Source organism: Promicromonospora sp. NPDC059942, from assembly GCF_042731755.1.
GTDB lineage: Bacteria > Actinomycetota > Actinomycetes > Actinomycetales > Cellulomonadaceae > Promicromonospora.
Map to the genome: position 1 here is coordinate 107521 of NZ_JBHWLR010000004.1, position 115343 is coordinate 222863.

Annotated in this window: 90 protein-coding genes (1 of these 90 running past the window's edge); 32 read left to right on the plus strand and 58 right to left on the minus strand. The window is 73.1% G+C overall.

All coding sequences use genetic code 11. The features are described 5' to 3' along the window. Nucleotides 1-93: 93 nt before the first annotated feature. The 3 genes from ACFV9Q_RS07835 to ACFV9Q_RS07845 form a co-directional block, all read right to left on the minus strand. Nucleotides 94-831, minus strand: a complete 738-nt coding sequence (locus ACFV9Q_RS07835) for a DUF2306 domain-containing protein (protein ID WP_377233924.1) — start codon at nt 829-831, stop codon at nt 94-96. 200 nt (nt 832-1031) lie between these two features. Further along, complete coding sequence (locus ACFV9Q_RS07840; protein WP_377233925.1) at nt 1032-1643, minus strand: hypothetical protein; 612 nt, start codon at nt 1641-1643, stop codon at nt 1032-1034. A 168-nt stretch (nt 1644-1811) separates the two neighbouring features. Beyond that, nucleotides 1812-3302 carry a helix-turn-helix domain-containing protein gene (locus ACFV9Q_RS07845; RefSeq protein WP_377233926.1) on the minus strand — a complete coding sequence of 497 codons (1491 nt, stop codon included), beginning with the start codon at nt 3300-3302 and terminating at the stop codon, nt 1812-1814. Nucleotides 3303-3503: 201 nt separating this feature from the next. Here ACFV9Q_RS07845 and ACFV9Q_RS07850 point away from each other — a divergent pair, with 201 nt between their 5' ends. Next, the gene (locus tag ACFV9Q_RS07850; protein WP_377233927.1) at nt 3504-5426 is read left to right on the plus strand and encodes a phosphoenolpyruvate carboxykinase (GTP); all 1923 of its coding nucleotides are present in this window, start codon (nt 3504-3506) and stop codon (nt 5424-5426) included. Between the two features lie 154 nt (nt 5427-5580). On the opposite strand, the gene trpS is transcribed toward ACFV9Q_RS07850, so the two are convergent. After that, nucleotides 5581-6738, minus strand: coding sequence for a tryptophan--tRNA ligase (trpS, locus tag ACFV9Q_RS07855; RefSeq protein WP_377233928.1), 1158 nt, complete (start codon nt 6736-6738; stop codon nt 5581-5583). Between the two features lie 277 nt (nt 6739-7015). On the opposite strand from trpS, the gene ACFV9Q_RS07860 reads away from it, so the two are divergent. Then, a complete protein-coding gene (locus ACFV9Q_RS07860; RefSeq protein ID WP_377233929.1) occupies nt 7016-7987 on the plus strand; it encodes a zinc-binding dehydrogenase in 972 nt (323 codons plus the stop codon). Nucleotides 7988-8130: 143 nt separating this feature from the next. After that, on the plus strand, nt 8131-8586 hold the full coding sequence (locus tag ACFV9Q_RS07865) for a tRNA (cytidine(34)-2'-O)-methyltransferase (protein WP_377231604.1): 456 nt from the start codon (nt 8131-8133) through the stop codon (nt 8584-8586). 7 nt (nt 8587-8593) lie between these two features. Here ACFV9Q_RS07865 and ACFV9Q_RS07870 read toward each other — a convergent pair whose 3' ends face one another. From ACFV9Q_RS07870 to ACFV9Q_RS07885, 4 genes are all read right to left on the minus strand, one after another. Next, nucleotides 8594-9346, minus strand: coding sequence for a hypothetical protein (locus ACFV9Q_RS07870; RefSeq protein ID WP_377233930.1), 753 nt, complete (start codon nt 9344-9346; stop codon nt 8594-8596). Between the two features lie 53 nt (nt 9347-9399). Further along, nucleotides 9400-10068, minus strand: coding sequence for a ThuA domain-containing protein (locus tag ACFV9Q_RS07875; RefSeq protein ID WP_377233931.1), 669 nt, complete (start codon nt 10066-10068; stop codon nt 9400-9402). Nucleotides 10069-10192: 124 nt separating this feature from the next. Then, entirely contained in the window at nt 10193-11131 is a 939-nt protein-coding gene (locus tag ACFV9Q_RS07880) for an NAD(P)-dependent alcohol dehydrogenase (RefSeq protein ID WP_377233932.1), read from the minus strand. 29 nt (nt 11132-11160) lie between these two features. Then, a complete protein-coding gene (locus ACFV9Q_RS07885; protein ID WP_377233933.1) occupies nt 11161-11724 on the minus strand; it encodes a nitroreductase family deazaflavin-dependent oxidoreductase in 564 nt (187 codons plus the stop codon). Between the two features lie 104 nt (nt 11725-11828). Between ACFV9Q_RS07885 and ACFV9Q_RS07890 the strand changes: the two genes are divergently transcribed. Next, nucleotides 11829-12578 (plus strand): TetR/AcrR family transcriptional regulator, encoded by a 750-nt coding sequence (locus tag ACFV9Q_RS07890; protein ID WP_377233934.1) that lies wholly within the window; start codon nt 11829-11831, stop codon nt 12576-12578. A 26-nt stretch (nt 12579-12604) separates the two neighbouring features. Here the strand turns inward: ACFV9Q_RS07890 and ACFV9Q_RS07895 are convergent, their stop codons facing one another. Further along, nucleotides 12605-13843, minus strand: coding sequence for an NAD(P)/FAD-dependent oxidoreductase (locus ACFV9Q_RS07895; protein ID WP_377233935.1), 1239 nt, complete (start codon nt 13841-13843; stop codon nt 12605-12607). Nucleotides 13844-14044: 201 nt separating this feature from the next. After that, nucleotides 14045-15100, minus strand: a complete 1056-nt coding sequence (locus ACFV9Q_RS07900) for an aldo/keto reductase (protein WP_377233936.1) — start codon at nt 15098-15100, stop codon at nt 14045-14047. Between the two features lie 63 nt (nt 15101-15163). On the opposite strand from ACFV9Q_RS07900, the gene ACFV9Q_RS07905 reads away from it, so the two are divergent. Beyond that, complete coding sequence (locus ACFV9Q_RS07905; RefSeq protein WP_377233937.1) at nt 15164-17347, plus strand: hypothetical protein; 2184 nt, start codon at nt 15164-15166, stop codon at nt 17345-17347. Between the two features lie 213 nt (nt 17348-17560). On the opposite strand, the gene ACFV9Q_RS07910 is transcribed toward ACFV9Q_RS07905, so the two are convergent. Both ACFV9Q_RS07910 and ACFV9Q_RS07915 read right to left on the minus strand, forming a co-directional pair. Further along, nucleotides 17561-18499: a glycoside hydrolase family 19 protein gene (locus tag ACFV9Q_RS07910; RefSeq protein ID WP_377233938.1), complete on the minus strand. Its 939-nt coding sequence runs from the start codon at nt 18497-18499 to the stop codon at nt 17561-17563. Nucleotides 18500-18741: 242 nt separating this feature from the next. Further along, nucleotides 18742-19788, minus strand: coding sequence for a LacI family DNA-binding transcriptional regulator (locus tag ACFV9Q_RS07915; protein WP_377233939.1), 1047 nt, complete (start codon nt 19786-19788; stop codon nt 18742-18744). A gap of 312 nt (nt 19789-20100) precedes the next feature. Between ACFV9Q_RS07915 and ACFV9Q_RS07920 the strand changes: the two genes are divergently transcribed. The 3 genes from ACFV9Q_RS07920 to ACFV9Q_RS07930 are packed head-to-tail and all read left to right on the plus strand — an operon-like array spanning nt 20101 to nt 26103. Further along, nucleotides 20101-22404, plus strand: a complete 2304-nt coding sequence (locus ACFV9Q_RS07920; RefSeq protein ID WP_377233940.1) for a discoidin domain-containing protein — start codon at nt 20101-20103, stop codon at nt 22402-22404. Between the two features lie 49 nt (nt 22405-22453). Continuing rightward, nucleotides 22454-23908, plus strand: a complete 1455-nt coding sequence (locus tag ACFV9Q_RS07925) for a DUF1996 domain-containing protein (protein WP_377233941.1) — start codon at nt 22454-22456, stop codon at nt 23906-23908. Further along, nucleotides 23905-26103: a discoidin domain-containing protein gene (locus tag ACFV9Q_RS07930; protein WP_377233942.1), complete on the plus strand. Its 2199-nt coding sequence runs from the start codon at nt 23905-23907 to the stop codon at nt 26101-26103. The genes ACFV9Q_RS07925 and ACFV9Q_RS07930 overlap by 4 nt, the downstream gene beginning before the upstream one ends. Nucleotides 26104-26169: 66 nt before the next feature. Here the strand turns inward: ACFV9Q_RS07930 and ACFV9Q_RS07935 are convergent, their stop codons facing one another. From ACFV9Q_RS07935 to ACFV9Q_RS07950, 4 genes are all read right to left on the minus strand, one after another. Beyond that, nucleotides 26170-27795, minus strand: coding sequence for a UxaA family hydrolase (locus tag ACFV9Q_RS07935; protein ID WP_377233943.1), 1626 nt, complete (start codon nt 27793-27795; stop codon nt 26170-26172). A gap of 90 nt (nt 27796-27885) precedes the next feature. Next, the gene (locus tag ACFV9Q_RS07940) at nt 27886-29235 is read right to left on the minus strand and encodes an ABC transporter substrate-binding protein (protein WP_377233944.1); all 1350 of its coding nucleotides are present in this window, start codon (nt 29233-29235) and stop codon (nt 27886-27888) included. A 49-nt stretch (nt 29236-29284) separates the two neighbouring features. Further along, a complete protein-coding gene (locus ACFV9Q_RS07945; RefSeq protein ID WP_377233945.1) occupies nt 29285-30250 on the minus strand; it encodes a carbohydrate ABC transporter permease in 966 nt (321 codons plus the stop codon). Continuing rightward, a complete protein-coding gene (locus ACFV9Q_RS07950) occupies nt 30243-31166 on the minus strand; it encodes a carbohydrate ABC transporter permease (protein ID WP_377230214.1) in 924 nt (307 codons plus the stop codon). Before ACFV9Q_RS07950 ends, ACFV9Q_RS07945 begins: the two co-directional genes overlap by 8 nt. Before the next feature lie 281 nt (nt 31167-31447). Here ACFV9Q_RS07950 and ACFV9Q_RS07955 point away from each other — a divergent pair, with 281 nt between their 5' ends. The 3 genes from ACFV9Q_RS07955 to ACFV9Q_RS07965 are packed head-to-tail and all read left to right on the plus strand — an operon-like array spanning nt 31448 to nt 35817. Then, nucleotides 31448-33502 (plus strand): DUF6807 family protein, encoded by a 2055-nt coding sequence (locus ACFV9Q_RS07955; RefSeq protein WP_377233946.1) that lies wholly within the window; start codon nt 31448-31450, stop codon nt 33500-33502. After that, nucleotides 33499-34746: a Gfo/Idh/MocA family protein gene (locus ACFV9Q_RS07960; protein ID WP_377233947.1), complete on the plus strand. Its 1248-nt coding sequence runs from the start codon at nt 33499-33501 to the stop codon at nt 34744-34746. Before ACFV9Q_RS07955 ends, ACFV9Q_RS07960 begins: the two co-directional genes overlap by 4 nt. A gap of 27 nt (nt 34747-34773) precedes the next feature. After that, nucleotides 34774-35817 carry an AEC family transporter gene (locus tag ACFV9Q_RS07965; RefSeq protein WP_377233948.1) on the plus strand — a complete coding sequence of 348 codons (1044 nt, stop codon included), beginning with the start codon at nt 34774-34776 and terminating at the stop codon, nt 35815-35817. A gap of 101 nt (nt 35818-35918) precedes the next feature. Here ACFV9Q_RS07965 and ACFV9Q_RS07970 read toward each other — a convergent pair whose 3' ends face one another. From ACFV9Q_RS07970 to ACFV9Q_RS07985, 4 genes are all read right to left on the minus strand, one after another. Beyond that, nucleotides 35919-37328, minus strand: coding sequence for a Gfo/Idh/MocA family protein (locus ACFV9Q_RS07970; protein ID WP_377233949.1), 1410 nt, complete (start codon nt 37326-37328; stop codon nt 35919-35921). A 106-nt stretch (nt 37329-37434) separates the two neighbouring features. Next, a complete protein-coding gene (locus ACFV9Q_RS07975; protein ID WP_377233950.1) occupies nt 37435-38469 on the minus strand; it encodes a 3-oxoacyl-[acyl-carrier-protein] synthase III C-terminal domain-containing protein in 1035 nt (344 codons plus the stop codon). Between the two features lie 4 nt (nt 38470-38473). Further along, nucleotides 38474-39088, minus strand: coding sequence for a SprT-like domain-containing protein (locus tag ACFV9Q_RS07980; protein ID WP_377233951.1), 615 nt, complete (start codon nt 39086-39088; stop codon nt 38474-38476). A 127-nt stretch (nt 39089-39215) separates the two neighbouring features. Further along, nucleotides 39216-41525 carry an LLM class flavin-dependent oxidoreductase gene (locus tag ACFV9Q_RS07985; RefSeq protein WP_377233952.1) on the minus strand — a complete coding sequence of 770 codons (2310 nt, stop codon included), beginning with the start codon at nt 41523-41525 and terminating at the stop codon, nt 39216-39218. A 119-nt stretch (nt 41526-41644) separates the two neighbouring features. Between ACFV9Q_RS07985 and ACFV9Q_RS07990 the strand changes: the two genes are divergently transcribed. From ACFV9Q_RS07990 to ACFV9Q_RS08000, 3 genes are all read left to right on the plus strand, one after another. Beyond that, on the plus strand, nt 41645-42139 hold the full coding sequence (locus ACFV9Q_RS07990) for a MarR family winged helix-turn-helix transcriptional regulator (protein ID WP_377229988.1): 495 nt from the start codon (nt 41645-41647) through the stop codon (nt 42137-42139). Nucleotides 42140-42300: 161 nt separating this feature from the next. Beyond that, the gene (locus tag ACFV9Q_RS07995; RefSeq protein WP_377233953.1) at nt 42301-44424 is read left to right on the plus strand and encodes an adenylate/guanylate cyclase domain-containing protein; all 2124 of its coding nucleotides are present in this window, start codon (nt 42301-42303) and stop codon (nt 44422-44424) included. After that, on the plus strand, nt 44417-45868 hold the full coding sequence (locus ACFV9Q_RS08000; RefSeq protein WP_377233954.1) for a mechanosensitive ion channel domain-containing protein: 1452 nt from the start codon (nt 44417-44419) through the stop codon (nt 45866-45868). The genes ACFV9Q_RS07995 and ACFV9Q_RS08000 overlap by 8 nt, the downstream gene beginning before the upstream one ends. Here ACFV9Q_RS08000 and ACFV9Q_RS08005 read toward each other — a convergent pair. Further along, on the minus strand, nt 45838-46545 hold the full coding sequence (locus ACFV9Q_RS08005) for a FadR/GntR family transcriptional regulator (protein ID WP_377233955.1): 708 nt from the start codon (nt 46543-46545) through the stop codon (nt 45838-45840). The two genes, ACFV9Q_RS08000 and ACFV9Q_RS08005, sit on opposite strands and share 31 nt — an antisense overlap. A gap of 62 nt (nt 46546-46607) precedes the next feature. Between ACFV9Q_RS08005 and ACFV9Q_RS08010 the strand changes: the two genes are divergently transcribed. Genes ACFV9Q_RS08010 through ACFV9Q_RS08020 form a run of 3 tightly spaced genes read left to right on the plus strand, consistent with a single transcriptional unit; the run spans nt 46608 to nt 49563 of the window. Then, nucleotides 46608-47393, plus strand: coding sequence for a (Fe-S)-binding protein (locus ACFV9Q_RS08010; RefSeq protein ID WP_377233956.1), 786 nt, complete (start codon nt 46608-46610; stop codon nt 47391-47393). After that, complete coding sequence (locus ACFV9Q_RS08015; protein ID WP_377233957.1) at nt 47390-48907, plus strand: LutB/LldF family L-lactate oxidation iron-sulfur protein; 1518 nt, start codon at nt 47390-47392, stop codon at nt 48905-48907. The genes ACFV9Q_RS08010 and ACFV9Q_RS08015 overlap by 4 nt, the downstream gene beginning before the upstream one ends. Further along, complete coding sequence (locus tag ACFV9Q_RS08020; RefSeq protein WP_377233958.1) at nt 48904-49563, plus strand: lactate utilization protein C; 660 nt, start codon at nt 48904-48906, stop codon at nt 49561-49563. The genes ACFV9Q_RS08015 and ACFV9Q_RS08020 overlap by 4 nt, the downstream gene beginning before the upstream one ends. Nucleotides 49564-49602: 39 nt before the next feature. Here ACFV9Q_RS08020 and ACFV9Q_RS08025 read toward each other — a convergent pair whose 3' ends face one another. Beyond that, entirely contained in the window at nt 49603-50016 is a 414-nt protein-coding gene (locus ACFV9Q_RS08025; protein ID WP_377229981.1) for a DUF2000 family protein, read from the minus strand. 49 nt (nt 50017-50065) lie between these two features. Between ACFV9Q_RS08025 and ACFV9Q_RS08030 the strand changes: the two genes are divergently transcribed. From ACFV9Q_RS08030 to ACFV9Q_RS08040, 3 genes are all read left to right on the plus strand, one after another. Further along, complete coding sequence (locus ACFV9Q_RS08030; RefSeq protein WP_377233959.1) at nt 50066-50878, plus strand: helix-turn-helix domain-containing protein; 813 nt, start codon at nt 50066-50068, stop codon at nt 50876-50878. A 150-nt stretch (nt 50879-51028) separates the two neighbouring features. Further along, nucleotides 51029-51685 carry a uridine kinase gene (locus ACFV9Q_RS08035; RefSeq protein WP_377233960.1) on the plus strand — a complete coding sequence of 219 codons (657 nt, stop codon included), beginning with the start codon at nt 51029-51031 and terminating at the stop codon, nt 51683-51685. Nucleotides 51686-51755: 70 nt separating this feature from the next. Continuing rightward, nucleotides 51756-52961, plus strand: a complete 1206-nt coding sequence (locus tag ACFV9Q_RS08040) for a glycosyltransferase (RefSeq protein ID WP_377229978.1) — start codon at nt 51756-51758, stop codon at nt 52959-52961. Nucleotides 52962-53070: 109 nt separating this feature from the next. Here ACFV9Q_RS08040 and ACFV9Q_RS08045 read toward each other — a convergent pair whose 3' ends face one another. Then, entirely contained in the window at nt 53071-54318 is a 1248-nt protein-coding gene (locus tag ACFV9Q_RS08045; RefSeq protein ID WP_377233961.1) for an amidohydrolase, read from the minus strand. A gap of 91 nt (nt 54319-54409) precedes the next feature. Between ACFV9Q_RS08045 and ACFV9Q_RS08050 the strand changes: the two genes are divergently transcribed. The 4 genes from ACFV9Q_RS08050 (at nt 54410) to ACFV9Q_RS08065 (ending at nt 59187) form a co-directional block, all read left to right on the plus strand. Continuing rightward, complete coding sequence (locus ACFV9Q_RS08050) at nt 54410-55636, plus strand: LacI family DNA-binding transcriptional regulator (protein ID WP_377233962.1); 1227 nt, start codon at nt 54410-54412, stop codon at nt 55634-55636. Between the two features lie 325 nt (nt 55637-55961). Next, entirely contained in the window at nt 55962-57092 is a 1131-nt protein-coding gene (locus ACFV9Q_RS08055) for a Gfo/Idh/MocA family protein (protein ID WP_377232429.1), read from the plus strand. 35 nt (nt 57093-57127) lie between these two features. After that, nucleotides 57128-58330 (plus strand): dihydrodipicolinate synthase family protein, encoded by a 1203-nt coding sequence (locus ACFV9Q_RS08060; protein ID WP_377234169.1) that lies wholly within the window; start codon nt 57128-57130, stop codon nt 58328-58330. Continuing rightward, nucleotides 58327-59187, plus strand: a complete 861-nt coding sequence (locus ACFV9Q_RS08065) for a sugar phosphate isomerase/epimerase family protein (protein WP_377233963.1) — start codon at nt 58327-58329, stop codon at nt 59185-59187. The genes ACFV9Q_RS08060 and ACFV9Q_RS08065 overlap by 4 nt, the downstream gene beginning before the upstream one ends. Nucleotides 59188-59296: 109 nt before the next feature. Here ACFV9Q_RS08065 and ACFV9Q_RS08070 read toward each other — a convergent pair whose 3' ends face one another. The 8 genes from ACFV9Q_RS08070 to ACFV9Q_RS08105 all read right to left on the minus strand — a co-directional run bounded on the left by ACFV9Q_RS08070 (nt 59297) and on the right by ACFV9Q_RS08105 (nt 68103). Then, a complete protein-coding gene (locus ACFV9Q_RS08070) occupies nt 59297-60370 on the minus strand; it encodes a CU044_5270 family protein (protein WP_377233964.1) in 1074 nt (357 codons plus the stop codon). Further along, nucleotides 60367-60981: an RNA polymerase sigma factor gene (locus tag ACFV9Q_RS08075; protein WP_377233965.1), complete on the minus strand. Its 615-nt coding sequence runs from the start codon at nt 60979-60981 to the stop codon at nt 60367-60369. The genes ACFV9Q_RS08070 and ACFV9Q_RS08075 overlap by 4 nt, the downstream gene beginning before the upstream one ends. Nucleotides 60982-61191: 210 nt before the next feature. Beyond that, nucleotides 61192-61935 carry a ferredoxin-NADPH reductase gene (locus ACFV9Q_RS08080; RefSeq protein ID WP_377233966.1) on the minus strand — a complete coding sequence of 248 codons (744 nt, stop codon included), beginning with the start codon at nt 61933-61935 and terminating at the stop codon, nt 61192-61194. Nucleotides 61936-61940: 5 nt separating this feature from the next. Further along, nucleotides 61941-62780 (minus strand): carbohydrate ABC transporter permease, encoded by an 840-nt coding sequence (locus ACFV9Q_RS08085; RefSeq protein ID WP_377232070.1) that lies wholly within the window; start codon nt 62778-62780, stop codon nt 61941-61943. Next, nucleotides 62780-63730, minus strand: coding sequence for a carbohydrate ABC transporter permease (locus ACFV9Q_RS08090; RefSeq protein WP_377232071.1), 951 nt, complete (start codon nt 63728-63730; stop codon nt 62780-62782). The genes ACFV9Q_RS08085 and ACFV9Q_RS08090 overlap by 1 nt, the downstream gene beginning before the upstream one ends. Then, nucleotides 63730-65025: an ABC transporter substrate-binding protein gene (locus ACFV9Q_RS08095; protein WP_377232072.1), complete on the minus strand. Its 1296-nt coding sequence runs from the start codon at nt 65023-65025 to the stop codon at nt 63730-63732. Before ACFV9Q_RS08095 ends, ACFV9Q_RS08090 begins: the two co-directional genes overlap by 1 nt. A gap of 64 nt (nt 65026-65089) precedes the next feature. Then, a complete protein-coding gene (locus ACFV9Q_RS08100) occupies nt 65090-67084 on the minus strand; it encodes a DUF2264 domain-containing protein (RefSeq protein WP_377233967.1) in 1995 nt (664 codons plus the stop codon). Then, nucleotides 67081-68103 carry a hydroxyacid dehydrogenase gene (locus ACFV9Q_RS08105; RefSeq protein WP_377233968.1) on the minus strand — a complete coding sequence of 341 codons (1023 nt, stop codon included), beginning with the start codon at nt 68101-68103 and terminating at the stop codon, nt 67081-67083. Before ACFV9Q_RS08105 ends, ACFV9Q_RS08100 begins: the two co-directional genes overlap by 4 nt. Nucleotides 68104-68276: 173 nt before the next feature. Here ACFV9Q_RS08105 and ACFV9Q_RS08110 point away from each other — a divergent pair, with 173 nt between their 5' ends. Together ACFV9Q_RS08110 and ACFV9Q_RS08115 are read left to right on the plus strand one after the other, a co-directional pair. Next, entirely contained in the window at nt 68277-70169 is a 1893-nt protein-coding gene (locus ACFV9Q_RS08110) for a heparinase II/III family protein (RefSeq protein ID WP_377233969.1), read from the plus strand. Beyond that, nucleotides 70166-71251, plus strand: coding sequence for a LacI family DNA-binding transcriptional regulator (locus tag ACFV9Q_RS08115; RefSeq protein ID WP_377233970.1), 1086 nt, complete (start codon nt 70166-70168; stop codon nt 71249-71251). Before ACFV9Q_RS08110 ends, ACFV9Q_RS08115 begins: the two co-directional genes overlap by 4 nt. 114 nt (nt 71252-71365) lie before the next feature. Here the strand turns inward: ACFV9Q_RS08115 and ACFV9Q_RS08120 are convergent, their stop codons facing one another. From ACFV9Q_RS08120 to ACFV9Q_RS08155, 8 genes are all read right to left on the minus strand, one after another. Then, nucleotides 71366-72904 carry a rhamnulokinase family protein gene (locus ACFV9Q_RS08120; protein ID WP_377233971.1) on the minus strand — a complete coding sequence of 513 codons (1539 nt, stop codon included), beginning with the start codon at nt 72902-72904 and terminating at the stop codon, nt 71366-71368. After that, nucleotides 72901-74991, minus strand: a complete 2091-nt coding sequence (locus ACFV9Q_RS08125; protein ID WP_377233972.1) for a bifunctional aldolase/short-chain dehydrogenase — start codon at nt 74989-74991, stop codon at nt 72901-72903. The genes ACFV9Q_RS08120 and ACFV9Q_RS08125 overlap by 4 nt, the downstream gene beginning before the upstream one ends. Next, on the minus strand, nt 74988-76163 hold the full coding sequence (gene rhaI, locus ACFV9Q_RS08130) for an L-rhamnose isomerase (RefSeq protein WP_377233973.1): 1176 nt from the start codon (nt 76161-76163) through the stop codon (nt 74988-74990). Before rhaI ends, ACFV9Q_RS08125 begins: the two co-directional genes overlap by 4 nt. A gap of 150 nt (nt 76164-76313) precedes the next feature. Further along, nucleotides 76314-78251 carry an N-acetylmuramoyl-L-alanine amidase gene (locus ACFV9Q_RS08135; protein WP_377233974.1) on the minus strand — a complete coding sequence of 646 codons (1938 nt, stop codon included), beginning with the start codon at nt 78249-78251 and terminating at the stop codon, nt 76314-76316. A 370-nt stretch (nt 78252-78621) separates the two neighbouring features. Continuing rightward, a complete protein-coding gene (gene rhaS / locus ACFV9Q_RS08140) occupies nt 78622-79653 on the minus strand; it encodes a rhamnose ABC transporter substrate-binding protein (RefSeq protein ID WP_377230051.1) in 1032 nt (343 codons plus the stop codon). An 11-nt stretch (nt 79654-79664) separates the two neighbouring features. Next, the gene (locus ACFV9Q_RS08145; protein ID WP_377233975.1) at nt 79665-80660 is read right to left on the minus strand and encodes an ABC transporter permease; all 996 of its coding nucleotides are present in this window, start codon (nt 80658-80660) and stop codon (nt 79665-79667) included. Next, entirely contained in the window at nt 80657-81682 is a 1026-nt protein-coding gene (locus ACFV9Q_RS08150) for an ABC transporter permease (RefSeq protein ID WP_377233976.1), read from the minus strand. The genes ACFV9Q_RS08145 and ACFV9Q_RS08150 overlap by 4 nt, the downstream gene beginning before the upstream one ends. Then, nucleotides 81679-83199 (minus strand): sugar ABC transporter ATP-binding protein, encoded by a 1521-nt coding sequence (locus tag ACFV9Q_RS08155; protein WP_377233977.1) that lies wholly within the window; start codon nt 83197-83199, stop codon nt 81679-81681. The genes ACFV9Q_RS08150 and ACFV9Q_RS08155 overlap by 4 nt, the downstream gene beginning before the upstream one ends. Before the next feature lie 231 nt (nt 83200-83430). On the opposite strand from ACFV9Q_RS08155, the gene ACFV9Q_RS08160 reads away from it, so the two are divergent. Beyond that, nucleotides 83431-84876, plus strand: coding sequence for an APC family permease (locus tag ACFV9Q_RS08160; RefSeq protein WP_377230047.1), 1446 nt, complete (start codon nt 83431-83433; stop codon nt 84874-84876). A gap of 267 nt (nt 84877-85143) precedes the next feature. On the opposite strand, the gene ACFV9Q_RS08165 is transcribed toward ACFV9Q_RS08160, so the two are convergent. Then, nucleotides 85144-85521 carry an L-rhamnose mutarotase gene (locus ACFV9Q_RS08165; RefSeq protein WP_377233978.1) on the minus strand — a complete coding sequence of 126 codons (378 nt, stop codon included), beginning with the start codon at nt 85519-85521 and terminating at the stop codon, nt 85144-85146. Nucleotides 85522-85590: 69 nt separating this feature from the next. Between ACFV9Q_RS08165 and ACFV9Q_RS08170 the strand changes: the two genes are divergently transcribed. After that, nucleotides 85591-86613 carry a LacI family DNA-binding transcriptional regulator gene (locus ACFV9Q_RS08170; RefSeq protein WP_377233979.1) on the plus strand — a complete coding sequence of 341 codons (1023 nt, stop codon included), beginning with the start codon at nt 85591-85593 and terminating at the stop codon, nt 86611-86613. 78 nt (nt 86614-86691) lie between these two features. Here the strand turns inward: ACFV9Q_RS08170 and ACFV9Q_RS08175 are convergent, their stop codons facing one another. From ACFV9Q_RS08175 to ACFV9Q_RS08235, 13 genes are all read right to left on the minus strand, one after another. Continuing rightward, entirely contained in the window at nt 86692-88011 is a 1320-nt protein-coding gene (locus ACFV9Q_RS08175; RefSeq protein WP_377233980.1) for a serine hydrolase domain-containing protein, read from the minus strand. A 216-nt stretch (nt 88012-88227) separates the two neighbouring features. Continuing rightward, nucleotides 88228-90696 carry a rhamnogalacturonan lyase gene (locus tag ACFV9Q_RS08180; protein ID WP_377233981.1) on the minus strand — a complete coding sequence of 823 codons (2469 nt, stop codon included), beginning with the start codon at nt 90694-90696 and terminating at the stop codon, nt 88228-88230. Nucleotides 90697-90807: 111 nt separating this feature from the next. Continuing rightward, nucleotides 90808-91587, minus strand: coding sequence for a Poxvirus protein I5 (locus ACFV9Q_RS08185; RefSeq protein ID WP_377233982.1), 780 nt, complete (start codon nt 91585-91587; stop codon nt 90808-90810). 5 nt (nt 91588-91592) lie between these two features. Then, a complete protein-coding gene (locus ACFV9Q_RS08190) occupies nt 91593-92495 on the minus strand; it encodes a carbohydrate ABC transporter permease (RefSeq protein ID WP_377231134.1) in 903 nt (300 codons plus the stop codon). Then, nucleotides 92492-93478, minus strand: coding sequence for a carbohydrate ABC transporter permease (locus ACFV9Q_RS08195; protein ID WP_377231135.1), 987 nt, complete (start codon nt 93476-93478; stop codon nt 92492-92494). Before ACFV9Q_RS08195 ends, ACFV9Q_RS08190 begins: the two co-directional genes overlap by 4 nt. 2 nt (nt 93479-93480) lie before the next feature. After that, nucleotides 93481-94809 (minus strand): ABC transporter substrate-binding protein, encoded by a 1329-nt coding sequence (locus tag ACFV9Q_RS08200; RefSeq protein WP_377233983.1) that lies wholly within the window; start codon nt 94807-94809, stop codon nt 93481-93483. A gap of 1132 nt (nt 94810-95941) precedes the next feature. After that, nucleotides 95942-97054: a Gfo/Idh/MocA family protein gene (locus ACFV9Q_RS08205; RefSeq protein ID WP_377233984.1), complete on the minus strand. Its 1113-nt coding sequence runs from the start codon at nt 97052-97054 to the stop codon at nt 95942-95944. A 535-nt stretch (nt 97055-97589) separates the two neighbouring features. Further along, on the minus strand, nt 97590-99107 hold the full coding sequence (locus tag ACFV9Q_RS08210) for a mannitol dehydrogenase family protein (protein WP_377233985.1): 1518 nt from the start codon (nt 99105-99107) through the stop codon (nt 97590-97592). Further along, nucleotides 99100-99954, minus strand: coding sequence for an ABC transporter permease (locus ACFV9Q_RS08215; protein WP_377228757.1), 855 nt, complete (start codon nt 99952-99954; stop codon nt 99100-99102). Before ACFV9Q_RS08215 ends, ACFV9Q_RS08210 begins: the two co-directional genes overlap by 8 nt. Beyond that, nucleotides 99954-100868, minus strand: a complete 915-nt coding sequence (locus tag ACFV9Q_RS08220) for an ABC transporter permease (RefSeq protein ID WP_377233986.1) — start codon at nt 100866-100868, stop codon at nt 99954-99956. Before ACFV9Q_RS08220 ends, ACFV9Q_RS08215 begins: the two co-directional genes overlap by 1 nt. Nucleotides 100869-100893: 25 nt before the next feature. Next, the gene (locus ACFV9Q_RS08225) at nt 100894-102042 is read right to left on the minus strand and encodes an ABC transporter ATP-binding protein (RefSeq protein ID WP_377233987.1); all 1149 of its coding nucleotides are present in this window, start codon (nt 102040-102042) and stop codon (nt 100894-100896) included. Beyond that, the gene (locus tag ACFV9Q_RS08230) at nt 102039-103271 is read right to left on the minus strand and encodes an extracellular solute-binding protein (protein ID WP_377233988.1); all 1233 of its coding nucleotides are present in this window, start codon (nt 103269-103271) and stop codon (nt 102039-102041) included. Before ACFV9Q_RS08230 ends, ACFV9Q_RS08225 begins: the two co-directional genes overlap by 4 nt. A gap of 51 nt (nt 103272-103322) precedes the next feature. Continuing rightward, nucleotides 103323-104396: a LacI family DNA-binding transcriptional regulator gene (locus ACFV9Q_RS08235; protein ID WP_377233989.1), complete on the minus strand. Its 1074-nt coding sequence runs from the start codon at nt 104394-104396 to the stop codon at nt 103323-103325. A 179-nt stretch (nt 104397-104575) separates the two neighbouring features. Here ACFV9Q_RS08235 and uxaC point away from each other — a divergent pair, with 179 nt between their 5' ends. The 3 genes from uxaC (at nt 104576) to ACFV9Q_RS08250 (ending at nt 110594) form a co-directional block, all read left to right on the plus strand. Then, nucleotides 104576-106012: a glucuronate isomerase gene (uxaC, locus tag ACFV9Q_RS08240; protein ID WP_377233990.1), complete on the plus strand. Its 1437-nt coding sequence runs from the start codon at nt 104576-104578 to the stop codon at nt 106010-106012. Nucleotides 106013-106255: 243 nt separating this feature from the next. Next, nucleotides 106256-108376 (plus strand): alpha-glucuronidase, encoded by a 2121-nt coding sequence (locus tag ACFV9Q_RS08245; protein ID WP_377233991.1) that lies wholly within the window; start codon nt 106256-106258, stop codon nt 108374-108376. Between the two features lie 103 nt (nt 108377-108479). Beyond that, on the plus strand, nt 108480-110594 hold the full coding sequence (locus ACFV9Q_RS08250) for an acyltransferase family protein (RefSeq protein ID WP_377233992.1): 2115 nt from the start codon (nt 108480-108482) through the stop codon (nt 110592-110594). Nucleotides 110595-110616: 22 nt separating this feature from the next. Here the strand turns inward: ACFV9Q_RS08250 and ACFV9Q_RS08255 are convergent, their stop codons facing one another. Together ACFV9Q_RS08255 and ACFV9Q_RS08260 are read right to left on the minus strand one after the other, a co-directional pair. Next, nucleotides 110617-111123, minus strand: coding sequence for a pyridoxamine 5'-phosphate oxidase family protein (locus ACFV9Q_RS08255; protein WP_377228765.1), 507 nt, complete (start codon nt 111121-111123; stop codon nt 110617-110619). Beyond that, the gene (locus tag ACFV9Q_RS08260; protein ID WP_377233993.1) at nt 111108-112253 is read right to left on the minus strand and encodes a serine hydrolase domain-containing protein; all 1146 of its coding nucleotides are present in this window, start codon (nt 112251-112253) and stop codon (nt 111108-111110) included. Before ACFV9Q_RS08260 ends, ACFV9Q_RS08255 begins: the two co-directional genes overlap by 16 nt. Before the next feature lie 137 nt (nt 112254-112390). Between ACFV9Q_RS08260 and ACFV9Q_RS08265 the strand changes: the two genes are divergently transcribed. Further along, nucleotides 112391-113320, plus strand: coding sequence for a GNAT family N-acetyltransferase (locus tag ACFV9Q_RS08265; RefSeq protein ID WP_377233994.1), 930 nt, complete (start codon nt 112391-112393; stop codon nt 113318-113320). Nucleotides 113321-113390: 70 nt separating this feature from the next. On the opposite strand, the gene ACFV9Q_RS08270 is transcribed toward ACFV9Q_RS08265, so the two are convergent. The 3 genes in view from ACFV9Q_RS08270 to ACFV9Q_RS08280 are tightly spaced (at most 54 nt apart) and all read right to left on the minus strand, a layout consistent with a single transcriptional unit that may run on beyond the window. Beyond that, nucleotides 113391-113732, minus strand: coding sequence for a YnfA family protein (locus ACFV9Q_RS08270; protein WP_377233995.1), 342 nt, complete (start codon nt 113730-113732; stop codon nt 113391-113393). Nucleotides 113733-113742: 10 nt separating this feature from the next. Then, the gene (locus ACFV9Q_RS08275; protein WP_377233996.1) at nt 113743-114666 is read right to left on the minus strand and encodes a hypothetical protein; all 924 of its coding nucleotides are present in this window, start codon (nt 114664-114666) and stop codon (nt 113743-113745) included. A 54-nt stretch (nt 114667-114720) separates the two neighbouring features. After that, on the minus strand, nt 114721-115343 hold the 3' portion of the coding sequence (locus tag ACFV9Q_RS08280; RefSeq protein ID WP_377233997.1) for a DUF624 domain-containing protein. It continues 103 nt past the right edge of the window; 623 of the gene's 726 nt are visible here — the last part of the coding sequence; its start codon lies off the right edge, out of view; its stop codon occupies nt 114721-114723.

Below are 115343 nucleotides of genomic sequence, written 5' to 3' on the forward strand. Positions count from 1 at the left end.
GCGCCGTCTGGCGCTCCCTCCCCCCCTTTGAGGCCCGTGTTTCTTCGCTTTGAGGTAGCTCAAAGCGAAGAAACCCGGGCCTCAAAGGGGAGATCAGCGAGCGGTCCGACGACGGCTCACCGCCCGACGGCGGATCAGCAACGCCTCCGCGACGACCAGCGGCACCGTCCAGCCGAGCCAGTTGGTCAGGGCCATCTCGGTCTGCAGCATCGCTACCTCGCTGCCCTGGAACCAGGTGTCCACCTGAGGCCCGAGGACCGGCATCCACACGAAGTGCCACAACCGGTTCGTGATGATCGACATCGTGAGCACGTAGCTGCGCACCATCCACTCGCGGTGGGTGTCGAACCGGCGTCGGCGGGCCGCCCCGATCCCCGCCACCGTGCACGAGAACCACAGCACGGCGAGGAAGACGTGGCTCACCGCCGACATCGGCCCGAACGGCGAGGCCGCGCCGATGACGCCGGCGAGGACCGACGCGGGAAGGACACCGCCGAACACGTACACCCGCCCCAGGCGCCGGTGCGCCACGCGGAACTTGCGACGGAACCAGGGCCATGCCTGGAACAGGCCCGTGGTCATCGCCACGGTCGCGAAGCCGATGTGGGACACCAGCAGCACGTAGTGCCCGGGGAACGTCGACGGCACGAGGGACTGCCCCGGGTCGAGGCTCAGGTACCGGGGCAGCGAGAACGCGAGGAAGGCCAGGACGACCACCGCCGGCAACGCCACCCACGGCCGCCGCCACCACGTGCGGCGACCGGCCGTGGAACGCGCGGGGACGGCGGAGACGCCCGGCGCGGAAACGTCTTTGTGCAGGTCAGATGCCATGCATAGACCGTACGAAGGGGCGCGCGGGTCGCCCCAGCCGGTACACCCACCGGCCCCGGTAGGGACATCCCTACCGCGCGCGGACGGAGCTTGGTCCCTTTTGAGGCCCGGTTTTCTTCGTTTGGAGCCGACACAAAGCGAAGAAACCCGGGCCTCAAAGGGGAGGTGCGTCCCGAAAAGGGAGGTGCGTCCCGCAGGAGTCAGCGCAGCTCCGGCAGCGACGCCACCACGTACCCGTCCACCTCGACGACGTCGCCGACGGTGAGCGCCGGCTGGCCGGCCGGGTGGCAGAGCGTGACCTGGAAGCCGTCGGTCTGCACACGGGCGGCGGTGAAGTCCTGGCCGGTGCGGGCGACGGAGCGCTGCTCGATCGCGAGCACCACGCCGGTCAGGTGCGCGACGGCGTCGGTCGACGCGGCGTACGCGCCGGTGGGCTCGAAGACCAGGCCGGTCACGTCGGCGTCGGCCCGCCCGATCACCTGGACGGAGTTGCCGAGCACGACGATCGACGCCGGACCCGTGACGGGGGCCTCCGCGGTGCCCAGCAGGGCGAGCTCCTCGAGCTGGCAGGCGATCTCGGTGATGACCTCGTCGTGCTGGTTCACGAGCTCGGCGAGCACCAGCCCGCCGTCGACCGCCTGCGGCTCGGAGAGGATGGCGCCGGGCGCGGCGTAGAACGTGGGCGTGACGACCCGCACGAGGTCGCCCTCGGTGGTGATGATCAGGCGGGCGCCGGACGCGTCGGTCCAGATGTGCACGCCGACCTCGCCGTCCTTGGCGATGGTCTCCGCCTCGGCACGTGCCGAGGCCACCAGGTCGCGAAATTCGCTACGTCGCCAGACGTCCAGTCCGATGCAAGCCAGGTTCGATGCCACGGTCGCCTACGCTAACCCGACGCCGCGCCGACGACCTGACGGGAAGGTCATACGTGCGTGTCAGACGCACAGGTCGTCCGAGGGGCCTGTAGGTCCGACACGGGGTCAGTCCGGGGCGTGCTTGTCCAGGAACGTGTACACCTCGGCGTCGTCCACGCCGGGGAACGCGCCCCGCGGCAGGGCCGCGAGGATCTGCTGGTGCATGCGCCCCGACGGCCAGGCCTCGCCCGACCAGCGGTCGGTGAGCTCCGGCGACGGGCGCTGGCAGCAGGCCGGGTCCGGGCAGGTCGAGGCGCGGCGGACCTGCGTGTCCCGCCCCCGGAACCACTTGGCGTGCGCGTACGGCACGCCCACGGTGATCGAGAACGCGCCCGAGCCGCCGTCAGGCCCGCCCGTGGGCGACGTCGACCCCGTCTGGGTGGAGCACCAGAACGTCCCGGCCGGGGTGTCGGTGTACTGGTAGAACTCGGTGGCGCGGTCGCGCCGCTCGAACGCCTCGCGCGCCGCCCAGCGCCGGCAGATGAGCTGTCCCTCGATGGCGCCCGTGACGTCCTGCGGGAACGGCAGGCCGTCGTTCGCGTAGCCGCGGAACAGCGCACCGTCGGCCCCCACGCGCAGGAAGTGCAGCGGGATGCCGAGGTGGTGCGTCGCGAGGTTGGTGAGCCGCATCGCGGCCGCCTCGTGCGTGATGCCGAAGGCGTCGCGGAAGTCCTCGACCGCGAGGTCGTGCTCCCGCTTGCGCTCCTGGAGGAACGGCACGGCCACGAACTGCGGCACCAGGCACGCGGCGGCGAAGTACGTGATCTCGACGCGCTGCCGCAGGAACTCGCCGTAGGACCGCGGCCGGTCGTGCTCCAGGACGCGGTGCGCCAGCGCCTGCAGCGCGAGCGACCGCAGGCCGTGCCCGCCCGGGGTCGACGCCGGGGGCAGGTAGATGCGCCCGTTGCGCAGGTCGGTCACCGAGCGGGCGGACCGGGGCAGGTCGCCCACATGCAGCAGCGTGAAGCCCATCTGCTCCGCCATCCGCGCCACCGTGCGGTGCGTCAGCGCGCCGCCCGTGTACCCGGCGGCCTTGACCATCTGCTCCGCGACGGCCTCGAACTGCGGGTAGTGGTTGTCGCGGGCCTCCCGCTCCAGGCGCAGCTCGGTGTTGGCCCGCCGCGCCTCCTCGGGCGTGGCGATCGCCATCTGCTCGCGCCGGGCCAGCTCGTCGTGCAGGCCCACGAGCTGTTCCAGGACCGGCATCGGCAGCTTCTGGCTGGGCTTGACCGCGGGCACGCCCAGGGTGGTGAACAGCTGGCCGCGCTGCGCCCGGTCGAGCGCGATCTCCAGCGCGGCCCTGCGCGACGGCGGCTCGGCACTCAGCAGCTCGCCCATCGGCACGCCGAGCGCCTCCGCGATCGACCGCAGGAGCCCGAGCCGCGGCTCGCGCCGGCCGTTCTCCACGAGCGACAGCAGGCTCGGCGCCGAGCCCACCTTCTCGCCGAGCGCGTCGAGGGTGAGCCCCTGCGCGGTGCGCAGGTGCCGGATCCGGCGGCCCAGGGTGATCAGGTCCGTCTCGGTGCCCGACGACGTCGGCTCGCCTCCGGCAGGCATGTCGCCCTCCGCTCGTTGTCACTTCACCCGGTCGCTTTCACCCGGTCGCTGCCCGGGACGGGCCAGCAGGAACCCGCTCCTTCACACTACGTGAAGATCGGCGATTCTTGACAGGCCACGGGCTGGAATTCGGGGCGATCCGCACGTGAAGGTGGAAACAAGCCCGCCACCGTGGCCCGCAGTCTGACGATCGGAGCGCACATGTCCGTCCTCGCGAACCCCCGCCGAACCCGGCTCGTCGCCGAGCTCGTGGCCGACGTGACCATCGGTCAGGACTCCACCACGGCAGACACCTCGGCGTCCACGGCCGCGAACGGCATCCCCGCTGCCGAAGGCCTGGACGTGCGCGACTGGGTCGCCCGCGTCGCCGAGCTCACGCAGCCGGTCGAGATCGTCTGGTGCGACGGCTCGGCCGACGAGAAGCAGCGCCTCATCGACCAGATGCTGGCCGCGGGCACGCTCGTCGCCCTGAACCAGGAGAAGCGGCCGGGCTCGTACCTGGCGCGCTCCAACCCGGCCGACGTCGCCCGCGTCGAGTCGCGCACCTTCATCTGCTCGCAGGACGAGGAGGACGCCGGCCCCACGAACAACTGGGTGGCGCCCGCCGACATGCGCACGGAGCTGGAGGGCGTCTTCGAGGGCTCGATGAAGGGCCGCACCATGTACGTGGTGCCCTTCTCGATGGGCCCGGTGGGCGGCCCCATCTCGCAGGTGGGCATCGAGCTCACCGACTCGCCCTACGTCGTCGTCTCCATGCACGTCATGACGCGCGTCTCGGACGAGATCCTGCGCCTGATCGACGCCGGCCAGCAGTGGGTCCCCGCCGTGCACTCGGTGGGCGCGCCCCTGGCCGAGGGCGAGGCGGACGTGGCCTGGCCGTGCAGCGACACCAAGTACATCGTGCACTTCCCGGAGAGCCGCGAGATCTGGTCGTACGGCTCCGGCTACGGCGGCAACGCCCTGCTCGGCAAGAAGTGCTTCGCGCTGCGGATCGCCTCGGCGATGGCGCGCGACGAGGGCTGGCTCGCCGAGCACATGCTGCTGATCCGCATCACCTCGCCCGAGCAGCGCCAGTACCACCTGGCCGCCGCCTTCCCGAGCGCGTGCGGCAAGACGAACCTCGCGATGCTGCAGCCCACGATCCCGGGCTGGAAGGTCGAGACCCTCGGCGACGACATCGTGTGGATGCGCCCCGGCCCCGACGGCACGCTGCGCGCCATCAACCCGGAGGCCGGCTTCTTCGGCGTCGCGCCCGGCACCGGCGTCGACACCAACCCGACCGCCGTCGCGACGTTCGACCGCGACACCATCTTCACCAACGTGGCGCTGACCGACGAGGGCGACGTCTGGTGGGAGGGCCTCACGGCCGAGCCCCCGGCGCACCTGACCGACTGGCAGGGCGACGACTGGACGCCGGACTCCGAGACCCCGGCGGCGCACCCGAACTCCCGCTTCACCGTGTCCGCCGCGCAGTGCCCGACCATCGCGGACACCTGGGAGGACCCGGCGGGCGTGCCGGTCGACGCGATCGTCTTCGGCGGTCGCCGCGCCAGCAACGTGCCGCTCGTGGCGGAGTCGTTCGGCTGGGAGCACGGCGTGTTCATGGGCGCCACCATCTCCTCGGAGCGCACGGCCGCCGCCGAGGGCGCGCTCGGCGAGCTGCGCCGCGACCCCTTCGCGATGCTCCCGTTCTGCGGCTACAACATGGCCGACCACTGGGCGCACTGGCTGGAGGTCGGCGCGGGCATCGAGGAGTCGAAGCGCCCGCGGATCTTCCAGGTCAACTGGTTCCGCCGGGGCGAGGACGGCCGCTTCCTGTGGCCCGGGTTCGGCGAGAACTCGCGCGTGATCGAGTGGATCGTGGGCCAGGTCGAGGCCGGCCGCGGTCTGCGCGAGGACACCTCCGTGGCCACGCCGGTGGGCAGCCTGCCCGCGCCCGGCACCCTGAACCTGGACGGCATCGACGTGCCCGACGCCGACATGGCCGCGCTCTTCGACGTGCCGACCGCGCCGTGGCAGGCCGAGGCCGACCTGACCGAGGAGTTCTTCGACCGGTTCGGCGACCACACGCCGACGGCGCTGCGCGCCCAGCTCGACGCCCTGCGGGAGCGTCTGGCCCGATGATCTCGGGCGGCTGACGGCGCGACCTTCTCGGGTGGCTACCCGTCGCGCCGTCGGCCGTCCGAACAGATTTCCCCGGCCGGGTTATTGAGGCATCCCGGCCGGGGATCTCCTTTGTCCACAGGCGTGTTCGTCCACAGGCCTGTGGACCGTGCGCTCAGTAGCGCATCCCCATCAGCCCGCGGACGTCGTCCAGGGTGCGGTCCGCGATCTCGTTCGCCCGCGCGTTGCCCCGGGCGAGCACCTCGTCCAGGTACCGCGGGCCGGCGGAGGCGAGCTCCCGGCGTCGGGCACGGAGGGGGCGCAGGCCCTCCACGACCGCCTCGGTGACCACCGCCTTGAGCCGCCCGGCGCCCGCCGCGCCGACCTCCTCGGCAAGGGCCTCGGGCGACGTCCCGGTGAAGTACGCGCCGATCTGGAGCAGGTTGGCGATCTCCGGCCGACGCTCCGGCTCGTAGGTGATGGTGCGCTCCGCGTCGGTCTTCGCACGCCTGAAGAAGGTGGCCGTGTCGTCCTCCGAGGCCCGCAGCTCCAGCGCGTTGCCGCGCGACTTGGACATCCGGCGGCCGTCACTGCCGAGCACGGTGGTCGACGGCGCGATGAGCGCGTCCGGCTCCGGAAAGTACGGGCGGGCGGCCGAGTACCGCTGGTTGAACCGCCGGGCCACGGTCCGGGTGATCTCCAGGTGCGGCAGCTGGTCCACGCCGACCGGCACCAGGTTGCCGTGGCAGAACAGGATGTCGGCGGCCTGGTGGACCGGGTAGGTGAGCAGCAGGCCCGAGATGCCGCGCTTCTGCCGCAGCACGGCCGCCTCGGCCTCCGACTTCACCGTGGGGTTGCGCTCCAGCTCGGACACCGTGACCAGCGACAGGAACGGCAGCAGGAGCTGGTTGAGGGCCGGCACGGCCGAGTGCGTGAAGACGGTGCTGCGCGCGGGGTCGAGGCCCGCCGCGAGGTAGTCGAGCAGCACCTCGCGGACCGTGGCGTGCAGGTCGCCGGCGTCGTCGCGGTCGGTGATGACCTGGTAGTCGGCGACGATGAGGAACACCTCGACGCCCAGGTCCTGGAGGCGCACGCGGTTGGCGACCGTGCCCAGCAGGTGCCCCAGGTGCAGGGCTCCGGTGGGACGGTCGCCGGTGAGCACCCGGTACTCCCCCGGGTTTCGGGCGATCCGGTCCTCCAGCACGGCGGTGCGCTCGCGCGCCGCCGCCGCGGAGCGGGTGGTGCTGCGCTTCTCGCGGGCGGCGTCGAGGTCGAGCAGGGCGCCAGGGGCGGACGACGTCGGGGCCGCCTCGGGCGGCAGGGTCATGGACATGCTGGGTCTCCTCGGTCAGGGAGCCGCCCGCGCACGACGTCGGGCACAGAAAAGTCCCGGGCTGCGGCGGGCAGCTCGGGACTTCTGTGCGGGTGGGCGCGTCAGGTCACGGCTGCGGGTGCAGCCGCCACCAGTTCAGCCCGTGCGTCATGTGGCCAGGGTAGGCGGGGGCGCGGCGGCGATCAAGGGACCGCGCCTTGCTCTCAACCTTGGTTGAGGTTCTAGCGTGGCCGTCCGAGGCGGGCCACAGGGGCCGGCCGGGGCGAGGGAGAGCAACATGCGGGCCATCGAGGTACACGAGTTCGGCGGGCCCGAGGTGCTGGTCGCCCGGGACGTCCCGGACCCGGTCGCAGGCCCGGGCCAGGTGGTGGTACGGCTGGTCGCGGCCGACGTCATCTTTCTCGACACCCTGCTGCGCGGCGGATGGGGCGGCGAGATCTTCCCGCTGCGGCCGCCCTACGTCCCCGGGACCGGCGGGGCAGGCCGGGTCGAGTCGGTCGGGAGCGGGGTGGACGCGGCCTGGGTCGGGCGCCCGGTCGTCGTCCACGGGCCGGGCTACGCGGAGCTGGTCGCCGCGGACCTCGGCGACGTCGTGCCCGTGCCGGACGGCCTGGGCCTGACCGAGGCCGCGGCCCTCATGACCGACGGCGTGACCGCGCTGCGACTGACCCGGCACGCTCCGGCCGGCGCCGACGGGGCGCCCTGGGTGCTGGTCGCGGCGGCGGCGGGCGGCGCCGGCTCGCTGGCGGTGCAGATCCTGCGCGACGCCGGCGCGCGGGTGGTCGCGGCGGCCCGCGGCGACGCCAAGCTGAGCCTGGCCCGCGAGCTGGGCGCGGAGGTCTCCGTCGACTACACGGAGCCGGGCTGGACGGAGCGGGTGCGTGCGGCGACCGGCGGCCCCGGCGTCGCGCTGGCGCTGGACGGCGCCGGTGGCGCCCTCGGCGCAGAGGTCTTCGAGACCGTGGCCGACGGCGGGCGGTTCGTCACCTACGGCACGTCCAGCGGTCAGTTCACCGCGGTCGATCCCCTGGTCGCCGAGCAGCGCCGGATCGAGGTGATCAACGAGCTCGCGGGCGGCCCGCCGGCCCCGGAGCTCGTCCGCACCCTCTTGACGCAGGTGCTGGACCTGGCGGCCGCGGGCCGGGTGCGGCCCGCCATCGGCGCAACCTTCCCCCTGGCCGACGCCGCGGCCGCCCACACCTCGCTGGCCGAGCGCCGGACGGTCGGCAAGTCGCTGCTGCTGGTCTGACGAGGCGCTGCCCGGCGGGCCTGCCGGACGGTGCGGCCGCGCTGCCGGACGGCGAGGACGACGCCCCGCCGTCCGGCAGCGAGAATGGTCCCGTGCCGCATCCGTCTGACGCCCCCGCGCCGCCCGAGAATCCCCTCGCCCACATCGTCTACTTCGAGCCACGCATCCCCGGGAACACCGGGTCCGCGATCCGGCTCGCCGCCGTGACGGGAGCGCGGCTGCACCTCGTGGAACCGCTGGGCTTCGACCTGTCGGAGGCCAAGCTGAAGCGCGCCGGCCTCGACTACCACGACCTCGCCGTCATGGACGTGCACCCGTCGCTCGACGCGGCCCTCGATGCGCTGCCCGAGGCCCGGGTGTTCGCGTTCACGACCCGCGCGACCACGCGCTTCACCGACGTCGAGTACCGGCCGGGCGACGTGCTGCTGTTCGGTCCGGAGCCCACCGGGCTGCCGCCCGAGGCGCTCAAGCACCCCCGCGTCACCGACGAGCTGCGCATCCCGATGCTGCCGGGCCGCCGGTCGCTCAACCTGACCAACGCGGCGTCGATCGCGGTGTACGAGGTATGGCGGCAGGCAGGGTTCGCCGAGGGGGCGTGAGGTTCGGCTACGGCCGCACCACCAGTACCCGGCCCGGGGCCAGCTCGTACCGGCCGGGCACGACGCCGGGGCTCGACGGTCCCGACTGCGCGACCACGGTCACGGGCGGCTCGCCCACCACGCGGTCCGACGTCGGGAACCAGTTGCGGCCCACGCTGACCAGGATGAGCATGCCGTCGATGTGCCCGGCCGGGCTGAACGTCGCCGACCCGGTCGGGTAGCGGCCGATCCCGGCCTCGGTGAGCCGGTCGGCGGTGCCCACGACGTCGGGCACCGCGATGCCCACCTCGCTCACGGACAGCAGGTCGTCCGGCCCGAACGGTTCCGACGGGCTTGGCTGGGTGCCGGGGGCGTGCGGGCTCGAGGCCTTCGCTCCCGCGCCGCGCCCGGCACCCAGGTCTCGGGGGAGATCACGGCGCGCGATGACTTCCAGGACCGAGCGGTCCGGCCCCGGGAAGTACAGCGACCGCGCGTTCCAGGCGGCCTGCGCCTCGAACTCCGTGCGGTCGCCGTCGCTCAGCAGACCGGGCCCCGCCGCCAGGAACGCGCGGGCGGCGTCGAACCGCGCGTCGTCGATCAGGAACGCGTAGTGCTGGTCGCCCGCGGCGTCGGCGTCCTCGCGGAAGCGCAGGACCGTGCGCCCGACGGTGACCTCGACCGCGCCGATCTCCTTGCTGACCGGCAGGCCGAGGACCGTCTCGTAGTACGCGGCCGTCTCGGCGATCGAGCGGGTCACCGTGTCGATGCTGATGATCTCCATGCGGCCCAGCCAACAACCTCAACGACGGTTGAGGTCAAGCGGGTGCCGCCGGCCTACGCCAGCAGCCAGGACCCCGCGCGGCGCAGCAGGTCCTGGTGCCCCGCCGAGGCGAACGAGCGGACGTCGTGGCCGAGCCCCGAGTACACGCTGCGGCCGCCGTGCGCCTCGTTGACCCACAGGACCGGGTGCGGGGCGCCGTCGTCGTCCAGGGTGGTGCCGAGCACGCGTGTCTCCGGGGCGACGCGGAGCCGGCAGTACCGCTCGTCGAAGGCCTCGACCACGCTCAGGCCCTCGGTGAGGGGGTGGCCGATAGTCAGCTCGAAGCGGGCGGTGCCGATCGGCGGGTGCATCGACTCGCCCGGGATCCAGCGTCCGCCGAGCACCGCCTCCCAGTCGGGCGCGTCGTAGAAGGTGTTCGCCGCCTGGTGCAGCCCGAGCACGGCGCCCCCGGCCCGCGCCCAGGCGGACAGCCGGTCGTGGACGGGTCGCCAGTCGTCGTCGGACCCGTCGAAGTCGGCATCCCGGCGGCCCGTCCCGCCGTTGACGACCAGCAGGTCCACGGAGTCCAGGTCGTCCAGCGCGTGGCGGAACAGCCCGCGCACCTCGACGGCCCCCAGCTCACCGAGGATCCCGGCCGCCACGTGCGACGTCGCCGCGTGGTCGTGCCAGGGGTCCTCGTAACGTCCACGGCCGGAGAGGATGAGGATGCGGCGTTGCGTCATGCGCCCGATCCTGCCATCGCGACACACCGACGCGGCGCCGGCGCCGGGCGGCGGACGCCGAACGTAGGCTTCGTCGCTCCTACAGTGCTCATAAAGCGACCAGCCCTACGCTCGACGGCCCCACCTACGGGAGCACCAGGAGCTTGCCTCGCGACTCGCCCGAAGCCAGCCGGCGGAAGGCCTCGACTCCGTCGTCGAGGGCGTAGCGGCGGTCGATCCTGGGGCGCACGGCGCCCGAGGCGAGCAGCCCCGCGAGCTCGTCCAGGTCGGCGCGGCGGTTCGGGTGCCAGGCGAAGGTGCCGATCCGGGTGCCGGTCAACGCGCCGACGACCGGGCCGAGCAGCGCCTTCTCCGCGAACGAGCCCATCCGCCGCGCGATCAGCACGTACCGGCCGCCCGGCGCCAGGCAGCGGCGGACCGCCGCGACGGACCGGGTGTCGGCGATGTCCAGCACCACGTCGAACCGCCGGCCGGAGCGCGTGACGTCCTCCTCGCGGTAGTCGATCACCTCGTCCGCACCCAGCTCGCGGAGCAGCGCCAGCCTGTCACCGTGGTCGACGGCGGTGACCTCCCCGCCCCGAGCCTTCGCGATCTGCACCGCGAACGGCCCCACGCAGCCGCCCGCGCCGTTGACCAGCACGCGCTCCCCCGGCCGGATCGGCCCGGCAGCGCGCAGACCTTGCAGGGCGAGCGAGCCCGAGTGCGGCACGGTGGCCGCGTCCTCGAACGGGACCTGATCCGGGAGCGGGGAGAGGGCGGACGCCGGGAGGCACACCCGGTCGGCCAGCGCGCCGTGCCCGCTGTCGAAGAGGTCGGCCCAGACGCGGTCGCCCGGGCGCAGACCGGTCACGTCCGTACCGACCATCTCGACCGTCCCTGCGACGTCGAGGCCGACCCGCCGGTTAGTCGGCCGCAACAGGCCCGTGGCCACGCGGGCGACGCGCGGGCGGCCGAGCAAGTGGTCGAGGTCAGCCGTGTTCAGCGAGGCGGCCGCGACCCGGACGACCGCCTCGCCCGGGCCCGGCTCGGGCTGCTCGACGGCGGCGACCCGCAGGACGTCCACAGGACCGTACCGGTCGCGGACCACCGCCCTCACGGCGCGGCGCCCGCTCCGTCGCGGGCGGCGGCCGGTCCGTCTTGGCCGGCAGCGGCCGCCGCGGAGGCCGCGCCGCCCGAGCCGGTCACCACGCGCCGCAGCGCGAGGAAGTCGGTGACCTTGAAGAGCCGTGCGACCCGCCGATCCACCGCAGTCAGGTAGGGCAGCGCCGCGGCCGGCTCGATGATCTCCGGGGTCACCACGTAGCTCTGCCCGTCGACCCGCAGCTCCGCCGAGCCGGCCGCCCGGACGTTCCGCAGCCAGTCCACGCCGGTGCCGTACGGGAGGTACACGAGGAAGTCGTCGTCCATCCGGTACACGCCGATCGGCGTCGCGTACCGCACCCCGGACCTGCGCCCGACATGGCGGATCAGATCGTTGGACGAACCGGGCTCCCCCGCGTCCCGCAGCGTCCGGCGGTTGGTGACCCTCCGGTTGAACCGCCGGACGACCGCGAGCCCACGCCGGTTCTTGGTCCGCATGACCAGCACCAGCGCCGCGAACGCGGCGAGCCCCAGCACGAGGAGGGTCCCCACAACCCACAGGATCCAGGTCCACATGACGCACCGCCTTCCGGACGAGACTTACGGCGTAAGCCTTACAACGTAAGGTAGGACTGGCACGAGGCCCCGTCAAGGGTCCGCAGACGTAGGATCGCGAGACCATGACTTCCCCGCAGACGACCGGCACGCCACCGCGCACCACCCTGACCCGTGCCCGGGTGCTGGAGTCGGCGGTCGCCCTGGCGGACCGGGAGGGTCTCGGCGCGCTCACCATGCGGAGCCTGGCCCGCGAGCTCGGCATCGAGGCGATGTCGATCTACCACCACGTCGCCAACAAGGAGGACCTGCTCGACGGCGTGGTGGACGTCGTGGCGGCGGAGATCCAGGACGCGGTGGCCCTGCTCGACCCCCTCCCCGACGACGCGCCGCCGTCCGCCTGGAAGCCCGCGATGCGCCGGCAGATCCTCACGGCGCGCACGGTGCTGCTGCGCCACCCCTGGGCGTCGACCGTCCTGGAGACGCGGACGTCCTTCAGCCTGCACATCGTCCGGTACTGCGACTCGCTCCTCGGGCTGATGCGCCGCGGCGGCTTCTCCTGGGACCTGGTGCACCACGCGATGCACGCCCTGGGCAGCCGGGCGTTCGGGTTCTCCCAGGAACTCTTCGAGCCCGACGGCGCCACTGCGGGCTCGGCCGCCGGCGGCGGCGCCCGGGAGGGCGCCGACGACGAGGCCGCCGCAATGCTCCAGCAGATGGCCGACCAGGTGCCGCACATGGTCGAGATGCTGGCCGAGGTCGCCCACGACGAGCCGGGCGCCACCCTGGGCTGGTGCGACGACCAGACCGAGTTCGAGTTCGGGCTGGACCTGATCCTGGACGGGCTCGACCGGCTGGCCGGGCGCGCGGCCTGACGTCGCCGGCGCCCGGCACCGGAGGGTCAGCGCAGCGGGTCGAACGGCCGGATCTCCTCCGGCGTCTCCCCCGTCGTGATCTGCGTGGCCAGCGCGCGGCCGGTCGCGGGGCCCAGCACCATGCCCCACATGCCGTGGCCGCCGGCCACGTAGACGTCGGGTGCCGCCGTCGCGCCCACCAGCGGCAGCCCGTCCGGCGTCACCGGCCGGGAGCCCACCCACTCGTCCTCGCGGGAGTCCAGGTCGACGCCCTCGAAGAGGCCGCGCACCGAGTTCACGATGGCCTTGATCCGCCGGGGCTGGAATGGCTCGTCGGGGCCCCGGAACTCCATGGTCCCGGCGACCCGCAGCCGCCCCTGGTACGGGGTGCAGGCCACGCGGCGGGCCGGGAAGTAGACCGGGTGGTCGATAGGCGGTCCGGACACGGGCACGCTGAACGAGTACCCCCGCCCCGCCTGCACCCGGGTGCGCACGCCGAGCCGCCGGGTCAGGTCCGGGAGCCACGCGCCCGTGGCGACCACGACGGCGTCCGCCCGCAGCGGGTCACGACCGGCGACGTCGACCTCGGACCCGCCGTCCGGCAGGGTCCGGACGTCCGTCACCCGAGCGTCCGTGAGCACCTTCGCGCCCCGCGCGCTGACCGACGTCGCCAGCGCCTCCACGTACGGCCCCGGCTCGATGTACCGCTGCCCCTCCAGGGTCCACGCCGACCGGACCTCCCGGGAGAGGTGGGGCACGCGGACGCCGTCGGGCACCCGGGACAGCCTGATCTCCTGGCCGGCCTTCGCGACCGACCGCAGCTCGTGGACGAACGGACGCGACTCCCGCTCCTGCTCGAACCCGACCACCCAGGGCCTGGCGTACGACGTCGCGTGCACGCCCCCGGCCTCCAGCTCGTCGTACGCCTCGAGCGCCATGCGGTCGATCGGGGTGAGGGCGGCCATCGCGCGCTGCCAGGCGCCGGGCGTCGCGTGGGACATGAACCGGGCGAGGAAGCCCCAGAGCGCCCGGTCGAACCGGAACGGGACGCTGAGGGCGGCGTCGGGGTCGAGCATCGCCTTCGGCCCGTAGGCCCAGAGCGACGGGTCGGCCAGCGGCATCGCCATGCCCGGGGTGAGCCAGCCGGCGTTGCCCCACGAGGAGCCGGACGCGACGCCGCGCCGGTCGAGGACCGTCACCTCCACGCCGCGTTCCTGCAGGTGCCAGGCGGTGGACAGGCCGACCATGCCGGCCCCGACGACGATCGCGGACTTGGTTTCCGTCACGCTGGTGCTCCTTCTCGCGAGTGCAGTACCCCCAGTACCCCTCCCCGTCGAGCGGCGGACTCCCCCATCGTCCGCCGCGCCGGTCGATTCGGCGCGACGGTTCCGTGAAGTGCGGCGGAACGCGGGGTGTGGAACGGCCGACGCCGCCCGCCCCGGGCGTGGCGCCCGGGGCGGACGGCGTCGAGCGGCAGTGCCGAGGCGTCAGCCCAGGGGGCGCGCCAGGGGCTCGATCGCCGCGATCTCGTCCGCGGTCAGGGGGCCCGCCGCGAGCGCCGCGACGTTGTCCTCGAGCTGCGCCACCGACGACGCGCCGATGAGCGCCGACGTGACGCGCTCGTCCCGGAGCACCCAGGCGAGCGCGAGCTGCGCGAGCGTCTGCCCGCGGCCCGCGGCGATGTCGTTGAGCGCCTTGGCGCGGCCCAGGTAGTCCTCGGTGAGGGCCCGGTCCGAGAGGAACGGCGAGTCGGAGCGGGCCGCGCGGGACCCGGCCGGGGCGGCGCCGGCAAGGTACTTGCTGGTCAGCAGGCCCTGCTGCAGCGGGGAGAACACGATGGTCCCGACGCCCAGCTCGCCGACGACGTCGAGCAGCGACTCGCTCTGCACCCCGTCGTACCCGTCCTCGTGGGCGGGGTTCTCGATGTGCCGGTTGAACATCGAGTAGGAGGGCTGGTGGATGAGCAGCGGGACGCCCAGCTCGCCGAGGATGCGGGCGGCGGCACGCGTGCGCGCCGGCGAGTAGTTGGAGACGCCGACATACAGCGCCTTGCCCTGCTGGACCGCGGAGGCGAGCGCGCCCATGGTCTCCTCGAGCGGCGTCGAGGGATCGGGCCGGTGGTGGTAGAAGACGTCGACGTAGTCGACACCCATCCGGGTCAGCGACTGGTCGAGGCTGGCCAGCAGGTACTTGCGCGAGCCGTGGTCGCCGTAGGGGCCGGGCCACATGTCGTAGCCGGCCTTCGTGGAGAGGATCAGCTCGTCGCGGTACGGCTTGAGGTCGGCGGCGAGGTGCCGGCCGAAGTTCGCCTCGGCCGCGCCGTAGGACGGGCCGTAGTTGTTCGCGAGGTCGAAGTGCGTGACGCCCAGGTCGAGCGCGCGGCGCAGGATGGCGCGCTGCGTCTCGAACGGGCTGGTGTCGCCGAAGTTGTGCCAGAGCCCCAGGGACAGCGCGGGCAGGTCAAGACCCGAGCGGCCGGTGCGGCGGTACTGCATGGTGTCGTAACGGTCCTCTGCTGCGAGGTACCGGGATGCGAGAGGCATACGGCCATCGTGGCACGGGAAACCTGTCCGCCCGGACCACCGTTCCCTGCCATGATGCGCGTCATGTCTGCGCAGATCTTCGACCTGGTCGTCCGCCGGACGTGGCGCGTCCCCCTGACCGCGGTCTCGTCCGGTGACGCCGCCTCGGTCGCCCGCCGGTTCGACGCCGTGCTCCTGACCTCGGGCTACAAGGCGTCGGGTCGGCTGCTCAGCTACCTGGGCACCCTGGCGCCGCAGGACGCGCGGCTGGTGGCGGTGCAGACCCTCGCCGTCGTGCACGAAGCGCTCGGCGCCCACGTGCAGCACAACACGTACTTCCAGGACTTCCCGCAGAACGTGCCGGACACGCTGGACTTCTGGGTGTCCTGCCTCCGGGACGCCCTGCAGGAGGTCCCGGGTGCCGTCGAGGCCTTCGCCGCGAGCTGCGGGATCAACCTGCTGGCCCTGCCCCGCTACGGCCGGTACCAGCACACCTACGAGGAGATGGTGACGGCGCACGACGCGTTCGTGCCCGCGCTCGGCGACCGGCGCACGGTGCTCGACGTGGGCGGCACGCTCGACGAGGAGGCCCACCGCCTCTACCTCCACCTCGCGGGGAGCACCACCCCGCTGTCCGACGCCGATCTCGCCGCGCTCGCGCTGCTGGCCCAGCACTGCGGCGGCATGGGACAGCCCGCGGCGGTACCGACGCGCACGGCGCGCGCGATCGTCAACGCCACGCACGTGCTCTACGGGCGGGAGCCCGAGGCCGACACGGTCACCGACGTCCTGCGGCTGGCCTGCGCGCTGTCCGGCGGGGACGTGACACTGGAGACCGCGACGCGGTTCCGGTCGTTGCCGCGTCCGGTACGGCGCGTGCTGCTGGGCACGCTCGACGCGGTCGTGGCGGCGTCGCCCGCGAAGCTCGGCGACGTCGCCGCGCACCGGGAGGCGTGGAAGCGGCTCAGCGAGCGGCTGCACCCGCACGAGCACCGAGGCCTGCCGTCGGCCGCCCGGGTGTTCGCCGTCGCCCGGGGCGACGAGGACGCGCCGTCCCTGGCCGCCCGGGTCGAGCGCTCGCTCGCCTCGGGCGCCCGGGCGGAGGCGCTGCGGCTGCTCGCCGCGGCGCCCGGCACGCTCGTGCGGCGGGCGGACCACCTGCTGCGTTCCGCGGCGGACGACGTCGAGGCGGCCGCCGTGGCCGACGCCGTCGAGCGGGCGCTGCCCGGGGTGTCCGGCCGGGTCGTCCTCGGGCTGCGCGAGCACCTGGCGAACCGGCGTCTTGCCGACACGCGGCAGGGCACGGGGCGGCCGGGCGCTGGCCGGCGGGTCTTCGTCAACCGGCAGGGCGGCGCGTGGGCCGTGCCCGACGAGCGCCCGGACCTGCCCGCGGACGCCCTGACGGCGCTGGCCCTGGCCTGCGACGCCGAGGTGCTCCGCCGGGTGCCTCGGCCGGACGAGCTGGTGGTCGACCCGGACCTGCTCGACGTTGCGCTCCCGTTGTCCGCACGCTCCCGGCCCGACGGCGCCGGGGTGCTGCCCCGCGGCTCGCGGACCCGGGTGACCGGTGAGCTGCTGCGGTTCTTCGTGCACTGGCGGCAGCGGAGCACGGACACGGACCTCGACCTCTCGTGCCTGCTGCTGGACCGCGACTTCGCCGACGCCGAGCACGTCTCGTGGACCCGGCTGCGCGGCGGCGGCTTCGTGCACTCCGGCGACCTCACCGAGGCCCCTGACGGCGCGACGGAGTTCGTCGACGTCAGGCTCTCCGGGATCCGGCGGGACGTCGTCGTGCCGGAGGTGCACGTGTACTCGGGCGAGCGGTTCGACGAGGTCGCCGAGGGCTTCTTCGGGTTCATGAGCCGCGACGTCGCACAGGCCGGGCTGCCGTTCGAGCCGGCGACTGTCCGCCTGAAGTCCGACCTGGCCGGCTCCGGCAAGGTCGCGGTCCCGGCGGCCTTCCTGCGGGCCGACGACGGCTGGGAGGCGCTCTGGCTGCACCTGAACCTGCGCGGCCGGCCGAGCTACAACACCGTCGAGGCGCACCGCGTCACCACGACGACGCTGGTCCGGGACATCGCGGCGCGCCGCTACCTCACGGTGCGCTACCTGGTGGACCTGCTGCGGGCCGACGGCGTGAAGGTGCACCACGAGGTGCCGCAGGGCGCCGGGCCGGTGACGTATCTCGGGTTCGGCGCCCCGGAGGACCTGCCGACCGGCTCCCGCGTGGTCACGCCCCAGAACCTGCTCGACCTGGTGCCCGCCTGACGTCTAGGGTGTCGCCCGGGCGAGGCCATGCGGCGGCTTCCTTCTCACTCCTGGATGAACCTAGTCGCCGCGCTCTCCTCGCCCGCTCTCTTGCTCGACGCCGCGCGGCGTCGTCGTAACCCGGGTGTTGACCACAGCGGTTGCTGCCAGAACGGACGTGCTCCTGGCAGCAGCTGCTGTGGTCAACGGATCTGACCCCGGTGGGTCAGCGGGTCAGCAGTAGAGGTTGCCGCCCGGGTCGACGCCCAGGGCGCTCGTGAAGCGCAGGTAGGTGTCCACGCGGCTCTGGACCTGGGCCGGGTTGCCGCCGTTGCACTCGATGGAGCCGTTGATGCTCCGGATCGTCTCGCCGAACCCGGCGCCGTTCACGATGGCGTTGTGCGGCGTCATGGTGCCGGGGCCGTTCTGGGTGTTCCAGTACCAGAGGCCGGTCTTCCAGGCGATCGCCGAGTTGGTCGAGACCAGGTTCGGGTTGTTCAGCAGGTCGATGCCGAGGGCGTCGCCGGCGGCCTTGTAGTTGAAGTTCCAGCTGAGCTGGACGGGTCCGCGGCCGTAGTACTGGTCGGTGCCGGCCGGGCAGCCGTAGGGCTGGTTCCGGTCGCAGTAGTGCGGGTAGTTCGCCGTGTTCTGCTCGACGATGTGGACCAGCCCGCCGGTCTCGTGCGAGACGTTGGCGAGGAACGCCGCGGCCTCACGCTTCTGGACGGTCTCGCTGCCGCTGTTGGCGAACCCCGGGTACGCGCTGAGCGCGTCGACGAGGCCCGCGTAGGTGTAGAACGAGTTCCGGTTGGGGAAGAACGAGTTGAACTGGGCCTGGCTGACCGGGAAGTCGTCGGTGCCGGGCGGGTCGACCGGCGGCTCGCCGCCGTCGCAGGTGCCGACCCGCTCCCAGACGCCCCACTCGCCGGTGGTGCCGGGCGTCTCACCCTGGGTCCACCACTTGGCGCGCCACGAGGCGCCGGCGTGCGTGACGAGGTTGCCGCCGACGTAGACGGCGCCGGCACTCCAGGCGGGCGCGCTGCAGTCGGCGACCGCGGCGGGTGCGGCCGAGCCGCCCGCGGTGGCAGCCGAGCCGGGGACTGCGACGACCCCGGTCGTCAGGAGTGCGGCGACAAGGGTTGCGACAAAGAGCGGTACGCGACGAGCTCTCACGGGGAACCACCTCGCTTCGGGTCCTGGGCCGTCGTCGACACCGACGACCGATTTGTTCAGGAACCTAGCAAGGTGCGCCCAGCCCGGTCGTGAGGGATTCCCACACACGCGACCCGTACGTGCTGGGCCCCATGGGAGCGCCGAGCCACGCGAGATCGGTCGGGTGTCTTGAGATCGGTCGGCCGATTGACCGATCTCAGAGCAACCGACCGAAGTCGGTCCCCGGCCAACCTGAGCGCCCCTCACGCCGAGTCACGGACCACCAGGATCGGCTCGAAGATCGCCGAGCGGACAGCCGGCTCGTCGGCGTCTATCTGCTCCAGCAGCATCCGCGCCATCTCCTCCGCCATCTTCTCCACGGGCTGCCGCACCGTCGTCAGCCGGGGGCGGGTCTGCACGGCCACGGGGCTGTCGTCGAACCCGACGATCGCCACGTCGTCGGGGACGCGGCGGCCCTGCGACTGGAGCACGTGGATGGCGCCCTGGGCCATCAGGTCGTTCGAGACGAAGACGCCGTCGATGCCCGGCGCGGCGGCGAGCAGCTCGGCCATGGCCGACTCCCCGCTCTCGAACGTGAACGACCCCGCCACGCTGGGGACGAAGGCGTGCCCGCGCCGGGCCGCCGCGTCGCGGAAGCCGTCGAGCCGGTCCCGGGCGGACGGGACGTCGAGCGGCCCGGAGATCACGCCGAGCGTGCGGCAGCCGCGGTCGAGCAGGTGGTTCGCGGCCATGCGGGCACCGTCGGCGTTGGCCAGGTCCACGTAGCTCGCCGGGATCGCGTGGCCGGGCCGCGCGAACAGCACGATGGGCCGGCCGGTGCCGATGAGCTCCTCGGGGAGCGGGTCGTCCGCGTACGTGGAGACCAGCAGGGCACCGTCCGCGTTGCCGAACCGCAGGTAGGACGTGACCTGCCCCCGGGTCTGCGCGTCGTCGGCGAACATCAGCACCGGGTGCACGTCGTGCGGCCGGAGCGTCCGCACGAGCGACCCCACGACCCGGCCGAAGAACGGGTCGGAGAAGACGCCCGACAGGTCGAGCTCGCCCTCGGGGTCGGCGTCCGCACCCGAGATGACGACGGCCACCGTGCCCGTGCGGCGCGTGACCAGGGAGCGCGCCGCCCGGTTGGGCACGTAACCCGTCTCGGCGACCGCCTCCAGCACCACCTCCTGGACCGCGGGCGCCACCTTGCGCTTGCCGTTGATCACGCGGGACACGGTCGCGCGAGAGACACCGGCGACCTTCGCCACGTCCTCCAGGGTCGGCGCCGCACGCCGCAGATCCTTGCTCACAGGCCGACGGTAACAGAGTAAGAGCGCTCTCCGAGGGAGCTTGGGCGGATGAGATGCAAGGGATGTCGCGCCGTCCGGCGTCAATATCAAAGCCGATCCGAGCGCGCCAAAAGCCTTGAAAACGCAAATAAAACCAGGTGAAGTCTCCTCGGCCAGGCCTTGACGCTCCGCCAAGAACAGGTCAAGGATGGGCGGCGTAAGAGCGCTCTCCCAACTCGCGGCGCACCGGCGCGTCGCGAGCGCAGGCTCAACGACGAACCGCGCCCCGGCCGCCGCACCTGGCCGCCGACGAGCGGACGGAGAGGAAGACCCATGACCACCACCGGATCACCCGGCGCACGCGCGACCAGGCTCAGGCGCCGCACGCGCGCCGGGGCCGCCGCCCTGGCGACCGGCCTGCTGGCCGCGGCGGCACTCGTCGTGCCCGCCGCCTCGGCACCTGCCGCGCCGGCACCCGCGGCACCTGCGCCCGCTGCACCTGCGCCCGCCGCCGCGCAGGCGGAACCGGTCCTGCTGTCGCAGGGCCGGCCCGCCACAGCCTCCTCCGTGGAGAACCCCGACTACACGCCCGCGAGCGCCGCCGTCGACGGCGACCTGGGCACGCGCTGGGCCAGCGAGTTCAGCGACCCGCAGTGGATCCGGGTGGACCTGGGTCGCTCCGCGACGCTGGACCACGTGGAGCTGGTCTGGGAGTCGGCGTACTCGAAGAGCTACCAGTTCCAGGTCTCGGCCGACGGGTCGTCCTGGTCGACGGTGTACTCGACCACCTCGGGCGACGGCGGCACCGACACGTTCGACGTCGACGGCACCGCTCGCTACGTGCGGCTGCTCTCGACCGCGCGCTCGGGCGGGTACGGCAACTCGCTGTGGGAGCTGCGCGTCTTCGGCGAGGCGGGCGGCGGCACCGATCCCGGCGACCCGGGCGACCCGGCCTACGTGAACCCGGGCCACCCGAACGTCCCGGTGCGGGACTCGGGGGCCAGCACCGTCGAGGTGGTGGGCGGCGCCGGCGACTGGGACCTGGAGGTGGACGGGCAGCCGTACACGGTCCGCGGCTTCACGTGGGGCCCGGCGTTCAGCACGGCCGACCACTACATGCCGACCCTCACGGCCATGGGCGCGAACACGATCCGCACGTGGGGCACCGGGGCGGACACCCGCCAGCTCCTCGACTCGGCGGCGGCGCACGACGTCCGCGTGGTGATGGGCTTCTGGCTGCTGCCCGGCGGCGGTCCGGGATCCGGCGGCTGCATCGACTACCGCACGGACACGAGTTACAAGGCGACCACGAAGGCCGACATCCTGGCCCAGGTCGCGGCGTACAAGGACCACCCGGGCGTGCTCATGTGGAACATCGGCAACGAGTCGCTGCTGGGCCTGCAGAACTGCTACTCGGGCGCCGAGCTGGAGGCGATCCGCAACGCGTACGCGGCCTTCGTCAACGAGGTGAGCGTGGCGGTCCACCAGGCCGACCCGAAGCACCCGACCACCAGCACCGACGCGTGGGTCGGCGCCTGGCCGTACATCGAGCGCAACGCCCCGGACCTGGACCTGCTCTCCGTCAACGCGTACGGCGACCTGTGCAACGTGCCCGCGGCATGGGAGGCCGGCGGCTACGACCGGCCGTACATCATCACCGAGGGCGGCGCGGCCGGTGAGTGGGAGGTGCCGGACGACGCGAACGGCGTCCCCGACGAGCCGACCGACCTGGAGAAGGAGCAGGCGTACGTGGACTCCTGGCGCTGCCTGCGGGAGCACGACGGCGTCGCGCTGGGCGCCACGTTCTTCCACTACGGCATCGAGGGCGACTTCGGCGGCGTGTGGTTCAACGTCCTCCCGGGCGACAACAAGCGTCTCGGCTACTACTCGATCGCGCGGGCCTGGGGCGTCGAAACCTCGGGCATGAACACCCCGCCGCGCATCACCGCGATGAACGTGGCGGGTTCGACGGCGGTCGCCGCGGGCGAGGAGTTCACGGTCAGCGTGGACGTGACCGACCCCGACGGCGACCCGATCGACGCCAACGTGATGCTGAACAGCAAGTACGTCAACAACGCGGGCGGCATCGCGCAGGCGCAGTTCACGCAGACGGCCCCGGGCACGTTCCGGGTCACGGCGCCGGAGATGCTCGGCGTCTGGAAGGTCTACGTGTTCGCCGAGGACGGCCACGGCAACGTGGGCGTGGAGACCCGGTCGTTCCGCGTCGTCGCGCCCCCGGTGGACGGGACGAACATCGCGCGCGGCAAGACCGCCACGGCCTCCAGCTTCGACCCGTGGAACGGCGACTGGACGCCCGGCCGCGCCGTCGACGGCGACGCCACCACGCGGTGGGCCAGCGAGTGGGGCCCGACCGCCTGGTACCAGGTCGACCTCGGCTCGGTGCAGTCGTTCGACCACGTCCAGCTCGTCTGGGAGACGGCGTACGGCAAGTCCTACCAGGTGCAGACATCGAACGACGGGAACGCCTGGACCACGGTCCGCACGGTGACGGGCGGCAACGGCGGCGTCGACAGCCTGGACGTGACCGGCACCGGCCGGTACGTGCGGCTCAACCTGACCGAGCGCGGCACGGAGTGGGGCTACTCCCTGTACGAGGTCGGCGTCTACCAGCAGTGAGCACGGCAGTGACGGGTCAGCAAGGCACACCACCATCGAAGGAGGAACCATGCGCACAGCACTCAGCACGCCACGCGGCCGCACACCCGGCGGCGTCAGACCTCGCAGCCTGACACCCCGGATCATGGGCGGCCTGGCCGCCACCGCACTGCTCGCCTCGACCCTGAGCGCGGCGGGCGCCATCGGCGCCACCACCGCCGTCGCCGATCCGAACACCCTGCTCTCGCAGGGTGCGCTCACGGCGGCGTCCAGCTCGGAGTCGGGTGGACTCGGGCCGCGGTTCGCGGTCGACGGCGACCGCACCACCCGCTGGGCCAGCGCCCCCACGGACGACCAGTGGATCCGGATCGACCTGGGCCGGTCGTACGCGCTGGACCACGTCGCCCTGGAGTGGGAGGCCGCGTACGGCGCGGCGTTCACGCTCCAGGTCTCCGCCGACGCCCAGAACTGGACCACCGTCGTGACCGAGGGCGCCGGGACCGGCGGCACCGAGGTCTACGACATCACCGCGACCGGCCGCTACGTGCAGCTCGTCGGCACGGCCCGCGGCACCGGCTACGGCTACTCGCTCCTGGAGTTCCAGGTGTTCGGTGACGGCGAGGCCGGCGGGCCGGAGGACCCGCCGCCGTTCCCCGGCGACGAGGTGACGCACCACGAGTTCCAGGCGAACTGCACCTTCTCGCACTTCCTGCCCGACGACTCGATCGTGTACCCGAACCAGCCGGGCCGGTCGCACCTGCACACGTTCATCGGGAACCGCTCGACGGACGCGTTCACCACGCCGACGAGCCTGAACGCGATGCCGGAGAGCACCTGCACGGTGCCACAGGACCACTCGGCCTACTGGTTCCCCGCCATCACCAAGGGCGGCGTGCCGGTCGAGCCGAACATCCCGATGACCGTCTACTACAAGTCGGGCATCGACGACTACGAGGACGTGGTGCCGTTCCCGGAGGGCCTCCAGTTCGTCACCGGCGACATGATGGCGACGGTCGACGAGTTCCGCACCGCGCCGGGCGCCGTCGAGGGCTGGGAGTGCGGCGACATCTCCAAGAGCTGGGAGATCCCGGCCCGCTGCCCCGAGGGCACCCAGCTCAACATCCGGTACCAGGCGCCGAGCTGCTGGGACGGGATGCACCTGACGCCGGAGGAGTCGGCACACATGGGCCACGGCTCGCACATGGCGTACCCCGAGGCCGGGCAGTGCCCCATGAGCCACCCCGTGGCCGTGCCGATGCTGGAGTTCAAGATCGCGTGGCCCGTCAGCGGCGACATGTCCGACGTCGCGCTGGTGAGCGGGTCCGACCAGTCGTGGCACTACGACTTCGTGAACGCCTGGGACCCCGAGGTGCTGCGCCGGCTCGTGGAGCACTGCATCAACGGCGGCCTGCAGTGCAACCCGCGCGGCTACGACCTCTACAAGCCGCACCGCGGCACCGTGCTCGACGAGAACTACCAGCTCGTGCCCGAGACCACGGCCGCACGTGAGGAGGTGGCTTCATGAGAGCGGGCCGGGTCTGGCTGGCGGCCGCGGCGGTCGCGGCCTGCGTGGCGGCGCCGCTGACGGCGGCGGCCGCGCCGGCACTCGCGTCGGCTCCCGCGACCGGCCCCGACCGCGCGGCCGCGGCCGCCTGCGGCACCACGAACGCGGCCCTCGGGCGGACGGCGACGGCGTCGTCCACCGAGGGGCCGTTCGGCCCGGCGTCGGCCGTGGACGGCGACGCCGGCACCCGCTGGAGCAGCGCGGCCGCCGACCCGCAGTGGATCCGCGTCGACCTCGGCTCGGTCCAGGACCTGTGCCGCGTCGAGCTCGCCTGGGAGACGGCGTACGGCAAGGACTTCCGGATCGAGGCCTCCGACGACGGCACCACGTGGCGCACCCTGAAGACCGTGACGAACGGGACCGGCGGCAACCAGTCGCTGGACGTCGCGGGGTCAGGCCGGTACGTGCGCCTGACCGGCACCGCGCGCGGCACGGGGTACGGCTACTCGCTCTGGGAGCTGAAGGTGTTCACCGGCGACGGCGGCACCGTGCCCGGCGACCCGATCCCGGGCGGCGGTGACCTCGGGCCGAACGTGCACGTCTTCGGCCCGGACACCCCGACGGCCCAGGTCCAGGCGGCCGTGGACGCCGTCTACGACCAGCAGGAGGCGGACCAGTTCGGCGACGGGAGGCACCAGTTCCTGTTCGAGCCGGGCACCTACCCGGTGCACGTCAACGCCGGTTTCCACACCTCGATCTCCGGCCTGGGGACGAGGCCGGACGACGTGAACATCACCGGCGGCGTCTGGGCCGACGCGGAGTGGTTCGAGGGCAACGCCACGCAGAACTTCTGGCGTTCCGTCGAGAACCTGGCCGTGACGCCGTCGGGCGGGGACATGCGCTGGGCCGTGTCGCAGGCGGCGCCCATGCGCCGCGTGCACGTCAAGGGCAACCTCATGCTGCACTCGTCGCGGTACGGCTGGGCGTCGGGCGGGTACATCGCCGACTCCGTGGTCGACGGGCAGGTCCGCGCCTGGACGCAGCAGCAGTGGTACACCCGCGACTCGACGCTCACGGGCGGCTGGGCCGGGACGCTGTGGAACATGGTGTTCTCCGGCGTGGAGAACGCCCCGCCGACGTCGTTCCCGGAACCCGCGGTGACCACCCTGGACACCACGGGCACCATCCGCGAGAAGCCGTACCTCTACCTCGACGGGGACGACTACGCGGTGTTCGTGCCGTCGGCCCGGTCGGGCACGCGCGGCGCGACCTGGGACGGCGGGACGACGTCGGGCACCTCGATCCCGCTGGACCAGTTCTACGTGGCCCGGCCCGGCGACTCCGCCGCGCGGATCAACCAGACCCTGGACCAGGGCCTGCACCTGCTGCTCACGCCCGGCATCTACGAGACGACGGGGACGATCGAGGTGGACCGCGCCGACACCGTCGTGCTCGGGCTCGGGTACGCCACGATCGTGCCGACCGCCGGGCAGACGGCGATGCGGGTGGGCGACGTGGACGGCGTCCGCGTGGCGGGCGTGCTGTTCGACGCCGGCGCGGCGGAGTCGCCGTCGATGCTCACCATCGGCAGCGCGGGATCGACGGCGGACCACGCCGACGACCCGATCTCGCTGCACGACGTGTTCGTCCGCGTGGGCGGCGCGCACGCCGGGCGGGTGGACCAGGCGATCGTCGTGAACGCGGACGACACGATCGTGGACCACATCTGGTCCTGGCGCGGCGACCACGGCGACGGCGTGGGCTGGGACGTGAACACGGCGCGGAACGGCCTGGTGGTCACCGGCGACGACGTCGACGGGTACGGGCTCTTCGTCGAGCACTACCAGGAGTACAACACCCTGTGGACCGGGGAGCGCGGCCGCACGATCTTCTACCAGAACGAGCTGCCGTACGACCCGCCGAACCAGGCGGCGTGGAACCACGACGGCGTCCGGGGCTGGGCGGCGTACAAGGTCGCGGACGGCGTGACGCAGCACGAGGCGTGGGGCCTGGGCTCGTACTGCGTGTTCACGTCGGACGCGTCGATCACCTCGGACAACGGCTTCGAGGTGCCGGTCACGCCAGGCGTGCGGATGCACTCGCTGCTCACCGTGTCGCTGGGCGGGGTGGGCACGTACGAGCACGTCATCAACGGCGTGGGCCCGCGTGCGGCGGGCACGGAGACGATCCCGGCGAAGGTGGTGAGCTACCCGTAACCACGTGGAACATGTCAGACGCTCAGGTCCCCCGAGGGACCTGAGCGTCTGACGCGTACCGGCCCGTCAGGTGACGGCGCCCATGTGCCAGGGGATGAACTCCTCGGCGCCGATCTCCAGCTCCTCGCTGACGGTCTGCTGTCCGGACGCGACGGCGAGGATGCGGTCGAAGATCTGCCGGCCGACGTCGGCGACGGTCGCGGTGCCGTCGACGATGACGCCGGCGTTGAGGTCCATGTCCTCGGACATCACCGAGTACATCGGGGTGTTCGTGGCGACCTTGATCGACGGGGACGGCCGGCACCCGAAGACCGAACCGCGGCCGGTGGTGAAGACGACGACGTTCGCGCCGCCCGCGACCAGGCCGGTCACCGAGACCGGGTCGTAGCCCGGCGTGTCCATGAAGGCGAACCCGCGCTGCGTGATCGGTTCGGCGTACTCGTAGACCGCGCCCAGGTCGGCCTGCCCGCCCTTGGCGACGGCGCCGAGGGATTTCTCCAGGATGGTGGTCAGGCCGCCGGCCTTGTTGCCCGGGGAGGGGTTGTTGTCCAGGGTCCCGCCGCCCGCGGCGACGTAGTCGCGCCACCAGTCGATGCGGTCCAGCAGCTTCTTCGCGACGGCGGGTTCGGTGGCCCGGGCCGTGAGCAGGTGTTCGGCGCCGTAGACCTCGGGGGTCTCGGCCAGCACGGAGGTGGCGCCGTAGGCGACCAGGCGGTCGGACGCCCAGCCGAGGGCGGGGTTGGCGGTGATGCCGGAGTAGCCGTCGGACCCGCCGCAGTTCAGCGCGAGGACGAGCTCGGACACGTCGCACTCGACACGCTCCCGGGCATTGACCAGCGGGAGCATCTCGCGGATCGCGGCGACGCCGGCGCGGACGGAGGCGCGCACGCCGCCGGTCTCCTGGATGGTCAGGGACCGCACCACGGTGTCGTCCGCGATGGCGGCCAGCAGGCCCGAGCGGGTCTCGTCGGGGGCGCCGATGCCGGGCATGCCGAGGTCGGCGACCTGCCCGGAGCGGGCGGACAGGGCGGCGCCGGGGACCATCTCGCAGCCGAGGCCCAGGACGAGCAGGCCGGTCACGTTGGGGTGGGCGGCGTACCCGCGCAGGGTCCGCAGCAGGACCTGCCCGCCCTCGGAGTCGGGGACCAGGCCGCACCCGGAGGTGTGGGTCAGGGCGATGACGCCGTCGACGTTCTCGAACTCGTCCAGGACGCCGCCGCGGAACTGGTCCGCGATCATCTTGGCGGTGGAGGCGGAGCAGTTCACGCTGGTCAGGATCGCGACGAAGTTGCGGGTCCCGACCCGCCCGTCGGCCCGCCGGAAACCACGAAACGTAGGCCGGACGCCGTCGGGCACCGGGAGGTCGTGGTGCGTGCCGCCCAGCGGCGCCTCCCGCGACCCGTCCTCGAACCCGAGATTGTGCGCGTGCACGTGATCGCCCGCCGCGATGTCGGTGGTGGCGACCCCGATGACCTGCCCGTACTTGCGCACGTGCCCGCCCGCCGGCACGGCCCGCAGGGCGATCTTGTGCCCGCGCGGCACCGGCTGCCGCACCCCGACCGGGCCGGCCCCCGGAGCCGTGGCCCGGTCGCCCGGGCTCAGGTCCCGCGTGGCGACGGCGACGTCGTCGCCCTCCCGCAGCACGAGCAGATCATGTGACACCTGTGGCACCTCTCCTCTGAACCGTTTCATCCTACCGACCCCCAAACGTCGTTGAGTGCGGGGTATCTGCGGCCAAAGTGCTCCCTGGCCAACAAATACCCCGCACTCAACGAAGGGGGGTCAGTCGGCGATGGCCGCGTTGACCTCGTCCAGGAACTGGGTGGCCGCCTCGTCCGGGGTGATGCGCTCGAAGAGGACCTCCGTGTTGATGCGCTCCATGATGTCCGCGAGCTCGGCGCTGCCGTGCGGCGGGACCGCCGGGTTGTCGACGATCTCGTCCTCGATGTCCGCCATGAAGTCGGCGACCTTCTGGTCGGTGGGCGACAGGTCGCCCAGGATCGCCTCACGCACGTCGGTGTTCGCCGGGAGGCCGCGGTCGGTCAGCATGATCTTGGCCGCCTCCTCGGAGTTGAGCAGGAAGTCCACGAACTTCGCCGACGACTCCGGGTACTCGGTGTCCGCCGAGACGGAGTAGAACATCGCCGGCTTGTAGTACATGCCGGTGCGCTCGCCCTCGGACTCGCCCGGGAGCCGCAGCAGCTCGAGCTCGTGGCCGGACGAGTCGGACAGCGCGCCGAGCTGGTTGGTCCACCAGACGCCCATGGCGCCCTTGTTGGTGCCGAGCAGGCCGCCCTCGGGGCCGGCCGCCTGGTACTCGACCGTGCGCGCGGCGTCGGGCTGACCGCCGCCCTCGACCAGGTCGAGGGAGACCTGGAAGAAGTCGGCCACGGTCTGCTCGGAGACGCCGAGCTCGCCCTCGGGCGTGAACAGGGTCTCGCCGCGCTGGCGCGCCATCACGTTGAGGCCGGCCTCGTTGAAGCCGTAGTCCTGCGTGCCCCAGACGCCGTCGCCGGCGCCCTTCGCGACGGCGTTCGCCGTGGTGACGTAGTCCTCCCACGTCCAGGTGGTGTCGTCCGGCACGTCGACGCCGGCGTCGGCGAAGATCTCCGGGTCGGCGACGAGCGCGTAGGCGTTGATGCCGGTCGGGATGCCGTACTGGGTCCCGTCGATCTGGCCGCCGGCCAGCACGCCGTCGTCCACCTTGGCGGTGTCGATGTCGAGCGTGCCCAGGTCGGCGAGCACGTTCTTGGTCGAGTAGTCGGAGATGTAGCGCTCCTCCTGGGTGATGACATCGGGGGTGTCGCCCGCGGCCACGGAGGTGGCGAGCTTGTCCCAGTAGCCGTCCCAGTCGGTGAAGTCGGGGACCACGGTGATGTCCGGGTTCTCCGCCTCGAACGCCTCGATGATCTTCTGCGTCGACTCGTGGCGGCTGTCCGAGCCCCACCACGAGAAGCGGATCTCGCAGGGGCACTCCTCGGCGGCGGCCGGGGCGTCGTCGCCGCCCCCGCCGATGCCGGAGTCGCCGCCGCCGCAGGCGGCCAGGGTCAGGGCGACGGCCGCGATGCCCGCGGCCGAGCCGGCGAGCCGCTTGCCGCGCCTCGTGTTCGGTCGGTTGCCGGTGGTGCTCATGTATTTCTCCTTCGGTGACGTTGACGTCGTTGTCGCATCGCGGGTGGAGCTACTTGATCCCGGTGGTCGCAATGCCCTTGACCAGGTACTTCTGTCCGAACAGGAAGGCGATGAAGACGGGGATCAGGGAGACGATCGACATCGCGAACAGCGAGCCCCACGAGCTCTCGCCCGTGGAGTCGACAAAGGTGCGCAGCGCGATCGGCACGGTGTACATCTCCGGCCGCGTCAGGAAGATCAGCTGGCTGAAGAAGTCGTTCCACGTCCAGATGAACGTGAAGATCGCGGTGGTGGCGAGGGCCGGCATGGACAGCGGCAGCATGATCTGCAGGTAGATCCGCAGGTGGTTGCAGCCGTCGAGGGTCGCCGCCTCGTCCAGCTCGCGGGGGATGCCCCGGAAGAACTGGACCATCAGGAAGATGAAGAACGCGTCCGTCGCGAGCAGCTTGGGCACGATCAGCGGCAGGAACGTGTTGATCCACTCGAGCTGGGAGAACAGCACGTACTGCGGCACGATCACCACGTGGATCGGCAGCATGATCGACATCAGCATGATCGCGAACCACAGCCGCTTGCCCCTGAACTCCAGCCGCGCGAACGCGTAGGCCGCCAGGGAGCAGGACAGCAGGTTGCCCAGCAGCGAGCCGAGCACCACCAGCGCCGAGTTGATCAGGTAGTGGCTGAACGGATGCAGCAGCGCGTTCCACCCGTCCGTGTAGTTGGACAGGTCGATGTCGGTGGGGATGAGCCCCGGCTCGCGGAAGATCAGCGCGTTCGGCTTGAACGAGCTGGCCAGCATCCAGAGCAGCGGGTACAGCATCACGAACCCGAAGGCGATGAGGCCCGCGTGCTTGAGCACGCTCCCCACCCGGGCCCGGACGCGCCGGCCGCGCGGCCGGACGGCGGTCGGACGGCGGTCGCCCGGCCCGGCACGCCGGGCGCCGGGTGCGGTGTCGGACGGCGGGCGGACCGCCGTCGGCGTCGTGGTCTGTGCGGTCGTCGAGGCGTCAGTCATCGTAGAAGACCCAGTACTTGGAGGCGAGGAAGTTGACGACCGTCATGCCGCCGATGATCAGCAGCAGGAACCAGGCCATCGCCGAGGCGTAGCCCATGTCGAGGGAGCCGAACCCCTTGAGGTAGAGGTACAGCGTGTACAGCAGCGTGGAGTCGGACGGGCCGCCGTTGCCGCCGCTGACGACGAACGCCCGCGTGAACGACTGGAACGCCTCGATGAGCTGCAGCACGAGGTTGAAGAAGATGATCGGCGTCAGCAGCGGCACCGTGATGCTGCGGAACTGCCGCCACCGCGAGGCGCCGTCGATCGCGGCCGCCTCGTAGTACATCTGCGGGATCTGCCGCAGGCCGGCCAGGAAGATCACCATGGGCGCGCCGAACGTCCAGACGTTGAGCGCCATCAGGGTGCCGAGCGCGTAGTCCGGGTGCGAGACCCAGCCCTGCCCCTGGATCCCGAAGAGCGCCAGGACCTGGTTGACCAGGCCGTCCGCGCCGAAGATCTGCCGCCACAGGATCGCGATGGCCACCGACCCGCCGAGCAGGGAGGGCAGGTAGTACACCGAGCGGTACAGGGCGAGCCCGCGCATGCCCTTGTCGAGCAGCAGCGCCAGGCCGAGGGCCGCGGCGAGCTGGAGCGGCACCGAGACGAACACGTAGGTGAAGGTGACGCCGAGGGACTGGAGGAACCGCGGGTCGTCGAACATCCGCGTGTAGTTCTCCAGGCCCACCCACTCGGGCGCGGAGAGCAGGTCGTAGTCCGTGAAGGACAGGTAGAGCGACGCCCCCATGGGCCCGGCCGTGATGAGCACGAGGCCCACGAACCACGGCGCGAGGAAGAACAGCGCCCAGCGCCCGTCGCCCTTCTTGCGGACGGCGCCGGCCTGCTTGCCGCGCGAGAGCTCCTGGATCACTGACATGGGTTCACCCCCGCGCGGACAGGCCCCGTCGGGGCGGGCGGGGGCTCGGACCGCCAGGGTCCGGGCTCGCGGTTCGGGTGGCGCATCGCGTTGTCCTCCGGATCGTCGTCGATCCCCGGCTCGTCGGTGAGAAACCGGTCTCTGGTGGAGGAACGTACCACATGAGGAACCGGTTTCCCATGGTGTACCGTCACATCGGGAAACCGGTAACGCGGGGGCCACGCCGACGAGGGCGCGCGCCACGCGCTATCCGGTCGGACAAGGTCACGGACGGAGAGCACATGAGCAGCGGCAGCGTTCGAGGCGCAGGTCAGCGCCGTGCGGTCGCCACGATCGGGGACGTCGCGGCGGCGGCCGGGGTCTCGCGGGCGACGGTGTCCCGCGTGATGAACGGGCGCAGCACGGTCGACGCCGCCATCGCCGAGCGCGTGCGGACCGCGGCGGCGGAGCTCAGCTACCGGCCGAGCAACGCCGCGCGCAGCCTCGCGCTCGGCCGCACGCAGACCGTGGCGCTCGTGGTGCCGGACCTCGGCAACCCCGTGTTCCAGCAGATCCTGCGCGGCGTCATGGACGGCGCCGCCGAGGACGGGTACCGCGTGCTCGTGGCGGACACGGTCGAGGACGACCAGCAGGAGGGCGCCATCGCCCTGGAGGCGCGCATGCGGTGCGACGCCCTGGTGCTCGTGTCGCCCCGCATCGGGGACGCCGAGCTCAGCGCGCTCATCGCCGACGTCGAGCCCGTGGTGCTGGTCAACCGCGAGACCGGCGGGACGGCGCCCAGCCTGGTCGTGGACTACGAGGACGGCGCCGTCCAGGTCGTCGAGCACCTCGTGGCGCTCGGCCACCGCCGCCTGGTCTACCTGGGCGGACCGGTGCGGAGCGCGTCCGACGAGCTGCGCCGGGCCGGCCTGGCCCGCGCGCGGCAGCGGCACGCCGACCTCGAGATCCTCGACCTGCCCGCCGGACCGGACATCCAGGCGGGCCACGCCGCCGCGCCCGCCGTCCTCGCCACCCGCGCCACCGCGGCGCTGGCCTTCAACGACCTCGTCGCGTTCGGCCTGCTCGCAGGCCTGAACGAGGCCGGGGTGGCCGTGCCCGCCGACATCTCGGTGGCCGGCTTCGACGACATCGAACTGTCCCGCTACGCCACACCCGCGCTGACGACGGTCGCGGTGCCGCAGGCCGAGCTCGGCCGCCATGCCTGGAGGGAGCTGCACGCCGTGATCGACGACGACGCCCACCCCGCACGCTCTGCACGGTTCACACCCAGCCTGGAGGTGCGCGGGAGCACCGGGCCCGTGCCCCAGGGCCCGGAACGGGTGCACATCACGGACGACGACCTCGTCGTCGGGCAGCCGGAGGAGGTGCCCACCGTGCCCCCGACCGCCACGCCGGTCTGGTCCGTGCCCGCCGATCCTTCCGCCGACGCCGTCGTGCTGACCTGCGGCGACGGGTTGGAGCTGGTGCGCCGGGACGCGGGCGACCGCATGCCGAAGGTGCACGCCCGCCGGCCCTACCTGCACCCCGTGCACACCCTGGCGGGAGTGCCCCTCACCGACGTGAGCCCCGTGGACCACCGCCACCACTACGGCGTGGGCATCGCCGTGCCCGACGTGAACGGCACGAGCCACTGGGGCGGCCGTACCTTCATCGAGGACGTGGGCCCCACGCTGCTCAAGAACCACGGCCGGCAGACGTCGTCCGGGATCCGCGTTGAGCCGGGCGTTCCCGGCGCCGCCGGCGCTCCCGGCCCCCTGGGCACGGTCGGCGAGACCCTGGTCGAGGACGTGCTGTGGTCCGACGAGCACGGCGAGCCGCAGCTCCGTGAGGAGCGCCGTGTCTCGGCGCACCTGCTCCCCCTGGCGCCCGGGGCCGACGCCGCCCCCGGCTGGGTGCTCGACTGGCGCTCGACGCTGCACGCGGACCACGGCCCGCTGGAGATCCGCTCGCCCGCGACGAACGGGCGGCCGGGCGCGGGGTACGGCGGCCTGTTCTGGCGCCTGCCGATCGCCGAGAGCACCACGGTGCTGTCCGCTGCCGGCACCGGCGAGAACCGGGCGCACGGCAGCACCTCGCCCTGGGTGGCGTTCGTGCAGCAGCAGGGCGGCCGGTCCACGACCCTCCTGCTGGTGCAGCCCGGCCAGGTGCGACCGTGGTTCCTGCGCTCGGCCGAGTACCCCGGCGCCTGCCCGGCGCTGGCCTGGGACGCGCCCCTGCTCGTGCCCGACGGCGGCTCCGTGCAGCTCGACCTCGTGGCGGTGCTGCTCGACACCGAGCTCACGGCCGACGCGGCCGAGGCGCTGGCCGCCGACCTGACCGACGGCGGCCGGCGGTGAGCCTGCCCAAGGTGGCCGTGGTCGGCATCCACGGCCACGGCGGCTCGCACCTGCGGGCGGTCGCGGACCTGGAGGACCGGGGGCTGGCGCGGCTGAGCGCCGTCGTCGACCCGCGCGAGCCCGACGACGCCCCGGCATCGTGGTTCGCGAGCCTGGGCGACCTGCTGTCCGCCGACGCCGACGCACTGCCCGACGTCCTGGTGCTCGCCACGCCCATCCACACGCACCTGCCGCTCGCGCGCGCCGCGCTGGATGCGGGGATCGACGTGCTGCTCGAGAAGCCGACCACGGCGTCCCTGGCGGAGCACGCCGAGCTGGTCGCCGTGGTCGAACGGACCGGGCGGCTGTGCCAGGTCGGGTTCCAGACCTTCGGGTCGCACGCGCTGCCCGCCGTCGCCGACATGGTCGCGCGCGGCGAGGTGGGGCAGGTGACCGGCATCGGCGCCGTCGGCACCTGGGTGCGGACCGCCGCCTACTGGGCGCGCTCGCCCTGGGCGGGGCGGCGGCGCATGGGCGACCGCGCGGTGGTCGACGGCGTGGTGACCAACCCGCTGGCGCACGCCGTGGCGACCGCCCTGTGGGTGGGCGGCGCCCGGACCGCCGCGGACCTCGCCTACGTGAACACCGACCTGTGGCGGGCCAACCCCATCGAGGCCGACGACACCTCCTCCCTGCGCGCCGTCGGCACCGACGGGACCCGCTACGGATTCGGCCTCACCCTGTGCGCGGCGGAGCGCACCCCGGCGCGCGTGATCGTGCAGGGCACCGAGGGCGAGATCGAGCTCGGGTACGAGCACGACCTGGTGCGGCTGCGCACCGGTCGCGTGGTAGCCGAGAAGCGGTACGAGCGCACCGGCCTGCTGGAGAACCTGCTGCGGGTCCGGGCCGGCACCGGCGAGCGGCTCCTGTGCGACGTGCGGGACACCGGCGCGTTCATGCGGGTGCTCGAGGCCGTGCGCACCGCGCCGGACCCGGCGCCGGTCGACGACGCGTTCGTGGACTGGGTGGACGGGGTGGCGCCGGTCGCGGGCGGGCCGGGCGGCGCCGGTCCGGGCGGTCCTGGCGGCGTCGGGCCTGGCGGCGTCGGGCCCGGCGGCGTCGGGCCCGGCGGCGTCGGGCAGGGAAATCCCGAGGGCGACGCGCGGCACCCGGTGGTGCACGACGTCGCCGCGTGGTGCGAGCGCGCGGCGCGCGAGCAGCGCACGTTCACGGAGCTCGGCGCCCCGTGGACACTCCCGAGGTAGATCCGGGGAGCGTGACAGGGTGCTCGGGTGCTGCCCGTCCTGACTGCCATCGGTTCCATGGCCTGCGTGGTCGCGCTCGGCTGGGTGATCCAGCGGACCGGCCTGCTGGCCGGCCGCGGACTCCCCCGCGGGATCGCCCGCGACGGGGCCGGTGACGGCGGGGCCGGCGCCCGGCAGACCCTGGCGACGCTGTCGTTCACGATCTGCGCGCCGGCCCTGATGTTCAGCACGCTCGCCTCGACGGACCTGGCGCACGTGCTCTCGCGCGGCGCGGTGGTCACGTGGGCGACGACGGCGGTGCTCGGCCTCGCGACGGCAGCCGCGGCGCGCTGGCTGCTGCGGCTGCCCGCGGGCCCCGCCGCCGTCACGACGCTCGCCGCCGTGTACGTCAACGGCGGCAACATCGGGCTGCCGCTGGCCGTCTACCTCTTCGACGACGCCCTCGCCGTGGTGCCCACGCTGCTGTTCCAGCTCCTGGTGCTGGCGCCGCTGACCCTCTCCGTGCTCGACCGGGCGACGGCGTCCGCCGACGGCGGGACCCCCGCCAGGTCGGGCTGGCGGACGATGGGGCAGGTGTTCCTCGCGGCGTTCCGGAACCCGATCACGCTCGGCACGGTCGCGGGCCTGCTCGTCGCGGTGGTCTCAGAGCTGACCGGCGCGCGGCTGCCCGAGGTCGTGCTGCTCCCGTTCGACCTGATCGGCGCCGCCGCACCGCCGCTGGGCCTGCTCACGTTCGGGATGACGCTCGCCGTCCCCATGCCGGCCGCGGACGCCGACCTCGGCGTGACCGCCGGGCGGGGCCGCAGGCTGGTGGGCTGGGTGATCACGATCGCCGTGCTGGTGCGCAACCTGCTGCACCCGCTGGCGGCGTGGGCGCTCGGCTCGGCGGTGGGGCTGGACACGCCGGCGCTGGCCCTCGTGGTGACGATGGCCGCGCTGCCCACGGCGGTGAACGTCACGACCTACGCGACGCGGTACGGCGTGTTCGACGGCGTCGCGGCGCGCGCGACCGTCTGGACGACGGCGCTGTGCGTGCCGGTGCTCGTGGTGATCGGCGCGCTGCTGGTGTGACACCCCTCCCCTTTGAGTCTCGGGTTTCTTCGCTTTCGGCCGGCGAAAAGCGAAGAAACCCGGGCCTCAAAGGGGAGAGAGCTCAAAGGGGAGGGAGTGGGTCAGATGCTCAGGTTGAGGTCCTTGACCGGGACCGGGGCGCCCGTCTCCAGCGAGCGGTTGCCCGCGTAGCCCACCGACGACGCGCGGACGCCGTCGACGTAGCCGGCGGCGCGGGCCAGCGGGTCGGGCTCGGCCGACGGCTTGAACACGTCGGCCAGCAGCAGCGCGTCGCCGCCGCCGTGCCCGCCGCCGCCGCGCACGATCGGCCGCTCCTCGGCGCGCTCCCAGTGCCGCTGCACCACGAGCCGCTCACCGATGGGCCGCACGAGGTCCTCCTCGAACACCTCGGTCGCGCTCGGGTCGAGGATCGCGGCCTTGTCGCCGAACTCGACCGAGCCGCGCTCGACGACCTCCAGCTCCGCCCGGCCGCGCGTGCCGTTGACCACCACGCGGTAGCCCTCCCACGGCGCGTGCGCGGTGAGCGAGTAGGTGAGCAGCGCGCCGCCCTCGTACTCGACGACGAGCCCGAGCGTGTCCTCGGTGGTGATGCCCGCGTCGAACACCGAACGGTTGCGCACGTAGCCGTCGACCGCCTGGGCCTCGGGTCCGTACAGGGTGGACAGCCACTCGTTGTTCTCGACCGAGAGCTGCCACGGGTCGATGCCGCGCTCGTTCAGGGCGCGCTCGCCGGCCGTGGGCTCGTAGCCGGACTCGTGCGCGCCGTCGTCGCCGTAGAACCGCCGGCCGCCCGTGGCGAAGACGCGCTGCGGCACACCGTCGATCCACCAGTTGACCAGGTCGAAGTGATGGCTCGACTTGTGCACCAGCAGGCCGCCGTTGTTCACCTTCTCGCGGTGCCAGCGGCGGAAGTAGTCGGCGCCGTGCACGGTGTCCAGCGCCCAGTCGAAGTGGACCGACAGCACCCGCCCGATCTCGCCGCTCGCGATCACCTCGCGCAGCGCGCTGTTGCGGGGCGAGTAGCGGTAGTTGAACGTCGTGACCAGGTCGCGGCCCGTCTCGGCCACGGCGTCGACGATCTGCCGGGCCTGGTCGGCGTGCGCGGCGATGGGCTTCTCCACGACCACGTCGGCGCCGGCCCGCAGGGCGCGGGTCACGAGGTCGCCGTGCGTGCGGTCGACCGACGTGACGATCACGCGGTCCACGGACTGCTCCGCGATCGCCTTCTCCAGGTCGTCCGGCCCGTACACGGGGCGGACACCGCCGAACGCGGCAGCCACGCGCGCCTCGTAGGCCGCGGCGCGCACGGGGTTGGGCTCGACCCAGGCGACGATCTCGCCGTCGGGCGCGTGGGTGCCGATCAGGGCGTCGACGTACATGGACGCGCGGTGCCCCGTCCCCACCACCGCGTAGCGGCGGCGCCCCTCGGGCAGCGGGCCCGACGGCGGCACGGGCTCTTGGGTCGGACCGGTGATCGGCTCGGTGGTCGGCTCAGTGGTCGGCTCGGGCATCGGTGGAGAGCTCCTTCGGTCGTCGTCGACGTCGGGTGGATGGGATTGAAACGATACGACGCTGGGAAAGCGCTGTCCATGCCCTCCGTCGGGTAACCCGGCCGGCTCACCGCTCCGGCGTGATCACCACCTGGCCGGCCCACGCGAACCCGCCGCCGAACCCGAACAGCAGCGCGGGCACGCCCGCCGGGATCCGGCCCGCGTGCCACCACTTGGACAGCCCCAGCGGGATCGACGCCGCCGACGTGTTGCCCGACTCGGTGATATCCGTGACGACGACCTTGCCCTCCAGTCCGAGCGCCTTGGCCAGGGGCTCGATGATCCGCAGGTTCGCCTGGTGCGCCACGAGCACCTCGATGTCGTCGAGGCTCAGCCCGGACGCCGCCACGACGTCCCGCGCCCGGTCCGCGGCGCGCGTGATGGCCCACTTGAACACCGAACGGCCGTCCTGCTGGAACTTCACCTCGGGCGCCTCGATGCGCACCGCGGGCGTGAGCTCCGGCTCGGTGCCCCACACCACGGGCCCGACGGCGGGGGTGTCCGTCGCCTGGAGCACCACCGCGCCGGCGCCGTCCGCCGTGAGGATGCACGTCGAGCGGTCGGTCCAGTCGGTGTACGCGGTGAGCTTCTCCGCGCCGATCACCAGCGCCGTGCGCGCCGACCCGGTGCGGATCGCCTGGTCGGCCACGCCGACCCCGTGCGCGAACCCGGAGCACGCCACGTTGAGGTCCAGCGCCGCCGGGCCCACGACGTCGCGCAGGTCCGGTGCCTCCTCGCCCTCCGGCGTGGAGGCACCGGGCTGGACGCCCGTGTGCAGCGCATAGGCCACCCGGCCGGCCGTGTTGGGCGACCGGTCGTCGTTGGTGGCCGTCGCGACGATCACCAGGTCGACGGCGTCGGCGGTCAGCCCGGCGTCGGCCAGCGCGTGCTCCGCCGCGGCGGTCGCCATCTGGGCGACGGTGACGTCGTCCGCCGCCACGTGCCGCGTGACGATGCCTGTGCGCGACCGGATCCACTCGTCGTTGGTCTCGACCCGCTGGGCGATGTCGTCGTTCGTCAGCGTCTGCGGTGGCTGGTGGTGCCCCAGACCGACGATGCGGGAGCCGGCGGCGCCGGACGGGAGCGTGAGAGCGGTAGCCATGAGGTCAACGTAGCGCGCCGAGGTCGAACGGCTCCATGACGGCCCCGGCGGCCAGCGCCCGCGCCGCCCGGGCCACGTTCTCCTCGGCGCCGGGTCCGGTGGCCGGCACCTCGCCCACCTCGCGGAAGGCCCCGCGCAGCTGGGAGTCGTACCGCTCCCCCATCGCCGCGTTGCGCCCCTTGTAGGTCCACGCGATGAGGTTGGCCAGGGCGAACCGCGGACCGCACGAGCGGCAGGACATGATGCCGGGGGGCCGCCGGAACCGGGTGCTCCGGTGGCCGGCCGGGCACGTGCCCACCCACGGCCCGTCGATCGACGGCGCCGACGGGTCCACGCAGCGCAGCCCCGAGCACCCGATCCGCACCGCCACCGCGCGCCAGGCAGGGCCGTGCTTCGCCTTGGGACCCGCGAGCGCGTGCGCCACCTCGTGCAGGATCGTGTCCCGCACCTCCCGCTCGTCGTGGATGCGGGTGAGCGGCGCGGACAGGCTGATGCGTCGTTTGCCGTAGCTGCACATCCCGGCGCGCCGGACGGCGTCGTCGAACTCGAACGTCCAGGCCTTCAGCCCGTGCTGGTCCATCAGGTCACGCGCGAGGCGCGAGGCGGCGACAAGGTTCATGGGTACCCCTGCGGTGGTCGTTCAACGGTCAGATCGCGTCCGGCTGCACCGGACGCGATCGAACCTACGGGCTCTCACCCACACGCACGTGAAGTTATCCACAACCCAGCGTCACAAGGCGGACCTGTCAGGCATCGCTCCCCGAGGCGCCCTCGGCCGGGTCGGCCGGCGGGATCGGGAAGTTCGTCCGGAACACGTTCGACGGATCGTAGACCGCCTTGACCTCCCGCAGCCGCGTGAACGTCGGCTCCGGGAACGCCTCCAGCAGCCGCTCGGGCCGGCTGTCGGTGTCGAAGGACAGGTACGAGCCGTCCATCACGGACCCGATCTCGCTGTCCCACGCCTGGTTGAGCCGGTCCTGGTTCGAGCCCAGGGCCGAGAGCGCGAAGTTCTGGTGCCGGTGCGCGTACGCCGTGGCGTCCGGCGCGACGTCGTTCCCCGCGCCGCCCGTGGCCCGGATCGACGTGAAGTACGACTCCCCGGTGCCGAGCAGGCGCTCGATCGCCCGGCTGGTGCCCTGGTCCAGGTGCGTCAGCAGGCCGGACCGCGCCGACGGGTCGCCGCCGCCGGAGTGGTGGGCGTCCTCCTTGCGCACCACGCCCGAGTACGGCAGGAGCTGCGCCTGGTGCCCCAGCAGCGGGCCGGCGTCGGCCAGCAGCTCGAGCTGGGCGATCGCCTCGTCCGGGTCGGCGTCGGCGCCCTCGGCCGCGAACACGGTCAGCAGCTGCGCCATCGGCGTCTGCCCGCGCCGTCCGCCGCCCACGATCATGAAGGACGTGAGCCCGCGCGGCGCCGCCTCGACCGTGGCGCCCCAGCGCTCCAGCAGGCCCGCGGTGTCGGTGGCGTCGAGCGTCATCTGCGAGAAGACGACGTTCCCGACGGCGCCGGCCTCGATCTCGATCCACGTGACCACGCCCATGTTGCCGCCGGCGCCGCGGAGCGCCCAGAACAGGTCGGGGTGCTCGTCGCGGGACGCGTGCAGCACGCGCCCGTCGGCCGTGACCACCTCGGCCGCGACGACATGGTCGATCGTCAGGCCCTGCAGCCGGCCCAGGAACCCGATGCCGCCGGTGGTGGCGAGCCCGCCGACGCCCACGCCGCCGTAGTCGCCCGACGTGATGGCCCAGCCGCGCGGGGCCAGCACCTCGGCGACCTCGCCCCAGGTGGCACCGGCGCCGATCCGCACCCGCCGCGTGGCCTCGTCGACGACCTCGACCGAGCGCATCCGGCTCAGGCTGAGCACCACGCCGCCGTCGTTCGTGGAGCGGCCGGAGATGCCGTGCCCCGCGGAGCGGACGGCGAACTCGACGTCCTGCTTCTGCACCCAGGCCAGCCCGGCCGCGACCTCGTCGACGCCCTGCGGCCGCAGCACCAGGCCCGGCGCGCCGGACCGGAGGTAGTTGTGCCGCACCGCGCCGTACTCGCGGTCGCCGGGCTCCACGGCGTGCGCCGCGAGCTCCGGCGGGAGCGAGCCGTAGTCGATGCCGTCACGGCGGGCGGCCAGCGCCGTCGCGCCCCGGCGGGCCGCCGCCGGCGCCGTCCCCGCGGAGCGCCGCTCCGCCGCCACGGCCTCCCGGACGGCGGGCGCGACCTCTTCCGCGAACGCGCGGATCTGGTCCGGGTCGTCGCCCATCGCGATGAACCCGCTGACGCCGTCCTCCAGCGCCATGAGCGTGAGCTCCTCGACCCACTGGTCCGCGGGTCCCTGGAGCGGCCCGGTGGACCGGTCGGTGATGGACCCGCCGAGGTTCAGCAGCCGGCGGATCTCGCTCGGCGAGCGCCCGGCCTCCTCGGCAGCCTCGTCGATGGTCGCGTTGCCGCGCGCCAGGTCGCCGTCCTTGAAGTAGGGCAGCGAGGGCAGCCAGCCGTCGGCCTTGGCGCCGGTGAGCCGGAGCATGCGCTTCTTGTACGCCCCGAGCCAGATCGGGATGTCGTGCGCGGGGGCCGGACCGCGCTTGGCGCCGTCGACGTGGTGGAACTGCCCGGGCACCCGCAGCGGCGTGCGGTTCCCGGCGTCCCAGATGCCGCGCATGATCTCGATGCCCTCCTCGAGGGCGGTGACGCCCTCGCCGGGGGTCAGCCGCCTGGTGCCCATCGCGACCATGGCGTCCCAGAAGCCGCCCGTGCCCACGCCCATCTCGAAGCGCCCGCCGCTGAGCAGGTCGAGGCTCGCGGCGGCGCGCGCCAGGTGGGCGGGCGGGCGCATGCCCAGGTTGAGCACGTTCCCGGAGAGGTGGATGCGCTCGGTCTGCGCGGCCACCCACGACAGGAGCGTCCAGGTGTCCAGGAACGACGGCTGGTACGGGTGGTCCTGGAACGTGACCAGGTCCAGGCCCAGCTGCTCGGAGAGCTGGGCGAGACGCACGGGAACCTGCGGGTCGCCGTTGGACGGGGTGATGAAGGTGCCGAAGAGCAGGTCGTGCCCGTAGTCGGTCATGCGTGCGGTGTCCCTCGTGTCGCTCTGTGCCTGCCACACCTCGCGGCAGATCGTCTGTCTAGCAGACGATATTACTCACAACTCTTCTGGATCGCTGCACATTCCCCTAGGATGGGCGCATGAGCACCGCGCCCACCGAGACCCGCACGGGCCAGCACTCCCTGTTCGGCTGGTCCCTCGCCGCGCTCCTGCGCGAGTGGAGCGCCCGCGTCGACGCCGCAGCGGACGACCTGCCCCAGGGCACGCGCGGCTACCAGCTGCTCACCGCCGTGGTGCACGGCGACCTGCCCAGCCAGGCCGCGCTCGCCGCCTCGCTCGGCATCGACCGCACGGTGATGACCTACCTGCTCGACGCCTTCGAGGGCTGCGGGCTGGTCGAGCGGCAGCAGGACCCGGCCGACCGGCGCGCGCGCCGCATCGTCGCGACGGACCGCGGCCTGGAGGTGCTCGCCGCGATGGATGCGCGCGTGGCCGCCGCGGAGGAGGAGCTGCTCTCCGGGCTCGAGCCGGCGCAGCGCGCGGTGCTCCGCGAGCTGCTGGAACGCGCCGCCACGGGTACCGGGCCGGACCACGACCCGTGCCGCACGGTGGTCCAGGCGACCCGCCCGGAATGACCCCGTTCCCTCCCCCAATCACTCCTTGAAGCGGACATAACCGCTCCCCGCGAAGCGCTTGACCGGATCTCGAACTAGCCTCCGCTGAGGGACGACGTCAGGGGGCGGACGGTTGACCCAGGCTGTGGCACCCCTCTGAGACCGTACGGAGGGGACCAAGGATGACGGAAGCGCCACCCGAACGCCGTCGGGCCGGGATGTCCATCCTGTCGAAGCTGCTCGCCATGCTGCTGGGAGTCAGCCTGCTGTCGGCGCTCGTGGCCGGGATCGTCGGGTACCGCAACGGCAGCGACTCGCTCCGCGCCGCGGCGATCGAGCGGATGATCGAGGTGCGCGAGTCCCGCGCCCGCGAGATCGAGGCGTACATGGACGGCCTGCGGCACACGATCATCCTGGACAGCCGCGGCATCGCGGCGCAGGCGGTCCCCGAGCTGCACGACGCGTTCCGCGAGCTCGACGAGCAGCCCGCGTCGGCGTCCGAGAAGGCGGCCGTGCGCGCGTACTACGAGCAGAGCTTCGTGCCGGAGCTGGAGGCCCGGCAGGGCGGCGAGGCGGACGTCGAGGCGCTGCTGCCGACGTCGGACGCCGCCTGGCACCTCCAGGCGAGCTATACGGCCGCGGACACGGACTGGGACGCCCGGCTGGCCACCGACGACGCGGGCGACGGCAGCGCCTGGTCGGCCGCCCACGCGAAGTACCACGACTTCTTCCGCGAGACCGTGGCGCAGAAGGGGTACGAGGACATCCTGCTGCTCGACGAGGACGGCACCGTCATCTACTCGGCCTACAAGGGGGTGGACCTCGGCACGAACGTGCTCACCGGCCCCCACGCCGGCGGGGCGCTCCAGGACGTGTTCGAGCAGGCCGCCCGCGCGACCAGCGTGGACACCATGGCGATCAGCGACCTGGACCGGTACACGCCGTCCGAGGGGAAGCCGACGCTGTTCGCGGCGTCGCCGGTGGGATCGAACGGCCAGGCGGACGGCGTGCTCGTCTACCAGGTCCCGATGGACGAGGTGGACGGCATCATGACGTCCGACGGTGCCTGGGCGGCCACCGGCCTGGGACGCACCGGCGAGACCTATCTGGTGGGCCCGGACCACCTGATGCGCTCCGTCTCCCGCGGACTGCTCGAGGACCCGGAGGAGTACCGCCGGCAGGTCGTCGCGAACGGAACACCTCGGGAGACCGCCGACCGGCAGGTGGCCGTCACGGGGTCGGTGCTGCTGCAGCCCGTCGAGTCGCGCGCGGTGGACGAGTCGTTGCGGGGCCGCTCCGGGACCGGCGTGAGCACGGACTACCGCGGGCACGAGACGCTCGGCGCCTGGATGCCGCTGGACATCCCGGGGCTGCAGTGGGTGCTCGTCGCGGAGCTGGACACGTCCGAGGCGTTCGAGCCGGTGCGGGACTTCACGCGGAACCTGCTGATCAGCGTCGCCCTCCTGGTCCTGCTCGTGTCGCTCGCCTCGCTGCTCCTGGCCCAGGTGTTCGTGCGGCCGGTGCGGCACCTGGTGGCGGGGGTCAGGGAGGTGGCGGCCGGCAACCTCGACGCGCGGGTCGCGGAGACCAGCCGGGACGAGTTCGGTGAGCTCGCCGGCGCGTTCAACGACATGGCCAGGTCGCTGCAGACCAAGGCGGACCTCCTGGACGAGCAGCAGGCCGAGTACGAGCGACTGCTGCACACCCTCATGCCGGAGGCCGTCGCCCGGCGCTACCAGGACGGCGAGGAGACCATCACGGAGTCGCACACGGACGTGACGGTCGTGTACGCCGAGGTGGTGGGGCTCGACGACCTCACCCGGGGCATGTCGTCGGACGAGGAGCTGGAGACGGTGAACCTCCTGGTCCGCGGGTTCGACGAGGCCGCGGAACGGCTCGGCGTGGAGAAGGTGCGCACCCTGCGCTCGGGGTACCTGGCGAGCTGCGGGCTGGTGGTGCCCCGGGTGGACAGCGCGCGGCGCTCCCTGGAGTTCGTCCGCGAGATGCAGCAGGTCGTCGCAGCGTTCGACGCGCAGCACGACGCCGCCCTGGCGCTGCGCGCCGGGCTGGACACCGGCACGGTGACCAGCGGGCTCGTGGGCCGCCAGAACGTGTACGACCTGTGGGGCGACGCGGTGAACCTGGCGTTCAGCCTGCCGCGGGCCAGCGACCGGCCGGGCGTCTTCGTCTCGGCGGCCGTCCACGACCGGCTGCGCGACCAGTACTCCTTCCGAAAGTCCGGCACCGTGGAGACCGAGTCCGGTCCGGAGCCGGTCTGGGAGCTGGAGGAGGCCCGCCGTGGCTGACCTCACCGCACAGCCCTGGTTCTGGTGGGCGCTCGGCGTCACCGTCGGGCTGCCGGTGGTGCTGCTCGCGCTCACCGAGCTGCACGCGGCCCTCGTGCGCCGGGGCAGCGCGGCCGCCCGGCCCGTCGCGTTCCTGCGCACCTTCGTGGTCCCCGCCGTGGCGCTCCTGCTGCTGGTGACCCAGGCGTCGCAGATCTCGGCCGAGGTCACGTGGGTGCGGGTCATCGCCACCGTGGCGGGCCTGCTGGTGCTCCTCGTGGTGCTCTCCGGCTTCAACGTGGCGCTCTTCAGCAACGCCCGGGAGGGCTCGTGGCGCGCCCGGATCCCCTCGATCTTCGTCGACATCGTCCGCGTCGGGGTCGTGGTCGTGGGTCTCGCGGTGCTCTTCTCGTGGGTCTGGGGCGCCGACGTCGGCGGCCTGTTCACCGCGCTCGGCGTCACCTCGATCGTGCTCGGCCTCGCGCTCCAGAACGCCGCGGGCTCGATCATCTCGGGCCTGCTGCTCCTGTTCGAGCAGCCGTTCCGGATCGGCGACTGGCTGGACACGGGCTCGACCCGCGGCCGGGTCGTCGAGGTCAACTGGCGCGCGGTGCACATCGAGACGGGCGACGGCATCCGCGTGGTGCCGAACGCCTCCCTCGCGGGCGCCGAGTTCACGAACCTGAGCGTGCCGAGCACCGAGCACACCGACAGCCTCACCGTCACGTTCGCCACGACCGACCCGCCCGACCGCGTGCGCACGGTCCTGCTGCGTACGGCCGACCGGCTCCCGGCGCTCGTGCCCGGCGCACGGCCGGCAGTCGCCGTGCTGGGTGCCGGGAGCTACGAGGTGGCGCTGCCGCTGCCCACCGTCACCGCCGTCGGCGCGACGCGCTCCCTGTTCCTCGGGTCGCTCTGGTACGCCGCCCGGCGGGCGGGGCTGCACCTGGACGGCGACGACGGGTGGGGCACCCCGTTGCCGACCGGCGCCGACGCGCTGGGCCGGCTCGCGCCCGTGCTCCGGCTCGACGACGAGCAGGTGGCCGCGTTCGCGGACGCCGTGTTCGTGGAGCGGTTCGGCGACGGCGAGGTGACACAGCTGTCCGGCGCCGTCCCCGACGCGATGGGCGTGCTGCTCGACGGCGCCGGCTACCTCGCGCTGCCCGCTCCGGCCGGCGAGACGCGGTCCGTGCTGGAGCTGGGCACGGGCGACCTCCTGAGCCCGACGGCGCTGACCCGGGAGCCGGCCGCGCTCGTCGCGGTCTCGGTGGGCGAGTCCACGGTGGTGCGGATCCCGGTCGACACCGTGCGGGAGATGGTGCGGCAGCGCCCCGACCTGGCCCGCGACGTCGGCGCCGAGATCGACCGGCGCCGCGAGGCCGCCGGGCTGGGCGCCGAGGCGGCCGGTCCGGCCCGCGCGGGGGCCGGGCGTGCTCAGCCCTCGCCCAGGCCCGTCTCGCGGTAGAAGCCCTCGATGTGCTCGCGCATCAGGCGCTCCGCCCCGGCCGCGTCGTGCCGCGCGACGGCGTCGACGATGCCCTCGTGCTCCGCGCACAGGCGCGCGGCCGTCCGCGGCCAGTCCGCGACCGCCTCCGCCCCGGCCGCCACATAGGAGGCGACGGCGGCGCGCATGCCGCTCAGGATCGCCTCGACGAGCTGGTTGCCGCCCAGCCGCGCGATCCCGAGGTGCAGGTCCTGGTCCCGCTCCAGGAACTCGGCCACGCCGAGCCCGGGTGCGGCCATCGCGGCGAGGTATCCGCGCAGGGGCTCCAGGTCCGCCTCGTCCCAGCGCCCCTCGGCGGCGTCGCGCACGGCCCCGGCCTCCAGCAGCACGCGCGTGCGGACGACGTCGGACACGGGGAGGGTGCCGGAGGCCACGTGCAGGCGTACCGCCGCGCCCAGGCCGGCCGCCGGCCGGTCGATCACCGTGGCGCCCGCCGTGGGGCCGGAGCCGACGGCGGTGCGCACGATGCCCATCGCCTCCAGGATCCGGATGGCCTCGCGCACGGACGGTCGGGACACGCCGAGCTCCTCCGCGAGCGCCCGCTCCGCCGGGAGCCGCTCGCCGATGGACCACTTGCCCGCGGTGAGACCCGCTTCGATCTGGGCCAGGACGCGCTCGTGGGTTCGCACGGCCGCCATGCTACTTCAGTGGTCTGTCCACAGTGGGCTATGGTGTGGACAGACCTCGAAGGAGAGTGCCCATGCGTATCGCCCTGGCCGCCACCTGTATCGCCGACGCGATGTTCCCGCAGGCCCCGAAGGCCGTCGTCACGCTCCTGGAGCGCCTGGGCCACGAGGTCGTGTTCCCGGCCGCGCAGGCGTGCTGCGGCCAGATGCACGTGAACACCGGCTACCTCGCCGAGGCCGTGCCGGTGGTGCGCAACCACGTGCGGACCTTCGCCCCGGTGGCGGACGGCGAGTGGGACGCCGTCGTGGTGCCCTCGGGCTCGTGCACGGGCTCGATCCGGCACCAGCAGAGGATGGTGCTGGAGCGTGCGGGGCTGACCTCCGAGGCGCGGACCGCGACGGCCGTCTCCGAGCGCACCTACGAGCTCTCGGAGCTGCTGGTCGACGTGCTCGGCGTGACCGACGTCGGCGCCTGGTTCCCGCACCGCGTCACCTACCACCCCACGTGCCACTCGCTGCGGATGCTCGGCGTGGGCGACAAGCCCGAGCGCCTCCTGCGCGCCGTGGAGGGGCTGGAGCTCGCACCGCTGGAGCAGGCCGAGGGCTGCTGCGGGTTCGGCGGGACGTTCTCGCTGAAGAACGCGGACACGTCGGCGGCGATGCTCGACGACAAGGTGGCGAACGTGGTGGGGACGGGGGCCGAGGTGCTCACCGCGGGCGACTGGTCGTGCCTGATGCACATCGGCGGCGGCCTCTCGCGCGGCGGCACGGGCGTGCGGCCCATGCACCTGGCCGAGATCCTCGCCTCGACCCGCGAGGCGCCGGTGCACCCCGGCGACCGCCAGGAGGTGGCCCGATGAGCACCTTCCTGGGCATGCCCGCCACGCGCGCCGGCCGTGGTCCCAGCCCGGACGCCGCGCCCGGCACCCTCGGGGGCGTGGGCCGCCCGGAGGACCCGCTGCACTGGGGCGCTTCGTTTCCTGACGCGGCGAAGGCCGCGCTGGCGAACGAGCAGTTGCGCCGCAACCTGGGCAACGCCACCTCCACCATCCGGTCCAAGCGGGCGCGCGTGGTCGGGGAGGTGCCGGACTGGGAGGCCCTGCGCGACGCCGGCTCCGCGATCAAGACCGACGTCATGGCCCGGCTCCCCGAGCTCCTGGAGGAGCTCGAGCGCAACGTGACCGCGCGCGGCGGCGTCGTGCACTGGGCGCGGGATGCGGCAGAGGCCAACCGGATCGTCGCCGACCTGGTGCGCGCCAAGGAGACCGACGAGGTGGTCAAGGTCAAGTCCATGGCCACCCAGGAGATCGGGCTGAACGAGGCGCTGGCGGAGGAGGGCATCGCTGCGGTCGAGACGGACCTGGCGGAGCTGATCGTGCAGCTCGCCGACGACATGCCGTCGCACATCCTGGTGCCCGCGATCCACCGGAACCGCACCGAGATCCGCGACATCTTCCTGGAGCGCATGGCCGACGCCCCGCCGGACCTGACGGACGTGCCGCGCGAGCTCGCGATGGCGGCCCGGGCGCACCTGCGGCGCAAGTTCCTCTCGGCGAAGGTCGCGATCAGCGGCGCCAACTTCGCCGTCGCGGACAGCGGCACGCTCGCCGTGGTGGAGTCCGAGGGCAACGGCCGCATGTGCCTCACGCTGCCCGAGACCCTGATCACCGTGATGGGCATCGAGAAGCTGGTGCCGACGTACCGCGACCTGGAGGTCTTCCTCCAGCTCCTGCCGCGCTCCTCGACGGGCGAGCGGATGAACCCGTACACCTCGATGTGGACCGGCGTGACACCCGGCGACGGGCCGCAGGAGTTCCACCTGGTGCTGCTCGACAACGGCCGCACCAAGGTGCTCGCCGACGAGGCCGGGCGCTCAGCCCTGCACTGCATCCGCTGCTCCGCGTGCCTCAACGTCTGCCCCGTGTACGAGCGGGTGGGCGGGCACGCCTACGGCTCGGTCTACCCCGGCCCGATCGGCGCGATCCTCACCCCGCAGCTCACGGGCGAGAAGTCGGACCTGCCGTACGCCTCCACGCTGTGCGGCGCGTGCTACGAGGTCTGCCCCGTCAAGATCGACATCCCGTCGATCCTGGTGGAGCTGCGGGCGCGCGAGGTCGAGCTCGCCGGCGTCTCGCCCGACGCCTCGGACCGCGTGTGGAAGGCGGCCATGAAGGCGGCGTCCTTCGCGATGGCCGACGGCGCGCGGTTCCGCCGGGCCGCCCGGGTACCGCGGGCGCTGCGGGCGATCTCGCGGCACGGCGTGATCCGGCGGCTGCCGTTCCCCGGCTCGCTGTGGACCCGGTCGCGGGACCTGATGGAGCCGCCGCGGCAGACATTCCGCGACTGGTGGGCCGAGCGAGAGGACGACCGATGAGCGACGCCAGGACCGAGATCCTGTCCCGCATCCGCACGGCGCTGGGCACCTCCACGCCGGAGGCTGGGGCGGTCCCGGCGGCCGTCCCCCGGGAGTATCGGTCCGAGGGCGAGCACGCGCCGGGGTCCGAGGTCGTGCTGGACCTGCTCGTCGACCGGCTGGAGGACTACAAGGCCCACGTGCACCGGGTCGCGGCCGCGGAGCTGCCGGCACTGCTGGGGCGTCTGCTGGCCGAGGTGCCCGCGAGGTCCGTCGTCGTGCCGGCCGGGGCGGAGCTCGGCTGGCTCGGGGCGCTGGACGGCGTCGACGTGCGGAGCGACTCGCGCGACGCGCCGCTGTCCGCGGTCGAGCTGGACGGGATCGACGCCGTGGTGACGGCCGCACGCGTGGCCGTGGCCGAGACCGGCACCATCGTGCTGGACGGCGAGCCCGACCAGGGCCGGCGCGCGATCTCCCTGGTCCCCGACGTGCACGTGTGCGTGGTCCGGACCGACCAGGTCGTGCAGACCGTGCCCGAGGCCGTGCGGCTGCTCGACGCCGACCCCGGCCGGCCCCTGACCTGGATCAGCGGGCCGAGCGCCACGAGCGACATCGAGCTCGACCGGGTCGAGGGCGTACACGGGCCCCGGACGCTGCACGTGGCGCTGGTGTCCTGACGGCGTCGGGCGGCATCGGGCGGCGTGTGCGCCCGGCCCTCAGGGGTGCAGCCGCGCCCCCTTGACCACCTTGTCCACCACGCGCCGCTCGCCGGCCACCGCGATGCCGACCAGGTCGAGCTTCTCTGTGGCGACGCCCGCGACGGCGGCCCGGTTGTCGACGTCGTTGCCCGTGGCGAACAGGTCGGCCGTGTAGACGCCGATGCGCAGCCCGCGGGTCGCGGCACGCTCCCGGAAGGTCGCGAGCCTGCCGCCGTCGGCCACCATGACCATGACCGGGGTGCCGAGCATCGCGAGGTACTCCTGGCCGTCGGCGTCCCGGTAGGTCTCGCCGACCAGCTCGGGGTAGGCCGCGGTCACGGCGCTGGACAGGAAGGCGGTGACGTTGTTCTCCTGCCAGGCGAGCAGGTCGTCCCGCAGCACGATCACGATCTTGGGCTGTTCGAAGGTCATGGTCCCAGCGTGCGGGCGGACGGCGTCGGGAATCTTGTACGTTCTTGATGTGCGCCCGCTCGATCTCCCCGCCGGAACGGCCCCCGATGTGGTGCGCGCCTGGCGGCCCGAGGTGCCCGGCGTCGCCGAGGTGCTGCACGCCGCCTGGCACGAGCACGCCTACCCGGCGCACACCCACGACACCTGGACCGTGCTGATCGTCGACAGCGGCCTCATCGGCTACGGCCTGGACGGTCACGAGCACGCCGCGCGGCGCACCGGGGTGACCGTGCTGCCGCCCGGCGTGGTGCACGACGGGCGGTCCGTGACCGCGACGGGCTTCAGCAAGCGCGTGGTCTACCTGGAGCCCACGGTGCTCGACGGCGCACTGGTCGGCCGGGCGGTCGACGCCCCGCTGGTCCCGGACGACCGGCTTCGCAGGCGGTTCGCCGGCCTCGACCGGGCGCTGACCGTGCGCGAGGACGTCGCCGCCGAGAGCCTGCTCGCGCTGGTCACGGAGGGTCTGGCCTGGCACCTCTCCGGCCGGCCGACGCCGCCGCGCGAGCCGCCCGCCGCCTCCACCGCGCGGCGCGCCCGCGACCTGCTCGACGCCGACCCCGCCCGGCCCGTCCGGCTCGCCGAGGTGGCCGCCGCGCTGGACGTCACCGTGCCGCACCTCGTGCGCGCGTTCACCCGGGAGCTCGGCCTGCCGCCGCACCGGTACCTGGTGGGACGCCGTCTCGACCTGGCCCGACGCCGGCTGCTGGCCGGCGAGCCGGCGGCGTCCGTCGCGGCCGCGACAGGATTCCACGACCAGGCGCACCTGACCCGCCACTTCCGCCGTCTGCTGCGGACCACGCCGGGCCGCTACCAACGGGGCTGACCGCGCGACGTCTCCCCTTTGAGGCCCGGGTATCTCCCCTTTCAGCAGGCCCAAAGCGAAGAAAGTAGGGCCTCAAAAGGGAGGAGCGTCACGCCCGGAACGCCCGCGCCCCGCCGCGAGCCGGCGTCCGGTGCGGGAGAATCGGATCTCGTGACCGACCCCGTGATCGAGCCCGCCCTCTTCGACCTGCCCCCGGGTGCCCGGCGCCCCCGCGCGCGGGTGGTGCTGCTGACCGGGCCGTCGGGCTCGGGCAAGACGTCGCTCACGCAGCGGCTCGGCCTGCCGGTGGTCCAGCTCGACGACTTCTACCTCGACATCGACCACCCCGGTCTGCCGCAGCGGTACGGCAGCGTGGACTGGGACAGCCCGGCGAGCTGGGACGGCAAGGGCGCCCTGGCGGCGCTGCAGGAGCTGGCGACGGAGGGTCGCGCCGAGGTGCCGGTCTACGACATCCCGACGTCGCGCCGCACGGGCATGCGCCGCCTCGACATCGGCGACTCGCCGCTGATCCTCGCCGAGGGGATCTTCGCGGCGCAGCTCGTCGAGGAGTGCCGTGCCGAGGGCCTGCTCGCGGACGCGATCTGCCTGTCGCGGCCGCGCCTGGTCACCTTCTGGTTCCGGTTCCTGCGCGACGTCGCGGAGGCGCGCAAGCCGCTCGGCACGCTGCTGCGCCGGGGCACGTCGCTGCTGCGGTCCGAGCCGGCCATGATCGAGCGGTGGGTCGCACTGGGCTGCCGCGAAACATCACCCGCCCAGGCGGAACGGGACATCAGGAACCTCCTTGTGCAGAAGTCCTCGGATACGTAATCCTCGTGTAACCGAACTGCCATGTAATGCACATCCGTAGGGCTCACTCTGGGCGCAGGAGGTGGTGTCTGTGATCCAGCGCAACGGCTTGCGTGTGCTCTCGCTCTACGAGGGCTTCTTCAGCGGCGGGGCTCGTGTCCTGCACTCGACGGTGGTCGCCGGTCTGCATCAGGGCGGTCGTCAGCAGCATTCCGTGCTGAGCCTGCACCACGAGGTCCGGCGCGAGGCCACCCTCCAGCGGATGGAGGACGACCCCCGCTACCGCGCGCTGCGCGCCGCGGGCGTCCGGATCGGCTCCCTGGGCCGCAGCACCGACGCGAACCACGACCCGCGCGTGTTCAGCGAGGCCGAGCTCCGGGCCGCGGCCCACCAGGCCGAGGGCTCGCACGTCATCCTGTCCCTCAAGGAGCAGCCGCTGCGGCTCGTGAACCAGGACGCGTTCCCGCAGCGCCCCGTCATCGCCTGCCTGCACCGGTCCGACCCGGAGCACCAGGGCGACGCCCTCGGCGACCTGCTGACCGCGGCGGAGCGCGGCCGGCTCGCCGCCGTCGTCTGCTGCGCGGAGTCCACGCGCGACGCGTACCGGGCGGCGGGCGTGCCCGCCGAGCTGCTGCGCGTGGTGCCCAACGGCATCAACCTCGCCCGGTTCCGCCCGGTCCAGGGCGCGCGCCGGCTCGCCCTGCGGGGCGCGGCCGGCATCCCTGCCGACGCGACGGTGGTGGTCTACGCCGCGCGGTACGACGAGATGAAGAACCCCGAGCTGTTCCTCCGGTCGGCCCGGCTGTTCCTCGCGATGGAGCCCACGGGCCGGGTGCTGATGTGCGGTGCCGGCATGAGCGCGGCCAACCCCGACCTCCAGGCCGACCTGGAGCGGATCTTCGGCGACCGGCCGGACCTGCTGGCGCGCCTGGACCTGCTGGGCGTGCGGCACGACATGGAGCTGGTCTACGCGACGGCCGACGTCGTGGCGCTCACCTCGACGTTCGGCGAGGCCGCGCCGCTGTGCCTCATCGAGGGCTCGATGTGCGGTGCCGTGCCGGTCACGACGCCGGTGGGCGACGCGCCGTCGATCGTCGAGCGGATCGGGTTCGTGACGTCGTTCGACCCCGACGAGATCGCCGCGACCTGGATCGAGGCGGCCGCCCGCCGCGAGGAGCTGGAGTCGGCGCGCACCGCCGTCCGGCCCCGGTTCAGCCACGTCCGGATGATCGCCGGGTACTCGAGCATCATCGAGCGCACCCACCGCGACGCCGGCTTACGCATGGCACGGGTCTAGCCCGCTCCGGGCGCCGCCCGGGTCCGGGCAGCGCCGGGCTGACCGGTAGGGCGTCAGGTGATCGGTACCGCGGGGTGCCGATCACCTGACGTTCTGCCCGTCGCGCTCGTCACGCCGCGGCAGGGAGCCAGGTGCGGGCGGCCGTGACCAGGGCCGTGACGCCGTTGCGCAGCGTCGGATCCGGGACCGGGGCGTAGCGCGGCGAGTGGTTGGACGGCACGGTCAGGAGCGCCGGGTCGCTCATGTCGCCGGTCGTGAACAGGCCCGGGTCAGTGCCGCCGAGCAGCCAGTACGACAGGGGCGCGCCCGCGCTCGTCGCCAGGATGCCCACGTCCTCGCTCCCCGCCCCCGCGCCGGGGTCGAGCAGGTTCTCGGGGCCGAGCCACGAGCCGAAGGCGGCGAACGTCCTGGCGAGCGCGGCGTCGTCGTTGACGACGACGGGGAAGCGCTCGATCGGGGTGATCGTGGGCTCCTCGGTCGCGCCGGCGGTGATCGCCTCGCCGCGCACGATGCGCTCGACGGCGTCGAGGATCCGCTGCCGCACCGCCTCGTCGTAGCTGCGGATGTTGAGCTGCAGCTCGGCCTCGCCGGGGATGACGTTGGCGGCGTCGCCGGCGTGGATCGAGCCCACGGTGAGCACCGCGGTGGCCGTGCTCGGGATCTCGCGGGACACCACCGTCTGCAGGCGCAGCACCGTCTCCGCCGCCATCACGATCGGGTCGACCGACGCCTGGGGCATCGAGCCGTGCGCCCCGCGGCCGGCGAGCCGGACCCGGAGCGAGTCGGAGCCCGCGTACGACGCGCCGGGATGCCCCGCGATCTTGCCCGCCGGCAGCGGCGCCACGTGCTGGCCGAGCACGACGGCGGGGGTCGGGAAGCGGTCGTAGAGGCCGTCGTCGACCAGCGCCTGCGCGCCCTGGCCCAGCTCCTCCGCGGGCTGGAACACCACGAGCAGCGTGCCGGCCCAGCTCTCGCGGGCGTGGGCCAGCACGTCGGCCGCGCCCAGGAGGCACGTGGTGTGCAGGTCGTGGCCGCAGGCGTGGTCCACCGGGACCGTCTTCCCGGCCGCGTCCGTCGCCGTCGCGGTGCTGGCGTAGTCCAGGCCGGTCTCCTCCCGGACCGGCAGGGCGTCCATGTCGGCGCGGAGCAGCGCCGTCGGGCCGGACCCGTTCCGCAGGACGCCGACGACGCCGGTCTTGCCGACGCCCGTCGTCACCTCGAACCCGGACGCCGTGAGCCGGTCCGCGACGATCCGCGCGGTGCGATGCTCCTGGAAGCCGAGCTCGGGATGTAGGTGCAGGTCCTGGTACAGGTCCGTGAGCGCCGGGTCGAACGGGACGTCCTGATGTGTGGTCATGGCGGTCCTCCGTCGTCCGTCCCCACGCTAGGCGCGACCCGGATGTCCCGCTCGGCGACCATCGGGGCGCCGGACACGGCAGGATGACCTCATGTCCGACGCCCCCGTCACCCTGAGCCAGGTCGCCCGCGAGGCCGGCGTCTCGCTCGCCACGGCGTCGCGCGCGATCAACGGGAGCGCCACGCGCAGCGTCCGCGAGGACCTGCGCGAGCGCGTCCTGGAGGCCGCGCGCCGCCTCGCCTACTCGCCCGACCCCAGCGCACAGGCCATGGCCCGCGGCCGCACCACGGCGCTCGGGCTCGTGGTGCACGACATCGCCGACCCGTACTTCTCCACGATCGCCGCCGGTGTGGCGCGCGCGGCGGAGCAGGCCGGCCTCATCGTCACGCTCGCGTCCACGGAGCACAGCTCCGAGCGCGAGCTCGCGTTCGTCGAGCTCGCGCGGCGCCAGCGGTCGCGCGCGATCATCCTGGCGGGCGGGCGGTTGGAGCCGGAGGCGGGGCCGACGGCGGAGGGCGGCGTGGCGGCGGACGGCGGCGCTGCGGCGGACGGCGGCGCTGCGGCGGACGGCGGCGCTGCGGCAGCGTCCGCCGCTGCCGGGCCTACCCCGGGCGCACTCGAGGCAGCGCTGAACGCGTTCCAGGAGGCCGGGGGCGGGGTGGCGCTGGTCGGCCAGCCGATCGGCGGCCTGCCCGTGGTCGAGATCGCGAACGCGGACGGCGCGGCCGACCTCGCCCGCGCCCTGCACGGCCACGGCTACCGCCGGTTCGCCGTGCTGGCCGGCCCGGACGGGCACCGCACCGCGGCGGACCGGACGGCCGGATTCACCGGAGCGCTGGCCGAGCTCGGCAGCCCCGTCGCGCCCGACGACGTCCTGGCCTGCCCGTTCACCCGCGACGGCGGTTACTCCGCGATGCGCGACCTGATCGAGCGCACGCGCGGGACCGTCGGCGGAGCGGCGGCGCCGTCCGACACAGCGACATCCGGGACAGCGACGTCCGGCGGTGGCGGCGGGCTGCCCGAGCTCGTCTTCGCCGTCAACGACGTCATGGCGGTGGGCGCGATGGCCGCCGTCCGCGACGCGGGCCTGAGCGTGCCCGGCGACGTCGCCGTGGCCGGGTTCGACGACATCCACACCCTGCGCGACGTGTCCCCCGGGCTGACGACGGTGCGGATCCCGCTGGCCGAGGTCGGCGAGCTGGCGACCGAGCTGGCGCTGGGCCGCGCGGAGCAGACCAGCACCACGGTGCGCGGCGAGGTGGTCCTGCGCGACTCGACGCCGCCCCGGTCGGACGAGCCCTCGGCGTCCCAGGCCTGAGGTCGGCACTCCCCTCACCCGCCGAGAATGAGATCGGCACTCTCCTCACCCGCCGAAAATGAGTTCGGCACTTGGTATCGAGATCGGTCCAGCGTTGGACCGATCTCGATACAGAGGACCGATCTCAGAGCGGACTGCCGATCTCACTCCGCCCGCCGCCCGACGCCCACCGCCCGACCCCCCGCCGGCGCACCCTCGGACACCCCATGCACTCCCCCGGAAACGTGCGCTATTCTCGGCTGGAAAGCGCATTCCCAGACTGCGCGACAGCCCGAAGACGAACACCGACGATGGAGTCTCGCCCGTGACCACACTTCGCATCGCCATGAACGGCGTCACCGGCCGCATGGGTTACCGCCAGCACCTCGTGCGCTCGATCCTGCCGATCCGCGACCAGGGCGGCGTCACGCTCGCTGACGGTTCGCGCGTCCAGGTCGAGCCCGTGCTGGTGGGCCGCAACGCGGACAAGCTCAAGGAGCTCGCGGCCCTGCACGACGTCGAGCACTGGACCACCGACGTCGACGCGGCCATCAAGGACGCCGACATCGTGTTCGACGCCGCCATGACCAACCTGCGCCCCGCGACGCTGTCCAAGGCGATGCAGCAGGGCAAGCACGTCTTCACCGAGAAGCCGACGGCGGAGACGCTCGCCGAGGCCATCGAGCTCGCGCGCCTGCAGGCCACCACGGGCGTGACCGTCGGTGTGGTGCACGACAAGCTGTACCTGCCCGGCCTGGTGAAGCTGCGCCGCCTGGTGGACGAGGGCTTCTTCGGCCGCATCCTGTCGCTGCGCGGCGAGTTCGGCTACTGGGTGTTCGAGGGCGACTCGCAGCCCGCCCAGCGCCCGTCGTGGAACTACCGCACCGAGGACGGCGGCGGCATCACCACCGACATGTTCTGCCACTGGAACTACGTGCTGGAGGGCATCCTCGGGCAGGTCAAGACCGTGACCGCGCGGACCGCCACGCACATCCCGACCCGCTGGGACGAGCAGGGCCGCGAGTACGCCGCGACCGCCGACGACGCCGCGTACGGCATCTTCGACGTCACCACCCCGGGCGGGGACGACGTCGTCGCGCAGATCAACTCGTCCTGGGCCGTGCGCGTGTTCCGCGACGAGCTCGTCGAGTTCCAGGTGGACGGCACGCACGGCTCCGCCGTCGCCGGCCTGCGCGAGTGCCGCGCCCAGCACCGCGCGCACACCCCCAAGCCCGTGTGGAACCCGGACCTGCCCGTCACCGAGCCGTTCCGCGACCAGTGGCTCGACGTCCCGGCGAACGCCGACCTCGACAACGGCTTCAAGCTGCAGTGGGAGGAGTTCCTGCGCGACGTCGTGGCCGGGCGCCCGCACCGCTACGACCTGCTGTCGGCGGCGCGCGGCGTGCAGCTTGCCGAGCTGGGCCTGCGGTCGTCGGCCGAGGGCCGCCGCATCGACATCCCGGAGATCACCCTGTGAGCGGGACGACGAGCGGGGTCGCCGTCGTCCTCCCCCTGTTCGACGCCGAGGGCCGCGTCAGCGGCTCCGAGGCCGTCGAGCTGAACGCCCCCGGCCCGTGGACGAAGCCGTCGGGCCCGATCACGTCCCGCATCGCCTTTGCGGCAGCCCACGTGGTGCCGCAGGTCGGGGCGGAGAACGTGCCGGGTGCGCCCGCCGTCGTCGACTGGGACGCGACGCTCGCGTACCGGCACCGCATCTGGGAGCACGGGCTCGGCGTCGCCGACGCGATGGACACCGCCCAGCGCGGCATGGGCCTGGACTGGGCGGCGACCCAGGAGCTCGTCCGGCGCTCGGCCGCCGAGGCCGCGTCCGTGGGTGCGCGCGTCGCGGGCGGCGCGGGCACGGACCAGCTCGACCCCGCCGTCGTCGCGGCGCTCGAACCGGGCGACGCCGGCCTGGCCGTCGTCACCGAGGCGTACCGCGAGCAGGTGGGCGTGGTGCAGGACGCCGGGGCGCAGGTCATCGTCATGGCCTCCCGCGCGCTGGCCCAGGTCGCCCGCGGGCCCGAGGACTACGCCCGCGTCTACGACGCCGTGCTGGCCGAGGCCGACCAGCCCGTGGTGCTGCACTGGCTGGGCACCATGTTCGACCCGGCGCTGGCGGGCTACTGGGGCTCCGACTCGGTGGACGACGCCACGAAGACGTTCCTCGACCTGATCCGCGCGCACCAGCCCCGGATCGACGGGGTCAAGGTGTCGCTGCTCGACGCCGCCCACGAGGTGGGGCTGCGCCGTTCCCTGGCGGCCCTTCCGCCGTCGGACGACGGGGTGCGGCCCCGGCTGTACACCGGCGACGACTTCAACTACCCGGAGCTCATCGCCGGCGACGAGCAGGGGCACTCGGACGCCCTGCTCGGCATCTTCGCGGCGATCTACCCGGCGGCCTCCACGGCGCTCCAGGCGTTCGACGCCGGGGACGCCGCCCGCGGGCACGAGATCCTGGCCTCGACCGAGGCGCTGGGGCGGCACATCTTCGCCGCGCCCACGTACTACTACAAGACCGGGATCGCGTTCCTGTCCTGGCTGAACGGCTTCCAGCCCGGGTTCTCCCTGGTGGGCGGCCTGCACTCCGGCCGGTCGCTCGCGCACCTGGTCGAGCTGGCGCGCCTGGCCGACGGCTGCGGCATGCTGCTCGACCCGTCCCTGGCCGCCGCGCGCCTGCGTGCCTTCCTCACGACGAACGGGGTGACCGCATGAGCAGGGCATCGCTCAACACCGCCACGGTGAAGCACGCCTCGCTGGCCGAGGCGTGCGAGGCCGCGGCCACGGCGGGCTTCGGCGCCGTCGGTCCGTGGCGCGACGTGGTCCAGGCCGTGGGCGCGCCGCAGGCGGCGCGCATCATCGCCGACGCCGGGCTGCGCGCGTCGTCCCTGTGCCGCGGCGGGTTCCTCACCGCGGCCGACGACGCCGGCATCCGCGCCGCGCTCGACGACAACAAGCTGGCGATCGAGGAGGCCGCGACGATCGGCACCGCGGAGCTGGTCTTCGTGGTCGGCGGGCTGGTGGGTTCGACGCCGGGTGGCGCCCCGACGTCGGACGTGGACCGGGACCTGGTGGCCACGCGCGGCCGGGTGGCCGACCGGATCGCCGACCTGGTGCCGTTCGCCGCCGAGCACGGCGTGCGGATCGTGCTGGAGCCGCTGCACCCGATCTTCGCCGCCGACCGGGCCGTGATCTCCACGCTCGCGCAGGCGCTGGACCTGGCGGCGCCGTTCGCGGCGTCGGAGGTGGGCGTGGTCGTGGACACCTACCACGTGTGGTGGGACCCGGCGCTGCGCAAGTCGATCGCACGGGCCGGGCGGGAGGACCGCATCGCGTCGTACCAGGTGTGCGACTGGGCGCTGCCGCTCGCGGCCGAGCCGCTGAACTCGCGCGGGCACGTGGGCGACGGGTACATCGACTTCGCCACGATCACGGGCTGGGTGCGCGACGCCGGCTACGTGGGCGACATCGAGACCGAGATCTTCAACGAGGAGATCTGGGCCGAGCCGACGTCGAGGACGGCGGAGACGGTCCTGTCCCGCTACAACCAACACGTCGCTCCCCACCTCTGACGCAGATCCCCTTTGAGGCCCGGGTTTCTCCGCTTTGAGCCGTGTCAGAGCGAAGAAACCCGGGCCTCAAAGGGAAGTGACGAGACCGGCCGGGCTCAAGGCCCCGCGGTCACGGCGTCTGGCCCACCTCGTCGACGATCGACCAGCCCGTGATGGCCTCGCCGTCCGTCATGCCGTCCGGGTAGGTGTTCGCGGTGCCGAGCAGGTCGTGCGTCTCCGGGTCGAAGATCAGGTCCTGCCGGTAGTCCTCCGCCTCGACGCCGACGGCGATGCCGGGCCGCCCGATCGCGTCGGTGACACCCGGGGTCACGACCAGCCCGTCCACCCGGCTGAGCGCCCCGAAGACCGCCGCGCGTGCCTCCGGCGTCAGGGTCCTCAGCAGATCATTGGCGTTCACGAACATCGACAGCGCCGAGCCGTCGCCGTGCCGGCGCAAGTAGTCGTACATGGCGTCGGCGTCAGTGGGTGCGTCCCGGTCGACCCCGGGCACCGAGCTGCAGTCGGTGCCGGCCGCCCGGGCCCGCTCGTCCCCGCCGTCGGCACAGGCGAACAGCCGCTCGTCGAGCGGATCCCCCGCGGAGTACGTCCCGGTGGCCCTGCCGTCCTGGGTGCCGTCGACCGAGTACCAGCCGACATGGTCCCCCGCGTTCTTCGAGGCGGACTTCCCGATGACCTCGTACCGGCTGGTGCCCGTCGTGGCGAAGTACACGAACTGGTCGTCGCGGACCTGGTCCCACGAGGCGTCGGCGGCGGTGACGGTCCGGGTGGCGGCGGCCTGCAGGATCTCGGCCGCCGAGGCCGAGCCGGGCGGCACCGGGGCGCCGCCCTCTTCCCACGGCATGGTGAGGGTCGCCGTGGGCGCGAGGAGCAGGCCGCCCGCAACCGTGGCCGCGACGCCCAGTCCCGCGACCAGCCGCAGACCGCGCCTGCGTGGCCCTGTCGCACGGGGCGGACCGCCCGGACGGCCGGTGGCCGGCCCACGACCGAGACCCCGGCGCACGGGAGGTGCCTCCACGGCCGCGTCGGCGGTCGAGCCGATCTCCGAGGCGAGGCGTGCTCGCCCCGAACGGAACGCAGCGTCCGTTCCCGCCGCCGACGGGTCCAGCAGCGCGCCCACCGTGTGCAGCGCCTCCACCTCGGGCGCGCCGGGCTCCTGCCCGGTCGTTCTGGTGCTCGTCGTCATCGTCCGTCCTCCTCCGCGTCCCAGAGCCCACCCGGCAGCGCCGTGCGGACCAGCCTGCGTGCCCGGTGCAGGCGAGAGCGCACCGTGCCCTTCTTGATGTCGAGGGTCGTCGCGATCTCCTCGTAGCTCAGGTCGCCCCACGCCCAGAGCAGCAGCACGTCCCGGTCACCGGGGCGGAGGCCGGCGAGCGCCGCGCCGAGCGCGCTCCCGGCCGCCCGGGCGGCGACGTCCGTCGTGGCCTGGTCCTCCAGGCCGGTGTCGGGCGGCGTCGTCCCCACGCGGGCCATGGCCCGGTATCGGGTCGCCTCCGCCCGGCGGAGCTGCGAGATCTCCCGGGTCGCGATCCCGAGCAGCCACGCCCGGGCGTCGGGCCGGGCGAGGTCGTAGGAGGCCCGACGGCGGAACGCCGCCACGAACGTCTCTGCCACCACGTCCTCGGCGTGCTCCGGCCCGACCCGGCGGTACGCGTACCGGTGGACGGTCCTGGCGTGCCGGCCGTAGACGGCCGCGAAGTCCTCCGGCTCGTGCAGGGACGACGCGATGATCTGCGCGTCGGACCGCCCTGCCTCGGGGTCGACGTCGGCGCCGACCAGCTCGGCGGCCGCCGTCATGGCCCCGCCCCGCTCGACGTCGCGAGCTCGTTCGTCTGCATCGTGCCTCCCTGCCCGTCGGAACCACTGTCACCTGGTATCCGCACGGCGGCAGCAATCGGTTCACGACACGCAGGCCGACGCGTTGAGCACAGCACCTGCTGCTGGACGACGGCTCAGTCCGGCAGCAGGTGCTGTGGTCGATCGCCCCGGGACGGGGGCGAGGGCGGGTCAGCGGGGCGCGGCGCGGAGGACGAAGCGGCAGACGCCCCAGGTCGCGAAGAGGAGCGGGGCGGCCGCGAAGCCCAGGCCCACGGCCGGGCGGGTCGCGACGACGCCCACCAGCAGGCCCAGCACCACCAGGGCACCGGCCGAGAGGTACCAGCGGCGCACCCCGAGCACCAGGGCCGCGAGCAGCACCTCCCGCAGGCGTGCCCCCGGCATCTCGGGCACGGCGGCCAGCGCGAGGAGCGCCGTCAGCACCGCGACGGCGGCCAGCGTGACCAGCACGGGGATCGCGGCGGCCCCCGCCGTCCGGCCCCAGAAGAAGGCCACGTCGACGGCGGCCACCACCACGGCGCCCGTCGCGAGCGCCCCGATCGCCAGGCCGCGGCGCAGGTGCCGGCGCCAGGCGCGGGCGAAGGTGCGGACCACCGCCGTCGACCCGTCGGCGCTGAAGGCGCTGAACACCGCGAAGGCCGCGACCAGGGCCGGGCCGAGCAGCGGCGCCGCCACGGCGGCGAGCGGCCAGGTCGTGGCGAGATCGGTCGCCACGACCAGGACCACCAGGGGCAGGCAGGCGACCGCGAGGAGCAGGTTGGTCATCAGGCCCGTGTAGACGGTGCCGAACACCAGCTCGTAGGTCTCGGGCCCGAGCAGGGTCCGCCGACGGCGCGGCGCGCCCGCGCCGGCGGCCGCACCGGCAGAGCCCGCCGCACCGGCGACGCCGGCCGGACCCACCCCGGCAGCACCCACGGCACTCACCCCTTCACGCCCGTCGTCGCGATGCCCTGCACGAAGTACCGCTGCCCGAGCAGGAAGATCAGCGCGATCGGCAGGACGGACAGCACGGAGCCCGTCATGATCAGCGCGTGCTCGGCGTTGTACTCCCCGATGAACGACTGGAGGCCGATCTGGATGGTCCACAGCTCGCGGTCGCGCAGGTAGATGAGCGGCCCGAGGTAGTCGTTCCACGTCGAGACGAAGGTGATGATCGTCAGCGACGCCAGGGCCGGGACGGACAGCGGCATGATGATGCGCCACCAGATCCCGTACTCGGAGAGCCCGTCGATGCGCGCCGCCTCCGACAGCGAATCGGGGATCGACTCGTAGTACTGCTTCATGAGGAACACGCCGAAGGCGCCGAACGCCTGGAGCAGCATGATCGCCCACAGGGTGTTGTTCAGACCCCAGCTCGAGAGCATCTGGAACTGCGGGATCATGTACGACTGCCACGGCACCGCGATGGTGCCGATGTACAGCAGGAACAGCGCGTCGCGGCCGGGGAAGCGCATCTTGGCGAAGCCGTAGGCGGCGAAGCTGCCGGTCAGCACCTGGAGCAGCGTCACGGCGACGGAGAGGACGAGGGTGTTGCGCACCCACGTGACCATGTCGGCCTTGACCCAGATGTCGAGGTAGTTGCGCCACTGCACGGGGTCGGGGATCCACTCCACCGGCGCGGTGAACACCTGGTTGTTCTGCTTCAGGGACGAGATCACCATCCAGGCGAACGGGAGCATGATGCCCGCCGCGGCGAGGATCATCACCACGTAGAGCAGCACCCGGCCGGACCTCCGGAGGGCGGACGGACGGGCGGCCATCACGCCTCCTTCCGCTTGTTGTACAGGAACTGCACCACGGTCACGAGGATGCAGATGAAGAACAGGACGACGGCGACGGCCGAGGCGTAGCCGAACTCGAACTGCTGGAAGCCCTTCTGGTAGATGTACTGGCTGAGCACCAGCGTGGCCTGACCCGGGCCGCCGTCGGTCATGACGAGGATCAGGTCGAAGACCTTGAAGCTCTGGATCGTGACCATGACCGTCACGAAGAACATCGTGGGCCGCAGGCACGGCAGTGTGACGTTCCAGAACCGCTGCCACGCGTTGGCGCCGTCGATCCGCGCCGCCTCGTGCAGCTCGCCGGGCACGGTCTGCAGGCCGGCCAGGAACAGGAGCATGTAGTAGCCCATGTCCTTCCAGGTGCCGACGATGATCACCGCGGGCATCGCCCAGTCCTTGGAGACGGTCCAGCCGGGCATCTCGCCGTCGACGAACAGGCTCAGGAACTGGTTGATCGGCCCGTACTCCGGGCTGAACAGCATGTTCCACACCACCGCGACCGCGACGATCGACGTGATGTACGGGAAGAACGCCACCGTGCGGAAGAAGGCGGCGCCGCGCAGCTTCTGGTTCAGCAGCAGCGCCAGGCTCAGCGACACGACGATGGTGATCGGGATGTGCAGCGCGGCGTAGTAGAAGGTGTTGCCGAGCGCGATGTGGAAGCTCTTGTCCCCCACCAGGCGCGTGAAGTTGTCGAGGCCCACCCACTGCGCCGCGCCGAAGATGTTCCAGCTCGTCAGGGAGATGTAGAACAGCGTGAACACGGGGACGAGGGTGAGCACCGCGAAGCCGGCGAAGTTCGGCAGGATGAACGTCCAGCCGATCAGCGCGTTGCGGATCTTGAGCGACGTGCGGGGTGCCCTGAGGGGCGGGCGCCCGGGCTGCGTGAGCCCGGGCGTCCGCCGGTCCTCGGCGACGGGAGTCGCCATCAGCCGACCTCGTTGGCGACGCGCTCCTCGGCCTCGGTGATCGCCTCGTCCACCGGGGTGGACTCCGACATGATCGCCGAGTGCATCTCGCCGAGGATGGTCTGGATGGCCGCGGTCTTCTGGCCCACCGGGTTCTCCGGCAGCGTGTCGTGCGTGGTGTAGGCGAAGCGGGACAGGTCGTCCTGCGGCACGCCGTCGAGCGCGAAGATCGCGTCGGCCACGGCGTCGTCGATCAGGGCCGGCGTGATGCCGATCTCCGCGAGGGCGGCGGCACCCTCGGGGCCCGCGGCGAACCGCAGGAAGTCCTTGGCGGTCTCGATCTTGGACTCGTCGATGTTGGAGCTGATGCCCATCGTCGTCGGGTCACCGAACGTGGCCGGGGTGTTCTCCGTGCCGGTCGTGGACTCGTCGAGCTGCGGGATCGGCGCGATGCCCCACTCGAACGTGTCCGCCGCACCCGACGCCTGCTCGGCGACCAGCGTGCCGATGTACCAGGAGCCCATCGGGAGCATCGCTGCCTTCTGGGTGCCGAACTGCGACTGGTAGGCCAGCTCGTTCGTGGTGACCGTCGCGAACGACGGCTGCGAGCCGTTGTCCTGGAGCGCGAGCTGCCGCTCGTAGTACGGCGCCAGGTACGAGAAGTCGCCGCCGTCGAGCGAGGCGCCCTCGGTCTGCGCGAGCGCGAAGCCCTGCACGGTGGACTGCCAGCTGTGCAGGTAGGTGCCCGTGACCTCCTTCTCACCGATGCCCTTGGTCAGCTTCTCGGCGGCCTCGGCGTAGTCGTCCCAGGTCCAGGAGCCGTCGGGCAGGTCGACGCCGGCCTTCTCGAAGAGCTCCTTGTTGTAGTAGAGCAGCCACGAGTCCTGGCGGTACGGCACCGCGTAGGTCTTGCCGTCGACGGCCATCGGCTCCAGGCCGCCCGTCGCCGGGTCGAGCTCGCCCGCCACGTCGGAGATGTCGAGCAGCGTGCCGCCCTCCTGGAACGTGATGTAGTTCTTCAGGTTCTTCACGATGAAGACGTCGGGCGCGGCGCCGGCGGAGAGGTCGGCCGTCAGCGCGGTGTCGTAGTCGTCGCCGGCCGGGTACTCCTTGAGCTCCACGGTGACGTCCGGGTTGGCCTCGTGATAGGCGTCCGCGAGCGTCTGGAACTCCGGCGTGGACGCGAAGTCCCAGCCGGCCAGGCTGATGGTGACCGGGCCGTCGGCGGCCGCGGGCTCGTCCTGTCCGCCGCACCCCGTCAGGGCCAGCGACGCGGCGGCGGCGATGCCGAGCGCGCTCATGATCTTGCGGTTCATTCCTACTCTCCTTCGAGTGAGTCGTACTGCGACGCCCCGGTGACGAACCACCGGGTGCGTGGGGTCAGGGCAGGTCTGCCGTGGGCAGCTCTGCCGTGGTCCGTTCCCCGTCCGGCCAGGTCACGACGGCCTGTCCGGCGGCGAGCTCGAGGTGCGGTGCGGCGGCCGGGGCCGTCGGTGCGTCCTGGTCGCCGGCGTCGCCGACGTCGGCGGTGCGGCCGAGGCGGACGGCGACGCCGGTCCAGCCCTCCGGCACCGGGGCGTACCGCAGCCAGGGGGTGGTCGTGGGGCCGGCGAGCGGCGTCGCGTCGTCGGCCGTGGCCGTGCCGCTGACCGGCGCGACGTCGCCCAGCAGCGGGACGAGCGTCGAGTCGAGGCCGGGGCCGGCGGCCCAGCCGCCGATCCGGAGGGCCGTCGCCCTGGCGTCGACGTCGTCGGCGACCCGGACCAGCCGGACCTCCCAGGCGCCGCGCACGATCGAGACGGTGGTGACCCGCCCGGCCACGGTGGCGACCCCGGGCCGCCCGGACCCGTGATCGGGCGCCCCCAGATCGGCCGCGACCCAGTGCGCGTCGACAACGGACCCGAGCCCCACGGACCCCGTTGAGTGCTGGGTATCTGCGCTGTCGGAACGATCCGAGGGCGCAGATACCCCGCACTCAACGGGGAAGGGGGTGAAGCCTGTGCGGTGGGTTGCCTCTCCCCCCGCGGTCAGGAGGGCTACCGACTGGTCGAGCGGGGAGCGCCAGGCGTCCTCGTCCAGGAGCGGGGACGTCGCGGTCGAGTAGCCGAGGCGCGCGTACAGGGGCGAGTCGCCGCCGTCGGACCCGGGCAGGGCGTGGTCGGTGCCGTGGTTGATCACGCGCACGATGCCGTCGTCGCGCGTGGCGCTGATCGCCCAGCCGGGCGCGGCCGCCACGGTGAGCACGTCGCCGACGTCGACCGGGAGCGGCTCGGGGGCCGCCGTCCACACCTCGTGGGAGGCGGGCAGCGCCAGGCCCAGGAGGCCCTTGCTCGCCCAGTACGGCGAACCGGTGCCGCTGTACCGCTGCGCGAGGGGGCGCCACGGGTGGTGCCAGCCCAGGGTCAGCAGGCCGTCGTCGCCGGGCACGTCGCGGTCGGCGAAGTGCCGCACGATGCGCGTCGCGGCCTCGCGGAGCTGTCCCGGCCGGCCCACGCCCGACACGGCGCCGGCCCAGAACGGTGCGGCCGCCGCGAAGCGGTAGGTGAGGCTGCGGCCCTGCAGCAGCGGGGAGCCGTCGGCCCCCACGAGCGCCAGGGCGTCGTCGAGGTAGCGGGCCAGGTGCTCGCGGTCGGACGCCGAGCGCACGGCCAGGTCGTCGCCCGCCGCCGCCGCGACCTCCGCCGCGCCCGACATCCGCGCCCACAGCGCGGGGTACAGGTGGAGGGCCCAGCCGGCGTAGTGGTCGAAGCTGCGCTCCGGGCCGTCGGCGAACCAGCCGCCGGGGCGCCGGAACCGGTCGTGCGCGGCGAGGTCACGGGCCACGTCGTCCGCGGAGAACGGGCCGCCCACCGAGCGCAGGAACGTCTCCACGACGATCCGGAACCAGACCCAGTTGTTGTCCGGGTAGTCCTCGTCGCCCACCACGGTCCCGAGGTAGTCGACCACGTGCTCCTGGGCGGACGGCTCCATGCGGTCCCAGATCCAGGGCCGCGTCAGGTCGAGGATCAGGGCGAGCGAGGCGGCCTCGACCTTGGCCTGGCCGTGCTCGTCGGGCCGGGTCCAGCGCTCGGGGTGCGCGGGGTCGGTGCCCGCAGCCAGGCCGGCCGCGTACCGCTCGGCGAGGCCGGTCGGGTCCGCGCCGTCCTCCCCCGCGAGCCGGAAGCCCGCGAGCAGGAAGGTGCGGGCGAAGCCCTCCAGGCCGTCGACGGCGGTGCCATACCCGCCCGGCGTGCCGGGCAGGGTGATGAGCGAGCCGCTCGGCGAGGCGTACGGCTCGACGGCGGCCAGCAGCCGGTCGGCGTACGCCGCGAGCCAGGCGCGAGCCTCGGGGCCGGACGCGCCCGCGCCGGCCGGGACGGAGATGTGGTGGGTCATGCGACGAACTCCATGTCCTCGCGCGTCACGGCGCTGCGGGACGCCACGCCCCGCGCGTACCGCTCCAGCTCGTCGAGCGCGGCCGCGGTCATCCGGCGCGCCTCCGTGCCGAGCGACCCCGCGATGTGCGGGGTGATCATGACGTTCGGCAGGTCGTACAGCACCGACGACGCCGGCAGCGGCTCGGGCTCGGTGACGTCGAGCATCGCGTAGATGCGTCCGGTCTCGCACGCGCGCTCCAGAGCCGTGGTGTCGACGACGGCGCCGCGGGCGGTGTTGATCAGCGTGGCGCCGTCGGGCAGCAGGGCGAGCTCGCGCGCGCCGATCAGGTTGCGCGTCGAGGGCAGGTCGGGGGCGTGCAGCGAGACGATGTCGGAGGCCGCCAGCAGCTCGTCGAGCGGCACCAGCCGCGCGCCGGCGGCGGCCACGGCGGCAGGGTCCGCGAGCGGGTCCGCCACGAGGATCTCGCGGGTCTCGGGGCCGGAGCCCGGCACGGTCAGCCGCGCCACCACCTGGCGCCCGGTGCGGGAGAAGCCGACGATGCCGACGACCCGGCCGCGGTTGGACAGGTCGCCGTGCTCGCCCAGGTAGGACCAGTCGTCGCGGCGCTTGCGGGCGATGTTCGCGAGGAACGGCGCCTTCTTGCCGGCCATCAGGATCGCGGCGACCGTGAACTCCGCGACCGGCAGCGCGTTCTCGGCCACCGCGTTGGTCACGAGCAGCCCGCGGTCCCAGACGGCGTCGGACACGAGCGACCGGACCGAGCCCGCGCAGTGCAGCACGGCGCGCAGGTTCGGCGCGAGGTCGAGCACGTCGGCGGTGATCCGCGGGGCGCCCCAGGAGGTGAGGAGCACCTCGACGTCGGCCAGCCGGGCCTTCGCCTCCGGGGTGTCGTACGCGGTCACACGGGCGGGCTCGCCGAGCCTCGCGATCGCGTGCAGCCGGGAGTCCTCGTCCGGGCCGAACTGCATACGCAGTGCCCGATCGTCCATGACGAGCAGGGCCTCAGGTCGCCGCACCACCGCGCTCCTCTCCATCGAGTCCGCGTCCGCCTGACCGTTCAGACGAACAATTCCGATCACCTACGATCGAACGATGGCCCATTGAAGCCCACCCGCCTGGCCGTTGGCAAGCCCCTGGCGTTCGGCAAAGAGTTGCACTACGATCATTTTCGATCATTGGAGATACGCACATGACAGCACCGTCGCTGCCTGCGCCCGACGTCACGGACCGCAGCCTCTGGGCCGGGCCGCGCGTGGCGGGCGCCCTCGCCCCGACGCTCGCCGCCGCCGACGCCGAGCGCGGCGCCCCCTGGCCGCAGCCCCTGGCCTCGCAGTACGCCCGGTTCTTCCGCGACGGCGTCCGCACGGTCTACGAGGCGCAGGTCGCGGCCCGGCAGGCGCGGCTGACCCGAGCCACGCTCGCGGCCCTCGTCGACCCGAGCGACGACCGCGTCGACGAGGTGGTCGACGGCGTGCTGCTGCTGTGCGAGCAGTCCTCGTGGTGCTGGGCCGCGCACGACGACACGTTCGACCGGTTCGGCCGGATCACGCCCACCGTCACCGAGCCGTACCTGGACCTCGGCGCGGGCGAGGTGGCCGCGCAGCTCGCGTGGGTCGACCACCTGCTCGGCCCGGCCCTCGACGAGCGCGCGCCCGGCGTGCGCTGGCGCGTCCGGCAGGAGGCGCAGACCCGCGTGCTGCGGCCGTTCACGGAACGGCGCGACTGGTGGTGGCTCGGCGTCGACCACCCGATCATGAACTGGAGCCCCTGGATCCAGGGCAACGTGCTCGCCGCCAACCTCGCGCTGGAGGAGGACCCGGACCAGCGCAGCGCCACCTCCGCGCTCGTCGCCGAGGGCATCGCGGCGTACTGGGCGTCCCTGCCCGACGACGGCGGCGTCGACGAGGGCTACCACTACTGGTGGCAGGGCGCCGCGCGGGCCCTGGAGGCGCAGGACCTGCTCGCGTCCGCGGGGATCGAGCCGGCCCCCGAGGCGCTGGACCGGATCCGCGCGACCGTGGCGTTCCCGCACGCGATGCACCTGGGCGGCGACTGGTACGTCAACGTGGCCGACGGCGCCGCGCGGCCGCTCGCGACCTGGCCCTGGAACGTCGTGCACGCCTGGGCGCAGCGGGTGGGCGACGACGCGGCGGCACAGCACGCGGCGTCCTACCGCGGACGGCCCGGCGGGCTGTTCGACGAGCGCGCCTCCCTGCCGCGCGCCGTGGGCCTGCTGACCGGCTCCTGGGCGGACGCCCCCGCCGCCGCGCCGCCGCTGGTGGGGCGGTCCGTGTTCCCGGCGACGGGCATCGCGGTGGCGCGCTCCGCGCCCGGGTCGGCGCGCGGCGTCGCGGTGTCGGTCAAGGGCGGGCACAACGACGAGAACCACAACCACGTGGACGTCGGCTCGGTGATCGTGGCGCTCGACGGCGTGCCCGTCGTCGTGGACGCGGGCAAGCCCACCTACCGCGCGGGCACCTTCGGGCCGGACCGGTACGACCTGTGGGTGGTCCGGGGCGACTGGCACAACGTCCCGCGGGTCCGCGGGGTGGAGCAGGCCCCGGGCCCACAGTATGCGGCGGGTGCCTTCGAGGTGGCGGACGACGGAGCGGACGCCGGGGCGGCTCCGGGCTGGCGGGCGCGGGTCGAGCTGGCCGGGGCCTATCCGGTGCCGGGGCTGGAGCACTGGTGGCGGGACGTGCGGCTGGACCCCGACGCCGAGACCGTGACCGTCGAGGACTCCTGGCGGTTCTCCCCGTCGGAGCCCGGCACACCCGACGGTCCGACGGCGTGGCACTGGCTGCTCGCCGGCGACGTGACGCTCACGCCGGGCCGGGCGGTCGTCCGGTTCGCGCCGGACGATACCCCGGACGGGCCGCCCGGCCGTACGCTCGCCCTCACCTGGGACGTCGCGGACGTCGACGCCGAGCTCGACGTGCGCGCGCTGGACGACCCCGAGCTGGCCGCCGTATGGGGTGAACACCTGACCCGGTTGCGACTCACGGCGCGCGCAGAGGCGCCGTCGGGCGCGTTCCGGGTCACCATGAGACCCACCGGGTCGGGATCGCAGGAGGTTGCATGACGCAGGAAGCGCCGCTCCCGAGCGAGCGTCGGGCGCGCCTGATCGCGCGGGTGCGGGAGACGGGTTCGGCACGCGTGAGCGACCTGTCGCGCGTGCTCGGCGTGACGCCCGTGACGGTGCGGCGCGATCTCGCCGTGCTCGTCATGGACGGCGCGCTGGAGAAGGTGCACGGCGGCGCCCGGATCCCGGCCCGCACGGCCGGGCGGCAGGACGTCGAGGACGCCGCCGACGCCGGGCAGCCAACCATCGGCGTCGTCGTGCCGTCGCTCGACTACTACTGGCCCGAGGTGATCCGCGGCGCGCGCGGCGCCGCCGACGGCTCGGCCCGGCTGATCCTGCGCGGCGGGTCCTATGACGTGGACCAGATCCGGCACCAGCTCGCGGCGCTCGTCGGGGACGACGGCGGCCCCGGCGTCGACGGCCTGCTCGTCGCGCCGCCCGCCTCCGGGCCTGACGCCACCGAGCTGGGCGACTGGCTCGCCGGCCTGGACCTGCCGGTGGTGCTCATGGAGCGGCGCCTGGTGGGCGGCCCGTACCGCGAGCCCCTGGAGTCGGTCGCGACCGACCACGCGCTCGGCTCGGGCACGGCGGCGCGCCACCTCGCGGAGCGCGGGCACCGGCAGGTGGGCCTGGTGACGTCGCGGACCAGCCCGCACTCGGCCGCCGTCCGCCGCGGGTTCCTCGCGGCCGCGGAGGACCTGGCGTTCGACGTGGTGCTCGACCTGGAGACGGCGCCGCTGGGCGACGCCACGTGGGCCGCCGACGCCGCGTCCGTGCTGGACCGGTGCGCGGAGACGGGCGTGACGGCGGTGCTGGTGCACTCCGACCGGGAGGCGATCTCGCTCGTGGAGCTGGCGCGGGAACGCGGCGTGCGGGTGCCCGCGGACCTCGCGGTGGTCGCCTACGACGACGAGGTGGCCGCCCTGGCCGACCCGCCGCTCACCGCGGTGAGCCCGCCAAAGGCCGCGATCGGCGCGCGGGCGGTGGAGCTGCTGACGCACCGGCTCGCGGACCCCGACCGCCCGGTGCACCGGATCGAGCTCAGCCCCCGGCTGATCGTCCGCGCGTCGAGCGCGGGCTGACCCCGGACGGCGTCCGGCGGAATCACGGGCGGCGTCCCGGCGCGAACGTCACTCCGCCGAGTGGGTAACGGAGACGTAGCGCTGCTCCGTCTCCGTTACGCACCCGGGTGGAAGTCAGCTTCTCCCGAGCCCAGGCTCGTAGCGGCGCAGCGTGACGCTCGCGCGCACGACGTCGCGCAGCGCCGTCAGGTCGCCCGACAGCACCCCGACGGCGCGGGCCTGCACCAGCACGTTCCCGAGCGCCGTCGCCTCGACCGGCCCGGCGACCACGGGCAGTCCGGTCGCCTCGGCGGTGAGCCGGCACAGCAGCTCGTTCCGCGAGCCACCGCCCACCACGTGCACGGTGTCCACGACCACGCCGGCCAGCGCCGACGCGTTCGAGACCGCCCGCGCCGAGGCGGCCGCGAGGCTGTCGAGGACCACCCGGACGAGGGCGGGCCGCGTGGCCGGGAGGTCCACGCCGAGGCGCGCGACGGCGTCCGACACCCGGCGCGGCATGTCACCCGGGGCGAGGAACTCGTCGCCGTCCACGTCGACCAGACACCGGCCGCCGGGCTCGACCTCGGCCGCCGCGAGGAGGCCGGGGAGGTCGACGGGCGCGCCGTCGTCCTGCGCCCACGCCCGGACGCACTCGTCCAGCACCCACAGGCCCATGACGTTGCGCAGGTAGCGCACGGTCCCGTCGAGGCCGAGCTCGTTGGTGAAGTTCGCCGCGCGGCTCGCCTCGGTGAGCACGGGCGCGGGCAGCTCCAGCCCGACCAGCGACCACGTGCCCGACGAGACGTACGCGCCGGCGGCCCCCAGCGGCGTGGCCGCCACGGCGGACGCCGTGTCGTGCGAGGCGACGGCGAGCACCGGCACCTCGCCGAGCCCGGTCGCCGCGCGCACCTCGGGCAGGAGGTGCCCGACGACGGTGCCGGGCTCGACGAGCTCCGGCAGCCGGTCCCGCAGGTCCGCGAGGCCGGGGTACTCCGTCCCGAGCCGGTCCAGGAGCTCGCCCGACCAGGTACGCGAGCGGGCGTCGAGCAGCCCCGTGGTGGACGCGTTGGTCACCTCGGCGACCCGTCGGCCGGTGAGCCGGTAGGCGATCAGGTCGGGCACCAGCAGCAGGTGCCGGGCCCGCGCCCACTCCTCGCCGCCGACGCCGGCGCCGACCCCGGTCGAGACCCCCGCGACGAGCTGGAACTCCGTGGTGAACTGCAGGTGCTGCAGCCCGTTGATCGCGTAGTGGTCGGCGAACGGGACGTGCCGGTACACGTCGTCGGCCACACCGTCCGTGCGGGCGTCGCGGTAGCAGAACGGGTCCGCGACCAGGTCACCGGCGTCGTCGAGGAACGCGTGGTCCACGGCCCACGCGTCCACGCCGATCCCCCGGATCTCGACGCCGCGCTCCCGCGCGAGGTCGCCCGCGGCCCGCAGCCCGTCCAGGATCCCGCGCCACAGCCCGTCGACGTCCCAGCGCAGGGCGCCGTGCTCGTCCGTCCGCGGCCCGTTCGGGAACCGGCCGCACTCGACGAGCTCGACGCTCGGCCCCGGCGCGGCCGGGCCCGAACTCGGCCCGGCCGCCCCGAGCACCACCCCGAGCATCACCCGGCCGCTGGTCGCGCCCAGGTCGACCGCGACGAACCCGGCCGTGCCCACCGCGTCGCTCACCGCAGGAACGCCGCTGCCACGCCCGCGTCCACCGGCACGTGCAGGCCCGTCGTGTGCGAGAAGTCGGAGGTGCACAGCGCGAACACGGCGTTCGCGACGTTCTCCGGCAGCACCTCGCGCTTGAGCAGGGTGCGCTGGGCGTAGAACTCGCCGAGCTTCTCCTCGGGCACCCCGTAGACCGCCGCGCGGTTGGCGCCCCAGCCGGACGCGAAGATGCCGGACCCGCGCACCACGCCGTCCGGGTTCACGCCGTTCACGCGGATGCCGTACTGCCCGAGCTCGGCCGCGAGCAGGCGCACCTGGTGCGCCTGGTCGGCCTTGGTCGCCGAGTAGGCGATGTTGTTCGGCCCGGCGAACACCGAGTTCTTGGACGAGATGTAGACGATGTCGCCGCCCATGCCCTGGTCCACCAGCACCCGCGCCGTCTCACGAGAAACGAGGAACGAGCCCTTGGCCATCACGTTGTGCTGGAGGTCCCAGTCGGCCTCGGTGGTCTCGAACAGCGACCGCGACAGCGACAGCCCGGCGTTGTTGACCACGAGGTCCACCCCGCCGAACGCCAGCACGGCCTCCTGGACCGCCGCCCGCACGGCCGCCTCGGAGGACACGTCCGCGGCCACGCCCACCGCGACGTCCGCCGACCCGAGCTCCGCCGCCGCGGCCGTCGCCTTCTCCAGGTCGAGGTCCGCGACCACGACGCACGCGCCCTCGGCCGCCAGCCGCGTCGCGATCGCCTTGCCGATGCCCGACGCCGCCCCGGTCACCAGGGCGACCCGGGTCGCCAGCGGCTTGGGCGCCGGCATGCGCCGCAGCTTGGCCTCCTCCAGCGCCCAGTACTCGATGCGGAACTTCTCGGCCTCCGCGATGGGCGCGTAGGTGGAGACGGTCTCCGCGCCGCGCATCACGTTGATCGCGTTGACGTAGAACTCGCCGGCCACCCGCGCCGTCTGCTTGTTCCGGCCGTACGAGAACATGCCCACGCCCGGGACCAGCACGATCGCCGGGTCTGCGCCGCGCATCGCGGGCGGCTCCTCGCCGCGGGCCCGGGCCACGGCGGCGCCGCGCTCGTAGTAGGCGGCGTAGTCGGCGCGGTAGGCCTCGTGCGCGGCCCGCAGCGCGGTCACGGTCTCCTCGACCGTCGCCGACGTCGGGACGTCGACGACCAGCGGCTTCACCTTGGTGCGGAGGAAGTGGTCGGGGCAGCTCGTGCCGAGCTCGGCCAGGGGCACGAGCCGCTCGCGCGCGACGAAGTCCAGCACGGGCTCCGAGTCGGTGAAGTGGCCCACCTGCGGCGCGTCGATGCTGGCCAGCCCCCGGATCACCGGCGCGAGCGCGGCGGCCCGGGCCCGCCGCTCGGCGTCGGGCAGCGGCTCGTAGCCGGGGCGGACCGCGCCGAAGGCGTGGGCCTCCCGTGCCGCGGCGCGGGCCGCGATGAACTCCTCGGCCTTCCGGATGATCGCGAGCGAGCGCTCCTCGGCCTCGGCCGACGTGTCCCCCCACGCGGTGATGCCGTGGCCGCCCAGGATGCAGCCGACGGCCTGCGGGTTGGCGGCCTTGATCGCCGCGATGTCGAGGCCGAGCTGGAAGCCCGGACGGCGCCACGGCACCCACACGACCTCGTCGCCGAAGATCTCGGCGGTCAGCTTCTCGCCGTCGGCGGCCGCCGCGATCGCGATGCCGGCGTCGGGGTGCAGGTGGTCCACGTGGGGCGCGTCGACCAGGCCGTGCATCGCGGTGTCGATCGACGGCGCCGCGCCGCCCTTGCCGTGCAGGCAGTAGTCGAACGCGGCGACCATCTCGTCCTCGCGCTCCTCGCCCGGGTACACGTCCACGAGGGCGCGCATCCGGTCCAGCCGCAGCACGGCCAGGCCCTGCTCGGTGAGCGTGCCGAGGTCGCCGCCGGAGCCCTTGACCCACAGCAGTTCCACGGGCTCGCCGGTGACCGGGTCGGTGGCGGTGCCCTTCGCGGAGGTGTTGCCGCCCGCGTAGTTGGTCACCCGGGGGTCGGAGCCCAGCCGGTTCGACCGGCCCACCAGGTCCTCGACCACGCCGTCCTCGACCACGCCGGCTCCGCTGACGTCGTTCATGCTCCCCATCCCGCCTGCGCGCCACCGACGCGCTCGCTCGCGATCTTCTCGGCATAGCCCGACGCCGCGAAGGCCGCGGTCGGGTTCGGGTCCAGCCCCATCTCCTCGCGCACCTGCGCCACGAGCGGCCGGACGTCGGTGTCGTACGCGTCCATGAGCACGCCGTGCGCGCCGAGCACGTCGCCCGCGCGCTGTGCCGCCTCCAGCGCCTCGACGTCGACGAGCAGCGCCTTCGCCGTCGCTTCCTGGACGTTCATGACCGACCGGATCTGGGCGGGGATCTTCGGCTCGATGTTGTGGCACTGGTCGAGCATGAAGTTCACGCCGCTGTCCGGGGCGTGCGCCCCGGCGGACACGATCTCGTGCATGATCCGGAAGAGCTGGAAGGGGTCCGCGGCGCCGACCATGAGGTCGTCGTCGGCGTAGAACCGGCTGTTGAAGTCGAAGGCGCCGAGCCGGCCCTGGCGCAGGAGCTGCGCCACGATGAACTCGATGTTGGTGCCGGGCGCGTGGTGGCCCGTGTCCAGCACGACCTTCGCCCGGTCGCCGAGCGCCAGGACGTGCAGCAGGGAGGTGCCCCAGTCCGGCACGTCGGTGACGTAGAAGGCCGGCTCGAAGAACTTGTACTCGAGCACCATGTGCTGGTCGTCGTCGAGCGCGGCGTAGATCTCGGCCAGCGACTCGGCGATCCGGTCCTGCCGGGCCCGGATCGAGTCCTGGCCGGGGTAGTTGAGGCCGTCCGACAGCCAGACCTTGAGGTCCTTGGACCCCGTGGCGCGCATGACGTCGATGCACTGCTTGTGGTGGTCCACGGCCTTGGCGCGCACCCGCGGGTCGGGGTGGGCGAGCGAGCCCAGCATGAAGTCCTCGTCCTGGAAGACGTTGGAGTTGATCATGCCGATCTGAACGCCGAGGTCCGCGGCGTGCCGGGCGAGCGCCTCGAAGTCGTCGACCAGGTCCCAGGGGATGTGCAGGCTGACGCGCGGGGCCACGCCGGTGTACCGGTGCACCTGGGCGGCGTCGGCGATCTTCTCGAACGGGTCACGCGGCACGCCCGGCTGGCTGAAGACCTTGAACCTCGTGCCCGAGTTGCCGAAGGCCCAGGACGGCAGCTCGATCGTCTGCTGCCGGAGCGCGGACCTGGCCGCCTCGACACGTGTGGATGCCGCCATGGCGTCCTCCCTCTCCGCGCACGCCTTCGTGCGCACCTTGAAACGATTCATTACGAGCCTATTCCCCACCCGCCCAAGGGTCAAGGCGCAAGGGCAGAGGCGGGTGGTCGGCAGTTCGTCAACTACCGACCACCCGGGCTGCCCGACCCGTCAGTACCGCGCGTCAGCCGCGGCCAGGTACTTCGTGGTCACCACGATCGCGCGGCGCAGCGTGGACTCGTCCTCGGTGGTACCGGCCTTCGTGAGCCGGTTGACCCAGACGTCGGCCTGCGCGGTGGTGGGCGGCGCGCCCAGGAAGTGCTCGTAGGTGGCGATCACGCGGAACCGCACGGCCTGCGGGTTGTCCCAGAGCGCCTGGACCACGCCCGCGCGCCCGAGGGTGTTCAGCCGCGGCATCCAGTGCTTGAGCTGGTCCGACGTCGGCGGCCGGTGCAGGATGTGCTGGTACAGCGCGGTCACGTACTTGGCGTCGGTGCCGCCCACGTGCTTGTAATACGTCGAGGTACCCATCAGGTACGGCTCGATCTCGTCGATCGTCCGCGTCTTCTTCTTCACCATGGAGAGGTAGTTGGCCGTCTGGGTCGTCGACGGCGTGTAGCCGAGGGTCGCCTGGAACGCCTGGGAGATGCGGAGCTTGCGGTAGTTGTCCGACTTGGCCATGCCGTCGGCCAGCGCGCCCGGCCCGTCCACCGACACCCGGTAGGACCAGCTCTCGATGTCGGCCTCGGTGGCCGCCCGGCCCAGGTAGTCCTGGTACATCGCCTGCACGAAGTTCTTGGACTGCTCGTCCACCTCGGCGTACTGCTTCGCGTACACGGCCGCCTGGTCCTGGATACCCGCCAGCAGCGGGTAGGCGAGCTCGCCCGGGCACTCGGTCTGGTGCGTGTCGCGGTGGCCGAAGACCCGCTGAAGCGTCACCTGGTCGCCCGCGTCGTAGCGGCCGCCGTCGGTGTGGCCGGCCGCGGTGAGCACCGTCGTCTCGTCCGGGTTGACGTCGTACTGCGCGAGCCTGCTGCCGATGATCTTGGCCACGCCGTCCCGCTGGGCGGTCGTCGGCTTCACGCCCGCCGCCGTCGTGTAGGTGCCGATCATCGCGACGCCGACCGTGCCGGTGTTGAAGCCGCCGGTGTGGGCGCCGATGATCGGCTCCTCGATGCTGCCGTCGGCGCCCTCGTAGATGTTGCCCCACTTGTCGACCAGGAAGTTGTAGCCGATGTCGCACCAGCCGTGCGTCTGCTGGTGGTACGCCTGGTCGTTGCGGATCGCCTGCATGGCCTCGGCCACGGTGGCGTAGTCGTTCGGGTTCACCGTGTGGTGCACGGCGGCGGCCTTGAGGCCGCCCTCGGCGGGGAACCAGGTGGGGCCGGTGCCGGGCTCGAGGCAGCGCGGCGCGGCACCCCACTCCTCGCGCGTGATGATCGTGGGTCCTGCCGTCGCGGTCGACGCCGCGACCGTGCCCGACGTCGTCGCCGCGGCCGTGGTGACCTGCGCCGACGAGACCAGGCTGAGCTCCACGCCCTCCGGGAACTGCGCGGCCTCGTCCACCGTCGCGAGCTGCACGGCGTCCGCCTCGCCCACGTACACCGGCGCGGACGTCACGACGGCGGAGCCGCCGTCGGCGTCGTCCGTGGACTTCTCCAGGTGGCTCCAGTCGCTCCAGGTCCCGTCGGCGGCCCGGGTGCGCACCTGCATCTCGGGGACGACGTGGTCGATCTCGGCCGGCCACGACAGCCCGACCGTCTGGAACCCCTCGGGCACCTCGATGGCGCCGGCGATCCGGCCGTCGGCGTCGGCGGTGTCCAGCACCACGGCGCCGTCCGCCGCCGTCCCGGCCTCGGCGGCCGGCTCGGGGTCCGCACCCGTGACGTCGTCGACGACGGCGGTCTCCTCGACCGGGGTCGCGGCCACCTCGACCTTCTCGACCTGCGCGGCCGTGGTGCCGGCGTCGGGCAGCGCGGAGTCCGCGGGGGCGGCGATGCCCTCGGGCTCCAGGGACGGCTGCGTCGTCAGCGCCGTCGCGGCCGGGGCCAGCGCGCCGCCGAGCACCATCGCCGGCGCCACGCCGAGGATGAGCGTTCTGCCCACCACGCTCCCGGCGAGCGTCGTCCTGCCGGCGCCGTGCCGGGGGCCCTGCTTCGTTCGGGATGTCGGTGCTGCCGCGTGCCGAACCACTGTGTCCTCCTCGCATCGAAACGCGCCGGCCGCGCGGGGCGCAGCTGACGCGAAGAACAGGCCGACGTTAGTGGTGACCAGGCAGGACGGCGCCTCTTTTCACCCCTGTGGAGCGGGTGATCTTTCCCTGAACACCGCCTGGATCACCCGGTGGTCACGAGCGGGCGTGGTAGTCGCAGTGGGCAGCCCCAACTCCCCTTTGAGGCCCGGGTTGCTCCGCTTTGAACAGTCGCAAAGAGGAGTAACCCGGGCCTCAAAGGGGAGCCCGGCCGGACCCGGGCGAGGGTCAGAAGTCGAAGTCGTCGATGTTGCTCTTGTCGAAGACGAACGGCTCGCCGAGCAGCACCTCGCCGTCGGCCCCCACGGTGTACTCACCGAGCCGGCCGGCCTCGAAGGTGTCGCCCTCCTCGCCCGTGATGTCGCCCGCCACCAGGGCCGCGGCGGCCTCCGTCGCCAGGTAACCCAGGTCGGTCGGGTTCCACAGCGCGAACGCCTCGACGGTGCCGTCGTCGACGTACTCGCGCATCTGGTTGGGCGTGCCGAGACCGGTGACCGCGACCTTGCCCTTGTACTCGGACGTCGACACGTAGCGCGCCGCCGCCGCGATGCCCACCGTGGTGGGCGACACGATCCCCTTGAGGTCCGGGTGCGACTGGAGCAGCGCCGCCGTCTTGTCGAACGACGTCTGGTCGTCGTCGTCACCATAGGCGGTCTCGACGAGCTTGATGTCCGGGTAGTCGGAGGCCAGCTTCTCCTCCATGATCTTGATCCACGCGTTCTGGTTGGTCGCGTTGGCCGACGCCGAGAGGATCGCGATCTCGCCCTTGCCGCCGATCTGGTCGGAGATGAGCTCGAGCTGCTTGTCCGCGATGCCCTCGGCCGAGGCCTGGTTGACGAACAGGTCGCGGTACTGCGGCTCGGTGTCGGAGTCGAACGTGACCACCTTGGTGCCCGCCGACCGTGCCTCGTCGAGCGCGTCGCCGATCGCCGTCGGGTCGTTGGCCGAGATCACCAGCGCGCTCACGCCCTGCTGGGCGGCGGTGTTGATGAACGGCACCTGCGAGTCGGGCGACGCCGTGTCCGGCCCCACCTCGTCGACGGTGGCCCCCAGCTCGCCGGCGGCCTCCTCGGCGCCCGCGGTGGACGCCTCGAAGTACGGGTTGCCGAGATTCTTGGGCAGCATGGTGATCGTGACGTCGCCGCCGCCACCGTCGCCGCTGGCGTCACCGCCCCCGCCGTCGCCGCCGGAACCACAGGCGGCCAGCCCGACCGCCAGCACAGCGGCCGTGCCGGCCGCGAGCACAGATGTGAACCTCATCGTTCGTCTCCCTAGCTTCCTTGCCCGACCGCCGGACGCCGTCGGACCCTGAGGCCGCCCGCGATGCGCGGCGCGACCACCGACACGACGAGCGCCGTGCCGATCACGATGTTGATGACGTTGACGGTGACCCCCTCCAGCCGGAGGGCACTGCTGAGCACGCCGATGAGCAGCACGCCCGCGACCACGCCGTGGATCGCGCCGCGTCCGCCGAAGATGGACACCCCGCCCAGCAGCACCGCCGCCACGACCTGCAGCTCCAGGCCGGTCGCGTTGTCGCCGCGGGCACTGCCGTAGCGGAGCGTGTAGTAGACGCCCGCGAGCGCCGAGACCGCCCCGGACAGCACGAACAGGATCAGGAGGGTCCGCTTGACGTCGACGCCGGAGAACCGGGCGGCCTCGCTGCTGCGGCCGATGTCCAGCACGTTCCGGCCGAACGGCGTCGCGTGCAGCAGCACCGCGAAGACGCCGATCATCAGGGCCAGGCCGAGGGTGATGACCGGCCAGGGCGACTCCCCGAGGTTCTCGGTGGCGCCGTCGGTCCAGGACTCGGGGAAGTCCGTGACGGCCGTGGTGCCCAGGAGGCCCACGGCGAGGCCGCGGTAGAGGGCGAGCGTGCCGATGGTGACGGCCAGCGACGGCAGGCCGCCGTACGCGACGAGCGCCCCGTTGATCGCGCCGCAGACCGCACCCAGCAGCACGGACACCGGCAGGGCGACCCACAGGCCGAACCCGGCCTGGTGCAGCAGCCCGAAGGTCACGCTGGACAGCCCCACGACGGACGCAACCGAAAGGTCGATCTCGCCCGTGCCGATGATCAGCGTCATGGGCAGGGCGATGAGCAGCACGGGGGCGACGTCGAGCACGAGGTAGGTGATGGTGAGCGGGCCGTCGAAGCCCTGGACGGTCGCGGACGCGACCACCCAGGCCGCGACCAGGATCAGGATCGTCAGCATCTCGCGGGTGAGCAGCGCGCGCTGCCACCACGGGCGGGCGTGGGTCCTCATGGGGTCGCCTCCTCGCGGTCGGCCGGGCCGGCTCCGCCGGGTTGGCCGGTGTCTCGTTCGGCGGCGAGGCGGTGCGACCGCCGCCGGGCCAGCACCCGGTCCAGCGCGATGGCGCCGATGATGAGCGCGCCCACCACGGCGCGCTGCCAGAAGTCGGGGATGCCCACGACGGGCAGGGCCCGGTTGATGGTGAGCAGCAGCATCGCGCCGAGGGCCGCCCCGACGACGGTGCCGCTGCCGCCGAAGATCGCGACGCCGCCCACCACGACGGCGCCCACGACCTGCAGCTCCAGGCCCACTCCCGCGCCGGACGACACGGTGCCGTACCGCGCGGCGAACATCACGCCGGCCAGACCGGCGAGCGCCCCGTTCAGGGCGAACGCCCCGAGCAGCCGCCGCCGGACGGGCAGGCCCTGCAGCTCGGCGGCGTCGGGGTCGGACCCGATCGCGTAGAGCTGCCGGCCGCCCCGCGCGGTGTACATGTAGTAGCCGACGACGGCCAGCACGACGGCGGCGACCCAGGTCAGCACCGGGATGCCCAGCACCTGCCGCGTGCCCAGGGCGAGGAACGCGCGCGGCATGTCGCCGGCGTCGATCCGGTCGCTGCCCGCCCAGGTCAGGGCCACGCCGCGGTAGACGTACAGCGTGCCGAGCGTGATCACGAGGGCCGGCACGCGGGCGAACGCCACGATCGCGCCGTTGACCAGGCCCAGGGCCGCCCCGGCCGCGACGGCGACCAGCGCCACCACGACGATCGGCAGGTCCGGCACGTCGATGAACAGCCGGCCGGCCAGGTAGGCGGTGAGGCCGAGCATCGACCCCACGGAGAGGTCGACGTTGCGGGTGATGACCACCACCGCCTGGCCCACGGCGAGCACCACGAGGATCGCGGGGGTGAGCAGCAGGTCCCGCCAGCCGCCCGAGCTGAGCAGGAAGCCGGGCTGGATCGCGGTGGTCACGCCGATCACGACGAGGAGGGCCAGGGCGATGCCGGCCTCGCGCCGGCGCAGCAGGGCGCTCATGCGGCGTCACCCCGCTCGGACGACGCGCCCGGCGTCGCGGCGCGCATCACGGTCTCGGGCGTGGCCTCCGCCCGGTCCAGCGCCGCGACGATCCGCCCCTCGCGGACCACGAGGACGCGGTCGGCCATGCCCAGCACCTCGGGCAGCTCGGAGGAGATCATCAGGACCGCCAGCCCCTCGGCGGCCAGGGTGGACAGGAGCCGGTGCACCTCGGCCTTGGTGCCCACGTCGATGCCGCGGGTGGGCTCGTCGACGATCAGCACCTTGGGGCCCGTGGCCAGCCACTTCGCGAGCACGACCTTCTGCTGGTTGCCGCCGCTCATGGTGGTGGCCACGGCGTCGAGCGCCCCGGCCTTCACCGCCAGCCGGCCGGACCAGTCGCGCGCGAGGCGCGCCTCGGCGTCGGGCAGCAGGATGCCCAGGCGGGCCAGGCGGCGCCGGGAGACGGCGGAGACGTTGCGCGCCACGGAGGACTCGGTGACCAGGCCCTCCAGCCGCCGGTCCTCGGGGACCAGGGCGAGGCCCGCGGCGATGGCCGCGGTCGGGTCGCCCGGCCGCAGCGCCCGCCCACCCACGGTGACGCGGCCGGCGTCGTACCGGTCGACGCCGAACACGGCGCGGGCGATCTCGCTGCGCCCGGCCCCGACCAGGCCCGCCAGGCCGACGATCTCGCCCGCCCGCACCTCGAAGGACACGTCGTGGAAGGTGCCGGTGGACTGCAGCCCCTCGACGCGGAGCACCACGTCGCCGGGCGTGCTCGGGACCTTGGGGTACAGGTCGGAGACGGCGCGGCCGACCATGCGCCGCACCAGCTCGTCGGCCGTCACGTCCGCGACGGGGTCGGTCGAGACGTGCTCGCCGTCGCGCATCACGGTGACGGTGTCGCAGAGGTCCGCGACCTCGTCGAGGCGGTGCGAGATGAAGACGACGGCGCGGCCGGCGTCGCGCAGCCCGCGGGCGACGGCGAACAGGCGGCGCACCTCGACGGCGCTGAGCGCCGCCGTCGGCTCGTCCATGACCAGGAGCCGGGCGTCCAGGGAGATCGCCTTGGCGATCTCGACGATCTGCTGGTCCGCGATGGACAGGCCCTCCGCGGGACGGTCCGGGTCGAGGTCCACGCCGAGGTCCCGGAACAGCTCGCGCGCCCCCGCGCGCATGGCGCGCCGGTCGATGCGGCGGAACCGGCCCAGCGGCTCGCGGCCGAGGTAGATGTTCTCGGTGACCGTCAGGTCGGGGAAGCTCGCGGGCTCCTGGTGGATGACGGCGACGCCGGCCGCCTTGGCCTCGGCGGGACCGGTGAAGTCCACGGGCTCGCCGTCGAGCTCGACCACGCCCGCGTCGCGGCGGTGCACGCCGCCCACGATCTTGACCAGCGTGGACTTGCCCGCGCCGTTCTCCCCGACCAGGGCGTGGATGCTGCCGGGCTGCACCACGAGGGTGCCCGATCGGAGCGCGGCCACCGGCCCGAAGGACTTGGCGACCCCCTCCAGGCGCAGCGTCGGTGCGGCGTTCTGCATGTCTCTCCGTCGAGATGTGCGGGCGGTCGGCATTGACCGGTATCTGGCGTTTGAATCGTTCAAACAGATACTTCGGAAGATAGACCTGCCAGGTCAGAGCGTCAAGAAGTTGCGGCGCGTCCGTTGCCGAGTTGTGCCCCTTACGGAACCCTTTAGCGATCAGGGGTGCACACTGCCCGCGGCGTACGGAGGTGGCCCGAGGACGTGCCGCCTCAGAACGGAGGCGACAGCATGAGCCAGCCAACGGCCGAGGAGCGCGCAGCTCGCGGCGAGGAACCGACCGAGCTCAAGCGGGTGATGGGGCCCAAGCTCCTCCTGCTCTTCATCGTGGGCGACATCCTCGGCACCGGTATCTACGCGCTCACCGGCAAGGTGGCCGCGCAGGTGGGCGGCGCCGCGTGGGCGCCCTTCATCGTCGCCTTCGCCATCGCGCTCATCACCGCCTTCTCGTACCTGGAGCTGGTGACCAAGTACCCCCGGGCGGCCGGCGCGGCGCTCTACACGCACAAGGCGTTCGGGGTGCACCTGCTCACCTTCATGGTCTGCTACACCGTCATGTGCTCCGGCATCACGTCCGCGTCCACGGCGTCCCGGGCGTTCGCCTCGAACCTCGCGGTGGGCTTCGGGCTGGACGCCGAGAACGCGACGCTCGTCATCACCGTCGCGCTGGTCTTCATGGGCGTGGTCGCGGCCGTGAACCTGCGCGGCGTGGGCGAGAGCGTCAAGGCGAACATCTTCCTGACCCTCGTCGAGCTGTCCGGCCTGCTGCTCGTGATCCTCATCGGCTTCTACGCCGCGTTCGCCGGCGAGGTCGACTTCTCCCGGACCATCGTGTTCGAGGACCCGAACGACAAGGGCGCCTTCTTCGCCGTGACGGCCGCGACCGCCCTCGCCTTCTTCGCGATGGTCGGCTTCGAGGACTCCGTGAACATGGCCGAGGAGACGCACGACCCGGTCCGGAACTTCCCCAAGATGATGATCACCGGCATCGGCATCACCGGCGTCATCTACGTGCTCGTCTCCCTGTTCGCCGTCGCGATCGTCCCGGTCGGCATCCTGGCGGAGAGCGACACACCGCTGGTGACCGTGGTCGAGACCGCGGCGCCGGGCATCCCGGCGGGCGACATCCTCCCGTTCATCTCGATGTTCGCCGTGGCCAACTCGGCGCTCATCAACATGCTCATGGCCAGCCGCCTGCTGTACGGCATGGCCAAGCAGAACGTGCTGCCCGGCGTGCTGGGGCGGGTGGGGGTGCGGCGGCAGACGCCGTGGGTGGCCATCCTCGTCACCACGGCGATCTCCTTCGGCCTGATCTACTTCGTCAGCCGGGACCCGGACAACGACGTCGTCGCGGCGCTCGGCGACACCACGGCCCTCCTGCTCCTGGGCGTGTTCGCCATCGTCAACGTCTGCGTGCTGGTGCTGCGGCGCGACCCGATCGGCCGCAGGCACTTCGTGGCGCCGACGGTCCTGCCGGTCGTCGGCGCGCTCGCCTGCGCGTTCTTCGTCGGGCCGTGGACCGGGCGCGACCCGCTCACCTACACGATCGCCGGCTGGCTGCTCGGCATCGGGCTCGTGCTGTGGCTCCTGACGTGGATCACCAACCGGCTGGTCGGGCAACGCAGCGCGATCGCCGACATCGAGGCCCTCAACGAGCGGGAGGGCGGCGTCAACTAGCGGGCTGGGCCCCGCTCGGCGTCACTCGGCCTCACTCACCGCCTCCCCTTTGAGGCCCGGGTTTCTTTGGCTTGGGGCAGGCCCGGGGGGAGAAAACGGGGGATTCGAACCATCCCTGGGGGAAAGAGCAAAACCCGGGCGAATGTGGGGACACCGCGGCGGGGCCAACCGACTCCCTTTTGGGGCCCGGGTTTTTTCGCTCTGGAGCCGTCCAGAGCGAAGAAACCCGGGCCTCAAAGGGGAGTGACGGCGGGGCCGTCCGACGGGTCAGAGGTCGCCGGACTCGGCGTCGTCCGGGAGGGCCGCGAGCTGGGCCTCCAGGTGGAACACCTCGTCGAGCAGCACGAAGCCGTCGTCCGGGTTGCCCTCGTCGACGAAGAAGCCCGACATCGCCGCCTGCCAGCGCGCGTTGACCTCGGTCGCGGCCATCCCGCGCTGCGCCGCCTCGTAGTCGTCGGTCACGAGGATCCCGACCAGCAGGCCGTCGTCGCGCAGGAACAGGTGGTAGTCCCGCCAGCCCGTGTCGCGCAGGGCGCGGAGCATCTCCGGCCAGACGGCGGCGTGGGCCACCCGGTACTCGTCCAGCCGGTCCGCGCGCACCCGCGACGTGAAGCAGACGCGTGCGCCCGCCGTGTTGCTCGACATGTCCGGTCCTCCTCGACCACCAGCGCCATGAATCGGTTCATAATGTAGCCCGAAGCAAGGAGGCGCTCCATGACCCAGCCGGCCGCTCACCGCCGAGCATCCATCGCCGACGTCGCCCGCGCCGCCGGCGTCTCCGTCGGCACGGTGTCCAACGTGCTCAACCGCCCCGAGCGGGTGCTGCCGGGCACGCGCGAACGGGTCGAGGCCGCGATCGACGAGCTGAGCTTCGTGCGCAACGGCTCCGCCCGGCAGCTGCGCGCGGGCACCATCACCACCGTCGGCGCCATCGTGCTGGACATCGCCAACCCGTTCTTCACCGACGTCGCGCGGGGTATCGAGCAGCGCCTGGACCAGGACGACTTCACGCTGATGGTCGCGTCGTCGGACGACAAGCCCGACCGCGAGCAGCGCTACCTGCGCCTGTTCGAGGAGCACGGCGTGCAGGGCGTCATGGTGGTGCCGGCCACCGACGACATCGAGCACCTCCTGGCGGTGCGCCGCCGCGGCACCGGGGTGGTGCTGCTGGACCGCCCGTCGTCCGACCCGAGCATCTCGTCCGTGGCCGTCGACGACGTGCGCGGCGGCGAGCTCGCCGCCCGGCACCTGCTCGACGAGGGGCACACGCGCATCGCGTTCCTCAACGGCCCGCACACGATCCGGCAGTGCGCCGACCGGTACGAGGGCGTGGTCAAGGAGCTGGTCGCGGCCGGGCTGGACCCGGCGACCGCGCTCGTGGAGGTCACGGTGTCCAGCCTCAACGCCGAGGGCGGCGAGGCCGCGATCCGCGGCCTGCTGGCGTCGGGCGACCGGCCCACCGCCGTCTTCTGCGTCAACGACCTGGTCGCGCTGGGCGTGCTGCGCACGCTCCGCACGGAGAACATCGCCGTCCCCGCTGACGTCGCGGTGGTGGGGTACGACGACGTCGCGTTCGCCGCCGAGCTGTCCACGCCCCTGACGTCCGTGCGCCAGCCGACCCACGAGATCGGGGTCCGCGCCGCCGACCTCCTGCTCGACGGTCCCGACGCCGCGGCCGAGCACGTGATGTTCCAGCCCACGCTGGTGGTGCGCGGCTCCAGCTCCTCGGTGGGCTGACGACGCGGGCGCAGCCCCGACGTGTCAGACCCTCAGGCCCCGAGGGACCTGAGGGTCCGACGCATCGTCGGGTTCAGGTCAGCAGGTCGCCTCGAACATCGGGACCAGCAGCTCGTTGAGGTCGTACAGGGCCTCCGGGTCCGCCGTGAAGTTGCGCCCGGTCACGCCCAGGGCGATCTGCCGCTCGGCGTCGAGCGAGGTGAAGTTGACGCTCAGCGCGCCGAAGCTCGCGCCGTCGTGCCCGTACAGGTACTCGCCGGGCACGCACGGGTCGGGCAGGCGGTACGTGCCGAGGCCGTACTCGATCAGCTCGGCACTGCGCGGGGTCAGCATGTCGGTCACGGTCTCCGGCGCGACGAGCTCACCGGTGACCAGGGCCTCGTTGAAGGCCGCAAGGTCCTTCGTCGTGCTGGTCACGGCCCCTGCCGCCCGGAACAGCGTCGGGTCGAAGTGCGCGATCGAGTACCAGCCCGCGCCGTCGGCGCCGGTGTACGCGGCGTCGTGCAGGAACGGCCCGCGCTTCTGCGGCGTCTCGGGGTAGTCGCTGCGGCGCATGCCGGCCGGCTCGAACACGCGCTCCTCCAGGAGCTCGTCGAGGTCGGTCCGGTTCACCTTCTCCAGCATCATGCCGAGCGTCACGAAGCCGGCGTTGGAGTAGGAGAAGCCGGTACCCGGCTCCAGCATCCACGGCGCGGTGTGCGCGGCCCGGACGTGGTCGCCCTCCGAGTAGTGCTCGCCCAGCACCTCGAAGTACTCGTCGATGTCGGCCGGGTCCTGCATCTTGTCCAGGATCAGGTACTCCGACGCCGTCGGGGCGCCCGAGGTGTGGCTGAGCAGCTGCTCGATCGTCACGTCCCGCGGCAGGGCGCCGGGCAGCACGTCCTCGACGCTCGTGTCCAGCGTCCAGGTGCCCTTCTCAATCTCCTGCATCACGAGCGTCGCGATCATGGGCTTGGTGTTGCTCGCCACGCGGAACGAGTCGTCGGCCCGGGCGCGCGCGTGGCCCCCGAGCTCGCGGACGCCGTCCGCGCCCGCCCAGGTCAGGTCCGGCGTCTCGACGCGCGCGGTGACGGCGACGGCGCCGTCGTCCACCAGGCCGGCGACGGCCCGGTCGAGCTCACGGCGGATGCCGGCGTCGGTGGTCGTCCGCGCGCGGGCGGTCGGCGCGGAGGCGGCCTGCTCGGCCGCGTCCTGGAGCTGGCGGGACAGCGCCAGCGGGTCGTCGATCGCGGCCGCGGCGTCCACGCCCAGCGCCGGTGCGGCGGGCTCCGTGGTCACCGCGGGCGTCGCGGGCACCGCGGTCGCGGACGCCGTCGTCGCAATGCCAGCACCGGTGAGCGGCAGCGCTCCGGCGACCACCACGCCCAGGGCTGCTCTGACTCGGCGGTGTGCATTCATGGGGATGCTCCTTCGTCTCGGCACCCCGTCAGTCTGCTGGGACCGGGCGAAAGACGGATCCCCCGCACGAAGGACATCCTGGACATCCCCTCCACCCCAGGAGGGACCTCCTGAGGTGGGGGCCGGCAGGCACGCGAGATCGGTCGGTTGCCTTGAGATCGGTCCATCGACGGACCGACCTCAAGGCAACCGACCGAAGTCAGGCTGCGCCTACCCTCAGGGGCGGCCCGGGACCGGCACCTTTGACCAGTTCGTGTCCGAGGCCAGGTAGAAGCTCGGGTACGACGGCTGGTTGTACGTCGTCTGCTGCCGCGCCACCTCGACGCGGTACTGCGGGTCCTGCATGAGCGTGTACAGCGCGATGCCGCTCGGCTCGGTCGTGGTGAACAGCCGCAGCGCGGTCGAGTCCGTGGTGCGCACCAGCACCTCCTCGCGCCAGTCGCCCAGCACGTCGGCCACGAGCGACGGGTTGCCCTTGGTGCCGTTGTTGGTCAGCGTCCCGTCCAGGGTCGCGACGACGCCGCGCGACCAGTCCTTGATCGTCGGCACCGCGGGGTCTGCGCCGTCCACGATCTGCGTGGTGCCGTCGCCGGCCCACCGCACGGACTGGTTGGTCCCCATCGTCGACGTCGACACCTGCTCACCCGTGGCGCTCAGCGTGCCAGACCCGAGGGTGCCGTCCGGCATGGACGCCCACACCTCGATGCCCGGCACGTCGGGCAGCACGTCGCCGATCATCGAGCGGCCGGTGTCCCGCCCGGAGTACTGCCCGAACAGCACCTCGCCGTCCTCGGCCGAGCGCATCGCCGAGCCGTAGGGCGCCCACGTGGCGCCCTCGTGCGCGGTCCAGATCTCCAGCCCCGGCCGGTCCGGGTCGATGTCGGTCACGTGCATGGCGTCGCCGTGCCCGAGACCCGCGGTCGCCCCGGGGTTCGCGGAGCCGTCCGGCAGGGTGTCGAACGAGGAGTACAGGAGCGAGCCGTCGTCGTCGAGCGTCGCGGAGCCGTAGACGATCTCCTGCCGGCCGTCCCCGTCGACGTCGGCCGCCGACAGCGAGTGGAAGCCCTGCGTGGTCATGCTGCCCCACTCGGGCGAGGTGCCCGGCACGCCGTGCGGGCTGTCGTTGAACGGGTTGGACATGGGCGTCCAGCCCGAGTCCGCGAGCCAGCGCCGGGTCAGGTGCTTTCCGTTCCAGTCGTACGCCGCGACGGTCGAGCGGGTGTAGTAGCCACGCGCGAAGATGGCGCTGGCCCTGCCCTCGGACAGGTACGCGACCCCCGACAGGAAGCGGTCCACCCGGTTGCCGGGCTCGATGCGCGCCATCGCGTAGTCGCCCCAGCGCAGCCCATCGTCGGTGCGGCCGGGCTCGTAGTCGACGGTCTCCATGGGCCGCCCGCTGAGCCCGTCGAAGACGGTGAGGTACTCCGGGCCGCTGATCACGAAGCCCTCGAAGAGCCGGAGCTGGTTGCGCGTCGAGCGGGACGGCGCGTAGACGTCGATGAAGTGGTCGACGGCGGCGCGGGCGTCGGCGTCGGACAGCGGGTAGGTCCACCGCGCGTCGATGCCCCACGCCTCCTCCAGCGTGGCGGGCCACTCCCCGGAGACGACCTCCGGGCGCGTGGACCAGCCGCGGAACGTGTCCACGAGGTGCTCGTAGTAGTCCCCGGCGGACATCCGGTAGTCGTCGGTGTCCCGCACCCCGGCCGCGCGGTCGTCCTTCGCGATCGGCACGTAGCGCTGCCCGGCAGGCTTCCCGTCCCGGTACGTGGTCACCCGCGTGCCGGGGGCGGTCTTGACCATGAGCTCGGCGCGGCCGTCGCCGTCATAGTCGTAGACGGGGAACTGCGTGTAGTGCGCGCCGGCGCGGATGTTCACGCCCAGGTCGATGCGCCAGAGCTGCGTGCCGTCCAGCTCGTAGGCGTCGAGGTAGACGTTGCCCGTGTAGCCCACCTGGGACACGTCCTTGGAGTTGGACGGGTCCCACTTCACGACGACCTCGTAGTCGCCGTCGCCGTCGAGGTCCGCGACCGACGCGTCGTTGGCCCGGTACGTGTACGCCTCGCCGGCGGGCGTGACGCCGTCGGCCGGCTTGTTCAGGGGAATGTCCAGATGTCCGTCGCCCCACACGTCGGCCTGGGCCGCCCGGCCCTTGTTCGGGCCGCTCAGCGGCACGACGCGGTACCGGGCGTCCGCCGTGCCCGCGGCGTCGAGGTAGTTGGTCGCGCCCGTGACCGTCGCGATCCGCCGCCCGTCGCGGTACACCGCGAAGCCCGGGCCCTTCAGCCCGGCGTCGGTGTGGCCGGTGACCTCGGGCGCGAGCAGCCGCCAGCTCAGGAACACGCCCTCGCTGGTCGAGGCGGCCACGAGGCCGCGGCCGAGCTTCTCGGTGATCTTGATGCCCGGCTTTCCGGTGCCCGACGGCGGCCGCCCGCCCTGGGCGGTGGGGTCGCCCTGGGCGGTGGTCGAGTCGGTGGCGGCCGAGTCGGTGGTAGTCGCGTCAGTGGCGGTCGCGTCAGTGGTGGCCGCGTCGGTAGTGGCCGGTCGTGCGGCCGGGACCGTCGTCAGGGTGCTGGCCGGGACGGCGGTCGAGGCGGTGGCCGCGAACGCCACGGCCCCGACCCCGCTCAAACCGAGGCTGAGTGCCGTCGCCAGCACGGCTCCGGTCCGGATGGTTCTCGGGATCATTGTCGAATTCCTCTCTGAATTCTCGATCTCACGAAGACGTGCGCTTCTACCCCGCCATTGGGCCCGAAAACAGCTCGGTTTCGGGCCCAATGGCGGGGTAGAGGCGCACTTTCAGTCGACCTGGCGCGGCAGCGCGCGCCGGGTCTCGACGGCGACCGCCGCCAGGCTGAGCAGGCCACCCGTCACGACGACGAGCGGCGTCAACATCCACACGAGCACCACGCACATCACGAGCGCCGCCAGCAGCAGCGCCGAACCCACCAGGTCGTCACGAGAGCGCGCCGCGCCGCGGGCCAGCAGCCGCCAGACGGCACCGGCGCCGGCAGCACTCCCGTCGTCCGCGCCGTTCCCGGCCCTGGCCGTGCTCCCGGCGCCAGCACCCAGTGCGGCGCCGCCGTCCGCCCCGGGGCCGGACCCGGCGCCCGCCCCAGCCGTACTCCCGGCACTGCTGTCCGCCCCCGCGCCGCCGTCCGACCACGCCGCCGTCGTGCGGACCAGGACCACCGCGGCGCAGGCCGCGGCCGCCCACGTCACCCAGCGCACGGCGGACGCGCCCGGCAGCGCGCCGGACGCCGTCAGCCCGGAGTTGACGACCACCACGACCGCCACCCCCAGGACCAGCACGCCCAGCACCCACAGCCCGCGCACGGCCGCGACCCAGTCCCGCCAGAACGAGCGGACCGAGGTGTCGTACCCGCCGAGGTGCCGCCGCAGGTGCGCGGCCCCCGCGGCGAGCGCCGCCGGGGCGGTCACCACGGCCAGGCTGCCGGCGAGCACGAGCAGCCCGGTCAGCAGCGTCTCCCCCAGCAGGGGGAACCAGCCCTCGCCGGCCTGGCGGCGTCCGCGGGCCGGCGGCGCGGCGGACCCGTCGGCCTCCTCCTGTGCGCTCACGGCGGTCAGCCCTTGAGGCCCTGCGTCGCGACGCCGTCGACCAGGTACCGCTGGAAGACCACGAAGAACAGCAGCACCGGCACGAGCGCGAGCACGGCCATGGCCATCTGTGCGCCGTAGTCGGAGACCGACGTCTGGTCCACGTAGAGCCGCAGCGCGATGGGCAGCGGGTACGTGTCGGGCCGCTTGAGGTAGAGCAGCGGGCCGAGGAAGTCGTTCCACGACCAGATGAAGGCGAAGATCGAGCTGGTGATCACCGCCGGCCGCATCAGCGGCAGCAGCACGAGTCGGAAGATCCCCCAGTGCCCGCAGCCGTCGATCCGCGCGGCCTCGTCGAGCTCACGTGGCAGCCCTCGCAGGAACTGCACCATGAGGAAGACGAAGAACGCCTCCGTGGCGAGGAACTTGGGCGCCAGCAGCGGAACGAACGTGTTCACCAGGCCCATGGAGTTGAACAGGATGTACTGCGGGATGATCACCACGTGGAACGGCAGGAGCATCGTGCCGATCATCACCGCGAAGTACACCCCGCGCCCGGGAAAGCTGATCCGCGCGAACGCGTAGGCGGACACGGTGGCCGACAGGACGATGCCCACGACCGACCCGACCGCGAGGATCAGCGAGTTGAGCACGAACGTCCAGAACGAGACGCCGCCGATGCCGCTCAGCGCCGACGTGTAGTTCTCCAGCGTCCACGTCTCGGGCCACAGGTTCACGTTGCCGACGATGTCGCCGCTCGGCTTGAACGAGCTCATGACCATCCACACGCCGGGGTACAGGATCACCACGGCGACGGCGATCACGAGCACGTGGAACACGACGGACCGCAGGCGCTTGCGCCGTGTCGCCGTCGCGCTGGCGGAGCGGCTCACGTCGGTACGCGGGGCAGTTGTGGTCGCTGTCGTCATCGCACGTCTCCCGTGTAGTGGACCCAGGCACGCGAGGTGCGGAACAGGACGGCGGTGATGATGCCGACCACGAGCACGAGCACCCAGGCCATGGCCGAGGCGTACCCCATCCGGAACTCCGTGAAGCCCTTGAGGTAGAGGTAGAACGTGTAGAAGAGCGTCGAGTCCGCGGGTCCGCCGGTGCCGCCCGAGATGATGAAGGCGGAGCTGAACACCTGGAACGCGCCGATCGTCTCGAGCAGCAGGTTGAAGAACAGCACGGGCGAGAGCATCGGCAGCGTCACGGAGACGAACCGGCGGATCGGCCCGGCGCCGTCGACGGCGGCGGCCTCGTGCAGCTCCTGCGGGATCTGCTTGAGCCCTGCCAGGAAGATCACCATCGGGGCGCCGAACTGCCACACCGCGAGCAGGATCATCATCGGCATGGTCATGCTCGGGTCGCCCACCCAGCCGCCGGCCGGCAGGCCGAAGAACTGCTGGACCTGGTCGGCGATGCCGTCGTCGATGAACATGGCGCGCCACACGATCGCCACGGACACGCTGGCCCCGATGAGCGACGGCGCGTAGAACATCGAGCGGTAGGCGCCCTGGCCGCGGTGCTTCGCGTTGAGCAGCAGGGCGACGGCGAGCGCCGCCGCGAGCTTGACCGGCACGCCCACCAGCACGTAGACCGCCGTCACCTGGGCGGACTTGAGGAACCGCGGGTCGGCGAACAGGGCGGTGAAGTTGTCGATGCCGACGAACGTCGGGGCCCGGAAGAGGTTGTAGTCGGTGAACGCGAGGTACAGCGACATCAGCATGGGGCCGGCCGTCAGCAGCACGAACCCGAGGAGCCACGGGGACAGGAACGCGTACCCGGCCTTCACATCGGACCGGTCGCGCTGCGGCTTGCCGCCGCCCCGTGCGGGGGACGACGACGTCGCCGTCCCCCGCACGTTCCCGCGCCCGGCCGAGCGGCCGCGCTCGGTGGTGGTCGCGGACATGGTCAGGACCCGCCGAGGTTCGATTCGGCGCTCTGGAACCACTGGTCGGCGAACTCCTCCGGCGTGATGTTGCCGTAGGACAGCTCCTCGCCCAGCCGCTTGAACTCGGCCTCGACCACGCCGTAGCCCTCGACGGGCAGCGGGGTGTCCTCGGTGACGCGCTCGGCGACGTGCTCCTCGTAGCCGACGATCTTGTCGTCGATCGAGCCCGCGTCGACCTCCATGGCGTCGCGCTGGGCCGCCACGGCGGGCACGCCCTTCGAGGTGCCGAAGATCTTGCCCACCTCGGGGTCGTTCACGAGGAAGTCGATGAGCGCCGCGGCGGCGTCCGGCTCCTGCGTCGACGCCGACGACGAGAGCAGCATCGACGGCTTCCAGAACTGCGCCGAGCCGTCGGCACCGGTCGGCACCGGGAGCAGGTCGAGGTTCTCGCTGCCCGCGCCGGCCGAGTAGCCGGCCATCATGTTGTCCCAGGTCATCTCGGTCGCCGCCTGGCCCACCTGCATGCCGGTGAGGGGCTCGACCTGCTTGGCGCGCTCGACGGGGAAGAAGACGCCGTCGTCGCGCAGCGGCTGGGTGCGCTCGGCCCAGGCCACGAGGTCGGCCTTCTCGAAGGCCGGCGAGCCGTCGTCCGCGAACGCCGTCTTGCCCTGCTGCACCAGCCACTGGATGAACAGCCACAGCGTGCCGGTGTAGTCGGTGCCGCCGTAGATCTGCGGGTCGTGGTCGGCGCCCGCCGCGCTGACCTCACGGATCCAGGCGTCGTACTCGTCCCAGGTCAGGCCCTCCTTCGGCGGCTCGATGCCGAGCTCGTCCAGGAGGTCGTCGTGGTGAATCATGCCGAGGGTGTTCGTGCTGGTCGGGATGCCGTACTGGCCGTCGTTGACCGAGCCGGAGGCGAGCACCGTCTGGTCGAAGTCGTCGGTGTTCAGGTTCACGCCGAGCTGGTTCGACAGGTCCAGGAGCTGGTTGTTCGACGCGTACTGGTGGATGTAGGCGAGGTCCATCTGGAAGACGTCGGGCAGGGTCTGGCCGGCGGCCTCGGTGCTGCGGGCGGTCCAGTAGTCGTCCCAGGCCTGGAACTGCGTCTGGACGTCGATGTTGGGGTGCTGCTCCTCGAAGAGCGCCACCGCCTCCTCGTACCGGGCCGCGCGGTCGTCGTCCCCCCACCAGACGAGGGACAGCTCGATATCCCGGTCGGTGGCTACCGGCGCTGCCTCGGCCGAGGGCGTCGTACCGCCGCCGCAGGCCGAGAGGGCCAGGGCCGATGCCGCTGCGAGGGCCGTGACCTGGACGGCCGCCGTCCTTGTGGTGGTGCGTGTGCGGACCACGTGAGCCTCCTTGCTCTGTGTGCTGCTGGTGGCCGGCTGCATCCTCGACGGCCGACTGAATCGATACAATACCGCTACGGGAAGCGTTGTCCAGAGCCCCAGGTCAGGAATTCGTAACGAACTGCATCGTTGGAACTTAGGCCGCCACGGAGGCGTGGACGCAGACGAGCGCCGGGTCAGTGGCACCGGGCGGCGCGGCCGGGCTCACCCCTAGGCCGCCGAACGTAGGAGTCGTCGGCCCATGAGGGCTCATAGCGCGACCGGGCCTACGTTCGACGGCGGGTCGCCGGGCGGCGGGGCGGCCGGGCGGCGCGGCCGGGCTCAACGCAGGGCGTCGAACGTAGGGGCCGTCGGCGCATGAGGGCTCATGGACCGACCGGGCCTACGTTCGACGCCGCGCACCCCGCTGCTGTCGGGCCGCACGGCGCCGGCCGCGTGCGGCGCTCAGCGCCGAGCGTTGACCCGTCGAGCGCGGAGTTGGTGGCTTTCTCAGCGCGCGTACCGCAACTAAGCCCGCACTCATCAGCCGACGGCCCTGGCCAAGACCCGAGCACCCGGCACCGCCGACCCGACGCCGCCGCCAAGCCCAGGTGCGCCGCCGAACGTACGAGTCGTCGGTGCATGAGAGCTCAGGGAGCAACCACGCCTACGTTCGACGACGGCCGGCGGCAGCCCGGCGGTGGCCGGCCAGCGGACCGCGCCCCGCCCCGCGGCGCCGTCCGGCCGCCAGCCGGGCAGTACCGCCGGGCTCGACCCAGGCCGCCGAACGTAGGAACCTTCGGCGCATGGGGGCTCGGAGAGCGATCGAGCCTACGTTCGACGTCGCACTCGCGGCGGCGCCGTCGGGCAGCGGTCCCGCCCGGAGCCGCGCTCACTGCTCAGTACCAACCGCCAACTTTCATTGAGCGCGGAGTTAGTTGCATTCTGAGCGCGGATTCCGCAACCAGACCCGCGCTCATCAGCGGTCGGCGCTGGCCCGGTGCCGTGCCGCGCCGTCGAACGTAGGAGTCGTCGGCGTGTGAGCACTCATGGAGCGACCAGGCCTACGTTCGACGGCGGACGGCGGCCGGCGGCGGCGCGCGGCGGGACGGCGGCCGGCGGCGGCGCCGTCGGGCAGCGCCAGGTGGCGGCGTCAGCTCGCAGTCGGGGCCGGGGTCGGCGTGTCCTTCAGCGGGGGCCAGCTCGGGCCCGTTCCGCGCATGGACTCGTAGAACGGATCACCTGTTCCGATCTCGCCGGCACGCACGATCGAACCCGTGAACGCCGACCGGTAGATCGCGGCGACCAGCTCCAGTGTGCCGCGCACGTCGGCCGCGGTGACCGGCAGCGCCTCGCCCGCGGCGAACGCCCGGTACGTCGGCACGAACTGGGCGAGGTGTCCCGACGGCAGCGCCTCGGGGTCCGGCTGCCACAGCTCGGCGACGTCGTCACGGCCCACGGCGGGCGTGAACGTCCAGTCCGCGTCGGTGTACCCGTACAGGTGCGACAGCTCGATCGTCGCCGCCTCGGTGTCGAACCGCAGGTCGGAGGTCTCCCGCGGGGACAGCAGGGAGTTGGTGATCGTCGCCATCGCGCCGCTCGCGAAGCGGACGATCGCCATCGAGACGTCCTCGGTGTCGACGTGCCGGGCGAGGCGGCCGGCCAGGGCCGTCACCTCGGACCACGGCCCGAGCGTCGCCAGCAGCAGGTCGAACTGGTGGATGCCGTGGCCCATCGTCGGCCCGCCGCCCTCGGTGTCCCAGCGGCCGCGCCACGGCACCTCGAAGTACGCCGGCCCGCGGAACCAGAGCGTGTCGCACGTCGCGACGAGCGGGCGACCCAGCGCGCCGTCGTCGAGCAGACGGCGGAGCTGCCGCGCCCCGTGCCCGAACCGGTGCTGCACCACCTGCGTGAACGACGCCGTGGAGGCGGCCTCGGCAGCCGCGATGCGGTCGATCTCCGCGAGGGACAGCGTGGCGGGCTTCTCGACCACCACGTGCACACCCGCCTCGAGCGCCGCCACCGCGACGTCCGCGTGGACGCCCGGCGGTGTGCAGATGTGCAGCACGTCCGTCTCGCCCAGCACGTCCTCCAGGGAGGCCCCGTGCCCGGCGACGCCGTGCTCGCGGGCGAACTCCTCGGCCCGCGCCGCGTCGATGTCGACGGCGTGCACCAGGGTCGCGTCCACGCCGTGCGCCGGCAGGTCCGCGATCGCTCGCGCGTGGGCTCCGGCGATGGCACCTGTGCCCAGGATCGTGACTCTCATTGTGCTCCGTCCTCGTCGACGCGTGTGATCGATCACTCTACCGAGTCGACACGACCCCGCCGCGCCGATCCGCAGGAACCCTACCCGCGGGACCGACCTATGGAAAGGGCTTTCCCGCTACTCCGGCCGGGGGCGGGGCGCTTACGGACCCACCCCGATCCCCTTTGGGGCCAGGGTTTCTTCGCTTTGGACTGCACCAAAGCGAAGAAACCCGGGCCTCAAAGGGGATGGAGCACGGCAGCCCGACCGACCGGATCAGCCGACCCAGCCGGACCCGACCCGGACAGAGCCGACAAGAGGACTGCCCCCGGTCGACCCGGCGAAGTGCGCTTCTACCCAGCGATTAGGCCCCGAAACAGGCTGGTTCCGGGCCCAATCGCTGGGTAGAAGCGCACTCTCGGTCGACGCCGGCGCACGACGCCGCGGCTCGGCGCCAGGTCAGCCGACGACGGCCTCCACCACGGCGCCAGGTCAGCCGACCACGGCCTCCACCACGGCGCCAGGTCAGCCGACCACGGCCTCCACCACGGCCAGGTCAGCCGACGACGGCCTCGAGCTCGGCCGCCACCGTGTCGACGTAGCTCTCCGGCGTCCCCGGCGGCAGCAGCCCCGGCAGCGCGAGCAGCACCCGGAGGTCCTCCTCGGCCCCGGCCAGCCCCGCGACGTCGCCCAGCCCGTCGGATCCGCCCGGCACCTCGGCGGCGCCGACCAGCGCCTCCAGCTCCGCGGCCCGCGGGTCGTCGATGCCCTCGCCGGAGTGCGTCCGGCGTCGGACGAACTCGGCCCACGCGGCCAGGCCGAACGCCACCCCGTGCGGCTCCCGCCCCGCGGCGAGCGAGTCGGCGAGCACGCCGCCCCAGCGGAACGGGATCTTCTGGGTGCCGTCCATCGCCACCTGGGCCGTGGTGTGCCCGGTGTGCGGGTTGGCGAACCGGGACAGGATCTGCTCGCCGTACTGCTGCAGGTCCAGGCCCTCGGGCGCGGTGAGCGTCGGCAGCGCGTCCTCGAAGAGGTACTGCCGCGCCCGCTCGGCGATCACCGGGTCGGTCACGCCGCCCGCGATCGTCGAGTGCCCGGCGAGCCAGCCCGAGTACGCGACCAGCGAGTGCGTCCCGTTGAGCAGGCGCAGCTTGGCCTGCTCGAACGGCGCGACGTCCTTGGTCAGCGTGGCGCCCGCCGCCTCCCACGCGGGGCGCGGTCCGGCGAACCGGTCCTCGATCACCCACTGCGCGAACGGCTCGCCCACCACGAGACCCTCGTCCCGCACGCCGAGCGTCCGCTCCACCTGGTCGCGCTGCTCCGGGGTGGTCGCCGGCACGATCCGGTCGACCATGGAGCACGGGAACGTGACGCTCGCGTCGAGGAACGCGCGCAGGGTGTCGCCCTCGGGCCCGGGCAGGGCCGCGTCCGCGGCCTCCCGCACCAGGCGTTCGAGCACCCGGCCGTTGTCGACCATGTTGTCGCAGGTCAGCACAGTGATGGGCGCCCCGGACGCGGCCCGCGCCGCGAGCCCGCGCACCAGCAGCCCGATCGCCGACGCCGCCGGCCGCACCGCGCCCTCGGAACCACCGGCCGCTGCGCCCCCGGCGGCGACCACCGCGGCCAGCGCCGCGAGGTCCCCGGCCACCGCCTCGGTGTCCAGCGAACCGTCGGGCCGCCGCGCGTAGCCCTTCTCCGTGATCGTCAGCGTGACCACGTGGGTGGTCGGTGCCGCGAGCGCCGCCAGCACGCGCTCGGTCTCCTCGGCGGGGTAGGCGACGTCGACCACGGACCCGATGAGCTCGACCGAGGACTCCTGCTCCCCCGCGGTGAGCACCGAGTACACGCCGCCCTGGGGGCGGAGCTGGTCGCGCACGGTCGCGGACCGCTGGGTGACGCCCAGGATGCCCCAGGTGGTGTCGCCCGTCGCGATCGCGGCGCGCTCCGTGTAGACGGCCTGGTGCGCCCGGTGGAACGCGCCGATGCCGAGGTGGACTATCCCCACCGCCGTCGGCATCACGGGTGCGTCGATGCCGCCCGGGAGGTGGTCCCGGTGCAGGCGGTCCTCAGTCATCGCGTGTCTCCTTGACTTGTGCCACGAGCTGCGTCGGGTTCACGAACCGCAGCGCCACCACGAGCATGACGAGCATGGTCGCGGTGTAGATCACCGACAGGGCCGAGATGAGCTGTCTCGCCTCGCCACCGCCGGCAGCCGTCATGCCACGGTAGATGGCGACGACGAGTGTGTCCGAACCAGGGCCCGACACGAGGAAGGTCAGCTCGAAGAGGCCGACGGTCCGCACGAGCACCAGGATGGCCGCCGCGAGGATACCCGGCACGAGCAGCGGGGCCAGGATCCGCGTGAACACCTGCCAGGTGCGGGCCCCACACATCCGGGCCGCCGACTCGATGGCGGGGTTGATCTGCTCGATGAACGGCGTCATCGTCAGTATCACGAACGGGACGGACGGCACGAGGTTGACCAGCACGACGGCGGTCAGCGTGCGGCCCAGCCCGAACGAGTACATGACGGTGGCGAGCGGGATGCCGTAGGTGATGGGCGGCATGAGCACCGGCAGCAGGAACAGCAGCATGACGGCGCGCTTGCCCGGGAAGTCGCGGCGCGCCAGCACGTAGGCGGCGGGCACGCCCACCAGCACCGAGATGACGACGACGAGGACGGCGACGCCGACCGTCACGCCGACCACCTCGCCCAGCGCGAACCGGTCCCAGGCCTCGACGTAGCGCTCGGTGGTCAGGCCGTCGGGCAGCCAGGTGTCGAACCACTGCTTGCCGAACGAGTCGACGACGACGGCGACGAGGATCCCGAGCAGGAACACCCCGAACGCTGTCATGCCCGCCCAGACGAACCAGGTGGACGGTCGCGCGGCGAGCGGCCGCTCCAGCGTGGACGTGGCCATCAGCCCTTCCCTCCCGTGGTCCCGCGGTACAGCAGCGAGCGCAGGCCCAGCACGGCGACGACGACGAGCAGCTCGACCGCGCCCATCATCAGCGCGATGGTGGACGCCATGGCGTAGTCGTTCTGCTCGCCGAACGCCCGGAACGCCATGAGGGACATGACCCGGGTCTCGCCCATGGCGTCACCGACCAGCCGGGCCGACGGGAACACCGAGAACGCGAGCACGAACGTCAGGATGAACGTCGTGGCCAGCCCGGGTGCGAGCAGCGGCAGGACGATCCGCCGGAACCGCTGCCACCAGCCGGCGCCGAGGGTCTTCGCGGCCTGCTCCAGCGACGGGTCGATGCCCGACAGGTACGAGGAGATGAGCAGGAACGCGAACGGGAAGCCGGTGATGACCAGGGAGAACATGACGCCCAGGTAGTTGTTCACCAGCTTGAGCGGCTCGTCGATCAGGCCGATCTCCAGCAGCGTCCGGTTGATCCAGCCCTGCCGCCCCGCGAAGATCAGCAGCCCCTGCGCGGTGAGCACCGTGCCCAGGGTGATCGGCAGCACCAGCAGCGACGTCAGCAGCCGCTTGCCGCGGAACCGGTGCCGCAGCACCATCGCCACCGGGACCGACGCCAGCACGTTGAACAGGGCGGCGGGCAGGGCTAGGCGCATCGTGAGCCACACGGAGTCGAACACGAACGGGTCGCGGAAGAAGGCGACGTAGTTCGCGAGGATCCCGCCGCCCCACTGCTCCTGCATCGCCGCCGTGGGCTGGATCGTGAGCCCGATCCCGTACGAGAACGGGTACACGAACAGCGCGACGGCGACCACGAGCCCCGGCAGGAGCAGGAGCAGCGCCGGGTCCACACCCCGCTCGGCCAGCCGGTGCCGCAGGCTCGCGGTCGCGCGGGTGGGACTACTCATGGCGCGCCTCCGTTCCGCCCGGCGGTCACGCCGCCACCTCCTGCGGCACGACGGCGGCGTCCAGCGCCTCCGGGAACACCAGCACCCGCTCGACGGGGGCGGTCAGCGTGACCGCTCCGCCGACGTCGGGCGCCGTCGTCGCGCGGGCGTGCAGCATCGTCTCGCCGGCCTGCACCCCGACGGCGAACTCCCGCCCGTGGTACTCGACCACCGAGACGGCCCCGGGGATCGACCCGCCGGTGCCCGCCGGGCCCGCGCCCGAGCCCGCCACGGAGAAGTCCTCCGGGCGCACCGCCACCCGCACGCGGTCCCCTACGCCCAGGGCGCCGACCGCGCGGCCCGTGAGCCGCACGCCGCCGGCCGGGCCGGCCGAACCCGCCGGGCCGCCCGTGCCCGGCAGCTCCACCACCACCTCGCCCCCGGACGCCGAGACGACGGTCGCGGGCAGGATGTTCCGGTACCCCATGAAGTCGGCGACGTACCAGCTCGTCGGGCTCTCGTAGAGCTCGTCGGGCGTGCCGACCTGCTGCACGCGGCCCTCGCGCATGACGACCAGGCGGTCGGCCAGGGACAGCGCCTCCTCCTGGTCGTGCGTCACGTAGATCGTCGTGAGCCCGAGGGACTGGTGCAGGCGCCGGATCTCGGTGCGCATGTCGAGCCGCAGCTTGGCGTCGAGGTTCGACAGCGGCTCGTCCATGAGCACGAGCGATGGTTCGAGCACCACGGCGCGCGCTATGGCGACCCGCTGCTGCTGCCCGCCCGAGAGCTGGCCGGGCAGCTTCCTGGCGTGCTCGCCGAGCTTGACCAGGTCGATCGCCGCGCGCACCCGCGAGCTGATCTCGGCCCGCGGCACGCCCTGCATCTGCAGCCCGAACGCGACGTTCTTCTCCACGCTGAGGTGCGGGAACAGCGCGTACGACTGGAAGACCATGCCGAACCCGCGCCGTTCCGGCGGCAGGGTGTCGATGCGCCTGCCGTCCAGCCGGATCTCGCCGTGCGTCAGCGGCAGCAGGCCGGCCAGGCAGTTCAGCGCCGTCGACTTGCCGCAGCCCGACGGCCCGAGCAGGGCGACGAACTCGCCCGCCCGGATCGTCAGGTCCAGCCCGGCGAGCGCGTCCACCCCGCCGAAGCGGCGGCCGACGCCCCGCAGCTCCAGGGACTCGAAGTCGCTCACCCTTCCTCTTCCTCCACCTTGCCGCCGCCGACCTCGCGGTCCCAGATGTCGAACGCCGTCACCATGGAGTCGGCGTCGAGCGGCGTCACGGCGTCCTGCGACTCGATGAGCTCGTCGAACAGGGGCCGGCCGAACTCCTCGATCACGTCCTGCGACTCCTGCGGCGCGAGGTCGAGCGTCGCGCCCTCGACCGCCGGGCCCGGGTAGAAGTAGCCGGCGTCGTACGCCTTGGCGTTCTGCTCGGGGGTGAGCATGTCCTGCAGCAGGAGCAGGATCGCGCTGATCTTGTCGGCGCTCTGCCCCTTCGGGATCGCGGCGTAGTGCGCGTCGGTGACCCACGTGAAGTCGTCGAACGCGGCGGCCTCCAGCGTGTTCGGGAGCTGCCCCTCGGCGCGCGGCGCGATGTCCCAGCCGGTCGTGGTCGGGATCATCGACCAGGTGCCGTCGGCCATGTTGGTCACGACCTGGCCGGTACCCGTGGGGTAGGTGTCGACGTACTCGCCGAGCTCCTTGAGGTACGCCCAGGTCTTGTCCCAGCCGTTCTCGGGGTCCTTCGGGTCCTTGTCGCCCAGGATGTACGGCAGGCCCATGAGGAACGTGCGGCCCGGGCCGGAGTTCGCCGGGCGCGCGTAGCCGAACTTGCCGGGGTTGGCCTTCGCCCACTCCAGCAGCTCGTCGGGCGTGGCGGGCGGGGTGCCGACCACGTCGGGGTCGTACTGGAGCAGCGGGCCGGACGGGTAGTACGTCGTCACCACGCCGTAGCCCTCGGCGAGCTCCTGCATGTTCGCGGCGGGCTCCAGGTAGTTCTCCTGGTTGGTCAGCCGGTCGCCGTAGTCGTCCACGACCGGGATCCACAGGTCCTGGCTGATGCCGGCCGCGAGCCCGTCGTTGCCGGTGAACACGACGTCGATGGACAGGTTGCCGCTGTCCACCTGCGGCTTGACGATGCCCGTGACGTCCGGCGCGCCGCCCGTCTCCCAGGTCACCGACTCGATGACGTCCGGGTTGTTCTCGACGAACTCGTCGACCATGCCCTCGGTCAGCCGTTGGTTGCCCGCGACGTCGAGGATGTTCAGGGTGACCGGCTCCGACGGCGTCTCGGGGACGTCGGCCGCGTCGGTGACGGCGCCGCCGCTCTCGCCTCCGGGGGCCGACGGCGGGGCGCAGGCGGTGAGCAGGGTCAGTGCGGCGACGCCGACGAGCGCCGCCGCCTTCTTCGAGGTGCGCATGGTGCTTCCTCTCTCTCGGGCTCCTTCGCCCAGGGTCTGCCGGGACGGGCGTCAGCTGACCGGCCCGGCGGGAGCGGGTCCGGAGGACCCGCGGATCATGAGCTCCACGGGGAGCTGGACGCCGGCCGGCGGGTCGCCGCCGCGCAGGCGCGCGAGCAGCAGGTCGACGGCGCGCCGGCCCAGGCGGGCCAGCGGGGCGCGCACGGTGGTCAGCGCCGGCGAGACCAGCGTGGCGAGCTGGACGTCGTCGAACCCCACCACGGACATCCGGCCCGGCACGTCGACGCCGCGCTCGCGCAGGCGGCTCAGGATGCCGAGCGCCATGAGGTCGTTGAACGCGACGACGGCGGTGACGCCGCTCGCGACCGCATGGTCGGCCGCCCGGGTGCCGCCCGCGAAGTACGGCTGGAAGGTGCCCAGCCGCACCAGGTCGAGGTCCCAGCGGGCGGCGGCGTCGACCAGCCCGGCGAGGCGGCGCCTCCCGGACCAGGACGACGGCGGGCCCGCGGCCACGCCCACCGACCGGTGCCCGAGCGCGTGCAGGTGCCCGAGGACCTGGGCCGCGCCGTCGGCGTCGTCCACCGCCACGGACGGGATCCCGCGCGCCCCGGCCGCTCCCTCGGCCGAGCCGCCGCTCTCGGCCGCGCCGTCACCCTCGGCCGCGCCCGCGAAAGCAGCGATCTCGGGCAGCTCCCGGCTGGCCAGCACCGCCGTCAGGCCCACGAGCGCAGCGCTCAGCTCCGCCTCGCCCGACCGCGGCGACGCCACGATCAGGCCGTCGGTCCGGGCGGCGAGCGCCCCGATCAGCTCGGGCTCGACGTCGGGGTCCTCGTCCGAGTCGGCGACGAACACCTCGTAGCCCTCCGCGCGGGCCCGCGCCTGCACGCTCTTGGTCACGGACGCGAAGTACGGGTTCTCCAGGTCGGGGACCAGCAGGCCGACGGCGTGCGTGCGGCCCATCCGTAGTCCGCTCGCCGCGACGTTGGGCCGGTAGCCGAGCTCGGCGGCGGCCCTCGTGACGCGGTCGCGGGTCGCGGCGGCCACCCGCTCGGGGGCGGTCAGGGCACGCGACACCGTGGAGATCGAGACCCCGGCGGCGCGCGCGACGTCGTGCACCGTGACCATGCCACCTCCTGGGTGATTCGCGACACTGCGAACGTTTGCACCTATCGTAGGGTTTGACTGCAAACGTTCGCAACGCCCCGTTTTTTACGTTCGTGCCCCACGTTCGTATCGAGCGGGGCGAGTGCCTACGATGTGGAAGCGCTTACCCGAACCGGCAACGATGCCCGCAGGAGGACACTGTGACCGACACCTGGACGCTGCACCCCGATCGGGCCCTGCCCGCCGACCCCGTGACGCGGCCCATCGCCCGCGAGATCTACGCGGCGGTCCGGGACCTCCCGATCGTGTCGATGCACGGCCACGTCGACGTCACCGCGTTCGCGGACGACGAGCCGTTCCCCGACCCCGCCCAGCTCCTCGTGGTGCCCGACCACTACCTGACGCGCATGCTCGTGTCGCAGGGCGCCACGCTCCCCGAGCTGGGCGTCGGCCCCGCCGGTGCGCCCGGGTTCGAGGCCGACCCGCGCGAGATCTTCCGCCGGTTCTGCGCGGGCTGGAAGCACTTCCGCGGCACGCCCACGCGGTACTGGACCGAGCACGAGCTCGTCGAGATCTTCGGCGTCACCGTGCGGCCCTCGGCGGAGACGGCGGACCAGGTCTACGACCAGATCGCCGAGCGGCTCGCCGAACCGGACTTCCGCCCCCGCGCGCTCCTGGACCGGTTCGGCATCGAGGTCATCGCCACCACGGACCCGGCCTGGAGCACGCTCGACGAGCACGCCAGGCTGGCCGCCGAGCTGCCCGGCCGGGTGCTGCCGACCTTCCGGCCCGACCCGCTGCTGCACCCCGCGCGCGCGACGTGGCGGGGCGACCTGGAGCGGCTGGCGACGGCGTCCGGCATCGCCACCGACACGTACGCCGGGTACCTGGCGGCGCTCCGCGAGCGCCGCGCCGCGTTCGTCGCGGCGGGCGGCCTTGCCACGGACCACGGCCACTTCAGCGCGGACACCACCCCGCTGCCCGACGACGTGGCGCGCGCCCTCTTCGAGAAGGCCTTCGCCGCCGAGCCGGCAGCGGAGGGCGCGGTGCTCTCCGCCGCCGAGGAGGCGGCGTTCTCGGCGCACATGCTGTTCCAGATGGCCGCGATGTCGGCCGAGGACGGGCTGGTCATGCAGTTCCACCCGGGCGTGCTGCGCGACCACGACCCCGCCGTCGCCGCGGCGTTCGGGCCCGACAAGGGGTACGACATCCCCGTGGCCGTCGAGTTCGCGCAGGGTCTGCGCCCGGTGCTGGAGGCGTTCGGCAACTCGCAGAGCTTCCGGATGATCGCGTTCACCATCGACGAGGACGTGTACTCGCGCGAGCTCGCGCCGCTGGCGGGCGTGTACCCGGCCCTGCGGCTGGGCGCGCCCTGGTGGTTCCTCGACGCGCCCGACGCCATGCGCCGGTTCCGCGAGGCCGCGACGGAGACGGCCGGGTTCTCGAACATGTCGGGCTTCGTGGACGACACCCGCGCGTTCTGCTCGATCCCGGCACGGCACGACCTGGCCCGCCGGGTCGACGCCGGATACCTCGCCCGGCTGGTCGCGGAGCACCGTCTCGACCTGGACGAGGCCGTGGACACCGCCGCCGACCTGGCCTACCACCTGCCGAAGGCGGCGTACGCGACCCGCTGAGCCGGGCGCACGGCCGACCCGGACGCGCCTCGCTCCGGACGCGCGCCGCCGATCCCCTTCGAGGCCCGGGTTCCTCCGCTTTGAGGCGCCTCAAAGCGGAGAAACCTAGGCTTCGAGGAGGAGGTCCGGTCGCGGCGTTTTCACGGACCGGACAGAACGACCGCCCCGGGTGGACCCGGGCGCCGTCACTGAGGCACAGTTCCAGTACACCCCCATATATCCGCACATCGACCTCTAAGACGGATGGGACACCCCGTGACCGCTGACTCCCCGCGCCCCATCACCGACCACACCTCGCACGCGGCCTGGCTGCCCGACGACGCGTTCGCCGCGATCGGCAGCCGCCGGGTGGTGGTGGCCGGCGACGGCGCGCTCGCCGGCACCGTCGCCGAGGAGGTCGCCGCGGCGACCTCCCGGTTCGGCGGCGCGTTCTCCCGCCTCGAGGTGGGTGACGGCGTGGCCGACGCCGAGCTGGTGCTCACGCTGACACCCCCGGACGCGGGCGACGGCGCGAGCGCGGTCACCGACGACGCCCCGGGCACCGACGAGAGCTTCCGGCTCACCCGCGAGGCGGGCGCCGTCGTCGTGCAGGCCGCGTGCGACGCCGGGCTGCTGCACGGGCTGTTCCACGTGGTGCGCCTGGGCGAGGCCGCGTTCGACGGCCCGGACGTCGACGAGACCCACGCCCCCGCCACGGACCTCCGGATGCTCGACCACTGGGACAACGTGGACGTGCACCCCGTGATGGGCCAGGTCGAGCGGGGCTACTCGGGCGGCTCCATCTTCTTCGACAACGGTTTTGTCCACGCCGACCTGTCCCGGGTCGAGCGGTACGCGCGGCTGCTGGCCGCCGTCGGGATCAACCGCGTGGCGATCAACAACGTCAACGTGCACGCGCGCGAGGCGCGCCTGCTCACGGAGGACCTGGGCGACGTCGTCCGGGTTGCCGCCGTCTTCCGGCGGTGGGGCATCCGGGTGCACCTGTCGGTGTCGTTCGCCTCACCCATCACGCTCGGCGGCCTGCCCACCTCGGACCCGCTCGACCAGGGCGTCGCCCACTGGTGGGTGCGCGCGGCGGCGCGGGTCTGGGACGCGATCCCGGACTTCGGCGGCTTCGTGGTCAAGGCGGACTCCGAGGGCCAGCCCGGGCCGTTCGCCTACGGGCGCACGCACGCCGACGGCGCGAACATGCTGGCCGCGGCGGTCGAGCCGTACGACGGCCTGATCCACTGGCGCGCGTTCGTCTACGACCACCGGCAGGACTGGCGCGACCGGTCGACCGACCGCGCCCGCGCCGCGTACGACCACTTCCACCCGCTCGACGGGGCGTTCTCGGACAACGTGGTGCTGCAGGTCAAGTACGGGCCGCTGGACTTCCAGGTGCGCGAGCCCGTCTCCCCCGTGCTGGCCGCGATGCCGCACACGCGGGTGGCGCTGGAGCTGCAGATCACCCAGGAGTACACCGGGCAGCAGCAGCACGCCGTGTACCTGGGCCCGCAGTGGAGCCAGATCCTCGGGTTCCGCTTCTGGGACCCGGCCGGCCGCGAGGGCGGCTCGCCCACCGTCGCGGACCTCGCAACGGGCCGGGCCAAGGCCGTCGAGGACCCGGGCACGGGCACCTGGCGCAAGCCGGCGGGCGGGTTCGCCGCCGTCTCCAACGTGGGCGACGACGAGTTCTGGACGGGCCACCCGTTCGCCCAGGCCAACCTCTACGCGTACGGGCGGCTGTGCTGGGACCCCACGCTCGACCCGGCCGCCGTGCTCGACGAGTGGGCGGGGCTCACGTTCCCGGGCGCGCCGGACGTCGTCCGGCAGGCCCTGCACGCGGTGCTGGACCGGTCGTGGGAGACGTACGAGCAGTACACCGCGCCGCTCGGGGTGGGCTTCATGGTGCGCCCCGGCCACCACTACGGGCCCGACGTCGACGGCTACGAGTACACCCCGTGGGGCACGTACCACTTCGCGGACCGGGACGGCATCGGCGTGGACCGCACGGTCCGGACCGGCACGGGCTACGCGGGCCAGTACCCGGGGCCGTGGTCGGCGGCCTTCGAGTCGCCGTCGACCTGCCCCGACGAGCTGCTGCTGTTCTTCCACCACGTGCCGTACACGCACGTGCTGCACAGCGGCAAGACCGTGGTGCAGCACATCTACGACACGCACTTCGAGGGCGTGGCCCGGGTGGAGGCGATGATCGAGGCGTGGTCGCAGGTGTCGGAGCACGTGGAGCCCCGCGTCGCGGAGCGGGTCTCCGAGCGGCTCGCCGAGCAGCTCCGCAGCGCCACCGAGTGGCGGGACCAGGTGAACACCTACTTCCTCCGGAAGTCCGGCATTCCAGACGAAAAGGGCCGGATCATCTACTGAGCGGGTGATCTCCGGTCGCGCTTCGGTAACAACCACAACGGTAGGAGCGGGGGCTTCGTCCCCAGGTGTGTAGATCGCGCCCCTTCACACCTGGTGGTCCCCCATGCCCGACGCCGTCCCAACGGCCCCGTCCGCCCTGCCCGTCGCCCCGACGGCCCGACAGCACCTCGCCGAGGTCCACGGCCTGCGCGGGCTCGCGCTGCTGCTCGTGGTGCTGTTCCACCTCTTCGGCGCCGGCCGGGTGTCCGGAGGCGTGGACGTCTTCCTGGTGATCTCCGGGTTCCTGGTGACCGGGTCGCTCGTGCGGCGCGCCGAGTCGCGCACCCTCCGCCTCGGGGCGGTGTACGCGCGGAACGCGGCCCGCCTGGCGCCGTCGGCCCTCGTGGTGCTTGGGGCCGTCGCGCTCGCCGCGTGGGCGCTGCTGCCCGCCGCGCGCTGGCTCGACGTGTGGCGGCAGGTGGTCGCGTCGGCCCTGTACGTGGAGAACTGGGACCTGATCTCGAACGAGCTGGCCTACGGGGCCGCGGGGCCTGCGGCGAGCCCGCTCCAGCACTTCTGGTCGCTCTCCGTGCAGGGTCAGTTCCTGCTGGCCTGGCCCGTGGTCGTGCTCGCCGCGGCCTGGCTGTGCCGGCGCGCGGGCGTCCTGGTCCGACGGCGGCTCGCACTGGCCGTCGGGATCGGGTCGGCCGCCTCGTTCGCGGGTGCCCTCTACCTCACCGGGGTGCTCCAGCCGGTGGCCTACTTCCACACCGCCACCCGGTTCTGGGAGCTCGGCCTGGGCGCGCTGCTCGCGCTCGTCCCGCTGCACGGTGCCGCGCAGCTGCGCACCGCGGGCGCGTGGGTCGGGCTCGGCCTCGTCGTCTCGTCCGGCTTCCTGCTCGACGGCGGTGCGCTCTTCCCCGGCATCTGGACGCTCTGGCCGGTGACGGGGGCGCTGCTGGTGCTCGCGGGCGCCGGCACGCCGGTCTCGTGGGGTCCCCGGCGGGTGCTCGACCTGGCGCCGCTGCGGTTCCTGGCGGGGATCTCGTACGAGCTGTACCTGTGGCACTGGCCGGTGCTCGTCTTCTACCTGGCCCTGCGGAACTTCCCGGCCGTCGGCTGGCGCGGGGCCACGCTGGTGCTGGCCGTGTCCGTGCTGCTGGCCTGGGCCACGCGGCAGGTGGTCGCGCGGCCCGTGGGCCTCGCGGTGCCGCGCGCCCTGACGCTGCGCCGGTCGGCCGTCGCCCTGGTGGCGGCCGCCGCCGCCACGGCGCTCGTCGTCGTGCCGACGGCGGCCGCGAGCATCGGCGTCGAGACGCGGGAGGCGGCCCAGCTGGAGCAGCTCGAACACCTCGGTTCCGAGTACGCGGGGGCCGGGGCGCTGCGCCCGCAGGGGACGTCGGGCAGGCTCGCGGCGCCGGCGGGCGCCACGACGACGTCGGGCACCACGTCCGCCGAGGCACCCGACCAGGCGCCGGTGCAGCCAGCCCCCGAGGTGGCGAAGCACGACCTGCCCCCGACCGACCACGACCCGCGCTGCATCCAGGAGCACGGGAACGGGCCGGGGTTCGACGAGGTGCGGGTGTGCACCCTCCACGACCCGGCCCACCCCGTCCGGACGGTGCTCGTGGCGGGCGGCTCGCACACGTACCAATGGGCGCCGGCTCTCACCGAGCTCGGCGAGCAGAACGGGTGGCGCGTGCTGCTGGCCGGCAAGGGGCAGTGCCGCGTGCGGCTGGACGCGGTGCCCACCGACGACTGCGCACGCTGGAGCGCCAACCTGCTGGCCGAGGCCGTCGAGCTGGACCCGGACGCGGTGTTCGTGACCGGCACGCACACCTACGAGGACGCGCCCGAGGTGGTGCTCCCCGCCGAGGTGGCGGCCTGGCAGCAGCTCGACGCCGCGGGCATCCCCGTGGTCACGATCCGCGACAACCCGCGGTTCGAGTGGAGCCCGCCGAACTGCGTGTCGTCGCACGGCCGCGACGCCGCGCGGTGCGTGCTGGACCGGTCCGAGGTGTTCGCCCAGCGCAACCCGGTGCCGGCCTACCCCGGCATGCCCGCGAGCGCCGCGCACGTCGACCTGTCGGACCTGATCTGCGAGCCCGAGTCGTGCCCGCCCGTGATCGGGAACGTGCTGGTGTACCGGGACGGCTCGCACCTGTCGGCCACGTACGTGGGCACGCTCACGTCGGCGCTCGGCGACGCGGTGCGGCGGGAGGCGCCGTGGTTGTACTGAGCGCGGGCCGGGTGGGGTGCGACTAGCGCGGCGTGTAGCGCGTGTGGCTGTACGTGCCCTTGCCGAAGGCCAGCACCTTGGTGGGCTGGACCGCGAACACGAGGGCGGCCCCGCCGATGTCGTTGGTGAAGGCGTCCTCGCCCACCTCGTACTGCCACTGCCCGGTCCACTTGGTGCGCCAGGCCTCGGCGAGCTTCTCCAGCGTCCGCTGGTCGGTGACGCGCCGGGCCGGGCCCTCGACCATGACGTCCAGCCCCTTGTTCCAGGTGCTGTCGCCGGTGGTCAGCACCACGTTCGGGTTGGCCTCCAGGTTGACGGCCTTCTGCTCCTCGGGGCCGGTGCAGAAGTGCAGCGCCCCCTCCAGCCAGACGGCGACGAGCGGCGTGACGTGCGGGCGGCCGTCGGCGCGCACGGTGGTGAGCCAGGTGAGCTGGGCGTTCTCGAGCACCCCCTGCGTCTCCTCCCACGCGGTCGGCTGCACGCCGGGGTCGCTGAATCGCGCGTCGAGCTCGGTCACTGGGTTGTCCATGAGGCTTCTCCTTCTGACGACGTCGGAAAGTGCTCTGCGACGAGCCGGTCGATCTCGCCGGCGGTGCTCCAGCCCGGGCTGAACCGGTTCCGCATCACGGCGACCGCGATGCCGGAGTCGATGTCGGCCCAGGCCCCGGAGCCGTTCGCGCCGAACATACCGAAGGCCGACCCCGGGCGGGAGGGGGCCGCGCCCGGGCGTGACGGCGCGAACCCGAAGGCCCACGTCGAGGGCACGTCCAGCACGGCGTCGCGCCCTTCGAACGCGGGCCGTGCCAGCTCGGCCAGCCGGGCCGGCGACACGAGGGCGGTTTCGCCGTACCCGAGCAGGCCCGCGAACACGCGGGCCGCGCCGCGGGCCGACATCGTGCCCCCGGAGGGGATGTCGCCCGTGAGCACGTCGCGCCGGTTGGCGAACGCGGCGTCGGGCCGGATCCCGGGCGGGAGCGCGCGGTCGGCGGGCGAGCCCGGCTCGGGCCAGGACGGCGGACCGGGGTCCGGCTCCTGCCGCGCGACCCGCCCCAGCAGTGCCGGGGGCACGCCGAAGTGCACGTCGTCCTCGACGCCGAGCGGCCGTGTGACGGCCTCGTGGAGCCACCACGACAGCGTGCGCCCGGTGGCCCGGCGCACCGTCTCGCCGAGCAGGAAGCCGAAGGTCTGGGCGTGGTACCCGAACCCGGTGCCCGGCTCCCACCAGGGCTCCTCGTCGGCGAGCAGCCGGCACATCCGGTCCCAGTCGCACAGGTCCCCGACGGTCGTCGTGTACGGCGGGGCGGGCACGCCCACCGAGTGCATCAGCACGTGCCGCAGCGTCGCGCCGCCCTTGCCGTGCGCGGCGAACTCGGGCCAGACGTCGGCGATCCGCAGGTCGTGGTCCAGCTCGCCGCGCTCGACCAGCACGTGCGCGACGGCGGAGGCGATCCCCTTGGCCGTCGACGCGGCGAAGAACAGGGTGTCGGGGGTGACGGTCGCGCCGCGCTCGACGTCGGCCAGCCCGCCGACGGCGTCGACCACGAGATCGCCCCGGTGGACGACCGCCACCTGGAGGCCGACCTCGCCGCCGTCGGCCACGAGCCGGTCGACCGCGTGCTGGACCCGTGCCTGTACGTCAGCCGCAGCGTCGTCGCCCATGCCAGGTCCGACGATGCGGCCCGGGAAAACTCATCGGCGCGGGTCCCGGGGGACGGTTAGGTTGTCACGGGCGAGCTGGAGTCGATGTTCGGCGTCCGCCGCTAGCATGCGCTGCTGACCATCTCCGACGAAGGAACGTGACTGTGCTGACGATCCGGCCCGCCCGGCCCGAAGAGCTGCCCGCCCTGACCACCCACCCGGACGACGACGAACGGAACGGCGCGACCGCGGACTACCTCGCCGGGCTGCTCGACAACGGCTGCACCCGCCCGGACTGGTGCCTGGTGGCCGAGCGGGACGGCGAGCTCGTCGGCAACGTCGTGCTCTGGACCATCCCGGGCCGCTCGGTGCCGATGGACCTGGTGCTCTTCGAGCCGGGCGACGACGAGACCGCCGCAGCCCTGCTGGCGCACGCGGCCGAGCTGGCCCGCTCGCTCGGCGCGGACACGCAGGGGCACGTGCTGGACGCGCCGAGCCAGGCCCCGCAGTTCCAGGCCGACCCGCAGCGGCGCGAACAGCTGCTCGCCACCCAGGGTTTCGCCGTCACCCGCGACGGGCACCGGTTCCTCCGGGCGGACGGCGACCCGCTGCCCGTCCAGGACGACCGGCTGCGCTGGCGGTCGCTCGCCGAGCTGGGCGAGGAGCCGTTCGTCGACCTGCTCGCCGAGACCTTCACCGACACGAAGGACTCGATCTTCCTCGCCGAGGTCGCCGAGCACGGCCTGCGGGGCGCCGCCGAGCGCAACCTCGCCGAGATGCGCGAGCTGGACCACGAGCCGGGCTGGTTCGAGATCGGCTACGACGAGCAGGACCGGCCGGTCGCCGTCAGCCTGCCCGCCCGCACCGCGAGCTCCGCGGTGATCGGCCTGATCGCCGTGGCCCCGGCCGGACGCGGCCACGGCTACGCCACCGCCGCCGTCGCACGCGGCACGCAGGTCCTGGTCGAGGCGGGCGCGACGGAGATCCGCGGCGACTGCGACGCCGGCAACGTCGCCATGTTCAAGGCCTTCCAGCGCGCCGGCTACCGCAACTTCGCCGACCGCAAGATGTTCAGCCGCCCCCTGTAGCGCTTCGCGGACGGGCGCCGCGCGCAGGCGGCGCGCGCGGGCCCCGCGCGCGGGCCCCGTCCGTGGGCGCCTAGCCCGCGTCCGGCCGCGGGGCGTACATGATGACGGCGACGCCCACCAGGCAGACGAGCGCGCCGATCACGTCCCAGCGGTCGGGCCGGAAGCCGTCGACGGCCATGGCCCAGACCAGCGAGCCCGCGACGAAGACGCCGCCGTAGGCGGCGAGGATGCGCCCGAAGTGAGCGTCCGGCTGCAGCGTCGCGAAGAACCCGTACAGGCCCAGGGCGATCACGCCGGCGCCGATCCAGAGCCAGCCCTTGTGCTCGCGCACGCCCTGCCAGACGAGCCAGGCACCGCCGATCTCGAACACGGCTGCGGCGAGGAACAGGACGATCGAGCGGAACACGGTCACCGGGGTGACGCTACGCGCCGGGCGTGTCCCCCGGGACCTTGCTCGTCTCGACCCGCGCCCGCGCCGGCAGCCCGATGTCCCAGAACTGGATGGTCTGCAGCGTCCAGAACAGCACGAAGACCAGCATCTGCACGGTCTCGACCACGAACAGCGTCTGCGGGAACAGATCGGGGAGGAACCGGTCGAGCACCACCATGGTCGCCAGGCCCACCACGAGCACCACGGCCATCACGACGGCGATCCAGCGGTACAGAACCCGGTAGGCCCTGGGCGACAGGCCGCGCAGCCGGTCGAGCGCCTGGGCCGTGACGGCGACGTCCGAGCCGTTGATCCAGGCGACGGCGACCAGGCAGCCGAACAGCAGCACGGCCGCGGCGTAGTGCGCCGTCATGAGGAAGCTGTCGGGCCACACCAGCAGCCAGACACCGGTCGCGGCCCAGGTCAGCCACGTGAGCCACAGGTCCCAGCCGTGGTAGCCGCCCAGGTCGCGCCGACGCGGCCAGGTGGCGAGCACCAGCACCAGGCCGCCGACCAGCAGCAGCGCGCCGATGTTGTTGCCGACCCGCTCGGGCACGTCCACGCAGTACGGCTCGCCGGTGCACTTCGCGGCGTCGAGCGGCGTGGGCACGAGCGCGACGACGACGGCGAACATGCCCGCGAAGTTGAGCAGCACCTCCTCGGCGCCGCGCCGGCCCTTGATCGCGATGAGGCACGTGCCGATGGCCACCAGCGTGCCCACGAAGATGCTCTGCACCGGCGAGTAGAAGTACGCGCTGATCGACGCGTGCCACCACTCCTCGCCGGAGTCCAGCCGCCCGTGGTCGGCGACGATCTGCATGGTCAGCGACACGAACAGCACCAGCACCACGGCGACGATCGCCACCCGTAGATAGCGGTACGTCAGCCGTCCTGGGTCCCCCTGCTTGATAGCCATGCGCACACCTTCGCGCAAGAGCCGCAGATCGGACAATGGTGTCCCGACCGCGACTCAGCCCGCGGGCGTGAACCGCTGCTCGACGTCGGCCAGGACGGGCTGCGCGTTGCGCAGCACGAGGGCGAGCCAGACCACCGCGAGCAGGCCGAGCACGGCCTCCGTGGTGAGCACCACGATCCCGGCGGCCAGCACCAGCAGCGAGAGCGTGCCCAGCGTCACGAGCGGCCGGGCACCCAGGTAGTGCGCCGCGAGCCGCACCGAGTCCCGGGTGCGGAACCCGAAGAACGACACGATCACCAGCGCGTTCACGGCCCACAGGGCCAGGCCCGCGCCCACCACGACCAGCACTCCCGCGTACCAGCCGGGCACGCCGCCCGCGCCCACGTTCGCCAGTCCCAGCACGACCACCACGCCCGCGGCGAGCGCCGGCACCCACACCTTGAGGGCGTCCTTCCAGTTCAGGCGGTACCCGCGCCAGAACGACGCCGCAGGGGTGAGCCCCTCGGCCCGCGTGCGGTCGCGGAGGGCGAACAGCCCCGCCGACACCGCGGGACCCACCGGCAGCAGGCACAGCGCGAACAGGAGCGCGTTGCCCGGCGTCCGCTCCAGGAGCAGAGACGCCAGCGCGCCCGGCAGGATGGCGACGACGAGCAGCAGCTCGACGACCAGGTGCCAGT

Bases quoted from the DNA above. Each gene is read 5' to 3' on its own strand.
- ACFV9Q_RS07835 (WP_377233924.1), bottom strand. From the start codon at position 831: ATGGCATCTGACCTGCACAAAGACGTTTCCGCGCCGGGCGTCTCCGCC.
- ACFV9Q_RS07845 (WP_377233926.1), bottom strand. From the start codon at position 3,302: ATGCCTGCCGGAGGCGAGCCGACGTCGTCGGGCACCGAGACGGACCTG.
- ACFV9Q_RS07850 (WP_377233927.1), top strand. From the start codon at position 3,504: ATGTCCGTCCTCGCGAACCCCCGCCGAACCCGGCTCGTCGCCGAGCTC.
- trpS (WP_377233928.1), bottom strand. From the start codon at position 6,738: ATGTCCATGACCCTGCCGCCCGAGGCGGCCCCGACGTCGTCCGCCCCT.
- ACFV9Q_RS07860 (WP_377233929.1), top strand. From the start codon at position 7,016: ATGCGGGCCATCGAGGTACACGAGTTCGGCGGGCCCGAGGTGCTGGTC.
- ACFV9Q_RS07870 (WP_377233930.1), bottom strand. From the start codon at position 9,346: ATGGAGATCATCAGCATCGACACGGTGACCCGCTCGATCGCCGAGACG.
- ACFV9Q_RS07875 (WP_377233931.1), bottom strand. From the start codon at position 10,068: ATGACGCAACGCCGCATCCTCATCCTCTCCGGCCGTGGACGTTACGAG.
- ACFV9Q_RS07885 (WP_377233933.1), bottom strand. From the start codon at position 11,724: ATGTGGACCTGGATCCTGTGGGTTGTGGGGACCCTCCTCGTGCTGGGG.
- ACFV9Q_RS07890 (WP_377233934.1), top strand. From the start codon at position 11,829: ATGACTTCCCCGCAGACGACCGGCACGCCACCGCGCACCACCCTGACC.
- ACFV9Q_RS07900 (WP_377233936.1), bottom strand. From the start codon at position 15,100: ATGCCTCTCGCATCCCGGTACCTCGCAGCAGAGGACCGTTACGACACC.
- ACFV9Q_RS07905 (WP_377233937.1), top strand. From the start codon at position 15,164: ATGTCTGCGCAGATCTTCGACCTGGTCGTCCGCCGGACGTGGCGCGTC.
- ACFV9Q_RS07920 (WP_377233940.1), top strand. From the start codon at position 20,101: ATGACCACCACCGGATCACCCGGCGCACGCGCGACCAGGCTCAGGCGC.
- ACFV9Q_RS07925 (WP_377233941.1), top strand. From the start codon at position 22,454: ATGCGCACAGCACTCAGCACGCCACGCGGCCGCACACCCGGCGGCGTC.
- ACFV9Q_RS07930 (WP_377233942.1), top strand. From the start codon at position 23,905: ATGAGAGCGGGCCGGGTCTGGCTGGCGGCCGCGGCGGTCGCGGCCTGC.
- ACFV9Q_RS07935 (WP_377233943.1), bottom strand. From the start codon at position 27,795: ATGAAACGGTTCAGAGGAGAGGTGCCACAGGTGTCACATGATCTGCTC.
- ACFV9Q_RS07940 (WP_377233944.1), bottom strand. From the start codon at position 29,235: ATGAGCACCACCGGCAACCGACCGAACACGAGGCGCGGCAAGCGGCTC.
- ACFV9Q_RS07945 (WP_377233945.1), bottom strand. From the start codon at position 30,250: ATGACTGACGCCTCGACGACCGCACAGACCACGACGCCGACGGCGGTC.
- ACFV9Q_RS07950 (WP_377230214.1), bottom strand. From the start codon at position 31,166: ATGTCAGTGATCCAGGAGCTCTCGCGCGGCAAGCAGGCCGGCGCCGTC.
- ACFV9Q_RS07955 (WP_377233946.1), top strand. From the start codon at position 31,448: ATGAGCAGCGGCAGCGTTCGAGGCGCAGGTCAGCGCCGTGCGGTCGCC.
- ACFV9Q_RS07970 (WP_377233949.1), bottom strand. From the start codon at position 37,328: ATGCCCGAGCCGACCACTGAGCCGACCACCGAGCCGATCACCGGTCCG.
- ACFV9Q_RS07975 (WP_377233950.1), bottom strand. From the start codon at position 38,469: ATGGCTACCGCTCTCACGCTCCCGTCCGGCGCCGCCGGCTCCCGCATC.
- ACFV9Q_RS07980 (WP_377233951.1), bottom strand. From the start codon at position 39,088: ATGAACCTTGTCGCCGCCTCGCGCCTCGCGCGTGACCTGATGGACCAG.
- ACFV9Q_RS07985 (WP_377233952.1), bottom strand. From the start codon at position 41,525: ATGACCGACTACGGGCACGACCTGCTCTTCGGCACCTTCATCACCCCG.
- ACFV9Q_RS07990 (WP_377229988.1), top strand. From the start codon at position 41,645: ATGAGCACCGCGCCCACCGAGACCCGCACGGGCCAGCACTCCCTGTTC.
- ACFV9Q_RS07995 (WP_377233953.1), top strand. From the start codon at position 42,301: ATGACGGAAGCGCCACCCGAACGCCGTCGGGCCGGGATGTCCATCCTG.
- ACFV9Q_RS08005 (WP_377233955.1), bottom strand. From the start codon at position 46,545: ATGGCGGCCGTGCGAACCCACGAGCGCGTCCTGGCCCAGATCGAAGCG.
- ACFV9Q_RS08010 (WP_377233956.1), top strand. From the start codon at position 46,608: ATGCGTATCGCCCTGGCCGCCACCTGTATCGCCGACGCGATGTTCCCG.
- ACFV9Q_RS08015 (WP_377233957.1), top strand. From the start codon at position 47,390: ATGAGCACCTTCCTGGGCATGCCCGCCACGCGCGCCGGCCGTGGTCCC.
- ACFV9Q_RS08020 (WP_377233958.1), top strand. From the start codon at position 48,904: ATGAGCGACGCCAGGACCGAGATCCTGTCCCGCATCCGCACGGCGCTG.
- ACFV9Q_RS08025 (WP_377229981.1), bottom strand. From the start codon at position 50,016: ATGACCTTCGAACAGCCCAAGATCGTGATCGTGCTGCGGGACGACCTG.
- ACFV9Q_RS08045 (WP_377233961.1), bottom strand. From the start codon at position 54,318: ATGACCACACATCAGGACGTCCCGTTCGACCCGGCGCTCACGGACCTG.
- ACFV9Q_RS08050 (WP_377233962.1), top strand. From the start codon at position 54,410: ATGTCCGACGCCCCCGTCACCCTGAGCCAGGTCGCCCGCGAGGCCGGC.
- ACFV9Q_RS08055 (WP_377232429.1), top strand. From the start codon at position 55,962: ATGAACGGCGTCACCGGCCGCATGGGTTACCGCCAGCACCTCGTGCGC.
- ACFV9Q_RS08065 (WP_377233963.1), top strand. From the start codon at position 58,327: ATGAGCAGGGCATCGCTCAACACCGCCACGGTGAAGCACGCCTCGCTG.
- ACFV9Q_RS08070 (WP_377233964.1), bottom strand. From the start codon at position 60,370: ATGACGACGAGCACCAGAACGACCGGGCAGGAGCCCGGCGCGCCCGAG.
- ACFV9Q_RS08075 (WP_377233965.1), bottom strand. From the start codon at position 60,981: ATGACGGCGGCCGCCGAGCTGGTCGGCGCCGACGTCGACCCCGAGGCA.
- ACFV9Q_RS08085 (WP_377232070.1), bottom strand. From the start codon at position 62,780: ATGGCCGCCCGTCCGTCCGCCCTCCGGAGGTCCGGCCGGGTGCTGCTC.
- ACFV9Q_RS08090 (WP_377232071.1), bottom strand. From the start codon at position 63,730: ATGGCGACTCCCGTCGCCGAGGACCGGCGGACGCCCGGGCTCACGCAG.
- ACFV9Q_RS08095 (WP_377232072.1), bottom strand. From the start codon at position 65,025: ATGAACCGCAAGATCATGAGCGCGCTCGGCATCGCCGCCGCCGCGTCG.
- ACFV9Q_RS08100 (WP_377233967.1), bottom strand. From the start codon at position 67,084: ATGACCCACCACATCTCCGTCCCGGCCGGCGCGGGCGCGTCCGGCCCC.
- ACFV9Q_RS08110 (WP_377233969.1), top strand. From the start codon at position 68,277: ATGACAGCACCGTCGCTGCCTGCGCCCGACGTCACGGACCGCAGCCTC.
- ACFV9Q_RS08115 (WP_377233970.1), top strand. From the start codon at position 70,166: ATGACGCAGGAAGCGCCGCTCCCGAGCGAGCGTCGGGCGCGCCTGATC.
- ACFV9Q_RS08125 (WP_377233972.1), bottom strand. From the start codon at position 74,991: ATGAACGACGTCAGCGGAGCCGGCGTGGTCGAGGACGGCGTGGTCGAG.
- rhaI (WP_377233973.1), bottom strand. From the start codon at position 76,163: ATGGCGGCATCCACACGTGTCGAGGCGGCCAGGTCCGCGCTCCGGCAG.
- rhaS (WP_377230051.1), bottom strand. From the start codon at position 79,653: ATGAGGTTCACATCTGTGCTCGCGGCCGGCACGGCCGCTGTGCTGGCG.
- ACFV9Q_RS08145 (WP_377233975.1), bottom strand. From the start codon at position 80,660: ATGAGGACCCACGCCCGCCCGTGGTGGCAGCGCGCGCTGCTCACCCGC.
- ACFV9Q_RS08150 (WP_377233976.1), bottom strand. From the start codon at position 81,682: ATGAGCGCCCTGCTGCGCCGGCGCGAGGCCGGCATCGCCCTGGCCCTC.
- ACFV9Q_RS08155 (WP_377233977.1), bottom strand. From the start codon at position 83,199: ATGCAGAACGCCGCACCGACGCTGCGCCTGGAGGGGGTCGCCAAGTCC.
- ACFV9Q_RS08160 (WP_377230047.1), top strand. From the start codon at position 83,431: ATGAGCCAGCCAACGGCCGAGGAGCGCGCAGCTCGCGGCGAGGAACCG.
- ACFV9Q_RS08165 (WP_377233978.1), bottom strand. From the start codon at position 85,521: ATGTCGAGCAACACGGCGGGCGCACGCGTCTGCTTCACGTCGCGGGTG.
- ACFV9Q_RS08170 (WP_377233979.1), top strand. From the start codon at position 85,591: ATGACCCAGCCGGCCGCTCACCGCCGAGCATCCATCGCCGACGTCGCC.
- ACFV9Q_RS08175 (WP_377233980.1), bottom strand. From the start codon at position 88,011: ATGAATGCACACCGCCGAGTCAGAGCAGCCCTGGGCGTGGTGGTCGCC.
- ACFV9Q_RS08180 (WP_377233981.1), bottom strand. From the start codon at position 90,696: ATGATCCCGAGAACCATCCGGACCGGAGCCGTGCTGGCGACGGCACTC.
- ACFV9Q_RS08190 (WP_377231134.1), bottom strand. From the start codon at position 92,495: ATGACGACAGCGACCACAACTGCCCCGCGTACCGACGTGAGCCGCTCC.
- ACFV9Q_RS08195 (WP_377231135.1), bottom strand. From the start codon at position 93,478: ATGTCCGCGACCACCACCGAGCGCGGCCGCTCGGCCGGGCGCGGGAAC.
- ACFV9Q_RS08205 (WP_377233984.1), bottom strand. From the start codon at position 97,054: ATGAGAGTCACGATCCTGGGCACAGGTGCCATCGCCGGAGCCCACGCG.
- ACFV9Q_RS08210 (WP_377233985.1), bottom strand. From the start codon at position 99,107: ATGACTGAGGACCGCCTGCACCGGGACCACCTCCCGGGCGGCATCGAC.
- ACFV9Q_RS08215 (WP_377228757.1), bottom strand. From the start codon at position 99,954: ATGGCCACGTCCACGCTGGAGCGGCCGCTCGCCGCGCGACCGTCCACC.
- ACFV9Q_RS08220 (WP_377233986.1), bottom strand. From the start codon at position 100,868: ATGAGTAGTCCCACCCGCGCGACCGCGAGCCTGCGGCACCGGCTGGCC.
- ACFV9Q_RS08230 (WP_377233988.1), bottom strand. From the start codon at position 103,271: ATGCGCACCTCGAAGAAGGCGGCGGCGCTCGTCGGCGTCGCCGCACTG.
- ACFV9Q_RS08235 (WP_377233989.1), bottom strand. From the start codon at position 104,396: ATGGTCACGGTGCACGACGTCGCGCGCGCCGCCGGGGTCTCGATCTCC.
- ACFV9Q_RS08245 (WP_377233991.1), top strand. From the start codon at position 106,256: ATGGGACACCCCGTGACCGCTGACTCCCCGCGCCCCATCACCGACCAC.
- ACFV9Q_RS08250 (WP_377233992.1), top strand. From the start codon at position 108,480: ATGCCCGACGCCGTCCCAACGGCCCCGTCCGCCCTGCCCGTCGCCCCG.
- ACFV9Q_RS08255 (WP_377228765.1), bottom strand. From the start codon at position 111,123: ATGGACAACCCAGTGACCGAGCTCGACGCGCGATTCAGCGACCCCGGC.
- ACFV9Q_RS08260 (WP_377233993.1), bottom strand. From the start codon at position 112,253: ATGGGCGACGACGCTGCGGCTGACGTACAGGCACGGGTCCAGCACGCG.
- ACFV9Q_RS08275 (WP_377233996.1), bottom strand. From the start codon at position 114,666: ATGGCTATCAAGCAGGGGGACCCAGGACGGCTGACGTACCGCTATCTA.